This window comes from Marinobacter sp. C1S70 (assembly GCF_000475355.1).
GTDB classification, from domain to species: domain Bacteria; phylum Pseudomonadota; class Gammaproteobacteria; order Pseudomonadales; family Oleiphilaceae; genus Marinobacter; species Marinobacter nauticus.
On the sequence record NZ_AXBW01000011.1, the window covers coordinates 171,328 to 285,934 of the forward strand.

The window sequence follows — 114,607 nt, forward strand, 5'->3', positions numbered from 1 at the left end:
GGTAAGGCTTTTCAAAACCGTTGAGGGCCAAGGACGGCCCGAAACGAGCCCACAGGGATGTGCTTGTAGGCGTGTTTTGAAAAGCCTTACCCGCCCGTTCGTGACCTGCACCTTAGTATGGCTCTACTATTGTCGATTCCTGCTGGGAATGCAAAGCATAAAAAACATGAATTGAGGTTATTCGTGACGTAGGGGTATGATGTCACCATTCGAAGCAGAAACAGAAACCCCCAGAGAGTGAGAGAGAATCATGGCGGGCAAGACTTTATACGACAAATTGTGGGACGACCATTTGGTCAAGCAGCGGGACGATGGTTCTGCGTTGATTTACATTGATCGTCAATTGTTGCACGAAGTGACATCACCTCAGGCCTTTGAAGGGCTTCGTCTGGCTAACCGCAAGCCTTGGCGGATTGATGCCAACATCGCCACGCCGGATCATAACGTTCCCACCACGGATCGTGATAAAGGTATCGACGGCATTGTGGATCCGGTCTCCCGAACCCAGGTGGAGACGCTGGACAAGAACTGTGACGAGTTCGGGATTCTCGAATTCAAGATCAAGGATCAGCGCCAGGGCATCGTGCATGTGATTGGGCCGGAGCAGGGTGCGACGTTGCCGGGCATGAGCATTGTCTGCGGTGATTCTCATACTTCTACTCACGGCGCTTTTGGCTGTCTGGCTCATGGTATCGGCACGTCTGAAGTGGAGCATGTTCTGGCGACCCAGTGCCTGGTCCAGAAGAAGATGAAGAACATGCTGGTAAAGGTGAACGGCAAGCTGGGCGCGGGTGTGACCGGCAAGGATGTGGTTCTGGCAATCATCGGCAAGATTGGTACCGCCGGTGGTACCGGTTACGCCATTGAGTTTGGTGGCGAGGCCATCCGTGGTTTGAGCATGGAAGGCAGGATGACCATTTGTAATATGTCCATCGAAGCCGGTGCCCGGGTGGGTATGGTGGCAGTGGATGACACCACCATCGAGTATGTCAAAGGTCGTCCTTTTTCTCCCAAGGGTGATACCTGGGACAAGGCGGTTGAATACTGGCGCACGCTCCACAGCGACGATGATGCGGTGTTCGACAAAGTGGTTGAGCTGGACGGTTCCGCCATTCAGCCTCAGGTGAGCTGGGGCACGTCGCCGGAGATGGTGGTTGGTGTAGAGGGCGCGGTGCCGGATCCTGCGAAGGAAGAGGATCCCATCAAGCGCGAGGGGATCGTCCGCGCGTTGAAGTACATGGGCCTTCAGCCGAACCAGAAAATTACCGATATCAAGCTGGATCGCGTGTTTATCGGTTCCTGCACCAATAGCCGGATTGAGGATCTGCGGGAAGCTGCGGCGGTGGTTAAGGGCCGCAAGGTGGCTGCGAGCCTCAAGCAGGCGATGGTGGTTCCGGGTTCCGGTCTGGTCAAAGCCCAGGCGGAGAAGGAAGGTCTCGACAAGGTCTTTATCGAGGCGGGTCTGGAGTGGCGTGATCCGGGTTGTTCCATGTGTCTGGCTATGAACGCCGACAAGTTGGGGCAGGGCGAGCATTGCGCGTCTACCTCCAACCGGAACTTCGAAGGTCGTCAGGGCTTTGGTGGGCGGACTCACCTGGTGAGCCCGGCTATGGCCGCCGCGGCAGCGGTGACTGGCCACTTCGTTGATGTCCGTGAATTGATGCACTGAGCCACAGGAGAGAGACCATGCGCGCATTTACGCAACACCAGGGCATCGTAGCCCCCATGGACCGTTCCAATGTGGACACGGACATGATCATTCCCAAGCAGTTTCTGAAGTCCATCAAGCGCACGGGCTTTGGCCCGAACCTGTTTGATGAACTGCGTTACCTGGACGAGGGGAAGCCGGATCAGGATTGTGCTGGCCGTCCGCTGAATCCGGATTTTGTGCTGAACCAGGACCGTTACAAAAACGCCAGTGTACTGCTGGCCCGGGCCAACTTCGGTTGCGGTTCCAGCCGTGAGCACGCGCCTTGGGCGCTGGATGATTTCGGTTTCCGGGTGATCATTGCCCCGAGCTTTGCCGATATCTTCTACAACAACTGCTTTAAGAACGGCCTGTTACCCATTGTTTTGGATGAAGAAGTTGTCGACAAGCTGTTCAAGGAAGCCGAAGCGAGCGAAGGTTATCAGCTGACCGTTGACCTGGAAGCGAAGACCGTGACGACACCGTCTGGGGAGTCGTTCAGCTTTGACGTGGATGACTTCCGTCGTCACTGCCTGCTGAATGGTCTGGACGACATTGGTGTAACGCTGGAAGATGCCGATACCATTCGCGCCTACGAAGAGGCTCGCCGCAAGACGGCTCCCTGGCTGTTTAACGCTGGAAACTGATTAACAAGGATTTGGATATGTCCCGTAATGTATTGCTTCTGCCGGGTGACGGCATTGGTCCGGAAATTGTTGCCGAGGCAGAAAAGGTTCTGCACAAGGTTAACGAACAGTTTGGTCTTGGCCTGAGCTTTGACAGCGCGCTGGTTGGTGGTGCGGCCATCGATGCCAATGATACTCCGCTGCCGGACGAGACCCTGGAGAAGGCCCGCAAAGCCGATGCCATTCTGCTTGGCGCAGTAGGTGGCCCCCAGTGGGACAGCCTGCCGATGGCCAAGCGCCCGGAGAAGGGGTTGCTGGGTTTGCGCTCCAACCTGCAGCTGTTTGCCAACCTGCGCCCGGCCATTCTGTACCCGCAGCTGGCGTCTGCGTCTTCCCTGAAGCCGGAAGTGGTTTCCGGGCTGGATATCCTGATCGTGCGTGAGCTGACCGGTGGTATCTATTTCGGCCAACCCCGTGGTGTGCGTGAGCTGGAGAACGGTGAGCGCCAGGGTTACAACACCTATCAATATACCGAATCCGAGATTCGCCGGATTGGCCGGGTTGCCTTTGAAGCGGCCCAGCAACGGGGCAAGAAGCTGTGTTCCGTAGACAAAGCCAACGTGCTGGAAGTGACCGTGCTGTGGCGGGAAATCATGGAAGACCTGAAGCGGGAATATCCCGATGTGGAGCTGTCCCACATGTACGTGGACAACGCTGCCATGCAGCTGGTTCGTGCGCCGAAGCAATTCGACGTGATTGTGACTGGCAACATGTTTGGTGATATTCTTTCTGACGAAGCAGCTATGCTCACCGGCTCTATCGGCATGTTGCCGTCTGCGTCGCTGAACTCTGAAAAGCAGGGCATGTACGAGCCTTGCCACGGTTCGGCACCGGATATCGCCGGTAAGGGCATTGCCAATCCGCTGGCCACCATCATCAGTGCAGCCATGATGCTGCGTTACAGCCTGAATGAGGAAGAAGCCGCAGCAGCGATTGAAGCGGCGGTCAGCAAGGTGCTGGATCAGGGCCTGCGTACCGCAGACATCATGTCTGACGGCGGCCAGAAGGTCTCCACCCGCGAAATGGGTGAGGCGGTTCTGAACGCACTTTAAGCCAGGCTTGATCCGGCAAACCGAGACCCGACAGCGGCGCGATGCTGCCGCTGCGGGATCATCCATCCTGTCCCTGCCAGCGATAACGGTAATGGGCGGGCATAATGTGAGGTTCAAAGGTCGCACATGAAGCGAGTTGGACTTGTAGGTTGGCGTGGCATGGTAGGCTCAGTCCTCATGCAGCGCATGCGTGAAGAAAACGATTTTGCCGATATCGATCCGGTGTTTTTCACCACTTCCCAAGCAGGGAAGCCGGCCCCGGACGTAGGCAAGGAAGGTGTTCCTCCTCTGCAGGACGCCTTTGATATCGACACCCTGAAAGGCATGGATGTGATCGTGACCTGTCAGGGCGGCGATTACACCACCGAGGTTTACCAGAAGCTGCGTGATGCGGGCTGGGACGGCTACTGGATTGATGCCGCATCCACCCTGCGGATGGTGGATCATTCCGTGATCGTGCTGGACCCGGTTAACCGTAACGTGATCGACTCCGCCCTTGATAAAGGCGTGAAGGACTACGTTGGTGGTAACTGCACCGTCAGCCTGATGATGCTGGCCCTGGGTGGCCTGCTGGAGCAGGACCTGATCGAGTGGGTTTCCCCGATGACGTACCAGGCGGCTTCCGGCTCTGGTGCCCAGAACATGCGTGAACTGCTGAACCAGATGGGCGCCCTGAACGAGAGCGTGAAATCTGAACTGGCCGATCCGTCATCCGCCATCCTGGAAATCGACCGCAAGGTGACCGACACCATGCGTTCCGGCGATTTCCCCACCGAGCACTTTGGTGTGCCTTTGGCGGGCAGCCTGATTCCGTTTATCGACAAGCAACTCGATAACGGCATGAGCAAGGAAGAGTGGAAAGCGGGCGTTGAGACCAACAAGATTCTGGGTCGCAGCGATAATCCGATTCCGATTGATGGAATCTGCGTGCGCATTGGCGCCATGCGTTCTCACAGCCAGGCGCTGACCATCAAGCTCAAGAAGGACCTTTCGGTTTCTGAAATCGAAAGCATCCTGGCCAAGGGCAACGACTGGGTGAAGGTGATCCCGAACGATCGTGACGCCACCATGCAGGAACTGACCCCGACCAAGGTGACCGGTACCCTGAGTATTCCCATCGGGCGCATCCGGAAACTGGCCATGGGGCCGGAATACATTTCAGCGTTCACTGTGGGTGACCAGCTGCTCTGGGGCGCCGCTGAACCGCTGCGCCGCATGCTGCGGATTCTGCAAGAGCGTTAAGAAATGTTACGCAGGGGCAATTAATGCCAACTGTGTCCGGTTTTCAGCAAACCGGTCAGGGGCGGAGGCTGATTTCAGCGTCCGCCCCTGTTATTTTCAAGGGCGCTAAGGAGTTCCGCCCGATAGATAAAAAAACGGTGCAAGGATTGCAGCTGATTGATTGATAAAACGGGTTTTATCAACAATACTTGCCAAACCGAACGGTATAATTGCGATATAAAAACGAGAAATAACAAGGCGAAAGTCATCCAACCTCGTCCGATTCTGTTGAGATACGGCAGTAAAGAATAACGGAGACTGGAAAGGAATAAGCATGAAGGTACGCAAGCTTGCGGTTGCCCTGGCGCTGGCGGGAGGGCTCGGCTCTGGAATGGCTCAGGCGCTTGGACTTGGAGAAATTGAGCTCCAGTCCTGGCTGAATGAGCCACTGGATGCAGAAATATCACTGAATCAGAGTCGCGGTGTTGATCCCGGTGAAGTGTTCGTCAATGTGGCACCGGAGGCCGCCTATGAGCGCGTCGGCCTGGACCGCCACCAGTTTCTGAGTCAATTGAGGTTTGAAGTGGTTACCGGGACGGATGGCAATCTGGCCATCAATGTTTCTTCCCGGGCGCCGGTACGCGAGCCGTATCTGAATTTCCTCCTCGAGCTGACCTGGCCCAATGGTCGCCTGATGCGGGAATATGCCGTGCTGGTCGATCCTCCGGTCTACGCCGAGGAATCTGGTGTTGAGGAGCAAATCAGTGCTCCGGCCACGACAGCCACCCGACAGCAGCCGGCGCGCAGCCAGGAATCTGTCCGCCGTCAGGCGGCAGCCGAAGGCTCAGTGTCGCGGGGCTATCAGGCAGATACGTTTGGTCCGACAGGTGCCTCCGACACACTCTGGACTATTGCCCAGCAGGTACGTCCGGATGGTTCGGTTTCCATGCAGCAGGTTATGCTCGCGATTCAGGATCAGAATCCTAACGCGTTCATTGGTGGGAATATTAACCGCCTGAAGCGTGGTGAGGTGTTGCGGATTCCCTCTCTGGACCAGATTCGGAGCCGTAGCCGCGCTGAAGCCAACCGGGTAGTTGCACAGCAGAATCAGGAATTCCAGTCTCCGAGAACCGTTGATGCAACGGATACCGCCCAGGCCGCAGCAGGCCAGGGTGCTACTCAGGCGGCAGCGGGTGATGAGTTGCGCCTGCTGGTTGCCGATGAATCGGAATCCCGGTCTACCGAAGACGGTGGTTCTGCCGGTGGTGATGGTGATCTGCCTGGCGGTGTTGATGCCGGTTCCGCAGTTGCGATGGAAGAGCTGGAAGCCGCAAAACGCGAAAATGACGAGCTCAATACCCGTGTCCAGGATCTGCAGGACCAGGTTGAGACCCTGCAGCGGTTGCTGGAGCTGAAGAACGGCCAACTGGCGGACATGCAGGGTATGGTGTCGGAGGAAGAGTCTCCGGCCCCGACCGACACTGGCGTGACCGAGTCTGACGCTGACCCAGCGACAGCACCTGTAGAAGGTGATCTGGGTGCCAGCACCGGCGAAGAACCGGTAGCAGACGGCCAGGCTGATGAAGCCGCTGATGGTGAATCGGCCGACACAGCGATGGCGGAAGAAGAGAGCGCCATGGCCCCGGACGAAGCAGATATTGCAGGTGAAGAGCCGTTTGGTGGTGATATCGACGCGGGCGCTGCGGATGAGGTGGTGGCAGAGCAGCCTGCCGTTACCGAGCAGGAATCATCATCTGAACCTGAGCCAGCGGCCGTCCCCCAGGCTCAGCAGCCAAAACCGCAGCAGCCAGTAACGGCGCCTGAAAAGGCATTTCCGGGTAACGTTATTGACGGTATTCTGAACAATCCGATGTATCAGATTGCCCTCGGTGGTGGCCTTATCCTTCTGCTTCTGTTGTTGCTGCTCGTGGCAAGACGCAATGCCAATCGCGAGAAAGAGTTCTACGACCAGTTGAACAGTGATGAGGGCGAAGGCGGTGATTCGTTCGACCTCAGTCTCGAAGATGAGGGTGAGGCAGAGGCGGAAGCCGGTGATGCCATTGCCGAAGCAGAAACCTATGTTGCCTACGGTCGTCACGATCAGGCAGCCCAGGTGCTCGAAAACGCCATTTCACGTGAGCCCAGCCGCGCTGATTTGCGCCTGAAGCTGTTGTCTGTATATGCGGACAATCAGGATCGTGACGCGTTTGAAAAGCAGTACCGTGAAGTTGAAGCGCTGGATGATGAGGCAGCTATCCAGGAAGCTGAATCCCTCCGGGAGCGCCTTGCTGAAGCTGAAGCGATGCCCAGCATCGACGACCTTGAATCTCAACTGCGTTCGGATTCGTTCGGCAGTCAGCCTGAGCAAGAGCCGGCCACCGAGCAGGCTTCGGATGACTGGGATATCTCCGACGAGCTGAAAGCGGACGAATTTGAAGCCACTTCAGGGCCCGCTGACGAAAATGAGTTCGGTGAGCTGGAATCCGATGTCAGCAAAGAATCCGATGGCCGGGATGACATGATTGAGTACGATCTGTCCGGCATTGGTGAAGAATCGGAGTCTGAAGACGAGTCCGCCACCGAAACCGATTACGCTTCCCTGGATCTGGATTCCGGTCTGGATGAGGCAGCCGGGACTTCCGAGTCCAAAGAAGATGACTTCAGTCTGGATTTCGAGTCGGCCTTTGAAGACGACGCGCTCGCCGGTTCAGATGAGCCCTCCTTGGAAGCCGATGAAGCGGAGCCGGTTGAGGCGGATCTGTCTGGTACCGGTTCGGATCAGGAAGACGATCTTGAGCTGGGCTTCGATCTTGATGACGACCTTGAGTCGACGGAAGAAGAGCCAGTTAAGCAGGAAGACACCGAAGTATCGGATCTGGACCTGGAGTCTGATTCGCTTGACGAGTCCTTCCTGGACGAGCTTGATGCGGAGCTGGATAAGGTTGCAGGCGAGGACGATGAGCCTTCTGAACTGGAGCTTGGAGAATCCGATCTGGATGACCTGGAGCTGGATGTATCTGATGAAGATCTGGCGCTGATGGAAGAGTTCTCTGATAACGGAGAACCTGCAGGTCCTCAGGAAGACGAACCATCCCTGGAAGATGAGCTTGGGCTGGAAGATGCACTCAGCGAATCCGAGGCTGATGAGCCGGGCGTTGACCAGCAGAATCCGGAAGAGCTGGCGGAGCAGACAGAAGAGGTTGCTGAGGCCGAACCGGCTCCTGAAGAGCTGGAGGACGAAGTAGTGCCTGTGGCGTCAGACTCACTCGATGAAGGCTCCACTCGCAGTGATAGCGGGTTGGATATTGATGAGAGCGCTCTGGACGACGAGGATGACTTTGACTTCCTCGCCGGTACCGATGAAGCCGCCACCAAACTTGATCTGGCACGAGCCTACATCGAAATGGGTGACAGCGACGGTGCCAGGGATATTCTGGAGGAAGTTGCTCTTGAGGGTAACGAAGAACAGAAGGCAGAAGCACAAGAGCTTCTTAAAAATCTCTCCTGATTCGTTATAATCAACTAACCGCGGCAAGCGCCGGCCATTGAGCCGGCGTTTTGCTTTTTCAGTGGACAGCAATCGGGTCAGCACTTGTTCCTCACGCCTCAGCCTCTCACCACAGATACCGCCATTGGTAATGGACGGGTTGCCATCATCTTTGAGTACGACGGTCAGGCCTTTCATGGCTGGCAATTGCAGAAGAGTGGCGTGCGTTCGGTGGAGGCAGAACTTTCCCGGGCCGCGGCCCGCGTTGCTGACCATCCGGTCGACCTGGTGTGTGCAGGCCGCACCGACGCCGGCGTGCATGCCAGTTTTCAGGTAGCCCATTTTGACACGCCATCGGTTCGAAACCTTCGTTCCTGGGTCATGGGAATGAACACGGCATTGCCTGATGACATTTCTGTGCACTGGGCAGGGAACGGCCAGGGCGATTTTCACGCCAGGTTTTCCGCGATTTACCGACGTTACCGGTATGTGATCTACAATCATCCGGTGCGCCCGGGGATCCAGCGTGGACAGGTGTCCTGGACCTTTCGTCCGTTGGATGCCGAAAGAATGCATCGTGCAGCCCAGGCACTGGTCGGCGAGCATGACTTCTCCTCATTTCGCGCTGCCGGTTGCCAGTCCCGGACCCCGGTTCGGTTTCTGGAGCAGATTTCGGTAACCCGATGCGGAGAGTTTGTCGTAATAGATGTGCAGGCCAACGCCTTTCTTCATCATATGGTACGCAATATTGCCGGTGCCTTGATGGCGGTTGGTAATGGTCAGCAGTCTGAAGACTGGATTGGTGATATTCTGGAGTGCCGTGATCGCAAACTTGCCGGTGTGACCGCCCCTCCTTACGGGCTCTACCTGGTGGATGTCGGTTATCCTGAGTCCTTCGGGATTCCCAAGGCATTGTGTGGACCGGCGTTCGTTACTCCCTGGTTTGACCCGGCCAGCAACGCGCCGATCACACCAACTCACATACACCCGAAACAGGGGAAGGCTCCTGCATGACTGCCCGCGTGAAAATATGTGGCCTGACGCGCCCGCAGGATGTGGAAGCCGCGGTAGCCTGTGGCGCCGATGCCATAGGTCTGGTGTTTTATGTGCCCAGCCCGAGAGCGGTCGATCTCGAGCAGGCCCGAATCCTGGCCGCCAAGGTTCCTGCGTTCGTGGCGGTTACCGGACTGTTCGTGAATCCTGAGCGGGATTATGTCAAAGCAGTTCTGGATGCTGTGCCACTGGATCTCCTGCAGTTCCATGGCGATGAGAGTCCGGAGTTCTGCCAGTCTTTTGGCCGGCGCTGGATCAAGGCCGTCAGGGTGCGTGAGCCCGGACAGATCGAACAGGCGTTTGCCGACTATCATCAGGCTTCCGGTTTGTTGGTGGACGCCTGGGATCCAAACCGCTATGGCGGTACCGGCCAGTCGTTCAACTGGTCACTGATTCCTGAAAGCAGGCCCTTGCCCCTGATATTGGCCGGTGGGTTGTCATCTGATAACGTAGCCCGCGCGATTGAGCAGGTACGCCCCTGGGCTGTTGACGTCAGCGGTGGGGTGGAAGAGGGCAAGGGTAAGAAAGACGCCACCAAATTGTCTCAATTTTTCAAAGAGGTTCACCGTGTCTGTAAAACTGACTGAAGAAATGTTGAAGGCGCTTCCTGATGCGAGAGGTCACTTCGGTGCCTTTGGTGGACGGTTTGTTTCAGAAACCCTGATGGATTCTCTGATGACCCTGGAAAAGGAGTACCTTCGGTTGAAGGAGGATCCGGAATTCCAGGCGACTTTTGATAATGACCTCGCCGATTATGTTGGCCGTCCCAGCCCGCTGTATTTCGCAGAGCGCCTGACCCGGGAAGCCGGTGGCGCACAAATCTGGCTCAAGCGCGAAGACCTCAACCACACCGGTGCCCATAAGGTGAATAACACCATTGGCCAGGCCCTGCTGGCCAGTTTTCTGGGTAAAAAGCGCATTATTGCCGAAACTGGCGCCGGTCAACATGGTGTGGCCACCGCCACGGTGTGTGCCCGTCTGGGCCTTGAATGTCACGTATTCATGGGGGCAGAAGACGTCAAGCGTCAGTCCCTGAACGTCTACCGTATGAAACTGCTAGGCGCGACCGTCCACGCCGTCCAGAGCGGTACGAAAACCCTCAAGGACGCCATGAATGATGCCATGCGCGACTGGGTCGCGAATGTGGATGATACTTTCTACATCATCGGCACAGTGGCAGGGCCGCATCCCTATCCCTTACTGGTGCGTGATTTCCAGTCGGTGATTGGGCGTGAAATCCGTAAACAGGCCATGGAAAAAGTGGGTAAACTGCCGGACGCACTGGTGGCCTGCGTCGGTGGCGGTTCTAACGCCATTGGTATGTTCTATCCGTTCCTGGCGGATGAGTCCGTGGAGCTTTATGGTGTTGAAGCTGGTGGTCTGGGTATTGAAACCGGACAACATGCGGCGCCGCTTTGTGCCGGTCGCCCCGGCGTGCTGCATGGTAACCGGACCTACCTGATGGAAGATGAGAATGGCCAGATCGCCGGAACGCATTCCGTCAGTGCTGGTCTGGACTATCCCGGAGTGGGGCCCGAACATGCCTGGTTGAAAGACATTGGCCGAGCCAATTATGTGTCGGTGACTGATGACGAGGCCCTGGATGGCTTCCGTAAACTGACACGCGTGGAAGGGATTATGCCGGCGCTGGAAACCGCGCACGCCGTGGCTTATGGCGTGAAGCTGGCCGCAACCATGGACAAGGACCAAATGCTGGTGATCAACATCTCCGGTCGCGGCGACAAGGATATTCACACCATTGCCCAGCTTGATGGCATTGAGATCTGAAGGTATCAGGAGCAGGCATGAGCCGAATTGAAGGCGTATTGAAAGCATTGAAAGAACAGGGCCGCAAGGCGCTGATTCCCTATATTACCGCGGGCGATCCACATCCGGATCAGACGGTCAGCCTTATGCATACCCTGGTCTCTGCCGGTGCTGATATTATCGAGCTGGGCGTGCCGTTCTCGGACCCGATGGCTGATGGTCCGGTGATTCAGCTCGCCTGTGAAAGGGCGCTCAAGCACGGTACGTCGCTGCGTCAGGTGATGGCGATGGTCAAGGAGTTCCGCAAGACCGATCCGGATACCCCGGTGGTGCTGATGGGTTATCTGAACCCGATGGAGGCCATGGGCTATGAAGCGTTTGCAGATGCGGCAGCGGACGCAGGTGTCGATGGCGTTCTGACGGTTGACCTGCCTCCCGAAGAGGCTGATCAGGTAGCACCGCTGTTTGCCGACCGCCATCTGGATCCGATTTTCCTTTTGGCGCCGACAACCACGGATGACCGGATTAAGGCGATCAGCGAGCACTCATCCGGCTATGTGTACTATGTTTCTATCAAGGGCGTGACCGGGTCCGCAACCATTGATGTTGATGAAGTCGCGAAGAAAGTGGCCCACGTGCACGAGCTCACGGCGTTACCGGTGGGTGTGGGCTTTGGTATCCGGGATGCGGAAACTGCCGCTGCAGTAGGCAGAGTATCCGATGGTGTAATTGTTGGCAGTGTTCTGGTCGATACAATAGCCCGACATCAGACAGATCCTGACGCGTTGCGTAACGCACTGACGGATCTGCTGCACCCGATGCGCGAAGCGCTGGACGGCCTCGCTCACTGAGCGGGCATTATCCAGGCATCAAAGGACAGGACGAGAGCATGAGTAACTGGCTGGACAAAATCATGCCGAGCAAGATTCGCTCGGAATCACGGCAACGTACCGGAGTGCCGGAAGGGTTATGGAAGAAATGCCCCAAATGCGGCGCATTCCTGTACAAGCCGGAGCTCGAGAAGAACCTGGACGTTTGCCCCAAGTGTAATCACCATCTGCGGGTGTCTGCACGTCGTCGACTGGATATTTTTCTGGACAAAGACGGGCGTGAGGAGTTGGCAGCTCACCTCGAACCGTCAGATCGGCTGAAGTTCAAAGACAGCAAGCGCTACAAGGACCGACTCGCGGCGGCGCAGAAAGCGACCGGCGAAAAAGATGCGCTGATTGCCATGCGTGGCACAACCATGGGTGTCCCTTTGGTTGCCTGCGCGTTCGAGTTCAACTTCCTGGGCGGTTCGATGGGTCAGGTGGTTGGCGAGAAGTTTGTCCAGGCAGCGAATGTGGCTCTTGAGCACCGGATTCCCTTGGTCTGCTTTTCCGCCAGTGGCGGTGCCCGCATGCAGGAAGCCATACTGTCTTTAATGCAGATGGCCAAGACCGCGGCGGTGTTGGAGAAGCTCAAGCAGGAAGGCATACCGTACATTTCGGTTATGACCGATCCGGTCTTTGGTGGTGTATCGGCCAGCCTCGCTATGCTGGGTGACCTCAATATTGCTGAACCTTACGCTCTGATCGGTTTCGCGGGCCCACGGGTTATCGAGCAAACCGTGCGCGAGAAACTGCCGGAAGGTTTCCAGCGCAGCGAATTTCTGCTGGAACATGGTGCGATTGATATGATTCTGCATCGTCATCAGATGCGTGAGCGCATCGCCCATCTGTTGGCCAAGTTTACTGCCCAGGAAAAGCCCGGCACCGAAGCCCCCATCGAATTTGAAGTTACTGAAAAGCCGGACGTTGATGAACCAGAAGGGCACTGAATCCTCCTCAGCCCCCGTTGGGCCTCCGGCCCTCGGGGCGTCTGTTCAAGAATGGCTGCACTGGCTCGAAGCCATTCATCCCACAGAAATAGATCTCGGCCTGGACCGGGTGCTGGTGGTTCTGCGGCGGTTGTTCCCGCGCAAGCCTCAGGCTCGCATCATTACCGTGGCAGGGACCAATGGCAAAGGCACCACGGTTACGGCACTTGAGTCGATTTTGCTGGCAGCCGGCAGGAGCACCGGGGCTTATATGTCCCCCCATCTGTTCCGCTATAACGAGCGGGTTCGGATTGGTGGCCAGGAGATTTCCGATGCGGCCCTGGTGACCGCCTTCGAGCGGGTGGAGGCGGCTCGCCGCGGGGTGACTCTGACCTATTTTGAATTCGGAACGCTGGCCGCTTTTGTCGCATTTGCAGACGCCGGCGTTGAGAATTGGGTGCTGGAAGTCGGGTTGGGAGGTCGCCTGGATGCAGTCAACGTGCTGGACCCGGACTACGCGGTGATCACGTCAGTAGATATCGATCATATTGGTTTTCTGGGGGATAACCGGGAAGTCATTGGTTTTGAAAAAGCGGGGATCCTCAGACCGGGTATACCCGCCGTTTGTGCGGATCCAAATCCTCCATCCTCGGTCCTTCAACAGGCCGCGGCGCAGAAGGTGGCGCTGAAGCTCACCGGTCGTGATTATACGCTTGCGCCCGGTGCTCCCGGACAGGTTTTGCTCACTATTGGCGACGAGAAGATAGAGTTGCCAGCCGGCCCCTTGCCTGTCCAGAGTGTGGCGGCTGCGGCGGTGCTCTCCCGGCAACTCGTACCGGAGCTTTCACTGGAAAGCCTTCAGCATGCGATACATAGCGTGCGGGTTCCAGGCCGGTTTGAAACCATTCATCACGATCCGGATGTCATTATAGACGTTGGTCACAACCCCCATGCTGCTGCCTGGCTCGCTGACAACCTCCGTAGCCTTCGATGTGATGGTGATGGCCACGGGCGTATCCTGGCTGTGTACGGCGCGTTGGGAGACAAGGACGTGGAGGGTGTGGTCGGTGCCATGTCGTCCGTCGTTGATCAGTGGTACCTGGCGGGCCTGAATGTTGCCAGAGGGCTTGATTTCGACAGCCTGATGAAGCGTATCGCAACCGTGCCACTTCATGGAACGCCCGGCGTTTTTGGTTCTGTGTCCGAGGCTCTCGCAGCCGCCATGGGCGAGGCAATGTCCGGTGATCGGGTCGTGGTGTTCGGTTCGTTCTTCACGGTTGCTCTGGCCAGGGAAGAGCTTCTGCCGGCTTCGGAAGCGTCTTAAAGTTTGTCCATAGGCCCCTGGGAAGCTTTGAGTTCTGGCGAGTGGCCGGTTAGTATCGTGATCAAACAGGTTGTTAACGGGAGCCCTCTCAGGTGGATGGACTGAAGCAGCGGATCATTGGCGCACTGGTGCTGGTTTCACTCGCGGTTATTTTCGTGCCGATGATTTTTGACGAGCCCCATTCCCAAAGACAGTCAACCCCCATCACCATTCCCGAGGAACCTCCGTTCCCCGAAGTTGAGATGCCTGAATCTCAGTATCCGGATAACAAGACCGTCGGCGCAGAGGCACCCAGGAGTTCCGCGCCGCCTGTTAACGACGAGCCGGCGGCCGGTTTCCGGATCATCGAGGAAAACGCTGTTGCCGAGGAGGAGCCCGCCCCGGAGCCAAATTCCCAACAGGTGGAACCAGTACCGGCAGAATCCTCCGCTGAGCCGGAGCCTGCGGCGCCAGCCGAAAAACAAGATGCTGCCTCCACAGGCGCTGCAGAACCTGGCGATAAGGCCGAGTTTACCGGTTCACTTGAAGGTGCGTGGGTGGTGCAGCTTGGCAGTTTTGGTAACCAGGACAACGCCCGGCGTTTGCGGGACAAGGTTCTCGACATGGGGTACGGCGCCCACCTGCAACAGGTTGATCGCGGCGATAGCACCCTGACCCGGGTATTCAGCGGCCCGTTCGTCAACAAAGACGATGCCCAGAAAGCCAAGGCGGCCCTTGATAAAGCCTTCGGCTTGAACAGCCTGGTCACCACCGGCGACAAATAACTGGCCGTTGCCGGATTTAATCTGGCTTCGGCAGTTTGGTGTCACCCGGTTTCCTGTTAGAATCCGCCTTTCGTTTTCTCCACCGGGTTTTCCATGGAAGCGCTGATCTGGATAGACTGGGTCATCATTGCCCTCATTGCCGTCTCCACGCTTATCAGTCTGAAGCGGGGCTTCGTCCGTGAAGCGCTGTCGCTGGTTACCTGGGTTGGTGCATTTATCATCGCCCGGACGTTTCACCCCCAGATGCAATCTCTTCTGGAGTCCACGGTGGAAACACCGCTGGTGCGGTTGATTGCAGCGTTTGCCATCCTTTTCTTTGGCACCCTGATCGTTGGCGCGATCATCAACAATATGATCGGCCACCTGGTGCGTGCGACCGGCCTGTCAGCAACGGACAGGGTACTCGGCATGGGGTTTGGCCTTCTCAGAGGGGTTGTGGTTGTGATTGTCGCCATTGCCTTCACGCGCTACACGCCGCTGGCCGAGGATACCTGGTGGAGAACGTCGGTCATGATTGAACGCCTTGCGGTAATTGAGGATTGGTCCAGGCGCACGCTCGGCGACGAGTTTGCCCGCTTCCTCGGTCCGGAGCAGGGCGCTCAGACAGCCCCGGAGGCGTCCGCAGAACCTGAAGGCGTGGAACCCGCGTCTGCATCCCGTTAACATTCAGTTTTAACACTCGGAGATATATCCAGCCATGTGCGGCATTGTCGGTATCGTCAGTACTTCCAACGTCAATCAGCTTCTTTATGATGCACTGACTGTTCTTCAGCACCGTGGCCAGGATGCGGCGGGTATTGTTACCTTCCAGGACAACCGATTCTTTTTGCGTAAAGACAATGGACTGGTGCGGGATGTTTTCCATACTCGCCATATGCGCCGGTTGGTGGGTAACGTGGGCATCGGGCATGTGCGTTATCCTACGGCGGGTAGCTCCAGTTCAGCGGAGGCCCAGCCTTTCTATGTGAACAGCCCCTACGGCATTACTCTGGCGCACAACGGCAACCTGACCAATGCCGATGAGCTGAGCAGCGATCTGTTCCGAACCGATCTGCGCCACATCAACACCAACTCGGATTCTGAAGTTCTGCTGAACGTGTTCGCCCACGAACTGCAGAAACTGGGTAAGCTGAACCCCACCAAGGACGAGATCTTTTCCGCTGTGCGCGCAGTGCACAAGCGTTGCAAAGGCGCCTATGCTGTTATCGCCATGATCACCGGTTATGGCATCGTCGGTTTCCGGGACCCGAACGGTATCCGGCCCGCCTGCTACGGTGTCCGGGAAAATGAAGAGGGCCAGAAGGAATACATGATCGCGTCGGAAAGCGTCGCCCTCAATGCTGCCGGTTTCAGCATCGTTCGTGACATTGCTCCGGGCGAGGCTGTCTATATTGAAACCGATGGCACCTTGTATTCAGAACAGTGCGCCGAATCACCCAAGCTCTATCCGTGTATTTTCGAACATGTCTATTTTGCCCGTCCGGACTCGATCATGGACGGCGTTTCCTGTTACAAGGCCAGGCTCCGGATGGGCGAGGTGCTGGCAGACAAGGTCCTGCGCGAGCGGCCCGACCACGATATCGACGTAGTCATTCCCATTCCGGACACCAGTCGTACGTCCGCCATGCAAATGGCCCATCAGTTGGGCGTGAAGTATCGCGAAGGCTTTATCAAGAATCGGTACATTGGCCGTACCTTTATCATGCCCGGCCAGAAAATGCGTAAGAAATCGGTACGCCAGAAGCTCAACCCGATTGACCTGGAATTCCGTGGCAAGAACGTCATGCTGGTGGACGATTCCATCGTGCGGGGCACTACCTGTAAGGAAATTGTTCAGATGGCCCGGGATGCCGGAGCACGTAATGTCTATTTCGCGTCGGCTGCGCCCCCCGTGCGCTATCCCAACGTTTACGGCATCGACATGCCTTCTGCCAGCGAACTGATTGCCCATGACCGCACGGTGGAAGAGGTTCGGGATCTGATCGGCGCCGACTGGTTGGTGTATCAGGATCTGGATGACCTGATTTCCTGTGTCAACGATGTCAACGAAGATATTAATGGGTGGGAATGCTCCGTATTCACCGGGGATTACATTACCGGCGACGTGGATGAAGCTTACCTGACCAGGCTGGAGGATCTTCGCAAGGATGAGACGCGCTCAACCAGCCAGGTCGCCAATGCCGACAATGCCATTATTGACCTGCACAACGATGAAGACTGACACCCGCAACTGCGCCAGGAGACTGCCATGACGTTCGGCCGAGATGAGCAAGTTTGGATTCCCGAATCGGACCTTGAAGGCATGTCGGTTGATACCCTGGCCGTGCGGGCAGGGCAGATCCGTACCGGGCAGCTCGAACACAGCGATGCAATCTTCCCGACCTCCAGCTTTGTCTATGGCAGCGCGGCCCAGGCGGCTGCCCGCTTTGGCGGCGAAGAGCCCGGTAATATCTACTCCCGGTTTACCAACCCGACGGTGCAGGCATTTGAAGCCAGAATAGCGGTCATGGAGGGAGGGGAGCGTGGTGTTGCGACTGCCTCGGGTATGGCTGCCATCCTGAGTACCTGTATGTCGCTACTGAAATCGGGCGACCATGTCATCTGCTCCCGAGGTGTGTTCGGGACGACCAATGTCCTGTTTCAGAAGTACATGGCCCGATTTGGCGTAGAAACCAGCTTTGTCAGCCTGACGAACACCGATGAGTGGAAGGCTGAGATTCGTCCCGCCACCCGGATGCTGTTTCTGGAAACCCCGTCCAATCCGCTGTGTGAAGTGGCGGATCTTGCTGCCTTGTCTGCGATCGCCCGCGAAAACGATGCCTTGCTGGTGGTCGACAACTGCTTCTGCACACCTGTGCTGCAGCGGCCACTGGAGCAGGGCGCCGACATCGTTATCCATTCAGCCACCAAGTATCTCGACGGCCAGGGCCGTTGTGTCGGTGGCGTGGTGGTTGGGCCGGCCAGGTACCTGGACGAGATTTATGGTTTCATCCGTTCCGCGGGCCCGACCATGAGTCCGTTCAATGCCTGGGTGTTTCAGAAGGGCCTGGAAACCTTACCGATTCGTATGCGCGCCCACTGCGACAATGCGTTAGAGTTGGCTTTGTGGCTGGAACAGCAGGACTGTGTGGAGAAAGTTTACTATGCAGGCTTGCAGAGCCATCCGCAGCACGAGCTGGCGAAAAAACAGCAGGACGGCTTTGGTGGCGTGCTCTCCTTCCTGATAAGGGGTGGTCGGGAACAGGCGTGGAAGTTCATTGACGCGACCCGGATGATTTCCATCACCGCCAATCTGGGAGATGTGAAAACCACCATCACTCATCCGGCGACAACCACTCATGGACGCCTCTCTCCCGAGGACAAGGCGAGGGCAGGCATTACCGAGAATCTGATTCGTCTGTCCGTCGGTATCGAATCCATCAAGGATCTGAAAACCGATCTGGACAGAGGTTTCCAGGCGTTGAAAGACTAACAACCGGACGGTTTGAGCATTCATGGCGGAATCCGCGAAAGCGAAGAAAGCAGTAGCCACAGAACTGACCGACAAGCAGAAGCGATTTCGTCGCCTGATGGCCCAGGGAGCCAGAGAAGGCGCGGTTATTGCGCTGATTGTGCTGTGCATCTATCTCGCCATGGCCCTGTTTACCTTCAATCCGGCTGACCCAGGCTGGGCCAGTATTGGCCATGATATCCGTGTGCAGAATTACGCAGGCCGCACCGGTGCCTGGCTGGCGAGCCTGTTCATGGACTTCTTCGGCCATGTGTCGTGGCTTTTTCCGGTGATGGTTGCCGGTTACGCCATCATGCTGATTCGCCGTCGGCACCAACCGCTCGATATGCACTGGCCACTGTTCATGGTTCGCTTTGGTGGCTTTGTTCTTATTCTGCTGTCTGCGACCAGTCTGCTTTCTCTCTACTCCGTTTTTGGCCTGGGAGCTTCCTCTGGTGGCGTTTTGGGCACTGCGGTGTCTGAGGCCATGGTGCGGTTTTTTAATCTTCCGGCGACCACGCTACTGCTGATTGCCATTTTTCTGTTTGCCCTGACGGTGACGATCGGCTTGTCCTGGTTCCGACTGATGGACCAGGTGGGAGGCTTGACTCTGAAGTTTGCCCTGGCCGCCAAAGCTTTATTCGCCGGCGCTGGAAAGAAGGCTGAAAGAAACACCGGCCAGGGAACCCCATTAGCCAGGGCGGAAGCACCAAAGCCGGAACCGGAACCCCCGGTTGTGCGGGACAAAGTCCGGGCTCGCGAAAAGGGTAAGAATGACCAAAAGTCAGGCCGGCGGAGCTGGTGGCAGCGGATATTTGGTCGTCGTGCAAAACCCGCGGAGGATACCAGGACCTGGGAGTCCCAGCGCGAGCGGAAAGAACCGGCTATCGAAGGGCTGCCTGCATCCATAGCGGAACCAGAGCACCTGGAGAGTTTCAGCTCTCGGGATGTAAAGTCAGAGCCATCGCCTCCCCCGGCTAAAAAGGCAAAGGCCCGTTCCCTGAAGATTTCTCCGTTCAAGAAAGAAGAGCAGGGCGGTGCGCCGAAAAAGGGTGATGACCGCCAGGGCTCTCTGCTGGAAGACATAGAAAGCCCGATTCCGCCGATTTCATTGCTGGATCCTCCCGAGGAGCACAAGGAAAGAGGCTATTCGGAAGAGTCTCTGGAGCACATGTCCCGTTTGCTCGAAGAGAAGCTCAGCGATTTCGGGGTGTCGGTTGAGGTAGTCGAGGTTAATCCCGGCCCCGTGATTACCCGCTTTGAGATCAAACCGGCGCCCGGGGTCAAGGTCAGCAAGATCTCCAATCTGGCAAAAGACCTGGCCCGATCCCTGGCCGTGCTCAGTGTGCGGGTGGTCGAGGTGATTCCGGGCAAATCCGTGGTCGGCATCGAGATTCCCAATGAGGAGCGTGAAATTGTACGCCTGAGCGAAGTGCTGGGTGCCAAAGTGTTCACCGAATCTTCCTCTCCACTGACGTTGGCTCTGGGGAATGATATCGGGGGCAACCCCATGGTTGCCAATCTGGCCAAGATGCCCCACCTGCTGGTCGCCGGCACCACCGGTTCCGGTAAGTCGGTGGGGGTGAACGCCATGTTATTGAGCATGTTGCTGAAGGCCACTCCGGACGAGGTCCGGTTCATCATGGTTGACCCGAAGATGCTTGAACTGAGCATTTACGACGGGATCCCGCATCTGTTGGCGCCAGTAGTCACCGACATGAAAGAGGCCGCCAATGCCCTGCGTTGGTGTGTGGCCGAGATGGAGCGCCGCTACCGGCTGATGGCCAGCCTGGGGGTTCGCAATATTGCCGGCTACAACAAAAAGGTGAAAGATGCCCGGGCGGAGGGAGAACCGCTGCTGGATCCAATCTGGAAGCCGGATGAATACCTGGCCAATGATGAGCAGGAACGCCCTGAGCTGGATACACTGCCGTTCATTGTGGTGGTGATCGATGAATTTGCCGACATGATGATGATTGTCGGCAAGAAAGTGGAAGAACTGATTGCCCGGATTGCCCAGAAGGCAAGGGCGGCCGGCATTCACCTGGTTCTGGCAACCCAACGGCCCTCCGTTGATGTGATTACCGGCCTGATCAAGGCCAACATTCCCACCCGGATGTCGTTCCAGGTGTCCTCCAAGATCGACTCCCGTACCGTTCTCGACCAGGGCGGTGCAGAGCAGTTGCTGGGCCATGGCGACATGCTTTATCTACCACCCGGGTCAGGTTTACCGGTGCGGGTGCACGGTGCCTTTGTCGATGATGACGAAGTTCACCGCGTCGTCAGTGCCTGGAAGGCCCGGGGTGAGCCGGAGTACGTGGATGATGTACTGAATGGCGCCGAGGGCGAGCACCTTCCTGGCGTGCCCACGCTTAGCGAGGGCGGCGCCGGTGGTGGCGAAGAGGGCGACGCCCTGTTTGACGAAGCTGTCGCCTTTGTTACCGAAAACCGGCGGGTGTCGATTTCGTCGGTCCAGCGTAAATTCAAGATCGGCTACAACCGTGCCGCCAATCTGGTGGATGCCATGGAAGCTTCGGGGGTAGTCAGCCCGGCGGGCCACAACGGTGCCAGAGAAGTTCTCGCACCGCCGCCTCCCAGAGACTAGGAGTTATCAGATGATCAGAATGTTTTCAGGAATCCTGTTGATGCTGGCAGCAACGTGGTCTGGCCTGTCCCAGGCTGAGAGCGTACAGGCATCCCGGGGCGCGGCTGAGCAGTTGACCTCGATTCTGAAAGGCTACGAGACCTATCAGGCGGATTTCATACAGATTGTGGTCAACGAGAATGGCAGTCAGGTTCAGGAAACCCGTGGATCGCTCAAAGCCAAACGGCCTGGTTTGTTCTACTGGGAGACCGGTGCACCCTTGTCCCAGTTTATTGTCAGCGATGGCGACAAAGTCGAAGTCTACGATCCGGACCTGGAGCAGGTAACCGTTCATTCCCTTGATGAGCGGGTGCAGACCACGCCGGCACTGCTGTTGAGCGGGGAAGTGGAGAACCTGGATGAGAGTTACGAAGTGAGCGTTCGGGATCTTGGCGAAAGCACCCGTGAGTTCACTCTGGTACCCCGTAGCCAGGATTCTTTGTTTACCTCTCTGCGACTCAGCTTCTATGACGGAGAGCTGCAGGAAATGCGCATGCGGGATTCACTGTCCCAGATGAGCATTCTCAGCTTCGACCATATTGAACTGAATCAGGCACTCGATTCCAGTGTCTTCCGCCTCGATTATCCGGAGGGGGTTGACGTGATTCGGGATGGTGCCTGATGCAGGACAGCCTGTTTCAGACTGAGACCGGCTTTCAGCCCCTGGCCGCTCGTATGCGGCCGACCTCTCTTGAAGGCTATGTCGGCCAGGCTCATCTGGTCGGCCCTGGCAAACCCCTGCGCCGGGCCGTGGAACAGGGGCAGCTGCATTCCATGATTCTCTGGGGTCCGCCCGGAGTCGGAAAAACCACCTTTGCTCGCCTGCTGGCCAATGTCGGCGACCTTTCCTTCGAAACCATCTCTGCAGTCCTCAGTGGCGTTAAGGAAATTCGCGAGGTGGTGGAGCGCGCTCGCAACCGTAAACAGTCCCAGGGCAGGGATACGCTTTTGTTCGTGGATGAAGTGCATCGCTTCAACAAAAGCCAGCAGGATGCATTCCTTCCCCACATCGAAGATGGCACCTTTATTTTCGTGGGCGCAACCACCGAAAACCCATCCTTCGAACTGAACAGCGCCCTGCTGTCCCGTACCCGTGTTTATGTCCTGAAAAACCTGGAGGCAGCGGATATACGACGGTTGCTGGACAGTGCCCTTGAGAGCGAACAGGGCTTTGCTGGCCAGCTTCGGGTAGAGGAGTCGGTGCTGGCGACCATGGCGGAAGCGTCAGGTGGCGATGCCCGGCGAGCGCTGAACATTCTGGAAGTGGCCGCCGACCTCGCTGAGCCGGACGATGACGGGAATAATCGGGTTACCGCTCAAACTCTCGAACAGGTACTGCAGACCAGTCTCCGCCGTTTCGATAAAGGTGGGGATGTCTTCTACGACCAGATTTCGGCGCTGCACAAATCGGTGCGGGGCTCCAACCCGGACGGTTCACTTTACTGGTTGTGCCGGATGCTCGACGGAGGTTGCGACCCGCTGTATGTCGCCCGGCGCCTGGTTCGTATTGCCAGTGAAGACATCGGTAATGCCGACCCGAGGGCGCTCCAGATTACCCTGCAGGCCTGGGATGCTCAGGAACGCCTGGGCTCCCCGGAGGGCGAGCTGGCCCTGGCGCAGGCGGTCACCTATCTGGCGCTTGCTCCGAAAAGCAATGCCGTTTACAAAGCTTACAATCAATGTATGGCGGACATCCGCAGCGATCCGGACTATGAAGTTCCGGTACATCTGCGCAATGCGCCCACCAAACTGCTGAAAAGCATGGGGCACGGAGAAGAGTACCGGTACGCCCACGATGAGCCGGATGCCTATGCGGCAGGAGAAGCCTACCTGCCGGAGGCGATCTACCAGCGCCGCTATTACCAACCGGTCCAGCGGGGACTGGAAATCAAGCTGGCTGAGAAGCGCGAACGGCTGGACTCGCTGGATGCCAACAGCCCGAAAAAGCGATACTAAGCCCCATCCCTTGCCAATTTTCCTGCCTGTGCCCGGCCGGTGGTGGTCAGCGCATTCACGGCAGGTATAATGCCCGCATAACCATTCATTCGTTAACCGGAAATCAGGAACAACATGCTCGATCCGAAACGTGTCCGTACACAGACTGAAGAGATCGCCCGTCGGCTGGCTATCAAGAATTTCGAGTTTGATATTGCCACCTTCGAGCAGCTTGAGGAACGCCGCCGGGCCATTCAGGTTCGTACGGAAAACTTGCAGAGCGAGCAGAACAAACGGTCGAAATCCATCGGCAAAGCCAAGGCGGCCGGTGAGGATATCAAACCGTTGCTGGAAGAAGTCGAAAGCCTGAAGCAGCAACGTGGTGACGCCGAGGACGAACTGCGTTCCGTGCAGGAATCCCTGAATGCCTTCTTTGCCGGTATTCCCAACCTTCCCGACGACGACGTGCCACCGGGCGCCAGTGAAGACGACAACGTCGAGACGCGTGTCTGGGGTACGCCCCGTGAATTCGATTTTGAGCCTAAGGATCACGTGGCCCTGGGTGAGCAGCTGAAAGGCCTGGACTTTGAGAAGGCCACTCAGCTGGCCCATTCCCGTTTTGCTGTTATGCGCGGACAGCTGGCGCGCCTGCACCGTGCACTGGCTCAGTTCATGCTCGATCAGCATACTCTGCAGCATGGTTACACCGAGGCCTATGTGCCTTATCTGGTGAATGCCAACACTCTGTTTGGTACGGGCCAGCTGCCGAAATTTGAAGAAGATCTTTTCCGCACAGCCGGCGACAATCCTCTGTACCTGATTCCTACCGCGGAAGTGCCGGCCACGAACCTGGTTGCGGATACCATTCTGGATGATGCTGAACTGCCGTTGCGCCTGGTTTGCCATACGCCGTGTTTCCGGAGTGAGGCAGGGTCTTATGGCCGGGATGTGCGGGGCATGATTCGTCAGCATCAGTTCGACAAAGTGGAGCTGGTGCACATCGTTCGGCCGGATGAATCCACGCAGGCGCTGGAGGAACTGACCGGACACGCCGAGAAGATCCTGCAACTGCTCGAACTGCCTTACCGCGTCGTCACCCTCTGTGGCGGAGACATGGGCTTTTCCGCCGCGAAAACCTACGACCTGGAAGTCTGGCTGCCGGGGCAGGGTAAATACCGTGAGATTTCTTCCTGTTCCAACACCCGTGATTTTCAGGCACGGCGTATGCAAGCCCGCTGGCGTAATCCGGACACTGGAAAGCCCGAACCGGTCCATACCCTCAATGGTTCCGGGCTGGCCGTAGGTCGCGCCATGATTGCGGTGATGGAGAACTATCAGCAGGCGGATGGTAGTATTCTGGTGCCCGAGGTACTCAAACCCTATATGGGAGGCGTCGAGCGTATTCAATGAATGATCAATCCAGGGATGCACCAGTTAAGGGCGTACCCGTCGGCTCTGCACCGGCGAGGTACCGGACCAACCCGGTTACGGATAACCCAAACAACTCGGCCGGGGAAGTGGCCCTGGTCGGTGCCGGCCCTGGTGATCCGGAACTGCTCACCCTGAAAGCCTGGCGTTTGATCCAGTCGGCGGAGGTGGTGTTGTACGACCGCCTGGTTTCCCCGGAAATCATGGCTCTTATTCCTGAAGGCGCCCAGAAGATCCACGTTGGCAAACAGCGTTCGAACCACACGCTGCCGCAGGATCAGATCAATCAACAGTTGGTGGATCTGGCCCGGGAAGGCTATCGGGTGGTACGTCTTAAAGGCGGCGATCCGTTCATCTTTGGCCGTGGCGGCGAGGAGATTGAAACCCTGGCCTCGGCCGGCGTCCGTTTCCAGGTTGTACCGGGAATCACTGCCGCCTCAGGTTGTGCTGCTTATGCCGGTATTCCGCTGACCCATCGGGATCACGCCCAGTCAGTGCGGTTTATTACGGGGCACCTGAAGAATGACACCTGTGATCTGCCGTGGAAGGATTTTGTTCAGAATAACCAGACGCTGGTGTTTTACATGGGCCTGGTCGGTTTACCGATCATCAGTCGGGAGCTGATGGCACACGGCATGCCGGCGGATATGCCTGTGGCACTGGTATCCCGCGGCACCACGCCGGAACAGGAAGTGATTACCGGCACTCTGGAAACGATTGTGGATCGGGTTCAGGAGAAGGGGGCTCAGGCGCCGACGTTGGTGATTATCGGCAATGTGGTTTCTCTTCGAAACCGTCTGGACTGGCTTGGAGCAGAAGCCGGGCGCTGAGGCCCGGCTTCAGACTTCAGGCAGAGGCGGTCCGCTTGGGCAGAACGTCTTTCAGCTTCTCACGCATGTCGCGAATGGCTTTTTCGGTGGTTTCCCAGTCGATACAGGCGTCGGTAATGGATACGCCGTATTTCAGGTCAGCCAGGTTTTCCGGAATAGACTGACTACCCCAGTTAATGTGGCTTTCCACCATCAGGCTCTGGATAGACTGATTGCCTTCCAGAATCTGGTGAGTCACATCCTGCATTACCAAAGGCTGAATAGCCGGATCCTTGCTGGAGTTGGCGTGACTGCAATCCACCATGATGGATTTGCGCAGCTTGGCCTTATCCAGTGCCTTTTCACACAAGGCTACGCTGACGGAGTCGTAGTTTGGCTTGCCGCCACCACCACGAAGCACGACGTGGCCGTAGTTGTTGCCCTTGGTGCGAATAATGGCAACTTTGCCCTGCTGGTCGATGCCCAGGAAGCTATGGGGATGAGAGACTGACTTCATGGCGTTTACCGCAACGTCGAGGCTGCCATCGGTGCCGTTCTTGAAGCCGATGGCCATGGACAGGCCGCTGCTCATTTCCCGGTGGGTCTGGGACTCGGTGGTACGGGCACCGATAGCAGACCAGGCTATGGTGTCCTGAAGGTATTGGGGAGATATTGGGTCCAGGGCTTCAGTGGCGGCCGGAAGGCCCATCTCATTGATGTCCAGCAGCAGGCGGCGACCAATGTGCAGTCCCTGCTCGATATCAAAGGTATCATTCAGGTGCGGATCGTTGATCAGGCCTTTCCAGCCTACGGTGGTGCGTGGCTTCTCGAAGTACACGCGCATGACGATCAACAGTGTATCGCTGACTTCATCGGCGAGCTTTTTCAGTCGGGCGGCATAATCGCGGGCAGCTTCTACATCGTGAATCGAGCAGGGGCCCACGACAATGAACAAACGATGATCTTTGCCATCCATAATGTCGTAGATGGCTTGCCGACCATTGGCAACGGTTTCGGCTGCCTTGTCTGACAGTGGCATCTCTTGCTTCAGTGCTTCAGGAGTGATCAGTGTTTCCTGGCTGGCCACGTTCAGGTTTTCCAGTTTCTTACCCGACATCTTGTTGTGCTTCCCCGAATCTTGTCGTTACCTCATCCGGTATATTCATTCTTTTGTCCGGATGATTGAATAATAAGTGCGAGTGGGATACTAGGTTGCAGTAAACCCCGGCGAGTTGGTTATACTGCGTTATTTGCAGGCCCTTTTCAACGCTTCTCAACGCTTCAGGACAACAGGTAACGGATGTCGCCCTCATCAACGAAACCACAGGCTGTCGCTCCCTCCCGAAAGGTGGTTTCAGAAAGGATTACCCAGGTTCTGTCCGGGATCCGGGTGCCCGATCTGCCATACCCCGCCAGTAAGTCTTCTCTGGAGCAGGAACCGGACTGGCGTCCCTTATTGATGTCCTGCTGGACGGAACAGCGGGATGAGCGGGTAACCAAAGTGCTACGTTCGGTTCAGATTGAGTGGACCGTCCGACAGGTGAATGCGGCCTACCTCTCCGACCGGATCATGGATGTCTTCCTGAAAACCTCAGGCCTGCATGCCGCCCTGGTGGGGCGCATAGCGCGCTTGCGGTTCTGGCTGGCATGGCAACTGGATCTGTGTGGTGCGGAGGTGTTCAGCGGGGTGCTTCTGGACTGGCTCGATAACCTTCAGGAATGGCGTGGCTGGAGTGATACCGGTGGTCGATCATCCCGCGTATTGCTGGATCAGCTCGATAGCCTGGTTATTACTGTATCCGGCAGCTTTGAGGCTGGCAGCCGCGATCCGCTGGAGCACTACTGCAGCCAATGGCTTGCTGATACCCGAAAGCGGGATGATCAGGTGGCGCGGCTACGGGAACGTTTGTTGGAAACCGAGCAGGGGGCTTCACGCCAGCGTTTGTCAGATCAGGTGGCCAGGGCTCTGATCGGCCGCGCCTTGACGGGCCGTCAGCTACCGCCGGCCATTACCCGCTTTATCCTGACCGACTGGTACAAGGTGTTGAAACAGAGTGTCTGGGCCGAAGGCGCGGACAGTGAAGTGCATCGGCACGCCAACAAATTACTGGAGTGGCTGGTCTGGGTGGGCGACCCCCAGCTTTCTGATCGGGATCGTAACCGGTTGTACCACGTTGGGGAACAACTCGGCGACCGTGTGCGCGAAGTCTGGACTCGCGCTCTGGGTGAGGATGCTCCTGAACAGGCATTACACGAGATCCAGGCGGTAATTGTGGCTCGAATTCGAGGAGAGACACCAGAACTGGAGCCCGCGCTCGCCACCGGTTCAGATTTTGCCTGGGACAGCACCTGGCTGGCAAATGAGCCGGTCTCGGCCGACCACGCCAAACCTCTGGTCGGTCAGTGGTTTGTAGAGGGTGAAGGGGCAAGGGAACAGCGACGTTTTTTCTTTGCTTTGTTGTCTGATAGCGGGGAAGTGCTCTGGACCAATGGTGCCGGCGTTAAACTCGGACTGCAGCCGTGGGCCGAGTTCCAGGCCGAGCTTGGCCGCGGTGCGCTCAGGCCGCTTCCAGAACCAACGGCCTTCGGTCAGGTACTTGTAGAAACCCTCGAAGTGCTATCGAAAGTCTGCGCCAGGCAGCTGGAACAACGGGAAAAGGCGGCCAAGGAAGCCCGTGCCCGGGCCGAAGCGCTTCGGAAGGAACGGGAAGCGGCCGAGCAGCGCCGTCGGGAAGAAGAGCTCGCACGTCAGCAGGAACTTGAACGGGAGCGTGAAGAGGTTGAGCGCCAACGGGTGGCGGATGAGAAGGCGGAGCAGGAGCGTTTGCGAAAAGAGGCCGCGCTGGTGGCCACCAAACAGGTTGAAGGTATCGCTCTCGGTGGCTGGATTGTGCTTACCCAGGAAACCCGGGATGACGACCCTGTCCGGCTCAAGCTTGCCGTCAAGATTTCTGCCTCGCGGAAATATGTGTTTGTGGATCGCCTGGGGCTCAATCGCCGGGAATTTCTCCAGGACGAACTGGTTAACGGGATCGTGGAAGGGCGAATTCGTGTGCTTGGCAGTTCGGCCGAGTTTGATGACACCCTGAGCCGTGTTGTCGGGCGTATCCGTGTTGGTCGGAACTGAGGTGAACGATGATCGATGATGATTATGGGTTCGGAATAGAGGACGAGTTGCCGTCAGGGAAAGACCTTCGGGAGGAATATCGGTTAACGGCCCGGGCTCGGGCCTGGATACTGCCGGAATCTCCGGAACCAGAGGTCGAGCCGACTACACCGGATGGCGTGTCCGGCAGACTGGAATGCCAGGTGCGTGACATATCAGCGCGTGGAATCAGTCTTTTGTGCGAGGAGTCGCTCAGTATCGGGTCGATTTTGATTGCGGAAGTAAGTCTGGGCGAACACGCACAGCACTTCCGGCTGAGTGTTGAGGTGATGTGGTGCCGCGAGGCTGAGTGGGGCTACCTGATTGGTGTCCGGGTACTTGAGTCCGATGAAACCGACTACCTGGACTGGATCGAGGCGGTTGCCAGGGCGCTATCGGAAAGCTGAACGAAAAGAGCCGGCATCGCGCCGGCTCTTTTGCTATGGCGGAAGTCAGGAACCGATCAGGCGTCCATCTCCGCCATGCCGGTGATGTTGAAACCACCGTCCACGTACAGGATTTCACCGGTGATGCCTGAGGCCAGGTCGGATGACATGAAGGCGGCGGCGTTGCCGACTTCTTCTGTGGTCACGTTACGACGCAGGGGGGCCTGCTTGGCGTTCTCGGCCAGCATGCGGCGGAAGCTCTTGATGCCTGAAGCGGCCAGGGTCTTGATCGGGCCCGCTGAGATACCGTTCACCCGGACGCCTTCCTTGCCCAGGCTGGCGGCCATATAGCGTACGTTGGCTTCGAGAGATGCCTTGGCCAGACCCATCACGTTGTAGTTCTGCAGCACCCGCTCGGCGCCCAGGTAGCTCAGGGTCAGCAGACTGCTGCCTTCGTGCATCATCTTACGCGCGCCCTTGGCGAGGGCCACGAAGCTGTATGAGCTGATATCGTGGGCAATCCGGAATCCGTCACGGGTGGTGACGTCCACGTAGTTTCCATCCAGCTCATGGGCTGGGGCATAACCAACCGCATGGATGATGATGTCGATGTTGTCCCAGTGTTTGCCCAGTTGCTCGAATACCTGGTCAATCTGCTCGTCGCTGGCGACGTCACAGGGGAAAGTCAGTTTGCTGCCCCATTGTTCCGCGAACTTCTCAACGCGGGACTGCAGTTTCTCGTTCTGATAGGTGAAGGCCATTTCGGCGCCTTCACGAGCGAAGGCCTCGGCAATGCCGTAGGCAATGGAATGTTTGCTGGCGACGCCAACAATCAGTGCTTTTTTGCCACTGAGGATTCCCATGGGTTTCTGCTCCCTGTGTTCCGTGGTTTCGGCGCATTATCCCCGACCTGTCAGGGTCGGGTAACGCTCAATTGGTCGTAGACTGATAGAAAAATGCGGCATTCAGCAGTTCCCGGGTATACGGCTGTTGCGGTTCCCGGAAAATGGTCTCTGCATCGCCGTATTCCACAATCCGGCCTTGCCTGAGTACCAGCAGTTTATGGCTGAGTGCGCGAACAACGGCCAGATCATGACTTATAAAGATGTAGCTTAGCCTATATCGGGCCTGAATTTCCCGTAAAAGCTCGATCACCTGTTTCTGCACCGTTCTATCCAGGGCCGAGGTGGGCTCGTCCAGAATCATCAGGTCTGGCTGCAGAACCAGCGCACGGGCGATGGCAATACGCTGGCGCTGGCCGCCGGAGAATTCGTGTGGATAGCGATGCCGTGCGTCGGGATCCAGGCCTACATCCTGAAGTGCCCGGATAACCTTGGCTTCGTGCTGCCGGGAACTGCCGGGCTCGTGGATTTCCAGGCCTTCACGGATGATTTCTTCAACGGACATCCGCGGGCTGAGGCTACCAAAGGGATCCTGGAACACAATCTGAACGCGCCGTCGCCATGGTCGGAACGCTTTCTGGGAGAGGGACGACAGCTCGGTACCGCAGAGGCTGAACTGGCCGGTGCTCGGGGTGAGTTTCAGCAAGGCGTGGCCCAGTGTGGTTTTACCACTGCCACTCTCGCCGACAACGCCGAGGGTTTCACCGGCCCGCAGCCGGAAGCTGGCATCCTGTACCGCGTGGAAGCTTTCCTTTACCTTGCCCAGCAGGGTCTTGCGAATGGGGAAATGCACATTCACGTTGTCTACGGTCATCAGGGTTTCGGTGCCGTTGGCGGCAGGCAGAGGGTGCTCCGGTGGTTCAGCGTCAATGAGTTTACGGGTGTAGGTATGAGAGGGCGACCTGAACAGCGCTTCTGTCGCGCCTTGTTCGACCATTTTTCCTCGTTCCATCACCACCACGTAATCGGCATACCGGCGGACGATGCTCAGATCGTGGGTAATTAATAGCACTGCCATGCCCAGCTTCTGCTGCAATGATTTCAGCAACTCCAGCACCTGTTTCTGAACCGTCACATCCAGTGCCGTGGTGGGCTCATCCGCAATCAGCAGATCAGGTTCATTGGCCAGAGCCATGGCAATCATTACCCGCTGTTTTTGCCCACCCGATAATTGGTGTGGGTAGCTCGTCAGGCGGGTCTCCGGGGCCGGAATCCCGACCAGTTCCAGTAATTCCAGGCAGCGTTTCCGGGCCTGGGGGCCGCGCATGCCTTTGTGGAGTTCCAGGGTCTCGCCAATCTGCTTTTCGACGGTATGCAACGGATTGAGCGAGGTCATGGGCTCCTGGAAGATCATGCTGATGTGCCGGCCACGAATCTGGCGCAGGCGCTTTTCCTTCGCCTGCAGCAAGTCTTCGCCCTTGTAGAGGATCTGTCCGGCGGGATAAGCCGCATGACGTTCATCCAGCAGCCGAAGTATCGACAGGGCAGATACCGACTTGCCGGAGCCGCTTTCGCCAACCAGTGCGAGAGTCTGGCCTTTGTCGATGCTTAATGACAGCCCGTCAACCACCCGTGGGCCGTTGTCGAAGGTGATGGACAGGTCCGAGATGGAAAGCAGGTTACTCATATCAGTTCTTTCTCGGGTCAAAGGCATCGCGCACCGCTTCACCCACAAACACCAGCAGCGTGAGCATGACGGCCAGTGACACGAACGCGGAAATGCCCAGCCAGGGTGCATGGAGGTTGGCTTTGCCCTGGGCAATCAGCTCGCCCAGCGACGGTGAACCCGAGGGCAGGCCGAACCCCAGGAAATCCAGAGACGTGAGCCCGGTTATGGCGCCGGTGAGAATAAATGGCATGAACGTGAGGGTTGCCACCATGGCGTTGGGCAAAATGTGCCGGAACATGATTCTGCGATTGTCCAGGCCGAGTGCTCTGGCGGCTTTCACATACTCGAAGTTACGGGCGCGGAGAAACTCAGCCCGCACGACATCCACCAACCCCATCCAGCTGAACAGTAGCATGATGCCCAGCAACCACCAGAAATTGGGCTGAACAATCGAAGACAGAATGATGAGCAGGTACAACATGGGCAAACCGGACCAGATCTCGATAAAGCGCTGGCCAAACAGATCGATCTTGCCACCGTAGTAGCCCTGCAGTGCGCCAACGGCAACGCCAACGATGGAGCTGGCGATGGTGAGCGTCAGGCCGAACAACACCGAAATGCGAAAACCATAGATCACCCGGGCGGCCACATCCCGACCCTGATCGTCGGTTCCCAGCCAGTTCTCGGCACTGGGCGGCGCAGGTGAGGGAACAGTCAGGTCGTAGTTGATGGTGTTATAGCTGAAGCGAATCGGAGGCCAGAGCATCCAGCCATTGCTTTCGATTTCGCCCGCTATGAAGTCATCGCGATAATCGGCTTCCGTGGGCAGAAACCCACCAAAAGTTTCTTCGGGCACCTGCTGAATGACGGGAAAGTACCAGTCGCCGTGGTAGGAAACTACAAGAGGTTTATCGTTGGCGATCAGTTCGGCACATAGCGAAAGGCCAAACAGCACCAGAAAAATCCAGAGACTCCAGAAACCGCGCCGGTTAGCGGTAAAGTTATTGAGTCGTCTGCGCTGAATCGGAGAGAGGGTTGCCATGATTACGCACCCTCCCGGCTTTCAAAATCGATGCGCGGATCAACAGCGACATACGTGAGGTCGCTGATCAGCTTCATCACCAGCCCCATCAGCGTCAGGATGTAGAGAGTGCCGAAAATGACCGGATAATCCCGGTTGAGGGCAGCCTCAAAACCAAGCAGGCCGAGGCCGTCCAGTGAGAAGATTACCTCAATCAACAACGACCCGGTAAAGAACAGCGCCACCAGAACGCCGGGCATACTGGCAATGACAATCAGCATGGCATTACGGAACACATGGCCGTAAAGCACCTGCTTTTCTTCCAGGCCCTTGGCCCTGGCGGTGACCACATACTGCTTGCTGATTTCGTCCAGAAACGAGTTCTTGGTCAGCAGCGTGAGGGTAGCGAACCCGCCGATCACGTTTGCGGTCACTGGCAGGGCGAGATGCCAGAAATAATCAGCAACCTTCTGGTACCAGGTCATCTCGTCAAAACCCGGCGAGGTCAGGCCCCGGAGCGGGAACAGATCGAAATAGCTACCGCCGGCAAACAGGACGATCAGCAGGATGGCAAACAGGAATCCGGGAATGGCGTAGCCGACCACGATCGCGGAACTGGTCCAGACATCGAATCGGGAGCCATCCGTGACCGCCTTACGGATGCCCAGTGGAATGGAGACGAGGTAGATAATCAGCGTGGACCAGAGGCCGAGGGAAATGGAGACCGGCATCTTGTCCAGAATCAGTTCGACGACGCTTCTGTCCCGGAAAAAGGAATCGCCGAAATCGAAGGTGGCGTAATCGCCCAGCATTTTGAAAAAGCGTTCGTGCGCAGGCTTGTCGAAGCCGTACATGGCCTCAAGTTCTTCAAGAAGTTCGGGCGGCAGGCCCCGGGAGGCCCGGCTGTCTCCGGAACTGCTCGCCACTTCACTGCCGACATCGCCACCACCGGCGCGCGCCAGAGCGCTGCTGCCGTGGCCTTCCATCTCCGCGAGAATCTGTTCAATGGGGCCACCGGGAGCGGCCTGAACAATGACAAAATTCAACAGCATGATCCCCACCAGGGTGGGGATGATCAGGGCGAGGCGGCGGAGTATGTAAATGCCCATTCAGGGAGCAGTCCTTACTACAGCGTCGTGATAGCGAACGGTATCAGCGTTCAGTCCACCAGTTGTTAAGGTCGATGCCGTTCTTGGGCGTGTTGGCCGGGCGTTTCAGGTGGTTCCAGTAGGCCACCCGATCCTTGCGCAAATGCCAGTGCGGGATCACGTAATGGCCATTCAGCAGTACACGATCCAGCGCGTGCACCCGGTGTACAAGCTCTTCCCGGTCCGGCGCCTGAATGACCATGTTGATCAGCTCATCGATGACGGGATCGCTAACGCCCATGAAATTGCGGGAGCCGGGTACATCGGCATTACTCGAGTGCCAGTAGTCCCGTTGTTCGTTACCCGGAGAATCAGATTGAGGCAGCACCTGGGTGATCATGTCGAAATCAAAACTCCGAACCCGCTGAACATACTGGTTGCTGTCGACCAGGCGCACCGACACGTCGATACCTAACTTTCCAAGATTCTGTTTGAAGGGCAGAACCACTCGTTCAAAGCTTTTCTGGAACAGAAGGATCTCGAATGCCAGTGGTTTGCCGGTCTCCTGATGGACCATTTTGCCATTCTTGATCTGATACCCGGCTTCCGTCAGGAGTTTCAGTGCGGTACGCAGATTGTCCCGCAGGCTGACGCCGTTTCCGGTATCCGGTGGGACATAGGCCTCTGTGAAAACGTCGGGGCTTAGTTGATCCCGATAGGCTTCAAGAATTTCAAGCTCTCGCCCTTCAGGCAAGCCCGACGAGGCAAGATCGCTGTTCTCAAAATAACTGCTGGTGCGAGTGTACTGGCCAAAGAACAGGTTCTGGTTGGCCCACTGGAAATCAAAACCGTAGGCCAGCGCCTCCCGAACCAGAGGATCCCGAAACACCGGTTTGCGGGTATTGAAGATAAAACCCTGCATGCCTGTGGGGCGGTGGTGCTCAATGGCTTCTTTCTCAATATCGCCGCTCTCGAATTGGCGGCCGGTATAGACGGTTGCCCAGTTCTTGGCTGAGGTTTCCTGGCGGAAATCGAAGTTGCCCGCCTTGAATGCCTCGAGGGCGACGGTGTCGTCGTTGTAGTATTCGTAGGAAATGGTGTCGAAGTTGAAACGGCCCTTGCGTACACCCAGATCTTTGGCCCAGTAGTCGTCGACTCTCTGGTAGGTAATGGAGCGGCCTGCGTCAAAAGAGGCAATCCGGTAAGGGCCACTGCCCACCGGGATGGTCAGGCCGCTGCTTTCAAACTCCCGATCCTGCCAGAAATGTTCTGGCAGGACGGGCATCTGACCAAGAATCAGGGGTAGTTCCCGATTGTTGGTTTGCGCAAAGTCAAAGCGGATCCGGTGACTGTTTTCAATGGTGACCTTGTCTACATCCGCGTAGTAGTTGCGGTAAAACGGGTGGCCTTCGGTGGTCAGAATCCGGTAGGAAAACTCCACGTCTTCAGCGGTGATTGGTTCATCGTCCTGGAAGCGGGCCTCTTTATTCAGATTGAAGATGACAAAGCTGCGGTCTTCCGGCACTTCAACGGACTCGGCAATCAGCCCATATTCGGAAAACGGCTCGTCGGCAGAGGACTCCAGAAGGGTATCGTACACGTAGGCGTTAATACCCGCCGCAGAGATGCCCCGGATGACAAAGGGGTTAAAACTATCGAAGCCGTTGGCAACCACAGATAACTTCAGTTCGCCGCCTTTCGGGGCCTCCGGGTTGACGTAGTCGAAGTGACTGAAATCCGCAGGGTACTTCAGTTCACCGTGCATGGCGATGCCATGCACAGGAGTGGGGTTTTCGGTGACGCCTTCATCGGCTAAGGCGAAACAGGCAGACGCTGCCAGAGCCAGCGTCGCGGTAATTCTGGTCAGCAAGGGTGCTTCTGGTTTTTTTGTCATGGTTCTCGCACGTTACGGACTGTTTCTTATGTCCACGTAGAGTACCAGACTTTGGCCGGGTTGGAGATAACGGTCCGTATTAAGATCGTTCCATGATGCGATGTCACGCACATTCACCGAAAACCGGCTGGCGATGGCGGACAGGGAGTCGCCGCTGCGAACCCGGTATCCCACCTTGCGCACCATGGCCTTGCCACGGGTATTCGAAGCTACCATGGTCGGCTTCGAAGTTTTCGACCAGATCACCAGTTCTTTGCCTGGAATCAGGGGGTCTCCCGGTGCCATGCCATTCCAGGCAGCCACTTCCCGAACCGAAACCCGGTGCTCCCTGGCAATATCCCAGAAAGTATCGCCCCGGCGCACGGTGTACCGTACCTTGTTGCCGCTGCGCTTGCGATCCTGTGTTCGCTCCAGTCGCTGGGCCTGGCTTAGCGCATAGGCGTCGGAGCCCTTGGTGGAAGACGGAATCAGCAGTTGCTGGCCAATCCGGATCAGGTCACTGTTGAGCTTGTTGACCTGTTGAATGACCGATGGGGTAGTGGAGAACTTGCGGGCAATGGTGTTCAGGCTGTCACCCTTGCGGACTTTATAGTTCTGCCAGGATACACGCTGTTCGCTTGGGAACTCTGCCAGTGCGGTTTGGAATGCCTCGGCCTGTTGCTTGGGTACCAGCAAGCGATGGGGGCCATCCGGATTGGTTGCCCAGCGATTGTAGGACGGGTTCAGCAGATAGATTTCATCAATATCCACGCCGGCTAATTCTGCGGCCTGGGCCAGGTCCAGCTGGGAGCCGGTATCCACCACCTCGAAATAAGGCTCGTCTTTTAATGGTGGCAGGTCGATACCGTAGGCTTTCGGATCGTCGAAAATTTTTGCCAGTGCAATCAGTTTGGGCACATAGTGGCGGGTCTCCGTCGGTAATGTCAGAGACCAGTAATCTGTGGATTTTCCGGCGTTGCGGTTACGACGCATGGCGCTGGATACGGTCCCGCCCCCGGAATTATAAGCGGCCAGGGCCAGGGTGTAATCGCCATCGAACCGGTTGGCCAGGCGCTCCAGGTAAGTCAGGGCAGCATCGGTAGCCGCAATCACGTCCCGTCGGTCATCATGCCACCAGCTTTGGGTTAGCCCGAAGTATTTGCCGGTAGACGGGATGAACTGCCAAAGCCCGGCAGCGCGACCGTGGGAATAGGCAAAAGGATCAAAGGCGCTTTCTACCACTGGCAACAGAGCAAGTTCGCTGGGCAGGCCCCGTTTTTCAGTTTCATTGATAATGTAATGCAGGTACCGGGAGCCTCTTTCCACCACGCGATCGATGTAACGGGGGTGGCGCACGTACCAGTCCAGTTGGGCCTGTACCCTGGCGTTGTCGACGGAGTGGTCCATGGCGAAACCGGCGCGAAGTCGTGACCACAGATCGTCTGTTCTGGTGGATGCGTCGGTTTGCCGGGCGGGATTGTCCAGTTTTTCCCGAGCTTGCTGGGCCTTGGCCTGGAGTTCCGGGGAGATGGCGTCATCTAATGGTGCCCCGCTGGCGCTATCTTCACCAATGCCCGCGGCGACGTCAGCCTTGAGGTCCTCATCGCCCTTGGCAACAACCACTTGCTGTGAGTCCAGGGGGTCTCTTTGCTGATTCTCTTCCTCGGTTCCGAACCAGGCCGAAGGTGTATGCCAGTTTTCGGCGATCTGGCTGGTACTGCAGCCGCTGAAAAGGGTCGAGGCGAGAAGGATGAAGGGCAGTCGTTTTACCGGCATAAACACAGGGTTCCGGGTGAAGCCGGCGGGTATCTGTAAAAATAGCCGGCATATTTAACGGGTTACGTTCGATAATTGCTCGAAATTCTATGGGAGCGTTTTCCGGGCGGTCAAGCTGAGCCATGTTACGGCTGTGAGATAAATTGTTAAGCAGTGACCGCCCGCACGCTCAGAAGTTATCCTTGCCGTGCCGCACGGCCGCAAAAACCGCACAATCCGAGCCGGTGGCAAGGCGGTGCGTGGTGCTGTAATTCTCGGCGGCCTCTATGACCATGGCATCATCCCACCGAAGGAATGGATTCAGCTGTTTCTCCTGGCCAATCGTGGTCGGCACGGTGGGCTTACCCCGTTCCCGAAGGTCTTTGCAGGCGTTCTCAAACTCGGCCAGCGCCTTATCTTCGGGTAGCCAGTGACGGGCGAAGCGAAGGTTCGCCAAGGTGTATTCATGAGCACAGTATACTGCAGTGTCATCCGGAAGGTTCCGCAGGGTCTGGAGCGAGGTGTGCATCTGCTCCGGTGTGCCTTCGAACAGTCGCCCGCAGCCGCAGACAAACAGGGTGTCGCCGCAGAACAGAACGGGTTTGTCATTTACCTGGGTGTGGCTGTAATAGGCAATATGATCCAGTGTATGGCCGGGAACTGCCAGGACATCGAACGTGATGCCTTCCCAGACGACTTCATCGCCGGCATGGACCGTGTTTGTGGCACCCTTGAAGGGCGAACCCGTCGGGCCAACAATACGGAGGTCCGGATACTGTTGCTGAAGCTCTTTCACGCCGCCGGTGTGATCCGGGTGGTGATGGGTGATCAGGATGGTGTCTGCTGAGAAACCGCTGTCACTGAGATAGTCCAGTACCGGCTTTGCCTGGCCGGGATCGACTATCAGGGTCTTGCCGGACTCAAGGTTGGTAAGGCACCAGATATAGTTGTCTGAGAATGCCGGAACCGGATGAATGCGCAAGGTGACCACCCCATGTGTTCAATGAATGTGCCTGTTATGATAATGCAACAACGAGTACAGCCCAAGGAGGCGCGGGTTGCGCGAGCAATCAAGCCTTTAGTAGATCGGGTAGGGGAGCCAGCGTGACAACCAGCGGCGTGATTGACTATTCAGCACGACATGAGAGTTTTGAACGTTGGGTGCAGACCCCCCTTGGCCGCTCCCTGCTGGCCAGCCAGAGAGCAGTACTTGATAAGGAGCTGCAAGGCCTTACGGGGGCAAGACAACTACAGGTCGGCCTGAGTCACCGATTGCCTTTGGCGAGTGGTACCGATTTTGCCCAGAAGATTATTACCTGCCCGGCCTGGCATGCCCATATGCCGGAGGGCGTGGCGGTTTGTGACGCCGACGAGTTGCCGTTTCCCGGTGATTCCATGGATCTTGTGATCCTTCATCATACGGCCGATTTTTCCCCGGATCCGCACCAGGTGCTTCGCGAGTCCGCTCGCGTGTTGCGAGGTGAGGGGCGCATCGCTCTGGTTGGGTTCAACCCCCTCAGTCTCTGGGGCGCACGCAGGCTGGTTTCCCGCCATCGGTTTGGCCCCTGGGGTGGTCGGTTCCTGATGCGATCACGAATGGAGGACTGGCTCAGGTTGCTGGGGTTCGAGCTGGAAAACAGTGGCACCTATTTCTGTACCCTTCCGCTGCAGCGAAAACACGGGGCATCCGGAAGACGGCAGCGTTTGGCCGCCAGTAGCCGCCCTCATTTACTGCCCACGGGTGCCTATTACTGTATCCTTGCGCGCAAACGCGAATACGCCCGGATCCGGACCAGGGCATCCTGGCGCAAGAGCAAGGTAATATCTTTGCCCGGAACGGTGGGGGTATCCAGTGGCTGTGCCAGCCATAGCTCAGGCAGGGTGGACAGGCGGAGAACAGAACAGGAGCAGTAATGGCTGGTAAGGTAGTGATGTATACCGACGGAGCCTGTAAAGGTAACCCTGGGCCCGGGGGGTGGGGTGTCGTATTGCGCTATGGCGATGCGTGCAAGACCATGCATGGTGGTGAGTTGCAGACCACGAATAACCGGATGGAACTGATGGCGGCCATTCGAGGCTTGAGGGAGCTCAAGCGCGCTTGCCAGGTGGAGTTGTATACGGACTCACAATACGTGCGCAAGGGCATTACCGAATGGATGAGTGGCTGGAAGCGCAATGGCTGGAAAACCTCGGCAAAGAAACCGGTCAAGAATGCGGATCTGTGGCAGGAGCTCGATGCTGAAACTGCCAGGCACACCGTTAACTGGCATTGGGTGAAGGGTCATTCAGGGCATCCTGATAACGAGTTGGCGGATGAGTTGGCCAACCGCGGAGTCCGCGAACTGAACGGGGCCTGAACCCTGGCCCCTGGAAAACCGATTAATGAGCAGTGAGTGAGAGCGCAGTTGCATGAGACAGATCGTACTGGATACCGAAACCACGGGTATTGATCCGAACGAAGGTCACCGCATTATCGAAATTGGTTGTGTGGAAGTGATCGAACGCGAGCTGACCGGTCGCAACTACCATGTATACATTAACCCTGAGCGGGAGGTAGAAGCGGAGGCTATCACCGTTCACGGTATCACCAACGAATTTCTGGCCGACAAGCCAAAGTTTGCGGAGGTTGCCGACGAGTTCTTTGAGTTCATCAAGGGTGCAGAGCTGGTCATCCATAACGCCGCGTTCGACGTGGGCTTCATGGACTCCGAATTCGCCCGTCTGAAACCGGTTCGGAAAACAGCAGACCATTGCGGCATTGTCGATTCACTGGCCATTGCCAGGAAAAAGCACCCGGGCCAGAAAAACAATCTCGACGCCCTGTGCAAGCGTTATGGAGTGGATAACTCCAACCGTGACCTTCACGGGGCATTGCTGGACGCCGAGATCCTGGCAGACGTCTATCTGCTGATGACCGGCGGCCAGACCGCGCTTTCCCTGGATGCCGGCTCCGGCGATGAAGGTGGCGATGGCGGTATTCGCCGAATCTCCGGTGAGCGCGCGCCGTTGGCGGTGGTTCGGGCCACGAGTGATGAAGCCTCGGCCCATGATGAGTTCATGGCGATGATGGAGAAGCAGGCCGGCGAAACGGTGTGGTCCCGGTTGCAGGCAACAGAATGAGAACCACGTTCAGCTGTACCATTTGTTACATTCCGGCTTTCTTGAGCTACTTGAGTTTTGTGTTATAAGTAATGATAAGTTCGCCAGTTTTTTGCGAACCGTTCAGGTATGGGCAAGGGCTGCCTCGCTGAACAGGAAGGACCTGCCCGTATGCAGGCTGCAGTTCATGAACAGGATGCGGTAGTCTCCGCAAATTAACAGGAAGCGTTTATGGTTCAATCGTCTCTGGCGACGAAATCGCAGTCGTTTGATCTGGTCAAAAGTGAAATCGAACAGACCATCAAGCAGGCAGAATCCAGCCTTGAGCGCTTTCAGGAAAACCGCGAGAGCGGGGAAGATCTGCAGAACTGTGTTGATTACCTGAACCAGCTTCGGGGAATCTTCATTCTGGTGGAGCTCCGGGGCGGAACCCTGCTTTGCCAGGAAGCGGTTAATCTCGCCAATGATGTGCCAGTTGGTGCCAACGACGACAAGAATATACTGCTGACAGCACTTAACAGCGCGCTGTTCATTCTCCGCCGTTACGTCGAGTACTACCATCAGCAACGTGAAGATCATCCCGAGCTGCTGCTGCCCGTGATCAATGATCTGCGTGAAGCCCGTCGTGAGAAACCTTATCCCGAATCCTGCTTCTTTGATATCGACATCAAGGAGCGCCCGGACTTTTGCAGCGATCTGGGACTCAGGCCCATGGATGATGCAGAGTCTGAATATGAAATCCTGGCCCGTCGCATGCGCCTGACCTTCCAGGTGGCACTGCTCGGCATTCTCCGCGAGCGCAACGAAGCGGTTAGCAAGAAGCTCATTGCCAGGGCTGCCCGTGGTCTCGCACGGCTGTGTCAGGGAGCGCCTATGGGGCAGATGTGGTGCCTGCTGGCGTTGGTATCCGATACCATGCTGGATCGTGCCATGGGCTTTAGCAAGGCCCGCAAGCGTCTGCTGATGCGAATCGAGAAATACGCGCGGGAAGTGGTATATGTCGGCAAGGTAGCTACCGCCAAGGACGCCCCCGAATCGCTGATCAAAGATCTGGTCTATCTGCTTTACCGCAGTGGCTCAGCCAACCCTGAGGTGACGCGGGTACTCTCTGCTTATCAGCTCGGTCCTGCCGAATTCCCGGACGCACTTCTTGAGGCCCATTCCCGGCGCCTCTATGGCCCTGGCACGGATGTGCTCAAATCCCTGTCTGAAGCCTTGCAGGAAGAGCTTAATCAGCTGAAGGACAAGCTGGACATCATCGAGCGCGGAATAGAACCGGATCTGGCCGAACTTGCCTCGATTGCCGATACTCTGGAGCGCCTGGCCAATACGCTGGTGATGCTCGATCTGAACCGCCTGGCCAGTATTTCCCGTGAAGAAGCGGCCAAACTGCGTAAATGGGAAGAGGAAAACCGCCTGCCGGCGGAGGAGGAGCTCTACCGTCTGGCGGATTCCGTACTGGGGGTAGAGGATGCCGTCATGCAGATTGTGACCCGTGGCATTACCTCAGAGACCGATGCCCTTGCTGGTGCAGACCGGAGCCGGGACGAATCCGTGTACCTGCAGGAAGCCATCTGGGTTGTGGCGGATGAGGCCCGTAGTGCGTTGACCCTTGCCAAGCGAGCGATTACAGCGTTTATCGAATCCGATTACGACAAGCTTCATCTGGCCAATCTGCCGGGGACACTGCGCAGTATCTGGGGTGGCTTGCAAATGGTGGACGACCCCATCGCAGCGGACGTCATTGCCAGGGTCGCGACGTCTATTCAGGAGCGCCTGCTGGATGCGCGCGAAGCCCCTGCGTCTCAGGTTCTGGAAGCGCTGGCGGATGCGCTCACCTCGCTCGAGTACTACATTGAAGGCGTCGGTCGGCGGGAAGACAGGAATGTAGACCTGCTCAAGCTGGCTCAGAGTTCGCTGGATGACGTCGGTCTGTAGACGCCAGGGTGGCCCGAATTTCTGAATGGCATAAAAAAAACCTGCGGTTTGCGCAGGTTTTTTTATAGCTGGTGTTTAACCGGGCTCAGCCCATGTTGAACAGTTCACCCAGCTTGGTTGCCAGCATCATGTCGCCTTCGGCGCGTAGCTGACCAGCCATGAACGCCTGCATGCCGTCGGTCTCGCCAGAGACGATACCCTGCAGGGTTTCAGAGTTCATGATCAGGGTAACAGAAGGATCGTCGTGTGCGCCTTCGTGCAGCTTGCAGGTGCCGTCATTGATCACGAGGTGGTAAGTCTTGTCGTCTTCGATGTCGAACTGGAATACCAGGTCCAGGCCCTGTGCTGCGTCTGCGTTGAAGTTCTGTTCGAGTTTTTCAAATACCTGAGCTACAGACATTGTTTTACCCTTTTTGATGGTTGTCTTGTCATGGTGGTGACGACTAGTGATCCCTGGCAGAGGCAGCCTGTACAGCAGCCGGGGTAGCGCCAACCTCGCAATCCGACTTTATGGTTAGAGCCGGTTCGTGTCAAGCTTGATCGAACGCTTGTTTTAATTTTATCGCGGGCTTATCAGGCCTGTGCCGAGGCGGTACACTTCGGGGTTTGCAAATACGTGTGGAGACTGCATTTTGGAATTTCTGACCGAATACGGCCTGTTCCTCGCCAAGGTGGCGACTTTCGTGGTGGCGGCGATTGTGCTCGTGTCCATCATTGTCTCGGCAACCCAGAAAGACCGGGACGATCACGAAGGTGAGGGTGAGCTGAAAATACGCAAGCTGAACGATCAGTATCGCCGGCTCAGAGAGTCAATCCAGGCCAGGTTGATGACAGACCAGGAACGAAAGGCTTGGCAGAAGAAAAAGAAAAAAGAGGGCAAGGCTGAAAAGAAAGCCGCGAAGAAGCAGCCAGAACCTGACGCTACCGAAGAGAAAACGGCGCGGGTTTACGTGCTCGATTTCGACGGTGACATTAAAGCCAGCGATACCGACACGCTGCGGCGTTCAGTGTCGGCGGTTCTGAGTGTTGCCAATCCGGAAACGGACGAAGTGGTTATCCGCCTGGAGAGCGGCGGTGGTCTGGTTCATGCCTATGGGTTGGCGGCAGCCCAGCTGGATCGTGTTCGCAGCAAAGGCATCAAGTTGACCGCCTGCGTCGACAAGGTTGCGGCCAGTGGCGGCTATATGATGGCCTGCGTGGCTGATCGCATTATTGCTTCGCCGTTTGCCGTGCTCGGTTCCATCGGGGTGGTGGCGCAACTCCCGAACTTCCACCGGTTCCTGAAAAAGAACGACGTTGACTTCGAGGTGCTCACCGCGGGTGAACACAAGCGAACGCTGACGATCTTTGGTGAGAATACCGACAAGGGACGCCAGAAATTCCTCGAGGACCTGGAGGATACTCACGTCCTGTTCAAGGAGTATGTGAGTGAGCGGCGTCCGGATCTGGATATTCAGGCGGTTGCCAATGGAGATATCTGGTTCGGGAAGCGCGCCATGGATGTGAAGCTGATCGATGAGATCAAAACGTCTGACGAATACCTGATTGAGGCTTGTGAGCGGGGAGACGTGATCTCAGTGTCTTTCCAGCGCAAACGTACACTGCCGGAAAAGCTCGGTTTGGCTACCAGCGCGGCGCTCGAACATACCGTCTGGAAAGTGTTGAGTGCGTTTCGGAATCAAAAAATGCAGTAAACCAGAACTGAACACCAGCGCATGAAGATTCATGCGCTGGTGATTGGTCTCAGGAGGCCCGACGGCGGAACAGGGGCTGGTCCGTGTCGGTCGCAGCCTGGTAGGTCTGGGTGAAGAAGCTCAGGCACTTCGGTGCCTTTGCAATGTCCTTGTCAGCGCGCAGTACGTAGCTGTCAAAGCCACAGCGCTTCATGAACTGAAGCTGGTCAAGCAGAACATCGCCAATGGCTCGCAGCTCGCCGCGGTACCCGAACCGTTCACGTAGCAAACGGCCAATGCTGTAACCACGGCCATCGACAAAGCGCGGGAAATTCACCGCGATCAGTGGCAATTCATTCACTTTCTCGCCAAGCAATTCCGGCTCATCGTGGCTGTCAAACCAGACACCCACTGAGGGCTTTGCGGCAAAGTGCTCATGGCCGGCCAGCCACAGATCTGCCGGAATCAAGACCGGCTTATCTTCAGGAATATCCATGGATTCACCCGCCGCAGGGCGGGGCACCACAACCCAGTCGTCATTACGAATCGTGCCGTCAGCGGCAATTACATCAGGCATATACCCGCTCCTTGAAAGGATCCAGACCGACCCGGCGATAGGTGTCCAGGAAGGTTTCCTCTTCCGTCCGGTTTTCTACGTAAACATTGATCAGCTTGGCGATGACCTCTGGCATTTCCTCACGAGCGAAGGACGGCCCAAGAATCTTGCCGATGGTGGCGTCGTGGTGTGACGATCCACCCAGGCTGATCTGATAGAACTCTTCGCCTTTCTTGTCGACGCCCAGAACACCAATATTGCCCACGTGGTGGTGGCCACAGGCGTTCATGCAGCCTGAAATGTTCAGGTCGATGGGGCCGAGGTCGTACAGGAAGTCCAGGTCATCAAAACGACGCTGGATTGCTTCAGCCACAGGAATCGACTTGGCGTTGGCCAGGGCGCAGAAATCGCCGCCGGGGCAGCAGATAACGTCGTTCAGTGTGTTCAGGTTCGCCGTTGCGAAGCCCAAAGGCAAAAGCTTTTGCCAGAGCTCAAACAGTCGATCCTGGCGGACGTCTGCCAGTACCACATTCTGCTCGTGAGTGGCCCGGGCTTCACCGTAGCTGTACTCATCCGCAAGGTCGGCAATCTGCTCCAACTGGAAGTCGGTGACATCCCCCGGGGGCGTGCCGGTCTTCTTGAGCGTCAGGGTTACAATGGCGTAGCCCGGCTTTTTGTGACTGTTGACGTTGTGGGTCAACCACTTGTCAAATTCACGGTTCTCGAAGCGCTGCGTCGCCAGCAGGTCGGTAGCATTGTCCAGTGCATCATACGCCGGCTCGGTAAAGTAGCCCTGGAATTTGCTCACCACCTCCGGTGTCAGCCGGGAAGGTGAGTCTTTGATGTGGGCCCACTCCGCTTCAACTTTTTCGGCAAAGCCCTCGGGGCTCAGCGCCTTGACCAGAATCTTGATGCGCGCCTTGAACTTGTTGTCCCGGCGGCCGTAACGGTTGTAAACCCGGACAATGGCTTCCAGGTAAGTCAGCAGATCCAGTTCCGGCAGGAAATCGCGGATGACCGGGCCAACCATGGGGGTACGACCAAGTCCGCCGCCAACGTGAACCCGGAAGCCAAGTTCTCCCTGGTCATTGCGTACCAGCTGCAAGCCAATGTCATGCACCCGGATAGCTGCGCGATCCGTGTGTTCGGAGGCATTCACGGCAATCTTGAATTTACGTGGTAAAAACGCAAACTCCGGATGGAACGTCGACCACTGGCGAATAATCTCGCAATAGGGGCGTGGATCAGCGATTTCGTCCACCTGGACACCGGAGAACGGGTCCGTGGTGGTGTTCCGGATGCAGTTACCGCTGGTCTGATTTGCGTGCATTTCCACTTCCGCCAGCTCAGCCAGAATATCGGGCACGTCTTCCAGGTTCGGCCAGTTCAGCTGGATGTTGGTGCGGGTGGTGAAATGGGCGTAGCCTTTATCATAGTCCCGGGTTACGCGTGCCAAGCGGCGAAGCTGCTCGGAGCGAAGCATGCCGTAAGGGATACAGATACGGAGCATGGGTGCGAGACGCTGAACATAAAGCCCGTTCTGCAGTCGAAGTGGAAGAAATTCCTCTTCAGCCAGCTCGCCGGCAAGGGCGCGCTCGGTCTGGTCGCGGAATTGGGCAACACGCTCTGCGGCTATCTGCCGGTCGTGCTCATCATAAACGTACATAGTGGAACGTCCTGCCTGCTACATCAGAAGAGCTCAAATTTCCGGCCGGGTTTCATGGACCGGGCCTTATTCCTGCGAGGCAGGATACCATCGTGTTTTTATTCTCAAAATGATTATTTCAACATAACATTATCGATTCAGGTGATAAGTGATCGAACCCGGGACTGGACGAATGTCAATTTGCTGCTTTACTTGAACGGGAAAGTCAGAAAAACAACAACTTCGAATACGAAGGAGGAAATGCCATGAAAAAGTCCGTGCGATCAGACAGCCAGGCCGACGCGGTGGCCGCGGTATTGCTCGTGTTACTGGCAGTTGCCTTTGCGGTGGTTTGGGTGTCCGGGCAGTAGCTTATTGCCCGGCCAGCACCAGTTTAACCACGATGATCAGCCCGCCTACAAACGCGACGGTAAACAGAACGCCGGCAATGATGTAGGGCAGTGGGCTGTGGTGTGAAAAGTCTTCCTGGCGGCGCTTGTCGGACTGCACACCGAATGCGCCTGCCAGAATGCTCTGCATGATTTTCAGAACCCCCGGGCTGCGGGGGCGTTGGTCGTTATTGTTGTTATCGGTCACGTCATTCATGGAATCCGCCTCAGGTTATTCCGCCGGATCGTACGCCAGGCTTGGCATCAACCAGCGTTCGGCCTCGGCTTTGGTCAGGCCTTTGCGTTCAGCATAGTCCTCAACCTGATCAACGCCAATTTTGCCAACGGCAAAGTACTTGGCTTCCGGGTGGGCGAAGTACCAACCGGAGACTGCTGCGGTTGGATACATAGCAAAATGCTCCGTTAGCTGCAGGCTGGTGTTGGCGGTGGCGTCCAGCAATTTGAACAGGGTGGCCTTTTCAGTGTGGTCCGGGCAGGCGGGATAGCCGGGGGCCGGACGGATACCACGATAGCGTTCCTTGATCAGGTCCTCGTTGGCCATCTGCTCGTCGGTGGCATAACCCCAGAACTCCTTGCGCACTCGCTCATGCATGCGCTCGGCAAAGGCTTCGGCCAGTCGGTCTGCCAGGGCCTGGACCATAATGGCGCTGTAGTCATCGTGGGCGTTCTTGAACTCTGTGGTCAGTTCGTCAACGCCGATGCCAGTGGTCACCGCAAAGCCGCCCACGTAATCGCCCAGATGCAGACTCTCCGGCGCCACGAAGTCGGACAGTGCCATCATTGGCTTGCCCGGAGCCTTCTCATCCTGCTGGCGCAGGTGGTGCAGGGTGGTCAGCTCTTCGGTTCGGGACTCATCGGTGTACACCACAATGTCATCACCCCGGCGATTGGCGGGCCAGAACCCGATAACGCCTCTTGCCGAGATCCGCTTGTCCCCGATCATCTGTTTCAGCAGTTTCTGGGCATCGTCAAACAGGGTGCGGGCGGCTTCGCCACGCTTCGGGTCGTCAAAAATAGCCGGGTATTTGCCGGCGATGTCCCAGGAAATAAAGAACGGTGTCCAGTCGATGTAGTCCACCAGTTCGTTCAGATCATAGTCTTCGAATACCCGGACACCGGTAAAAGCCGGCTTGGGTGGCTGGTAGTTCTCGAAATCGATTTCCGGTGCACGAGCACGGGCTTCTTTCAGCGACACCAGTTTGGTGCGGTCGCCACGGTTCTTCCGGCGTTCACGGATTTCATCATATTCGGTGCGGGCTGCTTCCACGAAAGCCGGCTTGGCGGTTTTGCTCAACAGCTGGGAAGCCACGTTCACACAGCGGGAGGCATCAGACACGTAGAGGGCAATGTCATTCTTGTACTGGGGCTCGATTTTTACGGCGGTGTGGGCTTTGGAGGTGGTGGCGCCGCCAATCATCAGCGGGATATTGAAGTCCAGCCGCTGCATTTCACGCGCTACGTGCACCATCTCATCCAGTGACGGTGTGATCAGGCCGCTCAGGCCGATCATGTCGACATTTTCTTTTCGGGCCGTTTCCAGGATTTTTTCACAGGGCACCATCACTCCAAGGTCGATCACCTCGTAGTTGTTGCACTGCAGGACAACGCCAACAATGTTTTTGCCAATGTCGTGTACGTCGCCCTTGACCGTGGCCATCAGGATCTTGCCCTTGGCCTGCTGGTCTTCAGTCTTCTCTGCTTCGATGTAGGGAATCAGGTGCGCCACGGCCTGCTTCATTACCCGGGCGCTCTTGACCACCTGGGGCAGGAACATCTTGCCGTCACCGAACAGATCGCCGACCACGTTCATGCCAGCCATCAGCGGACCTTCGATCACTTCAATGGGATGGCTGGCGTTCTGCCGGCAGGCTTCCGTGTCGTCAATAATGTAACTGGTAATGCCTTTAACCAGGGCATGCTCCAGGCGCTTCTCAACGGGCCACTCACGCCAGGCAAGATCTTCTTCTTTGGCCTGGCCGCCTTTACCTTTGAACTTTTCGGCGGCTTCAAGCAGGCGATCGGTGGAGTCATCCCGGCGGTTCAGAACCACGTCTTCCACCAGTTCCTTCAGATCCGGCTCGATCTCGTCGTAGATCACCAGTTGGCCGGGATTCACGATGCCCATATTCATGCCGGCCTTGACCGCGTGATACAGGAAGACAGAGTGAATGGCCTCACGTACCGCATCGTTGCCGCGGAACGAGAACGACACGTTACTGACGCCCCCGGAGATAGAGGCGTGGGGGCAATGCTCCCGGATCCAGCGTGTGGCGTTGATAAAGTCCACCGCGTAGTTGTTATGCTCTTCAATGCCGGTGGCAATGGCAAAGATGTTGGGGTCAAAGATAATGTCGGCCGGGTTGAAGCCGATGCCGGTCAGCACATCATAGGAGCGTTTGCAGATTTCAGTCTTGCGTTCGAAGGTATCGGCCTGGCCGTCTTCGTCAAAGGCCATCACCACCACCGCAGCGCCGTAGCGCATGCAGTCCCTGGCACGTTTGATGAACTCCTCTTCACCTTCTTTCAGGCTGATGGAGTTCACCACGGCCTTGCCCTGAATACAGCGCAGACCTGCTTCGATCACATCCCACTTGGACGAGTCGATCATGACGGGTACGCGGGAAATGTCCGGTTCAGAGGCCACCAGGTTCAGGAACGTAACCATCACCTCCCTGGAATCCAACATGCCCTCGTCCATGTTGATATCGATGATCTGCGCACCGTTCTCAACCTGATCCCGGGCAACGCTCAGGGCTTCCTCATACTGTTCTTCCTTGATCAGCCGCAGGAAGCGCTTGGAGCCGGTTACGTTGGTGCGTTCACCCACGTTGATGAACAGAGTGTTTTCGTCACCGGTAAACGGTTCCAGGCCGGAGAGTCTGAGTGCTTTCGGGCGTTCAGGAATCTGTCGGGGCGGATACTTGGCCACTGCCCTGGCGATGGCTTCAATATGATCCGGGCGCGAGCCGCAACAGCCGCCGATGATGTTCAGAAAGCCGTCTTTGGCAAAGCCTTCAATGATCTCGGCCATTTCCTCCGGGGTCTGGTCGTATTCACCAAACTCGTTGGGCAGCCCGGCGTTGGGGTGGGCTGATACATAGGTTTCGGCCTTGTTCGACAGTTCTTCCACATAAGGCCGCAGCGCGTCCGCGCCCAGTGCACAGTTCAGGCCCACGGAAATCGGTTTAGCGTGGGCAACCGAGTTGTAGAAGGCTTCAGTGGTTTGGCCGGACAGGGTTCGGCCAGAGGCGTCGGTGATGGTGCCGGAAATCATGATCGGCAGCTCAATACCACTGTCTATAAAGAACTGCTGAGTTGCGTAGATTGCTGCTTTGGCGTTCAGGGTGTCGAAAACAGTTTCAATGAGAATAAGGTCTGAACCACCTTCAACCAGGCCGGAAACTGCCTCGTAGTAATTGTCGACCAGAGTCTGGAAATCCACGTTCCGGTAACCGGGATTGTTCACATCCGGTGAAATAGAAGCGGTGCGTGAGGTGGGACCCACGGCACCGGCTACAAAACGTGGCTTTTGGGGATTCCTCGCGGTGAACTCGTCGGCGATTTCCCGTGCCAGCTTTGCCGCAGCTACGTTCAACTCCCGTGCCAGCGATTCCAGGCCATAGTCGGCCTGCGACAGCTTGGTGGAGTTGAAGGTGTTGGTCTCGATAATGTCGGCGCCCGCGTCCAGGTACTCTGCATGGATGTTGCGGAGCAGGGCAGGCTGGGTAAGGTTCAGCAGGTCATTGTTGCCCTGAACTTCCCGTTCGTAATCCTTGAATCGATCGCCCCGGAATGCGGCCTCATCCAGTTTCTGGTTCTGGATCATGGTGCCCATGCCACCATCAAGAATGACAATCCGCTCCTTGAGGGCTTGGTGCATCTGTTCCAGGCGTGTATTGCGATCGGTCATAGAAAACTCTTCCGGGTGTCGTTATTAACGTCGTGTTTTACGTTTTGGCGCGGGATCATAGCAAAAATGCTGAAAGGCGTCTTAGTACGGATGATCATTATCAAGTTCCGTTTTGCCTATCCGCCGTTGGGATAAGGGAAATTGATTACCCCATTAATGCCCGACTATTTTACTTGGTCTTTTATGTTCCGGCGATCTCTCATAAAATGTCAGTCACACTTGATAACAGGTAGGAAGCATGGCTCTGGTAACTGTGACTGATTCCGCAAGGGATTATCTTGCGCAACTGATTGAAAAGCAGGACGTTGAAGGTATGGGCGTACGCATTTTCGTGACCCAGCCCGGCACCCGCAACGCAGAGACCTGTCTGGCATACTGTCCGCCCAATGAAGTTGTGCCAACCGATGAGCAGGTCAACCTGGAGAAGTTTACTCTGTATCTGGACCATAATTCGGTGCCGTTCCTGGAAGACGCCTATGTCGATTACTCCAAGGATCAGATGGGCGGACAACTGACCATCAAGGCGCCTAATGCCAAGGTGCCGCAGGTGGCTGATGATGCGCCCCTGCCGGAGCGTGTGAACTACGTGCTGGCCTCTGAAATCAATCCCAACCTGGCAGCTCATGGCGGTGATGTTTCGCTGGTTGAGATTGTTGACGAATCGGTTGCGGTGTTGCGCTTTGGTGGCGGGTGCCAGGGCTGCTCTGCGGTCAGCCTGACGCTGAAGCAGGGTGTCGAGAAGACTCTGAAGGAACGCGTACCAGAAATCTCCGCGGTGCGTGATGTGACAGACCACTCGAATACCGAAAACGCTTACTATCAGTAAGTTGCACCCTTCCTCCGGCAGTCGCCCCTTCTCTGGCGGCTGCCAGAAACACCCGCCTTGCCTGGCTACACGGCCAATGGCCTGTTAAGCGCGATACTTCATTATCGGTCACATAAACAGAATCAAAGCCCGGGTATTATCCGTGCCGTGTGAGCGAATGCTTTTTCTATTTCGGGGTAACGCTTGACTGACCTTGCTCTTGTGTCCGTGCCTGTAATGGCTGCCGTGGTGGGATGGTTCACTAACTGGCTCGCCATTCAGATGTCCTTTCATCCTGTCCGGTTCATCGGCGTTGGGGTTATTGGTTGGCAAGGGGTGATTCCGCGCAAGGCCGAGAAAATGGCCCACATCTGTATTGATCGCACCCTGCAGAAGTTTGGCGACCTGAATTCTGTGTACCAGAAGCTGGAGCCCAACCGCATTGTGGAACAGGTGGTGGCTCAGGTGACGCCCCGCATGGATGAGTACATTGACGAGGTCATGTACGAAATCCAGCCGGTACTCTGGGATAACCTGCCATTGTTTGTTCGTGCCCGGATTTATCAGTGGGCGCGGCAACAGTTACCGAATCGGGTAGAGGAGCTGGTTGAGGATTTTGGTGACGATCTGGATGAGCTGGTCGACCTCAAGGCGCTGTTGAGTCGGGAGCTTCAGAGCCACCCGGATTTGATGAATCGTATCTTCCAGCAGGCCGGCGCGGTTGAACTCAGATCCGTCATCAATCGGGGCGCGATTATCGGTGCCTTGATGGGCGCAGTGCTGGCGCCGGTTTCGGTGTTCTACCCCCAGCCCTGGTTACTGCCGGTGGGCGGTTTTTTCATTGGCTTTATCACTAACTGGATTGCCATAAACCTGATCTTTGCACCGGTGCGCCCGCGCCGGGTATTGTTCTGGCAGTTGCAGGGGCTGTTCCTGCGTCGGCAGGATGAAATCAGCGATATCTGGGCGCGCCTGGTGGCGGAGGAATTGATCACGGTGGAGAAAGTCGCCGATGCCATGATCAACGGTCAGCATGGTGACCGTACCCGCGCCATCATCCAGAAACACCTGCGCCCCATGCTCGACAATTCCATGGTCATGAAGCTGGCGGCCCAGGTGTCTGTGGGCATGACCGGTTACACCGAGCTCAAGCGCGTGATGAATCAGAAAGCGGTGCTGGCCACGCGGGATGTATTCAGTGATCCCGCTTTCAATCGTGAGCGTGCACCAGTCGTCGCGGGGGTGCTGGCCAGCCAGATGAAGGCCCTGCGTCCGGAAGAATTCCAGGACATACTCAGGCCGGCGTTCCGGGAGGAAGAAATTCAGCTGATGTTCGTGGGTGGCTTGTTTGGTGCCGTGGCCGGGCTCGTTCAGTTTCTTGCCATGACCGGCTTGCCCCAGGCCATTCTGGGCTGAGTACACCAGGGAGAATAGCGTATGCCAGTTTGGGCACAGATACTCACACAGGTTTTGCTGACAGCGGCCACCGTAACGGCCGTTCTCTTCGGTTTCTGGTTCTGGGTGGTAAAACCATGGCTGGCTGAGCGCATCCAGGAATTGATCGACACCGCCAATGAGATTGAGCCGAAGGTCACGAGTGGCGTTCAGAAGGGCGTTGCAGAATCTATCCGGCAGATACCCCAAAGCGCCTGGGACGGTGCAACCCGTGAATCCACTCGCCAGTTCCTCAAGTTTGGCTCGAACCTGTTTGAAAATGGGCTGAGCACCTTTCTGGGTGCCGCTGCCGAAGAGCAGCAAGCGGCCCGGGCACGGTCAGCCGAAAAGCGGGACAGATAACCGCGGCTCTATCAGCCTCGGGTTCAGAGGCAGTTCGTAGGGCGAGGCAGACCAGCTATCCGGCAGGCCGTTTTGGCGGGTGTTCCGGGGAACAGTGTCATCAGGTAGATACTGTCGCCTTTCTCGTCCCCCAGCGCTTCTCTTACGGCCTTTACGAACAACCGGTTCGACGGTGGCGACATCTCATGCTGTTTATAAAAATCCCTTAAAAAGTATATGATTTCCCAGTGTTTTTCCGTTAACTCAATGTCGTCTTCCTGAGCGATTTCCTGGGCTACCTCATTGGTCCAGGTGGCCGCGTCCTCCAGAAAACCTTCGTTGTTTCTCACAGGCGAATTAGAAGCACTCATGGTTTACCAGTTGATGATTCGTGAATGATTGACGGTCAGCTGCACAAAACCGGCGTAGTCGACCAGTTGCTCCGCGGGGACGCGGTTAGCCACGGCGCGCGCATTCGCGTCTGTCTCCAGGCCATAAGACGCCCCTGGCAGCTGTCTTTCCCGATCAAGCAGTGCGAGCACCGCATCCTCAATCAGCAGTAGCGTGTCACCCTGCTGAACAGATGCCAGACAATGCCGGAACCTGGCGTGTTCCGGAGCCTTGTTGATGATGTGCAGGGTAGTGTTGACGTTCTCAGGCATGACAGGGTCCTATCCGGCAAAAACGACGCGGCTATACTGGCCCAGGGTTTCGGAAATTGACTCCGCTGCCGTAGTCCCTGGCAGTAAATCGCTGGTCTCCAGCCCGTACTTCGCGCAAGCCCGGGAATCCACCAGTATCTGTTCAACGCCGAACAGGGCGGCCGCAGCGAGATTCTTCTCCACAGATTTCTGGCCGACGGCGTCGGCGGCCTGGCCTTTGCACAGCCAGTTGACGCCAGCCCCCAGAAACAGCATGGCGGCGGGCTGGTCGAAGGCTGCCAGGGAGAAGGTCATGTCCAGCGCTTCTCGTCCAGTCCACGAGCCATAGGGTGGCTGATCGATCACAATCAGGGTGGTCATGGTCAGTGTGCCCCGTGAAAATAAAGAACCCGGTTGGACTTCAGGTTACCCTCTACCCATTCGCCAAGACCGGCAATCTCGAAGGGTGCCCTGAGATTGCTGGCGGTCAGTTCGTAACGGGCCTGTTCGGTCTTATCGACAATGCCACGGCGCAGGGCTGAAGCAATGCAGGCGACCGCTGCGATGTTGTTCCCGGAAAGAAATTCAGACCACAGTCGCGGCCAGTGTTGCTCATCGGAGGGAGGAGCGCTCAGGGCCGACGCCAGGTGTACGCCATCACCATACAGGAACACCCGGTCGATACGGTGGCCCGCTTTCAGCAGGGCCTGAGCGAATGACAGGGCAGTCTGGGGCGCCTGTGTTGCCCAGGGGGCACCGGTAATCACGAGTGTGTAACTGAGTGGCTGAGGCATGGAACTGGATGCTGACTGATGGAAACCCTGCAAGTGTACCTAAAGCAAAAACCCCGGCATAGGCCGGGGTTTTCTCAAGGCATTGGACTGAGTGTACTGATCAGTCTTCGCCGCTGAACGCAGACAGCAGGTGCAGCAGGCTGACGAACAGGTTGTAGATGGACACATACAGGCCCACAGTAGCGATGATGTAGTTACGCTCGCCACCCTTGATGATCTGGCTGGTTTCGAAAAGGATCATGATCGAAGCGAAGATCGTGAAGCCTGCGGAAACGGCCAGGTGCAGAGCAGAACTCTCCATGAAGAACGCCAGCAGCATGGCGCCAATCAGCACGAATGCGCCAGCGGTCAGGAAGCTGGACAGGAAGCTGAAGTCCTTCTTGGTGATGATAGCGGTTGCGGACAGGCCCACGAACGCGACGGCCGTCAGCGTCAGTGCCTGAGCAACAATCTGCGAGGCGCCGGCAGCAACAAACGCACCGATGATCGGGCCAAGGGTGTAACCCATAAAGCCGGTCAGTGCAAAGGTGGTGACGATGCCCCAGGGGCTGTTCTTCAGTTTATAGGTGGCGAACAGCAGGCCGATGTAGCCCACGATGGTAATCAGGAAGCCCGGGTGCGTGCCATTCATGTTCAGGAACGCAGTCACGGCTGAAAACGCCAGGGTCATACCGAGCAGCATGTAGGTGTTACGCAACACCTTCATGGCGTCGTCGCTGATACCTGCCGTAGCGCGACTGGTCTCGCTGGCCGGCGAGTAGGCCGCCTGGTTGTTCTGAACGCCGAAACGTCTGTCTTCCATTGTCATCTCCGTTTAGTGCTTTAGTGCAACTGGATACTGTAGACCATCATAATGTCGAAACCGCAACTTTCAATCATTTACGACAGAGAAACACCAAATGGATTCCATTAAAACGCGGTAATCTTGTCTAAGCTCTGACCAGAAGCCACGGAATTTGCTTTGTTTTTCTTGCAGGGCGTTGACAGAGGGGGCAAATCCGGTATCATTCCTCCCGCTGTCGACAAGGCAGCAAGCCGAAGCGTTTCCTGATGCTTCGACAAGACGGTGGGCTGGCAGAGTGGCTGAATGCAGCGGTCTTGAAAACCGCCGACGGTTAATAGCCGTCCCGGGGTTCGAATCCCTGGCCCACCGCCATTTTTCTTCTTGTTTTTCCTCTCGATACCCCAATATCCTGGTTACACCAATCCCCCGTTGGATTCCAAACGCCACGCTTCATATCCGGGAGATTTCATCCATGGCTGAAGAACCCGAAAGTCAGGAACAGTCAGATCGCAAAAACCGCCGCTTCGCCGTGTCAGCCAATCGAGGCAGGGCGAGCCATCGCGTGCGTTATGTCGAGACGGGTGGCGCGGCCGTGGATACGGAAGAGTGCACCTTTTGTCAGACCGTTCCCGACCTTGCACATGCCGGGGGAATTAAAGCCACTCAAGTGCCTGGCCATTCTGACACCAGCGAGTGTTCTGGTAGTGAAGCTCAAAAAGCCGACGCTGATTCTGCGCCGTAGCCAGATCGCATAATTCAAACCAGATACGGTCACCGGGTAGTTGCTGAGCCAGGCGGCTGCAATCCAGCGTTGGTACGACACCGGGCTTGGGGTACCCTCCAATCGTCTGGCCATCGCTCAGCAGTACGATAGGCTGACCGTCGCCGGGAATCTGAACGGATCCGTGTGTAATACCTTCGGAGATGATGCCGGGAGGAGGGGAGTCCATGGCCGCGCCCTGAAGCCTGAAACCCATACGGTCGGATTGATCACTAACGGTGTAGCTGCTGGTTGTCAGTCGCAGGATATCTGAACGCTGAAACTGAGCGTACTGATAGCCCGGTATCAGGCCGATAACCACCTCTGAACTGAAATCAGGGCGCTGGTGTGCGGGCACTTCCCGGCTCGGCACTTTTCGTTGCGGTTCCCGTGGTACCAGTTTATCTCCGCGCTTTAACGGGCCCCGGCCCTCGAGCTTTTCCCGAACAACCACCGTACGACTGCCGAACTGCTCCGGTGAATCCAATCCCCCCGCCACGGCCAGGTAGATAAGCCGGTTATGAACCGAGTGGCTGATGGTCAGCTCGTCACCGTCATTCAGGTTCAAGGTTCGCCACAGCTCAACCGGTTCACCGTTCACGGCCACCCTGGTTCTGGCGCCGGTGATGGCAATCTGACGCGAGCCGTGGGCAATGGCGCGGAATCCCCCTAGCATGATTTCCAGGCAGGCAGCATGGCGAGGGTTGTCCAGCAGTTTGTTGGCCCAGGTAAAGCTGATCAGATCAAGGGCGCCGCCTGCGGCCAGCCCGTGGTGGCGATAACCTCGGCGACCACTGTCCTGCACAGAACTTTGCACGCCGGGATGAATGACCTCCAGCCAGCTCATGAAATGAGCTCCCCACCGGCGGCCAGAAACGCCTCCCGGCTGATGGGGGTAAAGCGCACCCGATCGCCCACCTTGAGGAGCGACAGGTTCGTTGGATCAAAAAGGCGTGTCGGGCAGCGCCCAATCAGCTGCCAGCCGCCCGGAGAAACCTGCGGGTAAACTGCTGTCTGCCGATTGGCAATGCCAACGCTTCCGGCGGGTACCTGTTTGCGAGGAGTGGTTTTCCGGGGTGCGGCGATGCTGGGGTCAACCTGCCCCATAAAGGCGAAGCCGGGGGCAAATCCAAGCGCATGCACCCGGTATTCAACCGAGCTGTGTCGACGAATCACTTCCTCGCAATCCAGGCCGCTTTCCGAGGCCAGCCACTGCAGGTCAGGCCCGGTCTCGGCACTGTAATACACCGGCAGTTCCACCAGGCGGCTTTTCAATTCCGCCGTGTGCGCCTGTGTGCTTAGCCTGTGAATGATGAGCCTGAGTTCGGCGGTTACCTGCCGGAAATCGATGAGCATGGGGTCGTACACCACCATCAATGTGGTGTATGAGGGCACCATATCCACCAGCCAGTGAAAACCGGCACGACGGATGCTGTCGACGAGGCTGGCAATGCGAGCGGGCAGGGTATCGTCAATGGCCGGGGCCAGGGTAATCAGGATGGTGTCTTCGGAAACCGGTTCAATCATTGGCCGGATTTGCCGAGCGCCTTGCGGATGGCTTTGATCGCCTCCAGTGCGGCATCATTGTCGCCATGCACGCACAGGCTGTTGGCCGGAAGCTCAAGCCAGTGGCCGGTGGTACTGAACACACCACCTTTGTCAGCAAACGACTTTGCCTGGCGAACGATGATGTCCGGATCCTCGTGTACGGCGCCGGCCTGGCGCCGGGAAACCAGCTGGCCTTCGTCATCGTAGGCGCGGTCTGCAAAGGCTTCCAGCAGTAGGGGCAGGCCAACATCGGCCGCCATCTGCTGATGTTTGCGGTAATTGCAGGTGACCGGAATCATCAGTGGCAGATCGGTCCGGAAGGTGCGTACGGCCTCCATCACGGCACGAAGCAGTCTATTGTCCCGCATCATGTCGTTATTCAGGGCGCCATGGGGTTTGACGTAGCTTAGCGTCAGGCCTTCACTCCGGCACATGCCTTCGAGCGCCCCTAGCTGATACAGCATCAGGGCTTCGATCTCTTCCGGCGTGTGGTGAATCGAGCGCCGGCCGAAGCCGGGCAGGTCGTGATAGGACGGGTGAGCGCCAATAGCCACGTGGTGAACGGCTGCCAGTGCCAGTGTTTTGCGAATTACCATAGGGTCTGCGGCATGAAAGCCACAGGCCACGTTGGCCATGTCGATCAGGGGCATAACCAGGTCATCCTGGCCCATTTGCCAGGCGCCGTAGCTTTCCCCCAGATCGCAATTCAGTTTCATGGCACTGTCCTGTCTTTCCTTAGATGTCGCTGCGGCCAGGGAAGGTGGCCTGTTTGCGCTCTTCCGCCAGTCTGGCCCGTTGCTCCAGTGATTCCGGCGTGTTCTCGGGAATCTCCCATCCCTTCAGGTTGTCCTCAACCAGCTGTACCAGAGCATCGATGTGGCCCGGGGTGGCGTTCAGGCAGGGAATATAGCTGAAGCCCTCACCGCCGGATTCCATAAAGTATTCCCGGTTTTCCTCGTTGATCTCCTCAATGGTTTCCAGGCAATCGGAGGAGAAACCAGGACAGAACACATCGATCGATTTTACCCCTTTTCCGGGCAGTGCTTTAAGGGTTTCGTCGGTATAGGGTTGCAGCCATTCTTCCCGCCCGAACCGGGACTGAAAAGTGGTCATGTACTGGTCTTTACCGAGGCCAAGGCGCTCCGCCAGCAGCCGCGATGTCTTATGGCATTCGCAGTGGTAGGGGTCGCCCTTCAGCAGGTATTTCAGCGGCACGCCGTGGTAGGAGAGAATCAGTTTTTCCTTGCGGCCATGTTCAGCCCAGTGCGATTCAATATGGCGCGCCATGGCTTCGATGTACGGCGGGAAATCGTGGTAATGGGAAACAAACCGGAAATCGGGCAGCCAACGCCGCCGGGTAAAGTCTTTTGCAATGGCATCGAAGGTTGAGGCTGTGGTTGAGGCCGAATACTGGGGATACAGCGGAAGTACCAGCAGCTTGCGCACGCCCTGTTGTTGCATCTCTTCCAGTACCCGGGGGATGGAAGGGTTGCCATAACGCATAGCGAACCCAACCACCACATTGGTACCGAAACGCCGTTTCATGGCCTCACGGATACCCTCAGCCTGTTTCGCCGTGTGAATCAGCAGGGGAGAACCCTCCTTTTCCCACACACTGGCATAGGCTTCCGCACTTTTCCGGGGGCGGATGCGGAGAATGACGCCGTGCAGAATCAGCCACCACAGGGGGCGCGGTACCTCGACAACCCGCGGATCCCAGAGGAATTCTGCGAGGTATTTCCTCAGGGCGGGAGTAGTAGGTGCGTCGGGGGTTCCAAGGTTGGTGATCAGCACACCGAGCCGGTCCGGCTCATTGTGGCGGTAGTTATCGATCCCGTTGTAAGGCATTGAGACGTTCCGTGAGGTGAAAATTAACGCTTGCCGGCCTGCTGCATCAGGCGGGGAATAAGCCCGGTAATGTCGTAACCTGCATTCCGTGCCCGGGACAGGATTTCCTCAGGCTGGTGGTCGCGGGCACTGCTCAGGGCCCATAGTACCGTACAGCGGGTGCCGGAACGACAGAAGGCTAGTACGGGTTTCTCGGCATCACGGATCATGGGCGCGAAACGTTCTACGTCCTGGTCGGTAATATTGCCAGACTCAACCGGCATGTAGACCCATTCAAGGCCCTCTGCTTTCGCTGCGGCCTCAATGTCGGCCATGGCCGGTTGGCCGTATTCTTCATGGTCGGGCCGATTGGCGACCAGGGTCCGAAACCCCAGCCGCGCAATTTCGGCAACGTCATCAATAGCGATTTGTGGCGCTACGGAAATACTGTCATCAATTTTTCTGATATCCACGCGTGTCTCCCAACGACGGTCGTTTAATCCGCTCGATCACTTCGAATGCCATCATACCGGCCACCATGGACGCAACAAAGACCACGGCCTTGATTTCTCCGGCACCAAGAGCCACCAGGGCGGGCCCCGGACAAAAACCGGCAATGCCCCAGCCAATACCGAACATCATGCTGCCAATAACAAGTCTGGGCTCAATACGGTTGTTCGCCGGCATTTTCATGGTGAATCCGAGGAACGACAGGGTACGCCTGCGCGCCACGGCGAAAGCGACCAGTCCGACGATGATTGCGCCTCCCATCACGAAAGCCAGTGAAGGGTCCCAAAGCCCGGCGATATCGAGAAAACCAAGTACTTTTTCCGGATTGGCCATACCCGATACCATGAGCCCCAACCCGAAAATCAGTCCTGCCAGAAGTGAGGTGACAGAGTACTTCATCATTCAGACTCCCATCAGGTGGCGAATTACGAACACCGTTAAAAATCCTGTTGCCATGAAACTCAGGGTTGCGACCAGTGAGCGAGGCGACAGACGAGACAATCCACAGACACCATGCCCGCTGGTGCAGCCTGAGCCGTAGCGAGTGCCTATACCCACCAGCAATCCGGCAATGATCAGGGCTGGATAACCTGCGTCAACCTGAATGGGTGGAAGTTCAGAAAACAGCAGCCACAGGCTTGGGGTGCCTACAAGCCCGGCGAGAAAAGCCACCCGCCAGAGTATATCGCGGCGAGCAGGCACCAACAGGCCACCCAGTATTCCACTTATTCCTGCAATGCGGCCGTTCAAAAGCAGGAAGCTTGCAGCGGCGAGGCCGATCAGCAGGCCGCCGGTCAGTGCAGCGCCAGGGGTAAACTGGCTCCAGGCAATATCAATCATTCATAGACTCCCGCGAGATATCGGTTTTGGAATAACCATATAATGGGGAGAAATAATAACAAAAAAAGCCCGGCAGGGAATGCCGGGCAGAGGCGTGCGAGTAGTATCCATGAAAGACTTCCAGACAAACCGACATCAACAGGGATGCCGGTATTGGGAAGTATTGACCATAATTTGAACAGTTCAAGTGAGAGGCGCTTTCGTTTGAAAACATTTTTTCATATTGCATCAGTGGTTATACTGCGGCCTTTCGTTATGCGGTTCTCAGGGCCACCACTGCAATCCGGCCCCGGCTGTAATACAATGACAGCTACCGCTAATGCCCGACTCCCATGAGGTATGCATGTCTGAGCACGACGACAAAAATCCTGAAAATGATCCGCAGCTGGCGGGCAAGATCAAGGATTCCGCCCGGCAAATCTGGCTGGCTGGGCTTGGCGCCTACACCAAAGCGGAAGAGGACGCCGGCAAGTTCTTTGATCGTCTGGTTCAGGAAGGCGAACAGCTGGAGAGCAAAACCCGGGGTGTGGTCGAGAAACAGATCCGCACCGTGGAAGATCGGGTAGGCGAGGTTCGCGAGCGGGCCACCGGCACCTGGGACAAGCTTGAGCACATGTTCGACCAGCGGGTTTCCGGCGCACTCCGTCGACTGGGTATTCATCGCCGGGAAGAAATCGAAGCCATGGAGCGCCGTATTGAGGCATTGGAGAGTGAGCTGTCCAGGCTGCGCGGTCAGAACACTGCGCGCGACGAGGAAGAATAAGCTCTAGAGATAGGTCCGGCTGGTGAGCCGGACCTGTTCCTGTTCTTCTTCGTTCAGGTAGGGAAGCAACAGGTGCAACATCTGATAGACACCGCGGCCCGGGTCCACTGACTCCCGGTCATCCAGATGCGAAAGCGTGTCGAAGCTACTCCAGTAACACACCGTCAGGGTAAGCTGCTCACACACCGAAGCCAGTTCATCCGAACCGATGTTCATGATGCCTTGCCGGCGAAAACTCTCACACAGCGTGTTGAACGCCAATTCCTTCTTTTTGAGAATCCTGCGAAATCGAACCTGAAGCTGATCGTAACGGGACAGGACATTGACCAGATCCTGGTACAGGAAACGGTAGCGGGCCACGGCTTCAAACAGCAGATGCAGGAAGAAGCTGAACTGGTCCATGGACACGTCTGCTTCCTCGGGCACCGCCAGAAGATCCAGCATCTCTGCCTCATAGGCCCGGAACAATTCCTCAACGATATCGCCTTTGCTTTTGAAGTGGTAATACAGGTTGCCAGGGCTGATCTCCAGCTCATCAGAGATCAGCAGAGTGGTGACGTTGGGCTCCCCAAGGCTGTTGAACAGCAGCAGGCTGGTGTCGAGGATCCGATCCCTGGTTTTGACTTTCTTCATCCGTAATGGCCTGGTCAATCAGAGGTCGAATGAGGCCCACACCGGGCAGTGATCGGATGGTCGCTCCATGGCCCGGATATCGTAGGACACTCCTGCTGCTTTTGCCTTGGGCAGGAGGCTGTCACTGGCCATGATCAGGTCAATGCGCAGGCCTCGCCTCGGGTCACGCTCAAAGCCTTTGCTGCGATAGTCAAACCAGCTGAAGGTGTTGGCTTCGTCCGGGTGCAGATGGCGGAATACATCGGTAAAGCCCCGTTGTTCAACCTGCCCAAGCCATTCCCGCTCTTCCGGCAGGAAACTGCATTTTCCCGAACGCAACCAGCGTTTTGCATTGTCGGCGCCAATGCCGATGTCGCGGTCTGTGGGCGATATGTTCATGTCGCCCATTACCATAATATGGCCGGGTTTCTTGGCCAATTCGTCCAGGTAGGCCATAAGGTCGGCGTAGAACTTTTCCTTGGCAGGAAACTTTACAGGGTGGTCCCGGCTTTCCCCCTGGGGGAAATAACCGTTGATGACGGTCAGGGGCTCGCCGTTAACGGTGAAATGGCCGGTAATCAGGCGCCGCTGGGAGTCTTCACCATCGGAGGGGTAGCCTTTGAGAACCTCTTCCGGCTCCGCGCGGGATAACAGGGCAACACCGTAGTGGGTTTTCTGGCCATGAAAGTGAACGTGATAACCGAGCTCGCGAATGGCCTCGACCGGGAATTCCTCATCAGTGACCTTGGTTTCCTGAAGACCGATGACATCCGGATTAAGCTGCTGAATCACGGCTTCGAGCTGATGCAGGCGGGTGCGGATACTGTTCACATTGAACGACACAAACATCATGGGCGCAGAATCTCCGGAAAAATTTTTTCGGAGTTTAACACACCCCAGCCCCGGTGCCGTCTGGCAGGCGCGACCGGATTACCGTGTCAGTTCACAATCCGGCAAGCGGGCAACCTGGTAGCGAATGTGGGCAATGTGGTTGGATTCGGCATCTTGCCGGATGTTGGTTAACCCCAGATAGTCGGTCAGTGCGCCGTCTGAACTGTAACCCAGCACGATGGTGTCGACCAGAACCCGCAATACCAGGCTGGTGGGGCGGATCTGCACAGTCACCTCTGCGTTCACCTTGACGGAGGTGGCGGGCTCGAGAATAAAACCGTAGTGTTCCCCCCGGGTGGGCGCCAGAAACCGGAATTCCACCGACTCGCCTTGCTGGACCTGTTCCCAGTTGGCCCGGACAAAGTAGTCAAACCCTGAATCCACCACCAGCCGCTGGTCAAAGGGCACCGTGAATTCACGGGTGTCTCCCGCTGGCTCCTGCCAGACAATGTTGAGGGCCTGCTCCTGGGGGTAGGTGACGGTTAACGCTTCACCGAATCTTGGCTGGCGGAACTCAACCTGGGGCCGGAACGCAGAGTTATTGTAAGACAGCGATTTGCTGGCGAACTCGTCTCCGCTTTCCGGATTCCGGTAGGAAACCTGGTGATCAACCGGGGCAAAGACCCCCTCGGAGCAGGTGCCCTCAACCCGATGATCCTCCTGGTAAAGCACGTTCCCATCCTGTTTGGCCGTACCGGTAAATTCAAATACCTCGCCAGCAACCGGGAACGCGGCTGCTGTCAGGAGTACGGTAAGGGCCGAACCAATGAGTTTCATGTTTCCAGCTCCGTATACAGCGCCTTGCGAATGAACAGCAGCAACGGAAACAGGACAAACCAGCCGACGGCCATGGCGACGAGGGAGATTGTCAGGTTCGGTAGTGCCACTACGCCGAGTTGGCTGGCGGACCAATAGGCAAAGGGCCCGGCAATGGGGGCCAGAACCCACGGCAACCACTGGCGCTGGCCAATCCAGCCCAGGGAATGGCACAGGGTGGTCATGAAGATGGCCCAGATGGCGATGAGCCAGGGCGGGGCCGCCAGCACCTCGGCTCCTGAATCCAGGGCCAGAACGCCGGTCCGGAACCACAGTGTGTCCATCAGGCCGCCGAGCACCACGCCAAAGCCAATAAACTGAAGTTCTGCAAACCGCCGCTGACTGACCAGAGCAAGATGCAGGCCCACGAACACCAGGATCAGCCCCACCGTGGCTAGCCCGGGGTACAGCACGCAGGCCAGCCAACCTGTTTGAAATAATATAAAGTTCAGAAGGTTACGGGCGGTTTCTGAAGTGATCATACACTTAGAATATTCGCGCGTTTGTTGGCCGGCTTGGCCATGACAAGATGGGCAACGCCAATCGCCCGCTCGCTGAAACCAGCTTCGCAGTACGCGAAATAGAAATGCCACAGGCGCTGGAAGGCCTGGTCGTAACCCAGCTGTTCCAGTTCCTGGCGGCGCGCCATGAACCGATCACACCAGTCCCTCAGCGTTCGGGCGTAGTGAAAGCCAAAGTCTTCGGCGTGGGTCAGTACCAGGTCCGAGCCCCGGTTCATAGAGCCCAGAATAGCGCCGAATGACGGGATAAAGCTGCCGGGGAAAATGTAGCGCTGGATAAAATCCACATTCTTCAATGCCCGGTGGTAACGCTGTTCCGGCATGTTAATGGCCTGAATCAGCGCCAGGCCATCCGGCTTCAGCAGGTGGCTGATCTGGGACAGGTAGCTGTCCAGGAACTGGGGGCCGACGGCTTCGATCATCTCGATGGACACCAGTTTGTCGAACTGTCCCTGCAGATCGCGGTAGTCGTCGAACAACAGCGTAATTCTGTCTTCCAGACCTTCCGCTTTCACTCGCGCCTGGGCCAGCTCCAGCTGCTCCCTGGAAATGGTGGTGGTGGTGACATGGCAGCCATAGTGTTTGGCGGCGTGAATGGCAAAACCACCCCAGCCAGTACCGATTTCCACCACCCGGTCCTCCGGCCTTAAATCCAGCTTGCGGCAGATGGTATCCAGCTTGTGAACGGCCGCTTCGTCCAGGGTTGCATCCTCGCGGGGGTAAATAGCGGAGGAATACATCATGGTTGGGTCCAGGAACAGGCGGAACAGGTCATTGCCCAGATCGTAGTGGGCGCGGATGTTCTTGCGGGAGCCTTCCGGGGTGTTGCGGTTCAGCCAGTGCAGCGCCTTGAGTGCGGGCTTGCTGATCCAGGCAAACCGGTCTTCAAACCGGTTCATGGTGTCGATATTGCGGGTAAAGAACCGAAGCAGAGCGGTCAGATCTGGCGAACTCCAGTCACCTGCCACAAACGATTCGGCAGCACCGATGCTGCCACCGGTCACCAGATCCCGCCAGGTGCTGTGGTTGTGGATCACCAACTCGGCCTGCGGATAGCGGTCATCGCCATCACCGAATACGAGGTCCTCAGCTCCTGCCTCTCTGATCACCAGCCTGCCATGACCAAGCTGCGCCAGTTGCTGGCAAGCCAGCTGCCTTGCGACACGGCTGATCAACGAAAGCCCCGTCTTTCCAGTGCGCTGGTGTTCAACCGAGGTGTTCAGGTTCTCCATGAGCTTACCCTTCCTGCCGAATCAAATGCGTTGTCTTGTTGTGCCGATGGTTTTTCCGTTACATCCAGCCCCAGATCCTCGGTACCGCGCTGGTAGGCGCTGTCGGTTGCATCGAGTTTGTTTGGGTGGGTGTAAAAGGGGGCCCCTTTGAATTTCAGCTTCAGGGCATTCCAGTAAATACCGGCAATGCCTTTGATGGTTTCCAGGGGAAACCGTCTCAGGCTCCTGTGCAGGGTTTTACGATCAAGAGGGGTGCGTTGGACTACCAGCGTGGCATCAAAATGCTTGCGGCCTTCCTCTTCCACATTCATGTGAACGCGCATGTCCTTGCCGCGAAAACTGAACAGCCACTGGTAGTGCTGATTCATGCCATTAAACGGTGAAACGTGGAAGCGTTTGCTGAAAGCAAAACGCTCGGTGTGCCAGGCGTTATCGGAGCCTGGCCCCGGCTGGGTGCATTCCATGCAGTACACATGGCGCTGTTTCCAGGGGGTGTTGGTAATCTGGGCGACAATCACACGGGGGGTGGCGCCGGCTTCTGGCCTGCAGCCCCTTTCATAGCACAGGTAAAAACTGACCGGATTGAAAATGTAGCCCAGGTAGCGCGGGTGGGTAACCAGCTCTATTGGCCCATCCGGAGCCCAGCCGGTGGCGCTTTTAACCCGGTTGAATACCGCCTGGCGCAGACTGGGCACTTCCGGGTCCAGGTAATCCCGCCGGTAGAGCCCCAGCCAGTTAAAACGTTCGAGGGAAAAAAACGGGCTGGTTCTGGTTACCGTGGACCAGTCGTCAAGGTCGAGGGCGAGCATTCCGATGCTGTAGCTGAATTCATGCTGGACCGGTAGCTTGCGCCGATGCCTTATGGTGCCTTCCAGCCATTCACTGGCCATAATCAGAGCTCCACCCCGAATGCCCGGGTAACCCTCAGTGCGCTGCGCACACCGTCTTCGTGGAAGCCATTGAACCAGTAGGCACCGCAAAAGTGGGTGCGGTTCCGGTTACCGATGTCATCGTAGCGCTCCTGTGCGGCAACGGCGTCCAGAGTGAAGACGGGGTGATCGTATTCAAACCGTTTGATCACCTTTTCCGGATTAATATCCCTGCTTCGGTTCAGGGTGACGCAAAAGGTTTCCGGCGCATCGTCGAAGTTCTGAAGAACATTCATGTTGTAGGTTACAGATACCGGTTGGGTACTGTGTTCCGGGATCATGTAATTCCAGGCGGCCCAGGCTAACCGGTTGGATGGCAGCACGCTGGCGTCGGTGTGTAATACCACATCGTTCTTCTGGTACGCGATGGCTCCGAGAATGCTTCTCTCGTCGTCGGTGGCGTCGTCCAGCATGGCCAGGGCCTGGTCACTGTGGCAGCCGAAAATGACCTGGTCAAAACGATGTTCCTGTCCGTTGGCCATCAGGGTAACGCCCTCGTCATCCCGTTTTACGGAAGTTACCGGGCTGTTCAGATGGGTGCGTTCGCCCAGCTTGTCCATCATCCGGTTTACGTAGGTAGCCGAACCTCCGGAAATCACTCGCCAGGTGGGCCGGTCATCCACAGATAACATGCCGTGGTTGTTAAAAAATTGTAGAAAAAACCGGATTGGGAACTGTTCCAGCACAATCTCCGGCGCAGACCAGATAGCCGCGCCCATGGGGACAATGTAGTAGTTTCGGAAGTACCGGCTGTAGCCGTTGCGGTTCAGATATTCCCCGAGTGTTTCGCCGTCCGGAATCGTGCCGGCGGCCAGGTCGGCACGGGTTTCCTTGTTGAACCGGAGAATCTCCCGGATCATTTTCAGGAACTTCAGATTAAACAGATTCCGGCGCTGGGCGAACAGGGTGTTCAGACTGGTGCCGTTGTACTGCAGTCCACTGGCATGGCAGTCCACGCTGAAACTCATGTTGCTCACTTCAGAGGCCACCCCGAGCCGATCCATCAACTTGATGAAGTTGGGATAGGTCCAGTCGTTGAACACAATAAAACCGGTATTCACCGGCCAGGTGCGACCACCAGCTTCAACCTGTTCCGTGTTGGTGTGGCCTCCGGCATAGTCGCCGGCTTCAAACACATGCACATCGTGCTTGTCGGCCAGCAGCCAGGCGGCTGTTAAACCTGATACTCCAGCGCCAATCACGGCAATTCGCTGACGTTCCTGATTCATGCAAGGTATTTCCTGTGGTCAAACTTCAATGATCGGTTTTACGGGCCATGGAGGCGGCCATGCGGTCGATGACTCCCCGGGGCAGGGCGGCTAGCAGCTTCAGGGACCAGGTAAAGCGTTTCGGGAACGCGATTTCGTTCCGGCCTTTCTCAAGCCCTGTGCGGATTCGTCTAGCCGCATCCCCGGCTGAGATGATGAACGGCATGGGAAAATCGTTTCGGTCCGTCAATGGCGTTTTGACAAACCCCGGGGATACCACCACCACCCGAATCCCCTCGGCCGCCAGATCAGCTCTCAGTGACTGGGCAAAGTAGGTAAGTGCCGCCTTGGAGGCGCCATAGCCCTCAGCACGCCCGAACGGAAACCACCACGCCGAGGAACTCACAATCACCAGCGTCGCCGGTTTACCTTTGGCACGGGTTGCCCGCAGCGCCGGCAGGGCAACATCCAGGCAGCGTGCTGTGCCGATCACGTTGGTGGTCACGTTGTTGGCAATGACATCGCTGTTGTAGTCCGCGACTTCCAGATACTCACAGGTACCGGCGTTCAGAATGACCATGTCCAGGTCGCCAAAGTGGTCAAGCTGCGACTTGACCCCCTGCAAGTCATTCTTGCTGGTGGTGTCCGCAGCGGCGGCGGCTATCTGGTTCGGGAAGGTTTGCAACAGCTCATCCAATGGCTCCTGCCGGCGGCCGGTCACAATCAGTTTGTGACCGGCACCGGCGAGTTCGTGAACCAGGGCTTCGCCAATACCGGATGAGGCGCCGGTTAACCAGATGTTGCTGGGTGATGACAGCAATTGGCTCATCCCGCCTGCTCCTTTACCCAACGAATCATGCGGCCCAATACGGGCAGGTTTTCATACAATAGCTGGCCGGCATCGAAATAGTCCCGGTGATAACGAACTTTTCCGTCCCGGATTTCCAGATGACTGATACCCTCCACAAACACCGGTTTGCCGCCGCGGACACGCTTGTGTTGAAGCTCCATTACCCAGGGCAGGCTGCACCAGCATTCCTGAATGACCGGCTCGTGGAAACGGAACTGGCAGCGGATAACGTTGCCGTAGGCACCCGCCATGTATTCGGTTAGTTGATCAAGGCCATGCACCCGGCCAAAAGGATCCTGAAACTCGATATCCTCGCCGTATACCTGCTGGAGCTTGTTGAGATTGCCTTTGTCGAGCGCGTTATACAGCGAACAGAAACGGTCCAGTACCACGGGCAATCCTGAATCCGGTGCCCCGACTTCAATGGCAGAGGCAGACGTCGTCATGAGCGGTTCCTCCTCTTGTGGTCCAGTTCCCGGGTCTCTTTCTGAATATGAGCCGGAATCGGATTGAGATCCCAGATGATGCCCAGCTTGGAAAGCAACCACAGGCCGTACCAGGTGACATCAATTTCGTACCAGCGGAAACCCTGGCGTACCGATTGCGGCCAGCGGTGGTGGTTATTGTGCCAGCCCTCGCCCAGGGTGATCAGAGCCAGCCAGAAATTGTTGCGGCTGTCGTCATCGGTCTCAAACCGTCTTTTACCCCAGACGTGTGACAGGGAGTTGATCGAAACCGTTGCGTGAAAAAGCACCACGGTTGATATGAAGAAACCCCATACCAGGAGCTGAAGCCCGTTGGTGCCGAGCTCGGGCGCCCACAGGGCCAGTGCCTCGCCAAACAGGTAAATAGCAACCGCGAACGCGGCGGGTATTAGAGAGTCAAAACGGTTGATGAACCTGAGTTCCGGGAATTTCAGCCAGTCGCGCACCCTGCGTTCATCCATCGCAAAGCCCGCATCACAGGTGAACCATCCCATATGGGACCACCAGAACCCGCCCTGGTGTGGTGAGTGCAGATCCTGCTCATTGTCCGAGTGCTGGTGATGATGCCGGTGGTGCGCGGCCCACCACAAAGGACCCCGCTGGGCCGCGCTGGCCCCCAGAATGGCAAACGCGAACTGTGCAGGCCGGCTGGTTTTGAAGGTTTTGTGGGAGAAATAGCGATGGTAGAAGCCCGTGATCGCGAACATCCTTACCAGGAAGAATGCAACGGCAAAAACCACTGCGAAGGTACTGACACCGGTGTAAAGTGCCAGCAAACAGGCAAGGTGGAGAGCGATGAAGGGCAGGACTCGTACCCAGTTAAAGGTGCGGGAGCCCGTATCCAGGTGATCTGATCCAGCTTCGGAATCGAACCATCTCAGAATGTTTGTTAACCAACTATTTACTCGGGTCATATACAACCATGCGTGAAGTAACATCAGACACCACATCAATACGCAGCATCGCGGTTATTGGTTCAGGGCTGGCGGGGCTGACGGCTGCAATTCTTCTTGGCGATTCGGGCCATAATGTCCGGGTATTCGAGAAAAGTCGCGGCCCCGGTGGTCGTCTGGCGTCCAAGCGCGTAGCGAACGGCTCCACCGATATCGGCGCGCAATACTTCACTTCCCGCAATCCCGGCTTCACCCGGTTTCTGGATCGCTGGGCCGGGCCCCAGAGCTACCAGAGCTGGAATGCCCGGTTCGGCTATCAGACGGAAGGGGGCAGCTGGCAGGCGTTTCCGGAGGAACACCGGTTTGTCGGTACTCCGCGAATGACGGCCATCTCCCGGGCTCTGTCTGAGCACATTACGCTGGAGTCTGGGGTTCGGATAGCCCGGCTGTCAAAACACCGTTCCAAATGGCAGCTCACCGATACCGAGGGTCAGCACTACGACGGCTTCGATCAGGTCGTGATCACGGCGCCACCGGCGCAGGCTCGGGAACTGTTGCGGGACAGCGGGCTTGAAGCGATGGCGGAAGGGCTGGCTGAGCACGTGGATAATATCCTGCCTTGCTGGGCGATAGCTGCCCATTTTAATCGTCCCGTTGATTTCCCGTTCGATGCTGCGCGCCCCAACTCGGACGTGTTGTTCTGGGTGGCCAACAACTCCTCCAAACCCGGCCGGGAAGACGAGGGCCAGTGGTGGGTGCTGCACGCCAACCCTGGGTGGACACATGAACACGTGGATGACGCTCCGGAAAGCATTGCTGAAGCTCTGCTGGCGGAATTCAAGGCACTGACCGGGCATGAGGAGGCTCCGGATGACTGGGTACCTCATCGCTGGCTGTACGCACGCTCGTCGGAAGCCGGCGATAACCCCGGCTATCTGTTCGACCAGAATATCGGCATTGGCCTGGCAGGCGACTGGCTGGCGGGCGGCCGGGTTGAAGGCGCCTGGGAAAGTGCCTCGGAACTGGTGCAGGCAATGGACCAAAACCCTGAGCCGTAAGTGCGGCTACTCCATGAGGTCCGAGGGAGCTTTTTCTGCGACCTCCGGCCGCCGGTAGAAATGGGTGATGGTGCCGTCGCCGAATTTTGAGAAGAAGGCACTCACTTCGGTGATTTTCCTCAGGCTGCGCTCCCGGGTGATCGGGTTCTTCACCAGCACCTTGATGCCGTTGAAGTTGGCCTGAATGTTCGAGAAGCGAGCCTTCATGGAGCAGGTCACCACGTTGTCGGGGTTAATGCCCAGCTCCGATGCCAGCCAGCGGCTGTGATTCAGGATTTCGGTCTTGTCCAGATTCTCCCGGGTGTCGACGTGGTCCAGCTTTACCCGGTTCACAATGCAGAACGAGTAGCTCCTGGGCTCCCGGCGGGCAACCTTGCGGAAGGCTTCCCAGAAAAAGTTATCGGTCAGCTCCGCAAACCATTTCATATTGCTCAGACAGGTATCTACCCAGTCGAAACTTTCCGGGTCCTCCAGCACTTCGTTAATGGCCTCCCGCAGCAACCAGTCGAAGCCCAGAGCGGTCTTGTGCGCATATACCTTGCGGTACATCTGGTGGCGGCTGTACACGAAGTCTTCCAGGGCGCCCAGGCCTTTCTGGGTAATCGCAAGCCCCATCCAGGGTTCAGAAACGTCCCAGCCGAACCGCAGGTTGCTCAGCAGGTGATCGAGATTGAAACCGCCGATGGTGACCGAGCTGTGGAAGCCGTCCCGCAACATATAATCGGCCCGGTCGGCATCAATTTCCCCCGAAACAATGGAGGACAGCAGGCCCATCACCAGCTGCGGTACATCCCGGGGCGGGATAGTGCCGGCAATGGCATCATCACCAGCGATAAATTCCCAGAAGGTCTGGGCGTGGCGGCAGAAGGTTTCGCTGGGCGTAACATCGGTGGTTTCCATAATGCCGATGACATCGATGGCAGCCAGCCCGGCGCTCTCCAGATCCACAGACGAGAGTACGTCATGGGCGACTCGAACAGAGTAGTGTTCATGCTCCAGCTCTTCCGGTTCACTGGCGTGGTAGGCAGAATAGTCGACGCCTTCCCACAAATCCCGGAACCGTTCAGGACGAGACATCAGGTCGCGAATCTTCCGGGCCTGGGTGAACTGATGGGAGAAACTGGAGTGGCCGCTGTCGTGCAGCAAGCAGCCAAGCCGGATGGTTTTGGCGAGGTAATCAATGGCATCGAGCTGGCTCAGGCTGAGATCGGTCTGCTCACTCAGCTGTCGTTCCCGAAGGTAAGCATCGATCATGGCCCGGAACATCCGCGTGCCCACATGCATCACCCCGATGCTGTGCAGGAAACGGGAATGCGTGGCGCCGGGGAAAACCAGGCTCAGAATGTCGTTCTGGCAGATGTTGCGCAAGCGCTGGAACAGAGGGTGGTCAATCACCTGGATTTCGTGCCGGTAGAGCGGGATACCGCCATGCACCGGGTCCATGATCAGTTTGTCATAGGCTCCGAGCAGGTCATTAACGGCACGTCTCATGGTTACAATTCTCCCAAAATGATGATTGCGGCCTTGTTATATCACAGGGGCATGCCAGAATAGGCCATATAAAGCCTTTTTTCTTTACCGCTGGTAGTTTAGGGCAACCGACATGACCTCGCGCACCGAGCGCATTCTGATAATTGACGCCGATGAACAGGCCCGCGCCGATCTTTCACGTTATCTGGAGGCGCGGGGGTTTTACGTAACTGGTGCGGCAGGGGTAAACGCTGCCCGAGGATTGTTCGACGACAACATCCCGGATGTCATCTTCGCAGATCTCCCTCCAGAGGCCATCAGAGACCTGTCCCGGCGCCTTGATGAGACAGAAAGTTTCACGCCGATAGTGGCCTGCACCAGCAGCCAGTCCAGCGCCGATGTGGTCCAGGCCATGCGGGCCGGAGCCGCCGATGTCGTGCTCAAACCCTGCAATGACGACCGCAATGCACTGGACGACGTTATCGGCAAGTTGTTTGACCGGGTCAGGGTAAACCGCCTGAACCAGCTGTATCGGCAGGAGCTGGAGGAAGCCAACCGGGACTTGCGCAACGGTATTTCCGAGTTAAGGGCAGACCAGAATGCCGGCCGCAAGGTGCAGCTTAAAATGCTGCCAGATCACCAGCTCACGCTTTCCGGGCTTAGCGTTGACTACCTCATCAAACCGTCTCTGTATCTCAGCGGCGATTTTCTCGACTATTTTCGCATCAGTGAAGACAAGGTGCTCGTGTACATTGCCGATGTTTCGGGCCATGGAGCCAGTTCCGCGTTCGTTACGGTGTTACTGCGAAATCTCACCAATCGTTTGCAGCGGAATCTTCGGCGCCAGTCCAGTGAGGACATCCTGCACCCGGAACGCTTCCTTGAACGGATCAACTCGGAGCTTCTGGATACCGGGCTTGGCAAGCATGTCACCGTGTTTGTTGGCATCATTTCAACGACTGAACGTACATTGAGTTATGCGGTCGGGGCGCATTTCCCGATGCCCATTCTGTCTTTTGAAGACGGTGAAACCCGATTTCTGGAAGGCAGCGGGCTGCCGGTAGGGCTGTTTGAAACGCCGGAATGGGAACTTTACCAGGTGAAGCTGGACCGACCATTCAGGCTTTTGTTGTTCTCCGATGGCCTGCTGGAAGTGATCCCGGCCAAATCTCTGGATGAAAAGGAGAACAGACTACTTGAACTCGTTTCAGGAGGTAGTCACACTATCGCATCGCTGAGCGACGCTCTGGAGCTGGATCAGATCTCGGAGCTGCCTGACGATATCGCGATAGTATCGGTAACTGATACCATAAACGGGTCAGATAACACGTCGTCGACTTAGTGGCAGTGTGAAAAATGGCTGGTTATAAAATCCTGCAAGCAGAACAGCAGGGAATATACGTCCTGAAGTTTATTGGGGAAATCCGGCTGAACCTGTGTTCGACGCTGGACAATCTGGTTGAGTCCATAACCCGTGATCCGGCATTCAAGACCGTGGTTATCGACCTCACCGAAACCGAAATCATCGACAGCACGACGCTTGGCCTGCTGGCCAAGATTGCGCTGGCGGCGCAGAAACAGAGTCATTTTCTGCCAACGCTGATTTCCACCAACCCCGATATCACCCGCATTATTACGTCCATGGGCTTCGACAAGATTTTCATTATTGTCCGTGAGCCAGCTTCCCGAATTGAAGAACTCGAAGAAATCCCCGTGCTCAAGGCGAGCGAACAGCAGGTTCGCGATAAAGTTCTTGATGCCCATAAAGTACTGATGGGCATGAATAGCCGGAACAGGGAAGAATTCAAGAATCTGGTACGGGCGCTGGAATGCGAGGAAACTGGCTGAAACGCCAGTCCTGCGCCGGGCCTGACCCTGACAGAAACAGAACGGAACGTTTATGCCTGATAACCCGATGCCCGGTAATCACGGGGCGAATTCCTACGATGTGGCAGTACTTGGCGGCGGCAGCTTCGGCACTGCCATGGCAAAAGTACTGGGCGAAAACGGCCACGTTGTGCACTTCTGGATGCGCGATGAAGCCCAGGCAGAGGAAATCCGCAGTACCCGCATTAACCGCCGGTATATGCCTGCCGTTACCCTAGAGGGCGATATTCAGCCGACAACAGACCTGGCCGAAGCCGTGCGCAAGGCGGAGATCGTGCTGGTTGCCATCCCGTCAAAAGCGTTCCGGTCGGTCATTCGCGAACACAGCAGCGCGTTCCGCGATGGCCAGATCGTCGTCAGCCTGACCAAAGGCATTGAAGAGCATGGTTTCAAGTTGATGAGCGAAATTCTGCTGGAGGAACTCCCCAGATGCCGCTCCGGCGTTCTGAGCGGGCCGAACCTGGCCGGCGAGATCGTCAACCGGGAACTGACCGCCACCGTGATCGCCGCGAAAGACCCGGATGTGCGCCGCACCGTGCAGGAGCTGCTGGGTTGTGAGTACTTCCGGGTATACGCCAATGTTGATATCTATGGTGTTGAGCTGGCCGGTGCACTCAAGAATATCTACGCCATTGTTGCCGGCCTGGCCTCTGCCCTGAACATGGGCGAGAACGCGAAGGCCATGCTGATTACCCGTGGCCTGGCCGAAATGAGCCGTTTCGCGGTTAGCCTTGGCGCCAACCCGATGACCTTTATGGGCCTTGCGGGTGTTGGTGACCTGATTGCCACCTGTACCTCCAGCAAAAGCCGGAATTTCCGGGTTGGTTATGCCATTGGCAAGGGCCAGAAGCTGGAAGAAGCCGTGCAGGAGTTGGGGCAGGTGGCCGAAGGTATCTATACCCTGAAACTGGTACGGGAAAAATCTGAGGCTATTGGCATCTACATGCCTCTGGTACGGGGGCTTTACGAGATTCTCTATGAAAGCGCTTCCATCAATGCGGTGATCAACAGCCTGATGATGGCCGTGCAGAACTCTGATGTGGAGTTCATTCTGCCGCGCACCATTACCCAGTGACCCGGGATTGTCATCCGGAAGGAGAGGCACGTGCATCTGATTGTTATGCGCCATGGTGAGGCCGGCTGGCATTCGCTGGATCAGGAGCGTGAGCTGACCGAGGCGGGTCGCCGCGGCGTGGCAGCCGTGGCGGCGCAAATTGCCTCTTCCCCGTGGCGTCCCGCCCAGATCTGGTCCAGCCCCTATGTTCGGGCCCGGCAAACCGCCGCGATTGTGGCGGAAGTGCTGAATTGCCCGGTCCAGGAAAAAGCCTTTATCACACCCGATGACGACCCTGGCCGTTGTCTGGATGAGCTTCTGGACAACCAGGTTTCACCATTGATGCTGGTTTCCCACATGCCATTTGTGGGTAGCTTCTCCACTCTGTTGGTGGATGGCCATCGGCAGGGCATTCCCTTTATGACTTCTCAGGCTGTACTGCTGGATATGCCTGTAGTGGGGCCAGGCTGCGCCGACTTGAAAGCCCAGTTTCTGCCCTGATCTAATCAGTACATCACTCATTTCTGATACTGAACGAACCTATGTACAGTTTTCTCATTGATTACATTGAGCCAGTCTTCCGGCCGCCCAGCGAGGCGAAATCGCTGATTCTGCCGGTGACTAATGGCTGTTCCTGGAACCAGTGCACCTTCTGCGAGATGTATACCCAGCCCCAGAAGAAATTCCGGGCTCGAAAGCCCGAAGACATCAGGGCAGACATCGAGAAAGCAGCAGGGGCATTTGGCGACGTGCGCCGGGTTTTCCTGGCCGATGGAGACGCCATGGTGCTGCCCACCCGGCGCTTGCTGGAAATAATCGCTGACTTGAAGCGAGCTTTTCCCGGCCTGGAACGCGTTTCCAGCTACTGCCTGCCACGAAACCTGGCGAAAAAATCGGTTGAAGAGTTGGCGCAGCTCCGGGAAGCCGGCCTGAAAATCCTCTATGTGGGCATGGAATCCGGCGACGACGAGATTCTTCGGCGCGTTAACAAAGGTGAAACCTGGGAATCCACTCGGTCGGCCCTGGTGAAGATCCGGGAAGCGGGCCTGGTGAGCTCGGTGATGGTGCTCAATGGTCTGGGCGGTGAAACTCTTTCACGGCAGCATGCCATTAACACTGCCACACTGTGCAATGAAACCCAGCCCGATTACCTGTCTACCCTGGTGGTCAGCTTTCCACAGGGTGAAGAGCGATTCCGCGAGGGTTTCGGGGCGGATTTCGTGCCCCTGGGCCAGCAGGCCCTGTTCGAGGAAATTCGTGTGTTTCTGGAGCACCTGGAACTGGACAACACCATTTTCCGAAGCGATCACGCCTCCAATTACCTCGTGGTCAAAGGAACGTTGGGCCGCGATAAAGACCGCCTGCTGCAGCAGGTAAACATGGCCATTACCCAGCCTGGCGCTGTGCCTCTGCGGGCAGAATGGATGCGTGGGCTCTGATCAGGGAGAAAACGATGAACCGGACACCCGATGACATTGCCAAATCCCTCGAAGACGCCGGCAAGAGCAGGGATCTGCCACCGCTGGATAAATGGCACCCCGAACTTTCCGGCGACATGGATCTGGTGATCACCCGGGATGGCCAGTGGATCTTCAAAGGTGAGCCCATCGCCCGGGAGGCCACGGTAAAGCTGTTCTCTACCATTCTCAGGCGGGAAAGCGATGGAGAGTACTACCTCGTTACGCCGGTCGAGAAATGGCGTATCCGGGTTGACGACGCACCACTGCTGGCCCATGGCCTGGAAGTGAAAGGCGAGGGCGCGGAGCAGGTTATTAGCCTGGCCACCAACATGGGCGAAACCCTGGAGATTGGCGAGCAGCACCCGTTACATGTGGGTTCCTACCCCGAGACGGGCGAACCTCGACCAGTTATTCATGTGCGCCACGGCGTTGAAGCCCGGCTGGTTACCTCGGCGTTCTATGACCTCGCCGAACTGGCCGAGGAAACCGAAGCGGCGGGAAAAACCGTGTACGGGGTGCTTAGTCACGGAAAATTCTGGGAAATCGGGCAGGGCGGTTGAAAAGCGCCTGACCACCCCAATGAATAAGGTAGAAAACGCAGTCTGTCACTTGTTAAACTGTGGTTTCTTACTTGTTATCGAGCCTGGCTCTCTAACGAGGCCCGGTGGTCGTTAGTCCCTCTGTGCAGTCTGGCTGTTCACGATCACTTTCGATTGCCTACAATCTAAATACACAGTCATTGCGACACGCAAGGAGATCACATGGCCCAACCTCGTGTTGTCACCATCCATTACACGCTCACTAACGACCAGGGAGAGCAACTCGATTCCTCCCGCGTAGAAGGCCGTGAGCCACTGGCATACCTGGAAGGTGCACAGAACATCATCGGCGGACTGGAAAGTGCGCTGACCGAGAAGAACGCTGGCGACCAGGTTAAAGTTTCCGTAGAGCCAGCTGAAGGCTACGGTGAAGTAAACGAAGAGCTCATCCAGCCGGTTCCGCGCTCTGCTTTCGAGGGCGTAGACACCATCGAGCCAGGCATGCAGTTCCAGGCACAAACTCCGGGCGGCCCCCAGGTCGTTCGTGTAGTAGAAGTTGGCGACGAAACCGTTACCATCGATGCCAACCACCCGCTGGCGGGCCAGACTCTGCACTTCGACGTTGAAGTGGTAGAAACCCGCGAAGCAACCGACGAAGAGCAAGAGCACGGCCACGTGCACTGATATGCCTTCTGATGGTTGATCAGAAAACGGCACCTTCGGGGGCCGTTTTTTTATGCCCGGAATAATCTGCGAGCATAAAAAAAACCGGGGCAAGCCCCGGTTTTCTGAAACAGTGATCGTGGATCACATGTTCGGGTAGTTCGGACCACCGCCGCCTTCCGGCGTTACCCAGGTGATGTTCTGGGCAGGATCCTTGATGTCACAGGTCTTGCAGTGAACACAGTTCTGGGCGTTGATCTGGAACTTTTTGCCGCTGCCGTCGTCTTTCTCGACCACTTCGTATACGCCGGCCGGGCAGTAACGTTGCGCTGGCTCGTCGTACTTTGGCAGGTTTTCTTTCAGCGGAATTTCCGGGTCGGTCAGCTTCAGGTGAACCGGCTGATCTTCCTCATGGTTGGTGTTGGAAATGAACACCGAGGACAGGCGGTCAAACGTCAGCTTGTTATCCGGCTTCGGATAGTCGATCTTCTTGCACTCAGACGCCGGCTTCAGGGTGGCGTAGTCCGGAGTCGTGTCGTGGAAGGTGATCGGCAGGCTGCCGCGCAGAATGTTCTGCTCGAAGAATGCGATGGCACCGCCGACGATATTGCCGAACTTGTGCATGGCCGGGCCGAAGTTACGCTCGGCGTAAAGCTCCTTGTACAGCCAGCTGTCTTCGAAACGCTTCTGGAAGCTGGTGATTTCCTCACCGGATTTACCTTCCTTCAGGGCCTCGAATACGGCTTCAGCGCCCAACAGGCCGGATTTCATGGCGGTGTGGGAACCTTTGATCTTGGAGCTGTTCAGGGTGCCGGCATCGCAACCCAGCAGCAGGCCGCCCGGGAAGCTCATCTTCGGCAGGGCGTTGTAGCCACCCTTGGCGATTGCACGGGCGCCGTAGGCAACACGCTTGCCACCTTCCAGATACTTCTTGATTTCCGGATGGTACTTGAGACGCTGGAACTCTTCGAACGGGCTCAGGTGCGGGTTGCTGTAGGAAAGATCGGTGATCAGACCAACATAAACCTGACCGTTTTCCAGGTGATACAGGAAAGAGCCGCCGGTGGAGCCGGATTCGTTCAGCGGCCAGCCGGTGGTGTGAACTACCAGGCCTGGCTCGTGTTTGGCCGGGTCGATGTCCCACAGTTCTTTGATGCCGATGCCGTAGTGCTGCGGATCCTTGCCTTCGTCCAGCTTGAAGTCGTTGATCAGGCGCTTGCCCAGATGACCGCGACAGCCTTCAGTAAACAGGGTGTACTTGGCGCGCAGTTCCATACCCGGCATGTAGCCGTCTTTCTCGGAACCGTCACGGGCAACGCCCATATCACCGGTGATAATGCCTTTTACCTGACCATCTTCAACGATGGTTTCTGAAGCGGCAAAGCCCGGATACACTTCAACACCCAGCTGTTCGGCCTGCTCAGCCAGCCAGCGGCAAAGGTTGCCCAGGCTGATGATGTAGTTGCCGTGGTTGTGCATGTTCTTGGGCACAAATGCATTGGGTACTTTGGTGGCCTTTTCCTGATTCTTCAGCAGGAAAATGTCATCCCGGGTAACCGGGGTATTCAGGGGGGCGCCTTTCTCTTTCCAGTCCGGGAAGAGTTCGTTCAGGGCCGTGGGCTCGAATACGGTGCCGGCGAGGATGTGCGCGCCGATCTCAGAACCTTTTTCAACCACACAAACGGTTAGTTCTTCGCCGGCTTCCTGCGCCAGTTGCATGACGCGGCAGGCTGCCGACAGGCCCGCAGGGCCGCCGCCGACGATCAGAACATCAAATTCCATCGATTCGCGTTCCACGTTGGTCTCCTCAAACAGCTTTTAATGGATATTGTTTGCCCGCAGGCCTCATCAGGGGCGCCATCATACCGGTAAAAATGCGTATAGACGACAGCCCAAAACCGCTCAAAACGGCTATTTGTCCCGAAAGGATAACGCATTTGAAGAATCAAACAAACGTTTGTTTGAAATCTGCACTAACCTTTGGCATTGTACGTATACACCGAAATATCGTGTGTTTTGAGTCGATTTTTAGTATCGTCTCATTGTCAGGTCGGGTCAACCCGGTCCTTTGACTGTGAAGACTCATTAAATCCATCGTAGAAGAACGAGGAATCTATGAAGGTTCTGGTCGCTGTAAAACGAGTTATCGACTACAACGTGAAGGTGCGCGTCAAGCCGGACAACACCGGCGTTGATCTCGCCAACGTCAAGATGGCAATGAACCCGTTCTGCGAAATCGCAGTTGAAGAAGCGGTTCGTCTGAAAGAGAAGGGCGTTGCCAGTGAAATCGTTGTTGTATCCATTGGCCCGAAGGCTTCTCAGGAGCAGATCCGTACTGCCCTGGCTCTGGGTGCTGACCGCGGTATCCACATCGAGACTGACGAAGAAGTTCAGTCCCTCGAAGCGGCCAAGCTGCTGAAGGCTGTTGTTGAGAAAGAAGAGCCCAAGCTGGTTATTCTTGGCAAGCAGTCCATCGATTCCGACAACAACCAGACTGGCCAGATGCTGGCTGCTCTGACTGGCATGGGCCAGGGCACCTTCGCCTCTGAAGTGGTTGTTGACGGTGACAAGGTTAACGTAACCCGCGAAGTAGACGGCGGTCTGATGACAGTTGCTCTGAACCTGCCGGCGGTTGTTACCACAGACCTGCGTCTGAACGAGCCGCGCTACGCTTCTCTGCCGAACATCATGAAAGCCAAGAAGAAGCCGCTGGACTCCATGTCTCCGGCTGACCTGGGCGTTGACGTTGCCGCTCGCCTGTCCACCCTGAAAGTCGAAGCCCCGGCTGCACGCCAGGCTGGTATCAAGGTGGCTGACGTAGCTGAGCTGGTGGATAAACTGAAGAACGAAGCGAAGGTGATCTAAATGAGCATCCTGGTAATTGCTGAACACGACAACAGCAGCCTGAAACAGGCTACTCTGAACGTTGTAGCGGCTGCCAAGGCCATCGGTGGCGACATCGACGTGCTGGTTGCCGGTGAGAACGTAGGCGCCGTCGCTGAAGCCGCTGCCAAGGCAGAAGGCGTGAACAAGGTACTGATTGCCGACAATGCCGCTTACGGTCATTTCCTGGCAGAAAACCTGTCTGAGCTGGTTGCTGAAGTAGGCAAGGGCTACAGCCACATCCTGACCTCTGCCGGCACCACTGGTAAAGACTTCATGCCGCGTGTTGCTGCGCTGCTGGACGTTGCCCAGGTTTCTGACATTATCCGCGTTGAATCCGAAGACACCTTCGTGCGTCCGATCTACGCTGGTAACGCCATTGCGACCGTCAAGGCAAGCGACAGCATCAAGGTTGTGACGGTTCGTCCGACCGCGTTCGACCCGGTAGCCGCTGAAGGTGGTTCTGCCTCTGTTGAGCAGCTGGACGTAGTAAAAGACGCTGGCCTGTCTTCCTTCGTTGGTGAAGAGAAAGCCCAGTCTGATCGTCCGGACCTGGCTTCTGCCGGTATCGTTATCTCCGGTGGCCGTGGCATGCAGAACGGCGACAACTTCAAGATGCTGGAGCAGGTTGCTGATCTGCTGGGCGCTGCGGTTGGTGCTTCCCGTGCCGCTGTTGATGCCGGCTTCGTGCCGAACGACATGCAGGTTGGTCAGACCGGCAAGATCGTTGCTCCGCAGCTGTACGTTGCGGTTGGCATCTCCGGTGCCATCCAGCATCTGGCGGGCATGTCTGATTCCAAGGTGATCGTTGCGATCAACAAGGACGAAGAAGCCCCGATCTTCCAGGTGGCCGACTACGGCCTGGTTGCAGACCTGTTCGAAGCAGTTCCGCAGCTGGAAGAGGAACTGAAGAAAGTTCTGTAACTTTCTGAAGTTTCAGAAAAAGAAGGCGCCTCAGGGCGCCTTCTTTGTTTTTGAAACAATGCGTTTTTCCGCTTTGCCGATGATCAGTGTATCCGCGAGGATATGCAGTGCCCGGTTAGAGGTTCTCACCGCTTTGTACACCTGCTCGCTCTTCTGGTGGTGGGATTGCTTTATCCGGCGGGCGCTGTCCCGGAACTCATCGTCCCGGGAAAAAAGGTCAATCAGGCCAAACGTGGTGTTGGCGATGGCTTTGTGGACTTTCTCGACTGCCGTCGCGCCGCCGGACACCGTTTCTTCCAACAACCGGGCGCGGTTGCGAACCTCCATCAGGTCCATCCGGCTTTTCTGAATAGCGCTCAGGGCACCTATACGATGGGCATTCAGGATTCTCAGGTCGCGCCGGTTACCATTGGACAGCCGGAATGCAGCAAACAACAGTATTGAGCTGCCGGCCAGACACATCAGGCTAACGATCAGTAACAGCATGGCAGGGCTCCTGTTGCTCTTGTACTAGCGATACTCAATGTGCATATCTACCTCAATGTCCCGCTCGTCCAGCTCCCGCTCCAGCTCTTTCATCACTTCCTGATAGACCATTTTCCGGGTCATTACTGGCAGGCGGTCGGCCAGCACCCGTCCGGTGCGGGATTCGCGTTTGGCCAAGGCAATCGGATCCCGTACCCGTAACGTAAGCACCAGCTCAGGATCCTGATGTGTGTCGCTGATATCCTCGCTTTCCAGCATTTGCTTGATCATCTTTCGCTGCTCAAGCACTTGCCAGACCAGCAGGGCGCTGAAAGCCAGAAGAAACAGGCTGATAATAATCAGAAAGACGCTCAAAGGGGCTCTCCTCCTTCAATGACTGGGCAGAGTGTGCCGCAGTCCACAGGACAAACGATTGGCCGGCCCGACGCCGGTTCACGAGTTCACGGGAAAGTAGCACCACAGAATAAACCTGTTACCATCCATTCATACATTCGTTTGAACAAGGACAGACCATGACAGACACCACCGCTGCGAACTATGACCTTGTCGTGTTCGGTGCCACCAGTTTCGTCGGCCAGATTCTGGCTCGCTACCTTCTGGAAAACTATGGTGCAGACAAGGAGGTCAAATGGGCCATTGCCGGCCGCTCCGAAGGAAAGCTGAACCAGCTCAAGTCGGATCTGGGGGCAGGCGCCGCATCACTACCGGTAATTCTGGCGGATGCAGCAGACGAGCCTGCGCTACGCGATCTGTGCGGCCAGACCCGAGTGGTCATCTCAACCGTGGGCCCCTACGCTCTTTTCGGCGAGACTCTGGTAAAAGTCTGCGCCGAGACAGGTACGGACTATTGCGACCTCACTGGTGAAGTACAATGGATCCGCCGGATGATCGAGCGATACGAGGCCAAGGCTAAAAAGAGCGGTGCACGGATTGTGCATTGCTGCGGCTTTGACTCGATTCCTTCCGATATGGGCGTTTGGTTCCTGCAGCAGCAATCGGAAGCAACCTTTGGCAAAGCCTGCCAGGACGTGCGCATGAGGGTGAAAGTCGCCAAGGGCGGCCTTTCTGGCGGCACGGTGGCTTCCATGATCAACGTGGCCAAGGAAGCCGGAGCCGACCCCAAGTTGCGCAAGGAACTGGCCAATCCGTTCTCCATCTGCCCGCCGGAGCATCGCTCCGAGAAACGCCAGCCCAGCCTGAAATCTGCTGAGTTTGACAAGAACTTCAACGCCTGGCTGGCCCCGTTTGTGATGGGTGCCATCAACACCCGTGTGGTGCACCGCTCCAATGCGTTGCAGGGTGCCCGCTACGGCAAAGAGTTCACCTACGACGAAGCCATCATGACGGGCAAGGGCACCAAAGGCCGCCTGACCGCTTACGGTATGGTGGGTGCGCTGGGTGCGTTCTTCACCGCGTCCGCCATCAAGCCCACACGTTGGGTGGTGGAAAAGCTGGTACCTAAGCCGGGTGAGGGCCCGAGCCCGGACGATCAGGAGAAAGGTTTCTACGACCTGCGTTTCGTGGGCAAAACCACCGATGGCAAGACCATTATCACCAAGGTGACGGGCGATCGCGACCCGGGTTACGGCTCGACATCAAAAATGCTTGGTGAAGCCGGTCTGTGTCTGGCCTTTGATGTGAAAGAGGACGTCAAAGGTGGCTTCTGGACACCGGCCTCGGCGCTCGATGGCAAATTGCTCGAGCGCCTGCAGGCCAATGCCGGTCTGACGTTTGAAGTGGTCGAAACCCGCTGATCAACCCAGGTGCAGAATACGGTCGGAGGCCAGCAGGGCGTCCGGCCCGTGCCCGAGACACACCACGGTGCGCCCCTGCAGCCAACGGCTGATCTGGGGCGAAATCCGTTTACGGGTTGCCTCGTCCACACCAGTGAAAGGCTCATCCAGAATCACCACGGGTGCCTGACTCAGTAACACCCTGGCCAGCACCAGGCGCCGGGCCTCCCCGCCAGATAAACGGTTGCCGGCGCTGCCCAGCCAGGTACCCAATCCTTCAGCGTCCTGGGCGAACCGTTCCGCCAGTTCGACTATCTCCAGTACCCGCCACATATCACCGTCCCCGGCGTTGGGGTTTGCCAACTGAAGGTTCGCTTTCACGGTGTCTTCAAACACCACGGTCGCTTGCGTGAGGTAGGCGCAGGGCAGGGAATGACGTTCTCCCCGGCATGGCTCTGCCAGCCCGGCCAGGGTATCTGCCAGGGTGGATTTGCCACTGCCGGAGACGCCAACGATACCCACGGTGTCGCCCGGGCGAAGCGTCAGCGTGAAGTGACTGAGTAAGGGCGAATAACCCGCGTAACCCAAGGTGATATCGCAGGCCTGAAGAGAGAAGCCCTCCGGCAGTTCGCCAGCAGAACCAGCGGGTGATGCCGCGGCCCTTTCCAGACCGTGGTCGGAGTTCAGGCGGCGCGCAGCAGCACGAGTCGCTCCCAGTTTGCCAAAGGCATCCGGGAGCATGGCGTAGACTTCGGCCAGGCCCAGCAGGGCAATGGGCAGGAGAACCAGTACCGGGCCGCTCAGAGTGCCTTGCTCGAACAGGCGGAAGCCCAGCCACAAGGCTGCCACCGCCGCGACATTGATCAGCAGATGAGAGCCAGCCTGATGCCAGCCGGTTCGGCTGTCGATCCGGGCCTGATCCCTGGAAAGTTCTACGCTTCGACGCATCAGCCGGGCCGTGTGCTTACCCGTGCGGCCAGCGGCGGTAAGTTCCGCAAAGCCTTCAAGATGCTCAACCAGTTCGCCTCGCAGGCTCTCCTGCTGATCGCTCAACTGTCCGGAGGCAGCGTAAGTTCGTAGATACACCAGCCAGGTGGACAGGAGGAACGAAAGCGACAGAATCACCACCAGAATCAGCGCCACAACACCATCAAACAGTAACCACGCCATTGCGGCAAGCAGTAGGGTAACCACGGCTGCCAGGGCGGCGGGGGCAATCAGCCTGAGATAAAGTGTGTCCAGCGCATCGACATCGGCTGTGAGCCGGGAAAGCCACTGCGCGCCGGAACGGGAACTGCGCTCTGTTCGTGGCCGGGCCGCCAATCGGTCAAACAGGGCCACCCGAATATCGGTGAGTAGCTGCAGTACCGTGTTGTGGTTGTACACGCGCTCCAGATACCGGAACACCGTTCGGGACACCGCAAAAAACCGGATACCACCGCCCGGCACATAAAGATTGATGTAGGCCTGTATCCCTGCCGCCAGCAACAGGCCAACCAGCGCGGTTTCGGTCAGAAACCAGCCAGACAACGCTAGCAGACCGATACCGGAAAGCAGGGTGCCCAGTAGCAAGCCGGCACCAACCGTAAGGCGGCCTTTGCGACGAAAAATCAGTGCCAGCCAGGGCCTCAGTTCAGGCATCGCGCACCTCGCCGTCATTCACGACCAGTACACGGTCTGCCAGGGTCAGCAGCGCCTGATGATGTGTGGAAAACACCAGTGTTTTTCCGGATTCGCTGAGTTTATGCAGGGCCTCCAGAATGAACACCTCGCTGGTGGCATCCAGCCCGGCCGTCGGTTCATCCAGCAGAACCAGGGGATAGTCCGCCAGGAAGATACGGGCCAGGCTCAAACGACGGGCCTGACCACCGGAAAGCCCCAGACCATCCTCGGCAATGCGGCTGTGAATGCCGTCAGCGCGGCTGTCCACCAGCTCACCCAGGCCCACCTGTCGTAATGCATAGTCGATGGCAATATCCGTCGCATCCGGGGTGGTTAGCCGAAGGTTTTCGGCCCAGGTACCCTGAATCCAGAAGCCCCGCTGGCCAAGCCATCCAAACGGCTGATTGCCCGGAGCCTCGCCGAATACTGACACAGCCCCTGCCTCTGACTGAATAAAGCCAGCCAGCAGATGCAAAAGGGTCGATTTGCCTCCACCAGAGGGTCCGGTAAGGGCGATCACCTGACCGGCCTTGATGCGGATATCCAGGTTATCGAAGATGACCGGGCCCTCGCCGTAACGGAGCGTGACCCCGGAGATCTGAATGCCTTGATTGCTAATGCTGTTGTCTGGCCGGATCGGCTCTGCGTTGTCGACAGACTGTTCCAGCCGGGCCAGAATCTCGGCACCGGCCCCCAGGGCGGCTGCCCGGTCGTGATAGTGCTGGGATAGCGTGCGCAAGGGCTGAAAGAACTCCGGGGCCAGCAGCAGGATAAGTAATCCGCTGAACAGCGTGAGTTCGTCGCTTGGGCCAAATTCGATATAACCCAGCAATCCGAAGCCGATATAGATGGCCAATACCGCAATCGCCACAGAGGCAAAGAATTCCAGTACCGCTGACGACAAAAATGCCACTTTCAGCGTTTTCATGGTGATCTTGCGGTACTGGTCGGAACGGTTTTCCAGCGTGCGGCTGGCCGCCTCGGTTTGCCCGAACAGCTGAAGCGTCGTTAGCCCTCGTACCTTATCCAGAAACTGGCCGGACAACCGGCTGACCGTTTCGAAATGTTGCTGGTTCAGCTTTTCTGCGCCCATGCCCACCAGGGCCATGAACAGCGGAATGAGCGGAGCAGAGAGCACCAGGAAAATACCAGCCAGCCAGTCCAGCCAGAACACCAGAACAAGGATGGCCAGGGGAATCACCACGGAGAGGGTCATCTGCGGCAGAAAACGCGCGAAATAGCCGTGAAGCGCCTCCACGTGGTCCAACCACTCGCGAGCCAGGGACGCAGCGGACGTATCCGCCAGATTAACCGGACCGGTGGCTTTCCAGTGATGATGCAGTTGCCGGCGGGCATCGCGCCGCACCTGCTCGCTGCAGCGGGCTGCAAAGCGGGTTTGCAGCCCCTGGCCTGCGGCCCGAATCACCAGAACCGCAAGCAGGGCCAGAAATACGGGCGTGAGTTCGGAAACCGGCGTTTTTTCAATCACACCCCGGTGAATCAGCCAGGCCAGCAACACCATTTGTACGATGGTTGCCAGCCCGGCAAGAACACCGGCCAGAACGGTTGCGGTGATCCAGCGCTGGCTGTTGCGGGCCAGACCCGATAGCCAGGCGCGGACCTTTAACCGGGCCGGATCCGCCACTCAGTGGTACCCTTCGCCCGCACGCACCTTGCCGCGGAATACCCAGTAGGTCCAGGCGGTGTAGGCCAGAACAATGGGAATGACGAACAGCAGGCCGAGCAGCAGGAACAGCTGGGACTCATAAGCGGAAGCCGCATCCCACAGGGTGTAGTTGGGCGGAACCACATACGGCCACTTGCTCACCACAAGTCCGAGGTAGGTAGTGATGAACAGGCCCATGGTGGCGACGAATGGCATACCTTCAAACCGGTTGCGTACCGAACGCCAGATCTGGAAAGCACACAGCAGGGTCAGGGCCGGCAGAATCCAGATCACGCTCAGATTGGAGAACCAGCGCTCCCGCACCATGTCGTCAACAAAGGGCGTCCATACGCTGATAATGCCAAACACCACCAACACGGCAATCAGCAGTGGTGCACTTACCTGGTAGGCCCACTCTTGCAGGCGCCCTTCGGTTTTCATGATCAGCCAGGTAGAACCCAGCAGGGCATAACCGGCCAGCATCCCCAGGCCTGTCAGCACGGTGAACGGGGTCAGCCAGTCCAGCGCGCCGCCAACGTAGGCGCCATTCACGGTATTGAAACCCTGGATGTAAGCCCCGACCACAGCACCCTGAGCGAATGCGGCAATGGTAGAGCCACCGGCAAACGACCAGTTCCACAGGTACCTTGAGGTACGAGCCTTGAATCGGAATTCAAACGCCACACCCCGGAAGATGAGCCCTGCCAGCAGCAGGAACACACCAATGTAGAGTGCTGGCAGGAAGATGGAATACACCATCGGGAAGGCGGCCAACAGGCCGGCTCCGCCCAGCACCAGCCAGGTTTCGTTGCCGTCCCAGACCGGGGCCACCGAGTTCATCATGGTATCCCGGTCCTCTTCCGACGGAGCGAACGGAAACAGGATACCCACGCCCAGGTCGAAGCCGTCCATCAACACATACATGATGATGCCGAAGCCAATAATGAATGCCCAGATGAGGGCGAGATCAAACAGTTCCATGGTCAGTGCCCCCCTTCGTTAGCCGGTTTTGCCTGATGAACGCCGTGTGAGCCGGATTCAATCTCGAACGGCACATGGGCCGCAGAGAGCGGACGGGCAGGGCGATCAGAGGCATGTTCTTCATCGTCAGAATCTTCAAGACCAACGTAAAGCACCCGCATGAGGTAATACACGCCGGCACTGAACACCAGGGCATAGACAACGATATAGCCGATCAACGTGAACAGCGCCATGCCGCCGGTAAGCGAGGGCGTTACCGATTCGGCCTGGGTCATCATGCCGTACACCAGCCAGGGTGCCCGGCCTACCTCGGTCACAAACCAGCCGGTAAGCACGGCAAAGAAGGGCGCGATACTCATAAAGCGCATCCCCTGAAGATACCAGCGGGTCTTGTAAAGCTGGCCACCCGCGCGCAGAAACAGGCCTGCGAGCGCAAACAGAATCATCAGGACACCAATGCCGACCATGATCCGGAAGGACCAGAACACAATCGCCACCGGTGGTTGCTCTTCGACCGCCACTTCATTCAGACCCGGCACTTCGCCATCCCACTCGTGGGTAAGAATCAGGCTGGCCAGGCTGGGAATGCCAATCTCGAAATGGTTGGTCTGGTTTTCCTGGTCGGGAATGGCAAACAGCAACAGCGGCACATTGCGGGAGGTTTCCCAGTTGCCTTCCATAGCCGCGACTTTGGTGGGCTGATGTTCCAGAGTATTCAGGCCATGGAAGTCACCTACAACCGCCTGGGCCGGGGCAATGAACAGCAGCAACCAGAGGCACATGGAGAGTGCCTTGCGATTGGCTTCCACCTCACGCCCCCGCAACAGATACCAGGCACTGACACCCGCCACGACAAATCCACCGGTAAGGAAGGACGCCAGGGCCATGTGCATAAAGCGATACGGGAAGGACGGGTTGAAGATAGCCTCGCTCCAGGAGACCACATGGAACACTCCCTCACGGAATTCGACACCGGCCGGTGTCTGCATCCAACTGTTGGCTGCGAGAATCCAGAAGGACGAGATAAAGGTGCCGGTGGCGACCATGATGGCGGCGAACAGATGAACGCCGGCGGGTACCTTGTCGCGGCCAAACAGCAGCACCCCCAGGAACGCCGCCTCCAGGAAGAATGCGGTGATCACCTCATAACTCAGGATGGGGCCGAGGAAGTTGGCCGAGGCCTGAGAGAACGCGCTCCAGTTGGTACCGAACTGGAATGACATCACAATGCCCGAGACCACGCCCATGCCAAAGACCACAGCGAAGACCTTGGTCCAGAAGCTCGACAGTTTGGTCCACACCGGATTACGGGTTTTGAAGGCGAGGCCCTCAAGTACCGCGATGTAGGAGGCTAGCCCGATGGTAAACACCGGAAAAATGGCGTGAAATGACACCACAAACGCGAACTGGATTCGCGATAGGATGAGAGGATCTAGTTCCATAGGAACCTCCGGTAACTCGCACAAGTCATAACAAACGGGTCAGCGAACCCGTTCAGCCGCTGCCATAGTTTATTTTGTTATGTTGTTATTACCGGCAGATGATTACGATGCTACGCAAATCGTAGCAGATTTCGATAGGGCAGTTTGTCGCACCCCTTGATATAAAACAATTATGGTGAGCCAGATGAGCTTTTACGAGGAACGAATTCTCCCCCACATCATAGACAAGGCCTGTTCCATGGGCCAGGTGATGAAGCTGCGCAGCCAGGTGGTTCCGCAGGCCAGGGGCCGTGTACTGGAAGTGGGCATGGGCTCTGGCATCAATCTGGAGTTCTACAACCAGGACCAGGTTGAATTGGTGTACGGACTGGAACCCTCCGAGGGCATGCGCAGAAAAGCGCTACCCAACCTGCAACGTTCGCCCATAAAAGTGGAATGGCTGGACCTGCCGGGGGAGAAAATACCGCTGGAAGACAACAGTGTGGACACCGTGCTGCTGACCTTCACCCTCTGCACCATCCCGGACTGGCACGCCGCGCTGCAGCAAATGAAGCGGGTGCTTCGGCCCGGCGGTAACCTGTTGTTCCTGGAGCACGGCGAATCCCCCCACGATGCCACCCGCAAATGGCAACATCGAATCACACCCGGCTGGCGCAAGCTGGCCGGTGGCTGCCACCTGAACCGCCATATAGCGGACCTGATCAGGGAAGCGGGTTTCGAAATCCTGGAACTGGAAAACCTCTACATCCCAAAAGCGCCCAAAATCGCGGGTTACATCTACAAGGGCAGGGCGATCAAGCCGGTGGAGGCATAGAAAGCGTATTGAAGAGCCGCCGGGAAACAGAATTGCGTTACGCCACCGGCCCTTATACAATTCCGCCCTTCAAGAATCTCCCCTCCGATGCCCGGATGGTGAAATTGGTAGACACAAGAGACTTAAAATCTCTCGGCCGCAAGGCCGTGCCGGTTCGATTCCGGCTCCGGGCACCATTCTTTCGAGTGAAAAACGTAGTTTTAGCGCTAGCCTTTTTGGTTCTCCAGAAAGAAGAAAACCGCGCCCGTTTCCAGCCGCGGTTTCCTAATCGTTTGCGTGGCTATCAAGCAGCCTTAGCCATCCGCTTCCTCACACCAAATCCCAGCAGGCCCAGGCCCAGCAAGGCGAGGGTAGAGGGTTCTGGCACGGAAACCGGCCGTGAGGTAATGACACCTTTGAGTGTAGCGTCATTGTCCATCCGCTCCATGGTCCAGAATTCACTGGCCAATGCACCGCTGTAGAAGAAACCTGAGATATCTACAAAGTAGTTAACGCCATCAATCAGGAAGGAATCAGAGGCGCCGACGTTGAGCGCGAAGGTCACTCTGTCTGCGCAGCCATTCGCGTTAACACCTAGACCATTTCTGCCGCCATCTGCACAGCGCCAATCATTGTTGGGTGTTTCCCAATGTTCGAACTCAAACACGGAATATACGGTTTCCGCCATACCATCTATGGTCAGGTTGGTTTCGACGGTCAGCTGGGCGGTATTCAGTGAGGGTTCGTAGATGGGCCAGTTGAAATGGGTAAAGGTACCCAAGTCAAAGTCTGTGTTTTCATTGATGTTTGCCGGAAGAGGGGTGTAGCCGTCGAAACGGTATCCGCTTTGTTGGTCTTGCTGGTTGGCCGGATTGCCCCAACGGATTTCACTGGTTCCACCACCGGTTACGGCAGGGCTTCCGGGGTTAGTGGCGGTCCAGATCCCGCTAACGCTGGTCAGCTGAATCACCGCGGCCTGGGCGGATCCTGCGGCAAACAAGGCCACGGCGGCGCTGGCGATCAATAGTTTCTTATTCATGGGTGACACTCCCTGTGGGCTTCGTCATTTGTTTACCGTCGCTCGAAGGTGTAATTCCTGAGCTCCGGTAGACAATCAGCAACAGGGGTGCCTGATCTTAAAAACTGCCCGTTTAACAATATGAAAGGAGTGTCACCTTTGCGGCTGGGTGATATTTGATCAGCTGCATTGTAAAAAAAACGGACATACCCAGAGGCTAACGATCCGGGCTGTCCTGTTCTGGCAGGGGCTCAATGCTGTTGATGTCGCCGGTGGGGGCGGCCGGTTCATCCTTGATAATCACGACGATACCGCCAACGATAATGGCAAGACCAACAACGGCTTTGAGCAATGTTGAGCGAGACATGCATCACCTCCTGTGTCGGGTACATGTTATTACCCTGAGGGCATTTCCTGGCATTGCAACCATACGCCGAAGGTCGGTTCGACATAGGCGGCGGCCTTGGGAATACTGACACCAAGAAATATCCGATAAAAACCAAGGGGAGTGTTGTATGACGGCGGCATCTGATGAACTGGTGCGACTGCACGCTGAAAACGGCGTGGCCACAGTAACCCTGAACCAACCGGAGCGGCGTAACAGTCTTTCGATGGCCTTGCTGGAAGCGCTTTCAGAGGTACTTGAGCAGATCGCCGGGGATGGCAGCGTGCGCGTGGTGGTACTTGCCGCAGCCGGCAAGGTGTTTTGTGCGGGGCACGATCTTCGGGAAATGCGGGATCAGTTCGACAGTCACGATTTCCAACTGCGGCTGTTTCAGCAGTGCAGCAGGGTGATGCAGCAGATTGTGAACCTGCCCAAACCGGTGATTGCCCGGGTTGCCGGTGTGGCGACCGCCGCGGGTTGTCAGCTGGTGGCCAGTTGCGATCTGGCGGTGGCAGAGAAGGGCGCCCGTTTTGCCACGCCCGGCGTGAACATTGGCCTGTTCTGCTCCACGCCCATGGTGGCCCTGTCCCGCAATGTCAGCCGCAAACACGCGATGGAGATGCTGCTGACCGGTAAGTTGATTGATGCGGCCCGGGCAGAACAAGTCGGGCTGATTAACCGTGCAGTAGAACCGGGAGCCCTGGATGAGACGGTGTACGGCATGGCCGCCACCATTGCCGGAAAATCCGGGCATACCCTGAAAATTGGTAAAGAGGCGTTCTACAAACAGCTGGAAATGCCGCTGGCTCAGGCCTATGACTACACGGCCAAGGTGATGGCGGAAAACATGCAGGCGAATGATGCCCAGGAGGGTATTTCCGCGTTTCTGGATAAGCGGGACCCAGACTGGCAGCACAAGTAATCAGGGTTTGCAGGGGCTGGCCTGATCCCAGATCAGACGGTCTCCGGCTTCAATTTGCCGGCTGCTGAAATAACCGGCGTTCATTTCCACGGCGTGCCAGTAGGAGGCGCCAGCGGGGTAGCTGGGACAATCGTTGCTGCGAGATGATGCACAGGGGTGCATCTGGCGAATGCTGACGATAACGCCCTGGTTATCCAGAAAGGCAATGTCCAGGGGCAGGAGAGTCTGGTACATCCAGAAGCCTTGCTCCGGGCTGCGCTCATAATCATAGCTGAACAGCATGCCGGCGTTTTCTGCCAGGGCTTCCCGGCCCATCAGGCCTTTCTGGCGGTCCTGGCTGTTGCTGGCCACTTCCAGCACCACCGGGTGTTGCGTTGTATCAGTGACGAAACAGGCCTGGGCCACCGGCAGGTGCGAGGAATCTTTGGCGTCTGCCGAGCCGCAGCCTGCAAGCAGGGCGCTTAAAACCAGCAGGGCAAGATGGCGAGCGATCATGAGCGCAGACGGTAGCCGGTTTTGAAGATCCACCAGACGGCGGTCATGCACATGGTCAGGAACACCATGGTCATACCTACACTGATGCCCACGTGCACATCGGAAACCCCGTAAAAGGCCCAGCGGAAGCCACTGATCAGGTACACCACCGGGTTGAACAGGCTGATGGTTTGCCAGATCTCGGGCAGCATGTCGATGGAATAGAAGGTGCCGCCCAGAAACACCAGTGGGGTCACAATCATCATCGGCACAATCTGCAGCTTCTCGAAGCCATCGGCCCAGATGCCAATAATGAAGCCGAACAGGCTGAAGGTCATGGCCGTGAGCACCAGAAACGAGAACATCCAGAACGGATGCAGAATCGAGTAGTCCACAAACAGCTTGGCGGTGGCCAGGATAATCAGGCCCAGTATCACGGCCTTGGTGGTCGCGGCACCCACATAACCCAGCACGATTTCCACGTAGGATACCGGTGCAGACAGCACCTCATAGATGGTACCGGAGAATTTCGGCATGTAGATGCCGAAGGAGGCGTTGGAGATGCTCTGCATCAGCAGTGACAGCATCACCAGGCCGGGAATGATGTAGGCGCCATAACTGATGTTGTCGATGTCACCCATGCGCGAGCCAATGGCCGAGCCAAACACCACAAAGTACAGGCAGGTGGAGATGACCGGCGAGAGCACGCTTTGCATGACCGTGCGTTTCATGCGCGCCATCTCGAATTTGTAGATTGCTTTTACACCGTAAAGATTCATTGTTCTCTCCGTGAGGGCCGTTCGGGCGGGTGGTTACTCGTGCACCAGGCCCACGAATATCTCTTCCAGGGAACTCTCCCGGGTTTGCAGATCACGGTACTCAATGTCCAGATCACCCAGGGTACGAAGCAGTCGGGCCACGCCGGCCTGTTGTTGCTGAGAGTCGAAGGTGTAGATCAGCTCGTAGCCGTCTTCTGAAAGCTCGATTGGCTCCAGGGTGAGTTCCCCGGGCAGCTTATCCAGTTTTTGCTGAAGCTGCAGGCGAAGTTCTTTCTTGCCCAGCTTGGACATCAGGCGGTTCTTGTCTTCCACCAAGATGATCTCGCCCTGGCGGATAACGCCAATGCGGTCAGCCATTTCTTCCGCTTCTTCAATATAGTGGGTGGTCAGAATGATGGTGGTGCCGTTCTCGCGGAGTTTGCGCACCATCTCCCACATGTCACGCCGTAGCTCCACATCCACTCCGGCGGTAGGTTCATCCAGGAACAGAATGCGCGGTTCGTGGGACAGCGCCTTGGCGATCATCACCCGGCGTTTCATACCGCCAGACAGTGACATGATGCGGTTGTTGCGCTTGTCCCAGAGGGACAGGTCTTTCAGAACCTTTTCGATATGGGCAGGCTTGGGTGCCTTGCCGAACAGGCCGCGACTGAAAGATACCGCATCCCAAACGGTTTCAAAGGAGTCGGTATTAAGCTCCTGGGGCACCAGGCCGATGGCCTCCCGGGCTTTGCGGTATTGCTTGACGATGTCGTGGCCGGCGGCTTTGACCTCGCCATCGCTCTTGTTGACGATGCCGCAGATGATAGAGATCAGGGTGGTTTTACCAGCACCGTTGGGGCCGAGCAGCGCGAAGATCTCGCCGGGGTAGATTTCCAGGTTGACGTCTTTGAGGGCCTGGAAGCCATCTTCGTAGATCTTGTTCAGGTGCTTAACGGATATGTCCGGTTGCACGGGCGTGTCCTGTTCTGTTGGTGGTAGACCAGAAAGCCGCACATTTTCTCATGCTGGCAGCAGTTTAGAAACCTTTGCTATGTCCGGAATTATCCCCATAATGCCGGTTTCAGATCTGGTTGTGAGGCAGGGTATGGTACGAACCATCGTGGTTCCGGGTTTAGTGTTGGCTGCAATTGGGGCTTTGGTGTTTGGCCCACAGTGGCTGAAAACCGCCGGCACCCCCGAGGAACGGCCAGAATGCGACCTGCTTTCCCGTGCCTGCACCTGGGAGACCGACGAAGGCGCCTGGCGAGTGGAACTCAGCACGCTCGAAGAAGGCGTTCAGGGCATGGAATACCGGCTGGCCATTACCGTACCGGAAGCGCCGGACCGTTTTCTGGCGGTGCTGAGAGGGCAGTCCATGTATATGGGCGAATATCCGGTACCCATGGAGCGCCAGGAGCCCCTGAGCTATCAGGCAACCTTTACAGCTCCGTTCTGCACGACGGGTGCGGAGATGATCTGGCGCATTGACCTGCAGGATGGCCAGAAAGTATTGGAAAATGTGCCCTGGGCACTGGTGTTCCGGGCTGAGAAATAGTTAAATCCCGTCAAATTTCGATGACTTCCAGGGAACAGTGATGGATTACGGGGAAAGCGTTCAGAAGGTGCTATTGCGGAAAATTCGCAAGGCCGAGCAGGATCTCGTTCAGCTCAAGCTGGATTACTGTCGCTTCGTGTTCGGGCTGACCCACCGGGCTACAGTTTCAGCCAATGGCCAGTCCTGGGTAGTGCGGGCGGTGGATGTGGAATCCATGACTTACACCGATGATGGCGAATTCACCAAACCCGCAATTACCGGGTCACCTGCCAACGATGATTCCTGCCGGGAGGCCGTTAACCTGGGCAGCGACTGGACTCTCGAAACCGCTAAATAAACGCGTTACTGGTCACCGCCTCGTAGAGGCTCGAGTTAGCAGGCACATAATGGTTGGCTTGCCAGAATTCCGCACCTTCCAGCCCGGCACGGTAACACGCCATCAGCACGCTGCTACCGGTAAGCGTCGAAATAGCCTGCAGCGCCTCTGGCTGCCGAATACCCGTCTTTCGGCTGACAATGCCCGCAACCATACCTGCCAGCGCCTCGGAGTGGCGAACGGGTTTCGGGCTCAGGGCGCAGCTGGCACCGTAGAGCCAGGCTGCAGCATAAGTACGAACCGCCTCTGGCGATTCTGACAGTACCAGGCCTTTCACCCGGCAATCCCGCTCCTGCAATCCCGCCAAAATGTGCAATTGGGTAAAGAGTTCAGTTCGATCCGGTGCCGTCATGCCTTTGTAGCGACGCGCTTCATTGCCCGAACTGGCGACCCTGCGCGCGGAACTCCCGGAATTATCGGCTTGCGGATCGGCGCCTGCGGCACCGGCTGGAACAAAGGATTCTGTCCGGGACAGGGTAAGCACCCGCGCGGCTAACAGCGCCAGCAGGGCAATCAGCCCCAGTTCTGTCATTGTAACCAATCCATTGACCATCGTGGTATTCCTCTGAAAACGGAGCGACAAGCTGAATCATCGAGTGATTGTAACGTTGTGTAACCGGTAGGGCAGTGGGCAAACCCCGAAAATGGCACTGAAGACCGGTTTAGCTTTGAAAAATGTGATGCCAGTCCCAGGGGATCAGCAGGTGGGCATGGTCTGAAGGGCCAGTTTGCGACGAATGAAACGGCCCAGGGCGTCGACACCAATGTTCAGCAGAGCGGTAATCAAAATCAGCACCATGGCACGATCAAAACGAATATTCTGAATGGCACTGTCGACGTAAAAGCCGAGAGTGTAGATGCCAAGGATGCCCAGTATCGCCGTTTCGCGCATGATGATTTCCCAGCGGTAGAACAGGAATGCCAGGAATGAGCGGTAGATGCGGGGCACCAGTTCCCAGCTGTAGCGGGAAAAACCCACCGGAGCGTCCGGGCGCAGGTGAATGGTGTTGGTCTGCCGGCCTATCAGGTGGCCGATAATGCCACCGTTGTGCAGGGCCAGAGCCACCACGGCCGGCAGCATGGAAGGCCCCCACAGCTGCAGCAGAATATAGGCAAGAATGTATTCCGGTGTGGATCGGGCGATCACCAGAAACACATGGCCGGAGGTACGCCGCACCGGGCCACCGAAATGATTCGAGATCAGGGGGAAGGCCAGCAGGGACAGAATGCCGGTGGCTACCAGCGCTATCTGGGTTAAGACCACGGTGTTCCAGATGCCTGGCAGCGCTTCAGTTATCATTACATCGGATAACCACGCCCAGATAGCCGCAAGCCCTTCGCCATCCCGGATCGGTGAAGGAATGATATCCTCCGTAAAGAAGCGCTCCACGTTGCCCCAGACAATGGGCAGACCGTCCCCAAGAAAAAAGGGCGCTGCAAGAATATAGATCGGCAGTAGTTTGGGGCGAACCCATAAGGGCATGGTGGCGATCAGTACATAGAACAGAATCAGCATGGCGCCGGCATCTGAGTACAGACCCTGGGAGAACGAGGATTCCAGGTAGAAACCCAGAGTCGGTAGCCCCACAAAGCCCAGGATGGCAGAGGAACGCAGGCCACACTCGAGTCGGTAGGCCGTATAGGTGCGCATCTGAACCCAGCAATCAGGGATACGGGCATACAGAAAGGCGGCAATGGATGAGGTTCCCGGTGGCAGCAGACGGCCCGGTTCCTGGTCTGCCTCTTCCAGGATTTCCGAATAGACCTTGGCGAAGATGCCGGAATAGGGAATGGCAATGGCCAGCACACCCGTGAGCGGGTGGAAACCGAAAAACTGGAGAAAGATCAGCGCCCAGAACAGCTCATGGATGGCGCGGATAAAAGCGCAGAAGATTCGTACTGGCAGAAAGCGGTACACCAGCGCCAGCAGGAAGCCGCAGATACTCCCGAGGGTTACACCCACAAAGGCAAAAGCTACGGTCCGCAGCAGGGCAGTGAGCAAGCCTTCGGTACTGAAAAAATTGGGTGTGGCTACGCCCAGGAAGAACCGGCCAAGGTCCTGCCAGGGGTTGGCAGTGGTGATGGCAATGTCCGCAACCAACAGCCCGAGCAACGCAACGGCAAGAAAGATAAGGCTGGCTCGTACGGTCGGATAGGCGAACATGCTGAGAGTCGGTGCCTGTCAGTAGAGAACGGAAATGTCAGCGGCGGTCAGCTCACTGGCCGGCTGGTCCAGGGCAATCTGGCCGTACTGAATACCGATGATGCGGGTACAGTGTGCCAGAGCCATCTCCACATCGTGCAGGGCAACAATACTGGTGGTGAATTGATTGGTAAGCATGGTCATCACCTGCTGGGCCATTGGCCCGTCCAGGGCGGAAATGGGCTCATCGGCCAACAGAGTTGGCGCCTGCCGATAGAGTGCCCGCGCAATGGCCACTCGTTGCCGTTGGCCGCCAGACAGTGCTGCCGCGGGAATCCAGAGTTTTTCTGGTATACCCAGTTTGGTCAGTAACGCCCGGATGGCGTCTTTGTCCCGCCGGAACGGACGGATCAGCGTAAGCGTGTTGTACCAGGTGGCATGCTGGTCCAGTTGCCCCATAAACACATTGTGGAAGACAGGAAGGGCATTGACCAATCCCAGGCCCTGGGGAACGAGTGAAGCCTTGCCTTCGAGCCGGTCATAAAGCAAGCGGATAAGCGTGGATTTGCCGGCACCACTTTTGCCAACCAGACCAACGTGTTCCCCTTCATTGATTCGGAAGGAGAGCGGGCCGATAACCCGCTCTCCATCGAAACTGGCGGTCAGGCCATGGAAATCAAAGCCTGACATCAATCGAGAATTCCGATGTTTTCCGCTGTTGCACGAATGGGCTCGTAGTCGTCATTGGACGCCGGAATGAAGCCGGAGCGGGGGAAGCTCTCCAGCAAGGCAGGATCGTCCAGCTTCAGCAGGGCTTCGGTGACCTTCTGCTTGAAGCCATCACCAAAACGCTCGTCGACATCGCCACGGATGGTCCACTGATAATCCGGGTAGGAAGGTGTTTTCCAGATTACCTGAACGGAATCAGTATCGATGTTGCCGTTTTCCAGTTCTTTTTCCCAAACCTGGAAGTTCAGGGCGCCCACTTCATAGGTTCCGGCCTCGACCAGGCGAAGGGTACGGGTATGGTTGCCACTGAAACCAACCCGGGAGAACAGGGAATCCGGCGCTTCATTGAAGACATCCCGAATGTAGAACTCCGGCATCAGGCGGCCCGAGGTCGAACCTTTTGAACCGAAGGTAAAGGTTTTGCCGCGCAGTTCGTCTTCCAGCTCATCCAGGCTGTCGGCCGGCTGAATTCCAGTGCTCGTGTTGGCGATAAAGTAGGTCTCGAAGGCTTCGTCTTCAACGCCTTGAGCAATGGCTTCGGAACCCGGAACCAGTCGACGGGCCTGAACACCAGACAAGCCCCCAAACCACGCCAGTTGTACCTGGTTGTTGCGGAAGGCCGATACCGCAGCGGCGTAGGATTTCACCGGGATGTAACGCACCTCAACATCCAGTTGCTCCTGAAGATAGTCAGCCACGCCACGAAAGCGCTCGACCAGTTTGGTTTCATCTTCATCCGGAATGGCGGTGAATACGAAAGTGTCTGCCTGAACGGTGGTTGCCGCTGCCAGCGAAAGCAGGCCCGTCGCCAGCCATTTTCTGAGGTTGCTGATTGCCATCATGAATCATTCCTTTGCGAGGTGGGGTTTGGTGAAAAACGTTGCCATCTACTTGAAAACCCAGTCAGGATAACGTGATTTCCATCAAGTCTGAACCGGTATACGAGGGAAGGCTTTACCTGGCGCAGTGCCACATGCAGAATTTTTCAAAAACAGAACAAGTGAACGCCATGCGATTGACCATAGTAACTCCAGCCGGCCCGGATTCGAAAGCAGGTAATCGGGCCACCGCACTGCGTTGGCAGAGTCTGCTGGAAGCAGCCAGTCATCAGGTGGAAGTGGTGACAGAATACCAGCGCCAGGAAACGGACTGCCTGATTGCCCTGCACGCCTGGCGAAGTGCTGACGCGGTTAAGCGGTACCGGGAAACATGGCCCGAGAAACCTTTGATCGTGGTACTTACCGGCACAGACATATACCGCTTTCAGCACGAGTTTCCGGACATCACATGGGCCTCCATGGACGCCGCTGATCTGTTGATCGGGCTGCATGATCTGGTGGCCGAGGATATTCCCGAACGCTACCACGACAAATTGCTGTGCCTGCGGCAATCCGCGCCCAAGCCGTCAGTGGCGGGTAGCGCCCGGGCAGAAAAGGACCAGTTCCACGTTTGCGTTATTGGCCATCTGCGTGACGAAAAGGATTCTCTGCGTGCTGCCTGGGCCTGCTACCACCTTCCTGAGCAATCCCGCATTGTGGTTTCCTGCGCCGGCAAGGCCCACAACGAGGCGTGGCGGGAAAAGGCGCTGGAAGAAAGCCGGTCCAATCCCCGGTTTCATTATCTGGGTGAGTTGGACAAGCCAAAGCTGGAGCACCTGATGGCCGTGAGTAATCTTATGGTGATCAGTTCCATCATGGAGGGTGGGGCGAATGTGGTGTCGGAAGCCTGTCGGGCGGGCTTGCCGATTCTTGCCTCTGATATTCCCGGCAACCGTGGTTTGCTGGGCGATGACTATCCCGGCTGTTTTCCGGTTAAAGACGATAAAGCTCTGGCGAGCCTGATGTTACGTGCGGAAACCGACGCGGAATTCCTGGCGGAACTGCGAGCGAAGGTAAATGCCCTTGCGTCTGGATTTACCCCGGAGAGCGAACTGGAAAGCCTGGAACTCGCCCTGGTCAGATGCAAAAAAGGGTAGGCCGACGGGCCTACCCCTTATTTCAAGCCATGGGGTTGCGAGATAGGTTTCAGAGTACCTTTTTCGCTTCGGCAGACAACTCGCTGAACCCTTTCAGGCTCTTGAATGCTTCCAGCTTCTGCTTGTCCGCATCGCTGGGGTTGGCAATCTGCTCGATGGAGGTAATGCCAGCCTCTTTCATTTTCTTTGCGGTTGCCGGGCCAATGCCCTTCACGCGGGTAAGGTCAGACTTGTCTGCCGGCTTGGCCGATTTCTTCGGAGCTGCGGCCTTGGGCTTGGCAGTGCTCGTTTTCTTGGCGGCCGGCTTGGCAGCGGCGGTTTTCTTGGCCGGAGCCGCTTTCTTGGTACCACTGGCCTTCGAGGTTGATTCGCCGGACTTGGACACTGACTTGCCAGTTTCCTTTGAAGCGATACCCAGGCGCTCCAGCAATGCCGACTGCAGTTCGTGGAATTCATTCATGCGGCGCTCAAATTCGTCGTTAAAGCGCTTCATTTCACGATCACGCAGCTCATCCATGTCTTTCAGGAGCTTGCGTACCGGCTCCTGAACCTGGTTCTGCAGGTTGTCGAACTGCTTCAGTGCGTCGTTAATCAGCCCTTCGATCTGGGCGGATGTTTTCTCGAACTCTTTGTTTACTTTCTTGACGATCTTATCAACGCTTGGCTTGGCTTTCTTTGCCATGGAGTGTCTCCTTACGGAAGGGAAGTGCGGGTGAAGTGAACGGGCATCAGGCCATTTGTCGCATACCGGAAGCGGGACTCGACCCACGCCGGGATTTCAGGCTCTGTTTCTTGAGAACAACTTCTCTTATGCGCCGCAGTTTGTCAGAGAGCGGCGATTCGTCTCGAGCATTTAGCTCAACAAAATCAAGTGAGTAGAAGAAGTTGCTACAGTGTTTTCTCTTTTCGGTAACCAGGCCGGTCAGGCCTTCGGCACGGATTTCTTCAAACGGCATATCCATAACAAGGTCGAGAACCACGGTATCCCCGGGTTCAAACAGTTTGTCCGTTTTCATCACGCAGCCGTAACTGTCGAGTTCATAAAGTCGCGCTTCCACGGTTTCCTTGCGAAAAATGCCGTGTCGGATTCGGAAACGCGCGACCAGGTCCGGTAGTTCTTCGTTCATGGAACGCTTGCTCTGCTATTGAGGTCGGCCAGATATATACTGAACATTAATTAAACAATAGACGGGCCAGAAACTTTTGGCAATGCCGTCAGCTATCTACCGCAGCCCGTTCATGGAAATAATCAGGATTTGGCCCCCTGTGCGGGGCCAAATCTGCCCATTACCGGGTTTTCAGCTCGTAAAGGTCAACACGTCGATCTTTCAGATTGGTGACAGAACCTTCGTTTCTGACCAGTTTGAGCTTTTCCAGATCCATATCTGAAAACATGATCATTTCGGTGTTCGGTGTGGTTTCTGCCATCACTGCATCATGAGGGAATGCGAAATCCGACGGCGAGAATACCGAAGACTGGGCGTACTGAACATCCAGGTTTTCCACTTTCGGCAGGTTGCCCACGCTGCCGGTAATCACCACGTAGCACTCGTTTTCTATGGCCCGGGCCTGGGCACAATGGCGCACGCGCAAATAGCCGTTCTTGGTATCGGTCCAGAAGGGGACACAGATAATGTCCACATCCTGACTGGCGGCGATACGGCCCAGTTCCGGAAACTCAATGTCGTAGCAGATCATGATGGCGACACGGCCGGCATCGGTATCGAATACCTGGAATTTATCACCACCCTCAATAACCCAGTCGCGACGTTCGTGAGGGGTGATGTGGACCTTGCGCTGCTCGTCTACACGACCGTCACGGTGGCACAGGTATGAGACGTTGTAGACCCGGTCATCTTCAATCAGCGGCATGGAGCCGGTGATAATGTTGATGTTGTAACTGACGGCCATTTCCGACATTTCGTTGCGGAACTGTTCGGTAAAGCCGGCGAGGAACCGAATGGCACGGGTCTGATCCATCTGGTCGGTCAGCCCCATCAGCGGCGCGTTGAAAAATTCCGGGAACAGGGCAAAGTCGCTTTTATAATCCGACAGTGCGTCCACGAAGTACTCAACCTGCTTGAGCACCTCCTCCACCGAGGTGAATTCCCGCATCTGCCACTGCACCGCCCCCATGCGCACCTGGGTTTTTTTGACGTTGAGTACCGATGAGGGAGGCGTATAGAGAATGTTTCTCCACTCCAGCAACGTTGCATATCCGAGGGATTTCTGGTCTTCCGGCAGGTATTTGTGCATCAGCCGGGTAACCTGGAAATCGTTGGAAAGCTGGAACGTCAGGATCGGGTCGTAGATTTCCTTGCGATCAACGCGCTGAATGTATTCTTCCGGAGTGTATTGCTCGGCGTACTTGAAGTAGCTGGGAATCCGCCCTCCGGCGAGGATGGCCCGCAGGTTCATGGAACGACAGAGCTCTTTTCGTGCTTCATACAGGCGACGCCCCAGTCGATAGCCCCGGTATTCGGGGTCTATAAACACATCCAGGCCGTAAAGCGAATCGCCGTTGGGGTTGTGCCAGATTTTCTCGTTACGCAGAATCAGGTCGTCGTAGGCGTGAGGGTTGCTGAATCTTTCGTATTTCACGCATACCGTGAGCGCCACCGCCACCAACTGGCCGTTGTCTTCGATACAGATCTGGCCATCCGGAAACTGTTCTACCAGAGCCTTGATGGTTTCTTTTGGCCACGCGCCACCAATGTCGTCGTAAACCCGATCCATCAACTCTTGCAACTGGCCGTAGTCATCAAGGGTCAGGTTACGCAGATTCAGGTGGAGCTCTTCATGGGCCATAGGGTTCTCCCTGTCGTGTCTGGCGAATGTGCTGTGATCTCAGCATTCTAGCAAAGAGTGTTCAAGACTTCGCAGGATCTGCCGTTAGTAAGTATGTTTCGACTACACTAAATGATAAATGCAATTTGTTTTTGACCCTGATTGGAGACCGTCAGCTTGAACCTATCATTCGCCCAGAAATTGCTGATCGCAATTGGCTCCCTGATCGTGTTGATTATGGGCGCCCTGACAATTTCCAACGATATTCGGCTCCGCTCAACGACCGATCGCTACGTTAGCGCGCTGATGAGCGATGCAGTGGCCCAGAGTACGTCGAGTATTGCCGATTGGCTCAATACGCGCCTGGATATGGCGGAAGCGACGGCGAAGGCGCTGGAACGGACTCGCAACGACGATAACGCCCGCGTTCTCATGGAAGCCATGACCGAAGGTGGCAACATCAAGGACGTGTACGCCGGCACCGAAGATGGCCGCATGCTGATGCGAAGTGCCGAAGTAGAAGCCACGCTTCCACCCGATTATGACCCCCGGGTACGCCCCTGGTACCAGAAAGCCCAGCGTTTGGGGCAGGCGTCGTTTACCGATCCGTACCTGGATGCAACCTCGGACGAGACCATTATTTCCGCCATGGCGCCAATCAAGCGGGGCAATTATGTTGGCGTGGCCGGTATGGATATCAGTCTCAACACAATCGATCAGATGCTATCGACCATTACCCTGGCAGAGACGGGCTATGCGGCGTTAATCAACAATTCCGGCACGGTCCTGTTTCACCCCAACAGCGAGATTGTTGGCAAGAACATCAGCGGCATGATCGGTCAGCAGCCGGTTCTGGACGGTTCTCTGCAGGGATTTGAGAGCGAGGGTGCCGAGTGGAGTGTCAGCTTTCACCCCATCAGCGAAGCCCGGGCCGTGGACTGGTACCTGGTTACGTTCGTGAATGAAAACCTGATCAGTGCTCCCATCGTCGAGGCTCGGACTATGGGCCTGATCATCGCCGGGGTAGGGCTGATTGTTGCGCTTGTCTTGCTCTACTTTGCGATAAGCTTCCTTCTTGCGCCGGTTCGCAGGCTTAATGGCGCCATGTCTCGCATCGCTTCCGGAGATGCGGATCTTACCAAGCGTCTTGATGACTCTGCGTCTGATGAGTTTGGGCAGTTGGCGCGCAGCTTTAATAGCTTTGTTGAGAACATCCAGCAGGTTGTAAAAGAAGTAAAAGAGGGCAGCGACGAACTGGAGGAGAACGTAAAGTCGCTCCGACAGACGTCCAGCGACAGTCGCTCCAGTGTTGAAAACCAGCAGCATGAGATCGACATGATCGCGACGGCAATTAACGAAATGTCCGCGGCGGCGGGTGAGATTGCCCAGAATGCCCAGCAAACTGCGGAAGCTGCAGAGAATGCAGACCAGGAAAGCCGGGGTTCCCTGGAGACCGTCACCGCCTCGCGGGATGCGGTGCAGAAGCTGGTGGGTGAAATAAACGCCGCCGCCGAGGTTATCGACACCCTTGGTAAGGATGTTTCGTCGATTACGACTGTACTTGAAGTCATTCAGGGCATTGCGGAACAAACCAATCTGCTGGCACTGAACGCGGCCATTGAAGCGGCGCGGGCAGGGGATGCGGGACGCGGATTTGCGGTGGTGGCTGATGAGGTTCGGAATCTCGCTCAGCGTACCCAGTCTTCCACCGAAGAAATCAACAACATGATCGAGCGGCTGCAGAAAGGCGCCAACGATGCGGTAGACGTTATGAAAGCCTCTACGGCGGTATCCAACGTGAGTATGGAGAAAGCGCAGGATGCGATGGAGTCTCTGAACCGGATTGTGGAGGCGATTACCGCCATCAGTCAGATGACCTCACAGATCGCCACGGCCTCCGAGGAGCAGACATCGGTGACCGAAGAGTTGAATGCGTCCATCACCCGCATTGCTGACCAGGGCCAGGAAGCGGCCAAGGCGGCCAGCGAGAACGATGTTTACAGTGGCCACATCGAGACTATCGGCAGTGTGCTGAATGACAAGGTAACCCGTTTCCGGGTGTAATTCGTGGCGGCCAGGGATGGCCCGCTAGTCTCCGACACTCAGTAGCTCAACGCGGCGCTCCAGGTTTTCCAGGGTTCGACGCCCGACATATCTGGATTCTTCACTAAGATACGGATTCTCCAACGTGATTACTGTGCGCCGATCAAGGCCCAGTGATGATACCGCTCTGCCAAACCAGTTTTTCAGATACACCGCGAAGCTGCCGTCCAGGATCGCTCGCTCCAGACCCAGTTGCAGGCGTTGCGCGGTTTCGTGATCGTCCGGGGCCACAAAAAGGTAGGATGGCATGGCGTAGGCCAGCAGGATGTTTGGCTCGATTACCAGGTCGTCGGCTTTGTTATGTTCGAGGTCGAACAGCACTTCGCTCACACCGCGGGCGTAACAGTCGAAGCGTTTATTGCGAAGCATACCAAAGAGTATTTCATAGCGGGTGTGGGTGATCACGGTAATGCCGTTAGCTTCGAGAATCGGGGTGTCTGGCCAGTGTGCGCCCTGGCCAATACGGATATCTCGCTGGCGCAGGTCGTCCAGGCTGGATACCCCCTCAAACAGATTGAGCTGTTCCGGCAACACTAGGCATACCCTGAATCCGAGCAGTCCGCCGTCCACAGGTACCGGAATGGCGTTCAGAAATGTTTCCCGCTCTTCTGACGTCGCCACGTTCGCAATATCCAGAATCCGGCTCCGAGGGTTAGCCAATTCCCGAAGGGCGCGCCCCTGGCTTATTTCTTCGCTGCGGATAATCTGGAACTCACCGTACTCCGAGGTTTTGCGCAATGCGAGTTCAACCAGATTGCGAATGGCCGGGTTATCGTAGTTGCGGTACCAGAGTATGTAGTCTCGTGTGGGAGCCGATTTGGATTCGGACGCAGCCGTTTGCTGAACGTGAATGCACGCCGCAAGCGCCAGAACTGGCCAGAGGCGCGTTATCATTTTATTGAATGTGTACAACTGCGTGCCCTTTCCCTGTTATCCGGCTGCAAGCAACGGTAACGTTACAGACATTGGCTACAGCTTAGATCAGAAAGCGTTATTCGAAACGTACAGGTTTCAAAAAAACTGTAAAAGATTCTTGAAGTAGCCGTATCTGACTGTAAAGATCGCCTTTTCTGTACTTCAGGATATGGCTTTATGGCTCTTATTGATTCTCTGATTGGCACCGCCGGCCAATGGGTAAGCTCCAGTGACCCCAAGGCGACGCTGCTGCAACCGCTGGAATGGCTCAAGAAGACCGGCAGTTATGCCGCGGTTAACCGCATTATTGGTATGGCGATACCGTTCGCGCCACGTAATCACTTCAGCGTTGAGGAGCTTCGCCCGGGCTACGTCAAAGCCCGCGTGCGCCTCAAGGGCAATAAAAACCACTTTGGTAGCCTGTATGCTGGCGCCTATTTCCTGGTGGCGGAGATTCCCGGTGGGGTGTTGACCCTCTTCGACCTTGGCCCTGCCAATACGCCAATTCTGAAGGAAATGACTCTGGAGTTTCTGCAGCCGGCCAATTCAGATGTGACCGTGGAATTTGAACTACCACCAGAGGCGGTGGCTGCCATCCTTGCCGATGCAGACGCCACCGGTAGGGCTAAATTTACTCTGGAAGGCATTCTGAGAGATGAAGAAGGCAACCACGTTGCCACCTCCATCGCCCATTACCGGGTGCGCAAGAAGGGGTTCAAGCCTCAGGATTGATAGAGCGTAGCGCCTGCAGGAAAACATCGCCATACTTTTCCAGCTTGGCGGCGCCCACGCCGCTGACCTCGGCCAGCTCCTCCAGGGTGGAAGGGCGGCGTTCAAGCATGTCGAACAGGGTTGTGTCGTGGAAGATCACGTAGGGCGGCACGCCCTGCTTGTCCGCCAGCTCTTTGCGGCAGGCCCGCAACGCATCCCACCCGGCGTGGTCGGTAATCTGGTCCCGCACGTTCTGGCCGCTCCGGCGGCTCGTTGATGACTTACCACCAGCGGTGTTGCGGACCACCGGGTCTTTCCGGAGTTCAATCGCCTGTGCGCCCTTGAGCAGGGGGCGGCAGCGCTCGGTTAGCTGAAGCGCGCCATAGCCCTCAGGGTCTGCCCGCAGGTATCCGTTCGCCACCAGTTGCCGGAATACCGACTTCCATTCGTTCGCTGACAGTTCCTGACCGATGCCATAGGTGGTGATCGCCTGGTGGCCGGATTGCAGGATTCGTTCATTCTCTGACCCGCGAAGTACATCAATGACGTAGTTAACGCCAAAACGCTGGCCGGTGCGGTACACGCAGGAGAGGGCCTTCTGCACCGCCACCGTGCCATCCCAGGTTTCCGGAGGGTTCAGGCAGGTATCGCAGTTTCCGCAGGGAGTCTCCAGATTGTCTCCGAAATAATGCAACAAAACTTGTCGCCGGCACTGGGTCACTTCGCACAGCCCAAGCATGGCATCCAGTTTCTGTCGCTCAACCCGCTTGAACTGATCGTTACCCTGAGAGGCCTCCAGCATCTGCCGGAGTTTGATGACATCCTGCAGGCCATACACCATCCACGCGGTGGACGGCTTGCCATCCCGGCCCGCCCGGCCCGTTTCCTGGTAATAGGCTTCCAGGCTTTTGGGGAGGTCCATATGGGCGACAAAACGCACATCAGGTTTATCGATGCCCATGCCAAAGGCAATGGTTGCCACCACAATAACGCCGTCTTCCCTGAGAAAGCGCTCCTGATTGCGGGCGCGGTCTTCGGCGCTCAGCCCGGCATGGTAGGGCAGTGCGGTATAGCCCTTGCTGCTCAGTAATCGGGCGGTGGCATCGACCTTGTTTCGGGACAGGCAATAGACAATACCGCAATCACCCTCATGCTCTGCTTTAATAAAATCCAACAACTGTTTGTTTGCGTTGGTCTTTGGTGTAATCCGATACTGAATGTTGGGGCGATCAAAGCCACTGATGAAATGCCGGGCGGTGGTCAGCGACAGCCGTTCCGCAATCTCTTTTCGCGTGCGCTCATCAGCGGTCGCTGTCAGTGCGATACGGGGGATGCCGGGAAATTCCTGGGCCAGCATGCTCAGTTGAAGGTAGTCGGACCGGAAATCGTGCCCCCACTGGGAGACGCAGTGAGCCTCGTCTATGGCAAACAACGACAGGGACGCGTTATGCAGCAGCTCAATGGTTCGCGGCTGAATCAGCCGCTCCGGCGCGCAATAGAGCAGGTCCAGCTCGCCGGTCGCCAGGGCGTATTCGGTGGCACGGGCCTGTTCGAAATCCATGGTGGAATTCAGGAACGCCGCTTTCACTCCAAGCTCCCGCAACGCCGCCACCTGATCCTGCATAAGCGCGATCAGCGGTGAGATAACAATAGCGGTGCCGGGCCGAACCAGAGCGGGCACCTGATAACACAGGGATTTACCACCCCCGGTGGGCATCAACACAAGGGCATCACCGCCGTTGACCACTTCCCGGACAATATCCCCCTGCAGTGGCCGAAAACTCTCGTAACCAAATACCTCGTGCAGAACCTGCTCCGGATTTCGGCCCGCAGCGGTGGGTGGTTCAGTGGCGAGTTGGTCGAAGTCCTGGTCCATGTACATTCAGTGGTCGGCCCGTAGCGGTGTGATTAAGCAGCGCGATTCTACCAGATCCTTCTGGTTGTTTGGTCAACTGGCCATTCGGGTGGAGGCAAACCGACAAGAGAAAGGATACAATAGCGACCCTTTCGTACACTGTGATCAACGCTGCGAACAACAACAGGGCTTGCATGCAGGAATTTGACGCAATCCGTCCCTATTCGGATGAAGAAACCGCGCCAACCATCCAGAGGTTGGTTAACGACCGGGAATTCCTGGATATGGTGGGGCGATTCAAGTCGCCAACTCTCGCAGAATGGGCGCCTGGCGTTCTGAGGATGTTCACTCGCCGCTGGTTGGTCGGCCATTTCGGGCATTACACCCGGGTGGATGATATGCAGGCCGGAGTTTCGAAATACGTGGGAGAACTGGTGGAAAATACTACCAGCCGTGTCACCCACAGCGGCCTGGAAAATCTCAGCAAGAACAGCGCCCATCTGTTTATTTCCAATCACCGGGACATTGTTTTTGACCCGATGGTGGTCAACTATCTGCTGTTCCAGAACGGCTTCCACACAACCCGGATTGCCATTGGCGACAACCTGCTCTCCAATCGAGTGTTTGCGGAAATGATGCGGTTGAACAAGAGTTTTGTGGTGCGCCGTAACATGACCAGCCCAAGGGAAATGCGTGATGCCTACCTTACGCTTTCCGGCTTCATCAATCACAGCATTGATACCAATCACAGCATCTGGATTGCTCAGCGCGAAGGCCGCGCCAAAGACGGCATTGACGCTACGGACCCGGCCATCATCAAGATGTTCTACATGAGCCGGAAAAAATCCGGGCTGGCGTTCGATGAGGCCATGAACCGTCTTCACATCGTGCCGGTATCTATTGCCTACGAATACGACCCCTGCGATGCCGACAAGGCCAGAGAACTGGAAGTGCGAGCCCGGACCGGCGCCTATCAGAAGACCGAAGGCGAAGACACAGACCAGATCGTTAAAGGGCTGACGGGCTTTAAAGGCCACGTTCATGTTCATTTCGGGGCCCCGATTGCCGATTCACCGGACAACCCGAAAGCACTGGCCGCACGCATTGACCATGAAATGCACGCCAATTACCACCTGCACGCCTCCAATCTGGTGGCCTACCAGATGCGGGGAGTTCATCCGGATGCCCATGAGACTCCGGGCAGTGTGAGCGAGAGCGTGGTAACCGCCGAGACCTGGTCTCCGGCCGATATGGACGCGGCCACGGCAGAAATGGAGCGCCGACTTGAGGCCTGCGAACCGGCGATCCGCCCTTATTTGCTGGATATGTATGCCAATCCGGTGGTCAATGCACTGGCCGCGAATAACCACGAGCAACCGCTGAACCCGACTACCGACTAAGTGTCATGCCCAGAGCATGGCCCCCATCTCCAGGGGGTGGGTTAGCGCCTTGTGGTGCGGGTAGATGCGCAATCGCAGTGTTTGTAACCCCGGGTAGGGTGGCTGGATCCGGGTTTTGAACAGGGTCTTACCGTCTTTCTCTCCGCTGGCTTCCAGCACAAATGCGTCGGGCCCGGGGCCAGTGTGAGTGCCGGTGCACTCAGGCTCGACCAGGCATTCCACCCGTACATCATCGGGCGCCAGACCATTCAGCGCCACCGACACTTTCAGCTCCACGGATTCATCCCAGTGACAGCGATCTGACACGCAGCCGTCCACATGGATGGACACGCCGTTCCAGGCCTCGTGCACCCGGGCTTTCCACTCTGCCAGCTCCTGCGCCAGTGCGGCATTGTTGTCTCTCAACCGTGCGCCCTGCCGGGTGGCTGGCTGATAATAGTTGCGAACATAGTCCATCACCATACGCTGGGCATTGAACCGGGGCGTAATGGTTTTCATGGACGCTTTGGAACGGCTTACCCAGCCCTGGGAGTAGCCCTGTGAGGCTCGGTTGTAATAGAGCGGAATCACTTCCCGCTCCAGCAGGTCCAACAGGTCCCGGGCTTCCTCGCGGTTGCGAAACTCCACATCCAGTTCGATGTCCCGCGGCGTAATCGCCCAGCCATTGGTTTCGTCATAGCCTTCACCCCACCAGCCGTCCAGCACGCTCAGATTCAGGGCACCATTAACGGCCGCTTTTTCGCCAGAGGTGCCGCTGGCTTCCTTGGGGTATTCCGGCGTGTTGAGCCAGACATCAACACCGCTCAATAACCGGCGCGCCATGGCCTGATCATAATCCTCCAACAGGATAATGTGCCCCATCAGGTTGGGCTGCATGGAGAGGTCGTGTATGACCTTGATCAGTTGTTGCCCGGGTTTGTCCTGGGGATGGGCCTTGCCGGCAAATACCAGCACAACCGGCTGCTCCGGATTGGTGAGCAGCCGTTCCAGGCGGGCCAGATCGGAGAAAATCAGCGTAGCTCGCTTATAGGTAGCAAAGCGGCGGGCGAAGCCGACCACCAGCGCGTCATTTTCCGGCGACACCAGCTTGCGGGCCATTCGCTCAGTGACTGAATGGCCCGTGCCATTGCGCTTGTGCTGGCGTTTCAGGCGCCGCACGATGAACTCGGCCATCTGCTGCTTCAGGGCCTTGTGAACGCTCCAGTAATGGTAGTCCGGGATCTTGTCGATGAACTGCCAGAACGTCGGGTTTCGCAGTTCACTTTTCCAGGTCGGCGCCTGGATATCGAACAGACTTGCCCATTCCGGCGCCAGGAACGTTGGCACGTGAACACCATTGGTGATATAGCCAAGGGGATTCTCGGCCGCCGGTATCTGTGGCCAGATATCGCCTTCCATCCGAGCGGCTACACCGCCGTGAATCCGGCTTACGCCGTTATGAAACCGGGAGCCCCGAAGGCCGAGACTCGTCATATTGAAGCTTTGATCACCATTTTTGCTGCCGAGCCCGAAAACGGCATCGAATTCCAGCCCGGAGTGGTCCAGGAAAGGCGACAGGAAGTGCTCCACCAGGTCGCGGGGGAAGATATCGTGGCCCGCCGGCACTGGAGTATGGGTGGTAAACAAGGTGCATCCGGCTACCGACTCAAGGGCGGCACCAAAAGACAGCCCTTCGGCCATGGCCATACGGCAACGTTCCAGTATCTGGAAGGCTGCGTGGCCCTCGTTGATATGCCACACCGTAGGCTGAATACCCAGGGCGGCCAGTGCCCGGGTGCCCCCAATGCCAAGCAACATTTCCTGGCTGATGCGGGTAGCGGAGTCGCCACCATAAAGCTGTAAGGTAAGTTCCCGGTCTTCATCTGTATTTTCCGCGGTGTTGGTGTCCAGCAGGTACAGGGAAATATGCCCGACCCTGGCCAGCCAAACCCGTGCATGCACTTCGCGCCCCGGGAAGGGCACAGAGACGGTCAGTGCCTTGTCATCTACCTCTACCGGCGTGATTGGCAGCTCATCGCTGGAGTGGCACTGATAACGGGCAATCTGGTGCCCCTGAGCATCAATGGTCTGAATGAAATAACCCTGCTGATACAGTAGCCCGACGGCGACAAAGGGTAACCCCAGGTCACTGGCCGCCTTGCAATGGTCACCAGCCAGTATGCCAAGGCCCCCGGAGTAGATCGGGAAACTCTCGTGAAACCCGAACTCGGCGCAAAAGTAGGCCACAAGGCTATCTTCAGGGTTCAGTGCCTCCAGCACTTCGGTGCCGGGTTCGGATTCAAGATAAGCGTCGTAAGCGGATAATACTCGACGGTATTCGGCGAGAAAGGCGCGGTCTTCCGATGCCTGATCGAGCCGGGCCTGGGCCACCCGTCGCAGGAACAGTTTCGGGTTGTGCTCCACTTTTTGCCAGAGACGGAGATCAATCCGCGCGAACAGACTGCGCACGCCATGATCCCAGCTGTAGAACAGGTCATTGGCCAGCGCATCAAGTCGCTCCAGTGCTTCTGGTAGTCTGGGGCGGGCTTCCAGCCGGAATTCAGTTGCGGTGTGCATGGTGATGACCTCCTTGGGCCAGGGGCACCGTGTCAGTCTTCATGTATCCGGTCGTTGACGGTAATGAGGTTCCGGTACAGGGCCGCGTATTCGCCGGCCCGGTTCTTCCAGGAATAGTCGCCTTTCATGCCGTTTTCCTGCAGTTTGCGCCAGGTTTTCCGGTCCTCCCGCGCTGCCAGCGCACGGGTAATGGCGGCATGTAATGCATCTGGCGTCGCCTCACGAAACACAAATCCATTGGCTTGTTCCGGTGTTTCCTCATTGGGGTCAAACACCGTATCGTTAAGGCCGCCGACGCCGTGCACCACAGGTACGGTGCCGTATCTCAGGCTGTACATCTGGTTCAGGCCGCAGGGTTCAAACCGGGAAGGCATCAGGAAAATATCGGCCCCGGCGGTTATCCGGTGTGCCAGGCCTTCGTTGTAACCGAGCGTGAGTGAACATTGCCCGGGCCATTCACGAACCATGGCTTTCAGGCTTTCCTGGTAGTGGTGTTCGCCGGAGCCGAGCAGGGCAAACTGACATCCTCGTTCCAGTAATGGCTTGATGACCCCGAGCAGCCAGTCCAGCCCTTTCTGTTCCACCAGGCGCCCGACGAACCCCAGCAATGGAGCCCCGCAAACCTCCAGCCCGAGTTCCTGCTGCAGCCTTGCCTGGCATTGTGATTTGTTGGCGGGGTAGTCCGCGCCGTAGTGAAACTCCAGGTGCGGGTCGTCTTCCGGGTTCCATTGGCGGGTATCAATGCCATTGAGAATGCCCTTCAGCCTGGCGGATTTGTGGCGCAACAAGCCGTCCAGGCCATTACCGAACCAGGGTGTCTGGATTTCATCGGCGTAGCTGGGGCTCACGGTGGTGATGGCATCGCTGAACACCAGTCCACCTTTGATAAAGGAAAGTTGGCCGTGGAATTCCAGGAACTCGTAGCGCCACAGGGAATCGGGCAGGCCCAGGGCCCGAAAGGTCTCATGGGAAAACAGCCCCTGGTAAGCAAGATTGTGGATGGTGAACACGGTTTTCGGGGCATCCTGACTGTCCGCCAGGAACACCGGAATCAGTGCGGATTGCCAGTCGTTGCAGTGAACGATGTCCGGGCGCCACGCCAGACCCAGTTGCCCAAGTGCCAACATAGCTCCAATTCGCCCGAACAAGTGAAACCGGTGAGCATTGTCCCACCAGTCTTCACCATTTTCATTCTGATAGGGGCTGTCGCCAGCACGATCGAAAAGAGCCGGGCAATCCACCAACCACAGAGTTACCGCCGTACCCGGCAGACGGGTTTGCCACAGGGAGACATCATACTGACCAAACCGGAACCGGGTTTTCCTGCGGGCGCCACCCTCTCGCGCTGCCTTCAGTGCAGCAGGATAGCCGGGCAGCAGAACCTGACAGTCGTAGCCCAGACGGCAGAGTGCCTCAGGAAGGCTGGCGGAAACATCGGCCAGCCCCCCGGTTTTCACGAGAGGAAAAACCTCACTGGTAGCAAACAGCACCCGGGTCATGGCGCGGGCCTCAGCATAACCAGCCCAAGGGGCGGGAGTGTTAACTCCAGGGAACACGGTCGGGCCATCCAGGGTGTGGGCTCAGCTTGCAAGGGCAGGGGG

Annotated in this window: 109 protein-coding genes, 2 tRNA genes and 1 pseudogene (1 of these 112 cut by a window edge); 52 read left to right on the forward strand and 60 right to left on the reverse strand. The window is 57.0% G+C overall.

Annotated features, from left to right (window positions below; genetic code table 11):
• Positions 1–250: 250 nt before the first annotated feature.
• From leuC to cobA, 20 genes and pseudogenes are all read left to right on the forward strand, one after another.
• A complete protein-coding gene (gene leuC / locus Q669_RS02880; RefSeq protein WP_022991170.1) occupies positions 251–1,669 on the forward strand; it encodes a 3-isopropylmalate dehydratase large subunit in 1,419 nt (472 codons plus the stop codon).
• 17 nt (positions 1,670–1,686) lie between these two features.
• On the forward strand, positions 1,687–2,334 hold the full coding sequence (gene leuD / locus Q669_RS02885) for a 3-isopropylmalate dehydratase small subunit (RefSeq protein WP_022991171.1): 648 nt from the start codon (positions 1,687–1,689) through the stop codon (positions 2,332–2,334).
• Positions 2,335–2,351: 17 nt separating this feature from the next.
• Positions 2,352–3,425 (forward strand): 3-isopropylmalate dehydrogenase, encoded by a 1,074-nt coding sequence (gene leuB / locus Q669_RS02890; protein ID WP_022991172.1) that lies wholly within the window; start codon positions 2,352–2,354, stop codon positions 3,423–3,425.
• Between the two features lie 126 nt (positions 3,426–3,551).
• Positions 3,552–4,667 carry an aspartate-semialdehyde dehydrogenase gene (asd, locus tag Q669_RS02895; protein ID WP_036148530.1) on the forward strand — a complete coding sequence of 372 codons (1,116 nt, stop codon included), beginning with the start codon at positions 3,552–3,554 and terminating at the stop codon, positions 4,665–4,667.
• 313 nt (positions 4,668–4,980) lie between these two features.
• Positions 4,981–8,154, forward strand: a complete 3,174-nt coding sequence (locus tag Q669_RS02900; protein WP_022991175.1) for a FimV/HubP family polar landmark protein — start codon at positions 4,981–4,983, stop codon at positions 8,152–8,154.
• A gap of 84 nt (positions 8,155–8,238) precedes the next feature.
• On the forward strand, positions 8,239–9,147 hold the full coding sequence (truA, locus tag Q669_RS02905; protein ID WP_022991176.1) for a tRNA pseudouridine(38-40) synthase TruA: 909 nt from the start codon (positions 8,239–8,241) through the stop codon (positions 9,145–9,147).
• Positions 9,144–9,773 (forward strand): phosphoribosylanthranilate isomerase, encoded by a 630-nt coding sequence (locus Q669_RS02910; RefSeq protein ID WP_022991177.1) that lies wholly within the window; start codon positions 9,144–9,146, stop codon positions 9,771–9,773. Before truA ends, Q669_RS02910 begins: the two co-directional genes overlap by 4 nt.
• The gene (gene trpB / locus Q669_RS02915) at positions 9,766–10,974 is read left to right on the forward strand and encodes a tryptophan synthase subunit beta (protein WP_197536003.1); all 1,209 of its coding nucleotides are present in this window, start codon (positions 9,766–9,768) and stop codon (positions 10,972–10,974) included. Before Q669_RS02910 ends, trpB begins: the two co-directional genes overlap by 8 nt.
• Positions 10,975–10,991: 17 nt before the next feature.
• Entirely contained in the window at positions 10,992–11,804 is an 813-nt protein-coding gene (trpA, locus tag Q669_RS02920; protein ID WP_022991178.1) for a tryptophan synthase subunit alpha, read from the forward strand.
• Positions 11,805–11,842: 38 nt separating this feature from the next.
• Complete coding sequence (accD, locus tag Q669_RS02925) at positions 11,843–12,772, forward strand: acetyl-CoA carboxylase, carboxyltransferase subunit beta (protein ID WP_014421381.1); 930 nt, start codon at positions 11,843–11,845, stop codon at positions 12,770–12,772.
• Positions 12,753–14,075, forward strand: coding sequence for a bifunctional tetrahydrofolate synthase/dihydrofolate synthase (folC, locus tag Q669_RS02930; protein WP_022991179.1), 1,323 nt, complete (start codon positions 12,753–12,755; stop codon positions 14,073–14,075). Before accD ends, folC begins: the two co-directional genes overlap by 20 nt.
• A 92-nt stretch (positions 14,076–14,167) precedes the next feature.
• Positions 14,168–14,839, forward strand: a complete 672-nt coding sequence (locus Q669_RS02935) for an SPOR domain-containing protein (RefSeq protein ID WP_014421383.1) — start codon at positions 14,168–14,170, stop codon at positions 14,837–14,839.
• Between the two features lie 93 nt (positions 14,840–14,932).
• A complete protein-coding gene (locus Q669_RS02940) occupies positions 14,933–15,502 on the forward strand; it encodes a CvpA family protein (RefSeq protein ID WP_022991180.1) in 570 nt (189 codons plus the stop codon).
• Positions 15,503–15,536: 34 nt separating this feature from the next.
• A complete protein-coding gene (gene purF, locus Q669_RS02945; protein ID WP_022991181.1) occupies positions 15,537–17,060 on the forward strand; it encodes an amidophosphoribosyltransferase in 1,524 nt (507 codons plus the stop codon).
• Between the two features lie 27 nt (positions 17,061–17,087).
• Positions 17,088–18,311 carry an O-succinylhomoserine sulfhydrylase gene (locus Q669_RS02950; protein ID WP_022991182.1) on the forward strand — a complete coding sequence of 408 codons (1,224 nt, stop codon included), beginning with the start codon at positions 17,088–17,090 and terminating at the stop codon, positions 18,309–18,311.
• Positions 18,312–18,333: 22 nt separating this feature from the next.
• On the forward strand, positions 18,334–20,934 hold the full coding sequence (locus tag Q669_RS02955) for a DNA translocase FtsK (protein WP_022991183.1): 2,601 nt from the start codon (positions 18,334–18,336) through the stop codon (positions 20,932–20,934).
• 40 nt (positions 20,935–20,974) lie between these two features.
• Positions 20,975–21,595 (forward strand): outer membrane lipoprotein chaperone LolA, encoded by a 621-nt coding sequence (gene lolA, locus Q669_RS02960; protein WP_014421388.1) that lies wholly within the window; start codon positions 20,975–20,977, stop codon positions 21,593–21,595.
• The gene (locus Q669_RS02965; protein ID WP_022991184.1) at positions 21,595–22,929 is read left to right on the forward strand and encodes a replication-associated recombination protein A; all 1,335 of its coding nucleotides are present in this window, start codon (positions 21,595–21,597) and stop codon (positions 22,927–22,929) included. The genes lolA and Q669_RS02965 overlap by 1 nt, the downstream gene beginning before the upstream one ends.
• Before the next feature lie 114 nt (positions 22,930–23,043).
• The gene (serS, locus tag Q669_RS02970) at positions 23,044–24,318 is read left to right on the forward strand and encodes a serine--tRNA ligase (RefSeq protein WP_011785033.1); all 1,275 of its coding nucleotides are present in this window, start codon (positions 23,044–23,046) and stop codon (positions 24,316–24,318) included.
• A 41-nt stretch (positions 24,319–24,359) separates the two neighbouring features.
• Positions 24,360–25,166 (forward strand): annotated as a pseudogene (cobA, locus tag Q669_RS02975) (uroporphyrinogen-III C-methyltransferase); the annotation flags it as partial.
• Positions 25,167–25,182: 16 nt separating this feature from the next.
• Here cobA and Q669_RS02980 read toward each other — a convergent pair.
• Complete coding sequence (locus Q669_RS02980; protein WP_022991186.1) at positions 25,183–26,262, reverse strand: 3-deoxy-7-phosphoheptulonate synthase; 1,080 nt, start codon at positions 26,260–26,262, stop codon at positions 25,183–25,185.
• Between the two features lie 183 nt (positions 26,263–26,445).
• On the opposite strand from Q669_RS02980, the gene Q669_RS02985 reads away from it, so the two are divergent.
• Together Q669_RS02985 and Q669_RS02990 are read left to right on the forward strand one after the other, a co-directional pair.
• A complete protein-coding gene (locus tag Q669_RS02985; RefSeq protein WP_036148539.1) occupies positions 26,446–28,272 on the forward strand; it encodes a DUF1631 family protein in 1,827 nt (608 codons plus the stop codon).
• Positions 28,273–28,280: 8 nt separating this feature from the next.
• Entirely contained in the window at positions 28,281–28,697 is a 417-nt protein-coding gene (locus Q669_RS02990; protein WP_022991188.1) for a PilZ domain-containing protein, read from the forward strand.
• 56 nt (positions 28,698–28,753) lie between these two features.
• Here Q669_RS02990 and Q669_RS02995 read toward each other — a convergent pair whose 3' ends face one another.
• From Q669_RS02995 to gloB, 7 genes are all read right to left on the reverse strand, one after another.
• Entirely contained in the window at positions 28,754–29,539 is a 786-nt protein-coding gene (locus tag Q669_RS02995) for an enoyl-ACP reductase (RefSeq protein ID WP_022991189.1), read from the reverse strand.
• A 67-nt stretch (positions 29,540–29,606) separates the two neighbouring features.
• The gene (locus tag Q669_RS03000; RefSeq protein WP_022991190.1) at positions 29,607–31,205 is read right to left on the reverse strand and encodes an ABC transporter ATP-binding protein; all 1,599 of its coding nucleotides are present in this window, start codon (positions 31,203–31,205) and stop codon (positions 29,607–29,609) included.
• 1 nt (position 31,206) lies between these two features.
• Positions 31,207–32,229, reverse strand: coding sequence for an ABC transporter permease (locus Q669_RS03005; protein WP_011785026.1), 1,023 nt, complete (start codon positions 32,227–32,229; stop codon positions 31,207–31,209).
• Between the two features lie 2 nt (positions 32,230–32,231).
• Positions 32,232–33,317 (reverse strand): microcin C ABC transporter permease YejB, encoded by a 1,086-nt coding sequence (locus tag Q669_RS03010; RefSeq protein WP_022991191.1) that lies wholly within the window; start codon positions 33,315–33,317, stop codon positions 32,232–32,234.
• Between the two features lie 43 nt (positions 33,318–33,360).
• Positions 33,361–35,190, reverse strand: coding sequence for an extracellular solute-binding protein (locus Q669_RS03015; protein WP_036148543.1), 1,830 nt, complete (start codon positions 35,188–35,190; stop codon positions 33,361–33,363).
• Between the two features lie 12 nt (positions 35,191–35,202).
• Entirely contained in the window at positions 35,203–36,945 is a 1,743-nt protein-coding gene (locus tag Q669_RS03020; protein ID WP_022991193.1) for a LysM peptidoglycan-binding domain-containing protein, read from the reverse strand.
• A gap of 169 nt (positions 36,946–37,114) precedes the next feature.
• Positions 37,115–37,906, reverse strand: a complete 792-nt coding sequence (gloB, locus tag Q669_RS03025) for a hydroxyacylglutathione hydrolase (protein WP_036148593.1) — start codon at positions 37,904–37,906, stop codon at positions 37,115–37,117.
• Positions 37,907–38,028: 122 nt separating this feature from the next.
• Here gloB and Q669_RS03030 point away from each other — a divergent pair, with 122 nt between their 5' ends.
• From Q669_RS03030 to Q669_RS03045, 4 genes are all read left to right on the forward strand, one after another.
• The gene (locus Q669_RS03030; protein ID WP_011785021.1) at positions 38,029–38,838 is read left to right on the forward strand and encodes a class I SAM-dependent methyltransferase; all 810 of its coding nucleotides are present in this window, start codon (positions 38,029–38,031) and stop codon (positions 38,836–38,838) included.
• Positions 38,838–39,281, forward strand: coding sequence for a ribonuclease HI (gene rnhA / locus Q669_RS03035; protein WP_011785020.1), 444 nt, complete (start codon positions 38,838–38,840; stop codon positions 39,279–39,281). Before Q669_RS03030 ends, rnhA begins: the two co-directional genes overlap by 1 nt.
• A gap of 52 nt (positions 39,282–39,333) precedes the next feature.
• Positions 39,334–40,044: a DNA polymerase III subunit epsilon gene (gene dnaQ / locus Q669_RS03040; protein WP_011785019.1), complete on the forward strand. Its 711-nt coding sequence runs from the start codon at positions 39,334–39,336 to the stop codon at positions 40,042–40,044.
• A gap of 210 nt (positions 40,045–40,254) precedes the next feature.
• Positions 40,255–41,961, forward strand: a complete 1,707-nt coding sequence (locus tag Q669_RS03045; protein WP_022991196.1) for a hypothetical protein — start codon at positions 40,255–40,257, stop codon at positions 41,959–41,961.
• A gap of 85 nt (positions 41,962–42,046) precedes the next feature.
• Here Q669_RS03045 and Q669_RS03050 read toward each other — a convergent pair whose 3' ends face one another.
• Positions 42,047–42,361, reverse strand: a complete 315-nt coding sequence (locus Q669_RS03050) for an SCP2 sterol-binding domain-containing protein (RefSeq protein ID WP_011785017.1) — start codon at positions 42,359–42,361, stop codon at positions 42,047–42,049.
• A 232-nt stretch (positions 42,362–42,593) separates the two neighbouring features.
• Between Q669_RS03050 and sohB the strand changes: the two genes are divergently transcribed.
• Entirely contained in the window at positions 42,594–43,655 is a 1,062-nt protein-coding gene (gene sohB, locus Q669_RS03055; RefSeq protein WP_022991197.1) for a protease SohB, read from the forward strand.
• 49 nt (positions 43,656–43,704) lie between these two features.
• On the opposite strand, the gene Q669_RS03060 is transcribed toward sohB, so the two are convergent.
• The 4 genes from Q669_RS03060 to metH all read right to left on the reverse strand — a co-directional run bounded on the left by Q669_RS03060 (position 43,705) and on the right by metH (position 50,155).
• Positions 43,705–44,211: a DUF934 domain-containing protein gene (locus Q669_RS03060; RefSeq protein WP_022991198.1), complete on the reverse strand. Its 507-nt coding sequence runs from the start codon at positions 44,209–44,211 to the stop codon at positions 43,705–43,707.
• Positions 44,204–45,856: a nitrite/sulfite reductase gene (locus Q669_RS03065; RefSeq protein ID WP_022991199.1), complete on the reverse strand. Its 1,653-nt coding sequence runs from the start codon at positions 45,854–45,856 to the stop codon at positions 44,204–44,206. Before Q669_RS03065 ends, Q669_RS03060 begins: the two co-directional genes overlap by 8 nt.
• 351 nt (positions 45,857–46,207) lie before the next feature.
• On the reverse strand, positions 46,208–46,441 hold the full coding sequence (locus Q669_RS03070) for a DUF2970 domain-containing protein (RefSeq protein ID WP_022991201.1): 234 nt from the start codon (positions 46,439–46,441) through the stop codon (positions 46,208–46,210).
• 15 nt (positions 46,442–46,456) lie between these two features.
• On the reverse strand, positions 46,457–50,155 hold the full coding sequence (metH, locus tag Q669_RS03075) for a methionine synthase (RefSeq protein WP_022991202.1): 3,699 nt from the start codon (positions 50,153–50,155) through the stop codon (positions 46,457–46,459).
• 238 nt (positions 50,156–50,393) lie between these two features.
• Between metH and nfuA the strand changes: the two genes are divergently transcribed.
• From nfuA to Q669_RS03090, 3 genes are all read left to right on the forward strand, one after another.
• Positions 50,394–50,981: a Fe-S biogenesis protein NfuA gene (gene nfuA / locus Q669_RS03080; RefSeq protein WP_011785011.1), complete on the forward strand. Its 588-nt coding sequence runs from the start codon at positions 50,394–50,396 to the stop codon at positions 50,979–50,981.
• A gap of 183 nt (positions 50,982–51,164) precedes the next feature.
• Entirely contained in the window at positions 51,165–52,376 is a 1,212-nt protein-coding gene (locus tag Q669_RS03085) for a DUF445 domain-containing protein (RefSeq protein ID WP_200861785.1), read from the forward strand.
• A gap of 21 nt (positions 52,377–52,397) precedes the next feature.
• Positions 52,398–52,757 carry a hypothetical protein gene (locus Q669_RS03090; protein ID WP_022991205.1) on the forward strand — a complete coding sequence of 120 codons (360 nt, stop codon included), beginning with the start codon at positions 52,398–52,400 and terminating at the stop codon, positions 52,755–52,757.
• A 23-nt stretch (positions 52,758–52,780) separates the two neighbouring features.
• Here Q669_RS03090 and Q669_RS19485 read toward each other — a convergent pair whose 3' ends face one another.
• From Q669_RS19485 to Q669_RS03115, 5 genes are all read right to left on the reverse strand, one after another.
• The gene (locus Q669_RS19485) at positions 52,781–53,107 is read right to left on the reverse strand and encodes a TusE/DsrC/DsvC family sulfur relay protein (RefSeq protein ID WP_031210926.1); all 327 of its coding nucleotides are present in this window, start codon (positions 53,105–53,107) and stop codon (positions 52,781–52,783) included.
• Between the two features lie 3 nt (positions 53,108–53,110).
• On the reverse strand, positions 53,111–53,398 hold the full coding sequence (gene tusB / locus Q669_RS19490) for a sulfurtransferase complex subunit TusB (RefSeq protein WP_022991207.1): 288 nt from the start codon (positions 53,396–53,398) through the stop codon (positions 53,111–53,113).
• Positions 53,399–53,407: 9 nt separating this feature from the next.
• Positions 53,408–53,758 carry a DsrE family protein gene (locus tag Q669_RS03105; protein ID WP_022991208.1) on the reverse strand — a complete coding sequence of 117 codons (351 nt, stop codon included), beginning with the start codon at positions 53,756–53,758 and terminating at the stop codon, positions 53,408–53,410.
• Between the two features lie 2 nt (positions 53,759–53,760).
• Positions 53,761–54,171, reverse strand: coding sequence for a sulfurtransferase complex subunit TusD (gene tusD / locus Q669_RS03110; RefSeq protein ID WP_014421414.1), 411 nt, complete (start codon positions 54,169–54,171; stop codon positions 53,761–53,763).
• A 100-nt stretch (positions 54,172–54,271) separates the two neighbouring features.
• Complete coding sequence (locus Q669_RS03115; protein ID WP_022991209.1) at positions 54,272–54,973, reverse strand: Bax inhibitor-1/YccA family protein; 702 nt, start codon at positions 54,971–54,973, stop codon at positions 54,272–54,274.
• 263 nt (positions 54,974–55,236) lie between these two features.
• Here Q669_RS03115 and Q669_RS03120 point away from each other — a divergent pair.
• A tRNA-Ser gene (locus tag Q669_RS03120) sits at positions 55,237–55,327 on the forward strand.
• 281 nt (positions 55,328–55,608) lie between these two features.
• Here the strand turns inward: Q669_RS03120 and Q669_RS03125 are convergent.
• From Q669_RS03125 to Q669_RS03155, 7 genes are read right to left on the reverse strand one after another with little or no spacing between them, the layout of a single operon-like run.
• A complete protein-coding gene (locus Q669_RS03125) occupies positions 55,609–56,562 on the reverse strand; it encodes a biotin-dependent carboxyltransferase family protein (RefSeq protein ID WP_022991210.1) in 954 nt (317 codons plus the stop codon).
• Complete coding sequence (gene pxpB / locus Q669_RS03130; protein WP_022991211.1) at positions 56,559–57,242, reverse strand: 5-oxoprolinase subunit PxpB; 684 nt, start codon at positions 57,240–57,242, stop codon at positions 56,559–56,561. Before pxpB ends, Q669_RS03125 begins: the two co-directional genes overlap by 4 nt.
• On the reverse strand, positions 57,239–57,979 hold the full coding sequence (locus Q669_RS03135; RefSeq protein ID WP_022991212.1) for a 5-oxoprolinase subunit PxpA: 741 nt from the start codon (positions 57,977–57,979) through the stop codon (positions 57,239–57,241). The genes pxpB and Q669_RS03135 overlap by 4 nt, the downstream gene beginning before the upstream one ends.
• 19 nt (positions 57,980–57,998) lie before the next feature.
• Complete coding sequence (gene hemH / locus Q669_RS03140) at positions 57,999–59,111, reverse strand: ferrochelatase (protein ID WP_022991213.1); 1,113 nt, start codon at positions 59,109–59,111, stop codon at positions 57,999–58,001.
• A 23-nt stretch (positions 59,112–59,134) separates the two neighbouring features.
• Positions 59,135–59,563 (reverse strand): TIGR01244 family sulfur transferase, encoded by a 429-nt coding sequence (locus Q669_RS03145; RefSeq protein ID WP_022991214.1) that lies wholly within the window; start codon positions 59,561–59,563, stop codon positions 59,135–59,137.
• Positions 59,544–59,999 (reverse strand): YeeE/YedE family protein, encoded by a 456-nt coding sequence (locus Q669_RS03150; protein WP_031210549.1) that lies wholly within the window; start codon positions 59,997–59,999, stop codon positions 59,544–59,546. The genes Q669_RS03145 and Q669_RS03150 overlap by 20 nt, the downstream gene beginning before the upstream one ends.
• A gap of 3 nt (positions 60,000–60,002) precedes the next feature.
• Positions 60,003–60,440, reverse strand: coding sequence for a YeeE/YedE family protein (locus Q669_RS03155; protein ID WP_022991216.1), 438 nt, complete (start codon positions 60,438–60,440; stop codon positions 60,003–60,005).
• A 343-nt stretch (positions 60,441–60,783) separates the two neighbouring features.
• Between Q669_RS03155 and Q669_RS03160 the strand changes: the two genes are divergently transcribed.
• The gene (locus tag Q669_RS03160) at positions 60,784–61,203 is read left to right on the forward strand and encodes a phasin family protein (RefSeq protein WP_011784979.1); all 420 of its coding nucleotides are present in this window, start codon (positions 60,784–60,786) and stop codon (positions 61,201–61,203) included.
• A gap of 3 nt (positions 61,204–61,206) precedes the next feature.
• Here Q669_RS03160 and Q669_RS03165 read toward each other — a convergent pair whose 3' ends face one another.
• From Q669_RS03165 to Q669_RS03210, 10 genes are all read right to left on the reverse strand, one after another.
• Positions 61,207–61,836, reverse strand: a complete 630-nt coding sequence (locus Q669_RS03165) for a TetR/AcrR family transcriptional regulator (protein ID WP_022991217.1) — start codon at positions 61,834–61,836, stop codon at positions 61,207–61,209.
• A gap of 18 nt (positions 61,837–61,854) precedes the next feature.
• On the reverse strand, positions 61,855–62,667 hold the full coding sequence (gene xthA, locus Q669_RS03170) for an exodeoxyribonuclease III (protein ID WP_014421425.1): 813 nt from the start codon (positions 62,665–62,667) through the stop codon (positions 61,855–61,857).
• A gap of 78 nt (positions 62,668–62,745) precedes the next feature.
• The gene (locus tag Q669_RS03175; protein ID WP_022991218.1) at positions 62,746–63,483 is read right to left on the reverse strand and encodes a hypothetical protein; all 738 of its coding nucleotides are present in this window, start codon (positions 63,481–63,483) and stop codon (positions 62,746–62,748) included.
• Positions 63,480–64,004 carry a DUF2878 domain-containing protein gene (locus tag Q669_RS03180; protein WP_022991219.1) on the reverse strand — a complete coding sequence of 175 codons (525 nt, stop codon included), beginning with the start codon at positions 64,002–64,004 and terminating at the stop codon, positions 63,480–63,482. Before Q669_RS03180 ends, Q669_RS03175 begins: the two co-directional genes overlap by 4 nt.
• The gene (locus Q669_RS03185; RefSeq protein WP_022991220.1) at positions 64,001–65,275 is read right to left on the reverse strand and encodes an SAM-dependent methyltransferase; all 1,275 of its coding nucleotides are present in this window, start codon (positions 65,273–65,275) and stop codon (positions 64,001–64,003) included. Before Q669_RS03185 ends, Q669_RS03180 begins: the two co-directional genes overlap by 4 nt.
• Positions 65,263–66,165 (reverse strand): DUF1365 domain-containing protein, encoded by a 903-nt coding sequence (locus tag Q669_RS03190; protein ID WP_011784973.1) that lies wholly within the window; start codon positions 66,163–66,165, stop codon positions 65,263–65,265. Before Q669_RS03190 ends, Q669_RS03185 begins: the two co-directional genes overlap by 13 nt.
• Before the next feature lie 2 nt (positions 66,166–66,167).
• Positions 66,168–67,433, reverse strand: a complete 1,266-nt coding sequence (locus Q669_RS03195; protein WP_022991221.1) for an NAD(P)/FAD-dependent oxidoreductase — start codon at positions 67,431–67,433, stop codon at positions 66,168–66,170.
• Between the two features lie 25 nt (positions 67,434–67,458).
• A complete protein-coding gene (locus tag Q669_RS03200) occupies positions 67,459–68,241 on the reverse strand; it encodes an SDR family NAD(P)-dependent oxidoreductase (protein ID WP_022991222.1) in 783 nt (260 codons plus the stop codon).
• On the reverse strand, positions 68,238–68,708 hold the full coding sequence (locus tag Q669_RS03205) for a nuclear transport factor 2 family protein (RefSeq protein ID WP_022991223.1): 471 nt from the start codon (positions 68,706–68,708) through the stop codon (positions 68,238–68,240). The genes Q669_RS03200 and Q669_RS03205 overlap by 4 nt, the downstream gene beginning before the upstream one ends.
• The gene (locus Q669_RS03210; RefSeq protein WP_022991224.1) at positions 68,705–69,661 is read right to left on the reverse strand and encodes an acyl-CoA desaturase; all 957 of its coding nucleotides are present in this window, start codon (positions 69,659–69,661) and stop codon (positions 68,705–68,707) included. The genes Q669_RS03205 and Q669_RS03210 overlap by 4 nt, the downstream gene beginning before the upstream one ends.
• An 8-nt stretch (positions 69,662–69,669) precedes the next feature.
• Here Q669_RS03210 and Q669_RS03215 point away from each other — a divergent pair, with 8 nt between their 5' ends.
• Positions 69,670–70,698, forward strand: coding sequence for an NAD(P)/FAD-dependent oxidoreductase (locus Q669_RS03215; protein WP_022991225.1), 1,029 nt, complete (start codon positions 69,670–69,672; stop codon positions 70,696–70,698).
• Positions 70,699–70,704: 6 nt separating this feature from the next.
• Here the strand turns inward: Q669_RS03215 and Q669_RS03220 are convergent, their stop codons facing one another.
• Positions 70,705–72,189, reverse strand: a complete 1,485-nt coding sequence (locus Q669_RS03220; RefSeq protein WP_022991226.1) for an HD domain-containing protein — start codon at positions 72,187–72,189, stop codon at positions 70,705–70,707.
• Between the two features lie 112 nt (positions 72,190–72,301).
• Between Q669_RS03220 and Q669_RS03225 the strand changes: the two genes are divergently transcribed.
• The 7 genes from Q669_RS03225 to Q669_RS03255 all read left to right on the forward strand — a co-directional run bounded on the left by Q669_RS03225 (position 72,302) and on the right by Q669_RS03255 (position 77,792).
• Positions 72,302–73,510 (forward strand): PP2C family protein-serine/threonine phosphatase, encoded by a 1,209-nt coding sequence (locus tag Q669_RS03225; RefSeq protein ID WP_022991227.1) that lies wholly within the window; start codon positions 72,302–72,304, stop codon positions 73,508–73,510.
• 14 nt (positions 73,511–73,524) lie between these two features.
• Positions 73,525–74,016: an STAS domain-containing protein gene (locus Q669_RS03230; RefSeq protein ID WP_011784965.1), complete on the forward strand. Its 492-nt coding sequence runs from the start codon at positions 73,525–73,527 to the stop codon at positions 74,014–74,016.
• A 52-nt stretch (positions 74,017–74,068) separates the two neighbouring features.
• Positions 74,069–75,130, forward strand: a complete 1,062-nt coding sequence (locus Q669_RS03235) for an NAD(P)H-dependent glycerol-3-phosphate dehydrogenase (protein WP_022991228.1) — start codon at positions 74,069–74,071, stop codon at positions 75,128–75,130.
• A gap of 30 nt (positions 75,131–75,160) precedes the next feature.
• Entirely contained in the window at positions 75,161–75,610 is a 450-nt protein-coding gene (locus tag Q669_RS03240; RefSeq protein ID WP_022991229.1) for a SixA phosphatase family protein, read from the forward strand.
• Between the two features lie 41 nt (positions 75,611–75,651).
• Positions 75,652–76,548, forward strand: a complete 897-nt coding sequence (locus Q669_RS03245) for a radical SAM protein (RefSeq protein WP_022991230.1) — start codon at positions 75,652–75,654, stop codon at positions 76,546–76,548.
• A gap of 14 nt (positions 76,549–76,562) precedes the next feature.
• On the forward strand, positions 76,563–77,129 hold the full coding sequence (locus Q669_RS03250; protein ID WP_022991231.1) for a DUF1285 domain-containing protein: 567 nt from the start codon (positions 76,563–76,565) through the stop codon (positions 77,127–77,129).
• 201 nt (positions 77,130–77,330) lie between these two features.
• Entirely contained in the window at positions 77,331–77,792 is a 462-nt protein-coding gene (locus Q669_RS03255) for an FKBP-type peptidyl-prolyl cis-trans isomerase (protein ID WP_011784960.1), read from the forward strand.
• A gap of 123 nt (positions 77,793–77,915) precedes the next feature.
• Here Q669_RS03255 and Q669_RS03260 read toward each other — a convergent pair whose 3' ends face one another.
• Entirely contained in the window at positions 77,916–79,568 is a 1,653-nt protein-coding gene (locus tag Q669_RS03260) for an electron transfer flavoprotein-ubiquinone oxidoreductase (protein ID WP_022991232.1), read from the reverse strand.
• A 318-nt stretch (positions 79,569–79,886) separates the two neighbouring features.
• Here Q669_RS03260 and Q669_RS03265 point away from each other — a divergent pair, with 318 nt between their 5' ends.
• A complete protein-coding gene (locus Q669_RS03265) occupies positions 79,887–80,636 on the forward strand; it encodes an electron transfer flavoprotein subunit beta/FixA family protein (protein WP_011784958.1) in 750 nt (249 codons plus the stop codon).
• Positions 80,637–81,578 carry an electron transfer flavoprotein subunit alpha/FixB family protein gene (locus Q669_RS03270; RefSeq protein WP_022991233.1) on the forward strand — a complete coding sequence of 314 codons (942 nt, stop codon included), beginning with the start codon at positions 80,637–80,639 and terminating at the stop codon, positions 81,576–81,578.
• 30 nt (positions 81,579–81,608) lie between these two features.
• Here Q669_RS03270 and Q669_RS03275 read toward each other — a convergent pair whose 3' ends face one another.
• Both Q669_RS03275 and Q669_RS03280 read right to left on the reverse strand, forming a co-directional pair.
• Positions 81,609–82,064 (reverse strand): hypothetical protein, encoded by a 456-nt coding sequence (locus Q669_RS03275; protein WP_022991234.1) that lies wholly within the window; start codon positions 82,062–82,064, stop codon positions 81,609–81,611.
• 24 nt (positions 82,065–82,088) lie between these two features.
• Entirely contained in the window at positions 82,089–82,418 is a 330-nt protein-coding gene (locus Q669_RS03280) for a hypothetical protein (RefSeq protein ID WP_011784955.1), read from the reverse strand.
• Positions 82,419–82,576: 158 nt separating this feature from the next.
• Between Q669_RS03280 and Q669_RS03285 the strand changes: the two genes are divergently transcribed.
• A complete protein-coding gene (locus Q669_RS03285) occupies positions 82,577–83,818 on the forward strand; it encodes a saccharopine dehydrogenase family protein (protein WP_022991235.1) in 1,242 nt (413 codons plus the stop codon).
• Here Q669_RS03285 and cydC read toward each other — a convergent pair whose 3' ends face one another.
• The 4 genes from cydC to Q669_RS03305 are packed head-to-tail and all read right to left on the reverse strand — an operon-like array spanning position 83,819 to position 89,548.
• Positions 83,819–85,438: a thiol reductant ABC exporter subunit CydC gene (cydC, locus tag Q669_RS03290; protein WP_022991236.1), complete on the reverse strand. Its 1,620-nt coding sequence runs from the start codon at positions 85,436–85,438 to the stop codon at positions 83,819–83,821.
• Positions 85,431–87,104 carry a thiol reductant ABC exporter subunit CydD gene (cydD, locus tag Q669_RS03295; RefSeq protein WP_022991237.1) on the reverse strand — a complete coding sequence of 558 codons (1,674 nt, stop codon included), beginning with the start codon at positions 87,102–87,104 and terminating at the stop codon, positions 85,431–85,433. Before cydD ends, cydC begins: the two co-directional genes overlap by 8 nt.
• Positions 87,105–88,106, reverse strand: coding sequence for a cytochrome d ubiquinol oxidase subunit II (gene cydB / locus Q669_RS03300; protein WP_022991238.1), 1,002 nt, complete (start codon positions 88,104–88,106; stop codon positions 87,105–87,107).
• Between the two features lie 2 nt (positions 88,107–88,108).
• Positions 88,109–89,548 carry a cytochrome ubiquinol oxidase subunit I gene (locus Q669_RS03305; RefSeq protein ID WP_014421448.1) on the reverse strand — a complete coding sequence of 480 codons (1,440 nt, stop codon included), beginning with the start codon at positions 89,546–89,548 and terminating at the stop codon, positions 88,109–88,111.
• 184 nt (positions 89,549–89,732) lie between these two features.
• Here Q669_RS03305 and Q669_RS03310 point away from each other — a divergent pair, with 184 nt between their 5' ends.
• Together Q669_RS03310 and Q669_RS03315 are read left to right on the forward strand one after the other, a co-directional pair.
• A complete protein-coding gene (locus tag Q669_RS03310; RefSeq protein WP_036148553.1) occupies positions 89,733–90,362 on the forward strand; it encodes a class I SAM-dependent methyltransferase in 630 nt (209 codons plus the stop codon).
• Positions 90,363–90,451: 89 nt separating this feature from the next.
• Positions 90,452–90,538, forward strand: a tRNA-Leu gene (locus Q669_RS03315).
• A 107-nt stretch (positions 90,539–90,645) separates the two neighbouring features.
• Here Q669_RS03315 and Q669_RS03320 read toward each other — a convergent pair.
• Together Q669_RS03320 and Q669_RS19690 are read right to left on the reverse strand one after the other, a co-directional pair.
• Positions 90,646–91,380, reverse strand: coding sequence for a THxN family PEP-CTERM protein (locus Q669_RS03320; protein WP_022991240.1), 735 nt, complete (start codon positions 91,378–91,380; stop codon positions 90,646–90,648).
• Positions 91,381–91,576: 196 nt separating this feature from the next.
• A complete protein-coding gene (locus tag Q669_RS19690; protein ID WP_014421453.1) occupies positions 91,577–91,726 on the reverse strand; it encodes a hypothetical protein in 150 nt (49 codons plus the stop codon).
• 148 nt (positions 91,727–91,874) lie between these two features.
• On the opposite strand from Q669_RS19690, the gene Q669_RS03325 reads away from it, so the two are divergent.
• The gene (locus Q669_RS03325; RefSeq protein ID WP_022991241.1) at positions 91,875–92,666 is read left to right on the forward strand and encodes an enoyl-CoA hydratase; all 792 of its coding nucleotides are present in this window, start codon (positions 91,875–91,877) and stop codon (positions 92,664–92,666) included.
• Here the strand turns inward: Q669_RS03325 and Q669_RS03330 are convergent, their stop codons facing one another.
• The 3 genes from Q669_RS03330 to Q669_RS03340 are packed head-to-tail and all read right to left on the reverse strand — an operon-like array spanning position 92,667 to position 94,873.
• Positions 92,667–93,161 (reverse strand): DUF192 domain-containing protein, encoded by a 495-nt coding sequence (locus tag Q669_RS03330; RefSeq protein ID WP_022991242.1) that lies wholly within the window; start codon positions 93,159–93,161, stop codon positions 92,667–92,669. It lies immediately after the preceding gene.
• On the reverse strand, positions 93,158–93,919 hold the full coding sequence (locus Q669_RS03335; RefSeq protein WP_022991243.1) for an ABC transporter permease: 762 nt from the start codon (positions 93,917–93,919) through the stop codon (positions 93,158–93,160). Before Q669_RS03335 ends, Q669_RS03330 begins: the two co-directional genes overlap by 4 nt.
• 33 nt (positions 93,920–93,952) lie before the next feature.
• The gene (locus Q669_RS03340; RefSeq protein ID WP_011784939.1) at positions 93,953–94,873 is read right to left on the reverse strand and encodes an ABC transporter ATP-binding protein; all 921 of its coding nucleotides are present in this window, start codon (positions 94,871–94,873) and stop codon (positions 93,953–93,955) included.
• Positions 94,874–95,006: 133 nt separating this feature from the next.
• Between Q669_RS03340 and Q669_RS03345 the strand changes: the two genes are divergently transcribed.
• Complete coding sequence (locus Q669_RS03345) at positions 95,007–95,456, forward strand: hypothetical protein (protein ID WP_036148598.1); 450 nt, start codon at positions 95,007–95,009, stop codon at positions 95,454–95,456.
• A gap of 40 nt (positions 95,457–95,496) precedes the next feature.
• A complete protein-coding gene (locus Q669_RS03350) occupies positions 95,497–95,793 on the forward strand; it encodes a hypothetical protein (protein ID WP_022991245.1) in 297 nt (98 codons plus the stop codon).
• Here the strand turns inward: Q669_RS03350 and Q669_RS03355 are convergent.
• The 4 genes from Q669_RS03355 to Q669_RS03370 form a co-directional block, all read right to left on the reverse strand.
• Entirely contained in the window at positions 95,786–96,364 is a 579-nt protein-coding gene (locus tag Q669_RS03355; RefSeq protein ID WP_022991246.1) for a hypothetical protein, read from the reverse strand. The genes Q669_RS03350 and Q669_RS03355 overlap by 8 nt on opposite strands.
• Before the next feature lie 165 nt (positions 96,365–96,529).
• Positions 96,530–97,996 (reverse strand): PhnE/PtxC family ABC transporter permease, encoded by a 1,467-nt coding sequence (locus Q669_RS03360; RefSeq protein WP_014421458.1) that lies wholly within the window; start codon positions 97,994–97,996, stop codon positions 96,530–96,532.
• A gap of 18 nt (positions 97,997–98,014) precedes the next feature.
• On the reverse strand, positions 98,015–98,665 hold the full coding sequence (locus Q669_RS03365) for an ATP-binding cassette domain-containing protein (RefSeq protein ID WP_022991247.1): 651 nt from the start codon (positions 98,663–98,665) through the stop codon (positions 98,015–98,017).
• On the reverse strand, positions 98,665–99,546 hold the full coding sequence (locus Q669_RS03370) for a putative selenate ABC transporter substrate-binding protein (RefSeq protein WP_014421460.1): 882 nt from the start codon (positions 99,544–99,546) through the stop codon (positions 98,665–98,667). The genes Q669_RS03365 and Q669_RS03370 overlap by 1 nt, the downstream gene beginning before the upstream one ends.
• Positions 99,547–99,713: 167 nt before the next feature.
• Here Q669_RS03370 and senB point away from each other — a divergent pair, with 167 nt between their 5' ends.
• Positions 99,714–100,679 carry a selenoneine biosynthesis selenosugar synthase SenB gene (senB, locus tag Q669_RS03375; RefSeq protein ID WP_031210917.1) on the forward strand — a complete coding sequence of 322 codons (966 nt, stop codon included), beginning with the start codon at positions 99,714–99,716 and terminating at the stop codon, positions 100,677–100,679.
• Between the two features lie 49 nt (positions 100,680–100,728).
• On the opposite strand, the gene Q669_RS03380 is transcribed toward senB, so the two are convergent.
• From Q669_RS03380 to Q669_RS03390, 3 genes are all read right to left on the reverse strand, one after another.
• On the reverse strand, positions 100,729–101,361 hold the full coding sequence (locus Q669_RS03380; protein WP_022991249.1) for a helix-hairpin-helix domain-containing protein: 633 nt from the start codon (positions 101,359–101,361) through the stop codon (positions 100,729–100,731).
• A gap of 46 nt (positions 101,362–101,407) precedes the next feature.
• The gene (locus Q669_RS03385) at positions 101,408–101,806 is read right to left on the reverse strand and encodes a hypothetical protein (protein WP_014421463.1); all 399 of its coding nucleotides are present in this window, start codon (positions 101,804–101,806) and stop codon (positions 101,408–101,410) included.
• A gap of 160 nt (positions 101,807–101,966) precedes the next feature.
• Positions 101,967–103,487: a bifunctional GNAT family N-acetyltransferase/carbon-nitrogen hydrolase family protein gene (locus Q669_RS03390; protein ID WP_011784929.1), complete on the reverse strand. Its 1,521-nt coding sequence runs from the start codon at positions 103,485–103,487 to the stop codon at positions 101,967–101,969.
• Between the two features lie 156 nt (positions 103,488–103,643).
• Here Q669_RS03390 and Q669_RS03395 point away from each other — a divergent pair, with 156 nt between their 5' ends.
• On the forward strand, positions 103,644–105,530 hold the full coding sequence (locus Q669_RS03395; RefSeq protein ID WP_031210916.1) for a methyl-accepting chemotaxis protein: 1,887 nt from the start codon (positions 103,644–103,646) through the stop codon (positions 105,528–105,530).
• A 24-nt stretch (positions 105,531–105,554) separates the two neighbouring features.
• On the opposite strand, the gene Q669_RS03400 is transcribed toward Q669_RS03395, so the two are convergent.
• Positions 105,555–106,463: a transporter substrate-binding domain-containing protein gene (locus tag Q669_RS03400; protein ID WP_022991251.1), complete on the reverse strand. Its 909-nt coding sequence runs from the start codon at positions 106,461–106,463 to the stop codon at positions 105,555–105,557.
• Between the two features lie 198 nt (positions 106,464–106,661).
• Here Q669_RS03400 and Q669_RS03405 point away from each other — a divergent pair, with 198 nt between their 5' ends.
• Complete coding sequence (locus Q669_RS03405; protein ID WP_022991252.1) at positions 106,662–107,216, forward strand: YiiD C-terminal domain-containing protein; 555 nt, start codon at positions 106,662–106,664, stop codon at positions 107,214–107,216.
• On the opposite strand, the gene recQ is transcribed toward Q669_RS03405, so the two are convergent.
• On the reverse strand, positions 107,200–109,071 hold the full coding sequence (gene recQ, locus Q669_RS03410) for a DNA helicase RecQ (RefSeq protein ID WP_022991253.1): 1,872 nt from the start codon (positions 109,069–109,071) through the stop codon (positions 107,200–107,202). The two genes, Q669_RS03405 and recQ, sit on opposite strands and share 17 nt — an antisense overlap.
• A 173-nt stretch (positions 109,072–109,244) precedes the next feature.
• Between recQ and Q669_RS03415 the strand changes: the two genes are divergently transcribed.
• Positions 109,245–110,450 (forward strand): 1-acyl-sn-glycerol-3-phosphate acyltransferase, encoded by a 1,206-nt coding sequence (locus tag Q669_RS03415; protein ID WP_022991254.1) that lies wholly within the window; start codon positions 109,245–109,247, stop codon positions 110,448–110,450.
• Positions 110,451–110,453: 3 nt separating this feature from the next.
• Here the strand turns inward: Q669_RS03415 and glgP are convergent, their stop codons facing one another.
• The 3 genes in view from glgP to glgB are tightly spaced (at most 32 nt apart) and all read right to left on the reverse strand, a layout consistent with a single transcriptional unit that may run on beyond the window.
• Positions 110,454–113,006: an alpha-glucan family phosphorylase gene (glgP, locus tag Q669_RS03420; protein ID WP_022991255.1), complete on the reverse strand. Its 2,553-nt coding sequence runs from the start codon at positions 113,004–113,006 to the stop codon at positions 110,454–110,456.
• Positions 113,007–113,038: 32 nt separating this feature from the next.
• On the reverse strand, positions 113,039–114,505 hold the full coding sequence (gene glgA, locus Q669_RS03425) for a glycogen synthase GlgA (protein WP_022991256.1): 1,467 nt from the start codon (positions 114,503–114,505) through the stop codon (positions 113,039–113,041).
• On the reverse strand, positions 114,502–114,607 hold the 3' portion of the coding sequence (gene glgB, locus Q669_RS03430; protein WP_022991257.1) for a 1,4-alpha-glucan branching protein GlgB. It continues 1,790 nt past the right edge of the window; 106 of the gene's 1,896 nt are visible here — the last part of the coding sequence; its start codon lies off the right edge, out of view — the gene reads right to left on this strand; the stop codon is at positions 114,502–114,504. The genes glgA and glgB overlap by 4 nt, the downstream gene beginning before the upstream one ends.

Coding starts and splice junctions, on each gene's coding strand:
- leuC (WP_022991170.1), top strand. CDS start 251: ATGGCGGGCAAGACTTTATACGACAAATTGTGGGACGACCATTTGGTC.
- leuD (WP_022991171.1), top strand. CDS start 1,687: ATGCGCGCATTTACGCAACACCAGGGCATCGTAGCCCCCATGGACCGT.
- leuB (WP_022991172.1), top strand. CDS start 2,352: ATGTCCCGTAATGTATTGCTTCTGCCGGGTGACGGCATTGGTCCGGAA.
- asd (WP_036148530.1), top strand. CDS start 3,552: ATGAAGCGAGTTGGACTTGTAGGTTGGCGTGGCATGGTAGGCTCAGTC.
- Q669_RS02900 (WP_022991175.1), top strand. CDS start 4,981: ATGAAGGTACGCAAGCTTGCGGTTGCCCTGGCGCTGGCGGGAGGGCTC.
- Q669_RS02910 (WP_022991177.1), top strand. CDS start 9,144: ATGACTGCCCGCGTGAAAATATGTGGCCTGACGCGCCCGCAGGATGTG.
- trpA (WP_022991178.1), top strand. CDS start 10,992: ATGAGCCGAATTGAAGGCGTATTGAAAGCATTGAAAGAACAGGGCCGC.
- accD (WP_014421381.1), top strand. CDS start 11,843: ATGAGTAACTGGCTGGACAAAATCATGCCGAGCAAGATTCGCTCGGAA.
- folC (WP_022991179.1), top strand. CDS start 12,753: ATGAACCAGAAGGGCACTGAATCCTCCTCAGCCCCCGTTGGGCCTCCG.
- Q669_RS02940 (WP_022991180.1), top strand. CDS start 14,933: ATGGAAGCGCTGATCTGGATAGACTGGGTCATCATTGCCCTCATTGCC.
- purF (WP_022991181.1), top strand. CDS start 15,537: ATGTGCGGCATTGTCGGTATCGTCAGTACTTCCAACGTCAATCAGCTT.
- Q669_RS02950 (WP_022991182.1), top strand. CDS start 17,088: ATGACGTTCGGCCGAGATGAGCAAGTTTGGATTCCCGAATCGGACCTT.
- Q669_RS02955 (WP_022991183.1), top strand. CDS start 18,334: ATGGCGGAATCCGCGAAAGCGAAGAAAGCAGTAGCCACAGAACTGACC.
- lolA (WP_014421388.1), top strand. CDS start 20,975: ATGCTGGCAGCAACGTGGTCTGGCCTGTCCCAGGCTGAGAGCGTACAG.
- Q669_RS02965 (WP_022991184.1), top strand. CDS start 21,595: ATGCAGGACAGCCTGTTTCAGACTGAGACCGGCTTTCAGCCCCTGGCC.
- serS (WP_011785033.1), top strand. CDS start 23,044: ATGCTCGATCCGAAACGTGTCCGTACACAGACTGAAGAGATCGCCCGT.
- Q669_RS02980 (WP_022991186.1), bottom strand. CDS start 26,262: ATGTCGGGTAAGAAACTGGAAAACCTGAACGTGGCCAGCCAGGAAACA.
- Q669_RS02985 (WP_036148539.1), top strand. CDS start 26,446: ATGTCGCCCTCATCAACGAAACCACAGGCTGTCGCTCCCTCCCGAAAG.
- Q669_RS02990 (WP_022991188.1), top strand. CDS start 28,281: ATGATCGATGATGATTATGGGTTCGGAATAGAGGACGAGTTGCCGTCA.
- Q669_RS02995 (WP_022991189.1), bottom strand. CDS start 29,539: ATGGGAATCCTCAGTGGCAAAAAAGCACTGATTGTTGGCGTCGCCAGC.
- Q669_RS03000 (WP_022991190.1), bottom strand. CDS start 31,205: ATGAGTAACCTGCTTTCCATCTCGGACCTGTCCATCACCTTCGACAAC.
- Q669_RS03005 (WP_011785026.1), bottom strand. CDS start 32,229: ATGGCAACCCTCTCTCCGATTCAGCGCAGACGACTCAATAACTTTACC.
- Q669_RS03010 (WP_022991191.1), bottom strand. CDS start 33,317: ATGGGCATTTACATACTCCGCCGCCTCGCCCTGATCATCCCCACCCTG.
- Q669_RS03015 (WP_036148543.1), bottom strand. CDS start 35,190: ATGACAAAAAAACCAGAAGCACCCTTGCTGACCAGAATTACCGCGACG.
- Q669_RS03020 (WP_022991193.1), bottom strand. CDS start 36,945: ATGCCGGTAAAACGACTGCCCTTCATCCTTCTCGCCTCGACCCTTTTC.
- rnhA (WP_011785020.1), top strand. CDS start 38,838: ATGGCTGGTAAGGTAGTGATGTATACCGACGGAGCCTGTAAAGGTAAC.
- dnaQ (WP_011785019.1), top strand. CDS start 39,334: ATGAGACAGATCGTACTGGATACCGAAACCACGGGTATTGATCCGAAC.
- Q669_RS03045 (WP_022991196.1), top strand. CDS start 40,255: ATGGTTCAATCGTCTCTGGCGACGAAATCGCAGTCGTTTGATCTGGTC.
- Q669_RS03050 (WP_011785017.1), bottom strand. CDS start 42,361: ATGTCTGTAGCTCAGGTATTTGAAAAACTCGAACAGAACTTCAACGCA.
- Q669_RS03060 (WP_022991198.1), bottom strand. CDS start 44,211: ATGCCTGATGTAATTGCCGCTGACGGCACGATTCGTAATGACGACTGG.
- Q669_RS03065 (WP_022991199.1), bottom strand. CDS start 45,856: ATGTACGTTTATGATGAGCACGACCGGCAGATAGCCGCAGAGCGTGTT.
- Q669_RS03070 (WP_022991201.1), bottom strand. CDS start 46,441: ATGAATGACGTGACCGATAACAACAATAACGACCAACGCCCCCGCAGC.
- metH (WP_022991202.1), bottom strand. CDS start 50,155: ATGACCGATCGCAATACACGCCTGGAACAGATGCACCAAGCCCTCAAG.
- nfuA (WP_011785011.1), top strand. CDS start 50,394: ATGGCTCTGGTAACTGTGACTGATTCCGCAAGGGATTATCTTGCGCAA.
- Q669_RS03090 (WP_022991205.1), top strand. CDS start 52,398: ATGCCAGTTTGGGCACAGATACTCACACAGGTTTTGCTGACAGCGGCC.
- Q669_RS19485 (WP_031210926.1), bottom strand. CDS start 53,107: ATGAGTGCTTCTAATTCGCCTGTGAGAAACAACGAAGGTTTTCTGGAG.
- tusB (WP_022991207.1), bottom strand. CDS start 53,398: ATGCCTGAGAACGTCAACACTACCCTGCACATCATCAACAAGGCTCCG.
- Q669_RS03105 (WP_022991208.1), bottom strand. CDS start 53,758: ATGACCACCCTGATTGTGATCGATCAGCCACCCTATGGCTCGTGGACT.
- tusD (WP_014421414.1), bottom strand. CDS start 54,171: ATGCCTCAGCCACTCAGTTACACACTCGTGATTACCGGTGCCCCCTGG.
- Q669_RS03115 (WP_022991209.1), bottom strand. CDS start 54,973: ATGGAAGACAGACGTTTCGGCGTTCAGAACAACCAGGCGGCCTACTCG.
- Q669_RS03125 (WP_022991210.1), bottom strand. CDS start 56,562: ATGAGCTGGCTGGAGGTCATTCATCCCGGCGTGCAAAGTTCTGTGCAG.
- pxpB (WP_022991211.1), bottom strand. CDS start 57,242: ATGATTGAACCGGTTTCCGAAGACACCATCCTGATTACCCTGGCCCCG.
- Q669_RS03135 (WP_022991212.1), bottom strand. CDS start 57,979: ATGAAACTGAATTGCGATCTGGGGGAAAGCTACGGCGCCTGGCAAATG.
- hemH (WP_022991213.1), bottom strand. CDS start 59,111: ATGCCTTACAACGGGATCGATAACTACCGCCACAATGAGCCGGACCGG.
- Q669_RS03150 (WP_031210549.1), bottom strand. CDS start 59,999: ATGAAGTACTCTGTCACCTCACTTCTGGCAGGACTGATTTTCGGGTTG.
- Q669_RS03155 (WP_022991216.1), bottom strand. CDS start 60,440: ATGATTGATATTGCCTGGAGCCAGTTTACCCCTGGCGCTGCACTGACC.
- Q669_RS03160 (WP_011784979.1), top strand. CDS start 60,784: ATGTCTGAGCACGACGACAAAAATCCTGAAAATGATCCGCAGCTGGCG.
- Q669_RS03165 (WP_022991217.1), bottom strand. CDS start 61,836: ATGAAGAAAGTCAAAACCAGGGATCGGATCCTCGACACCAGCCTGCTG.
- xthA (WP_014421425.1), bottom strand. CDS start 62,667: ATGATGTTTGTGTCGTTCAATGTGAACAGTATCCGCACCCGCCTGCAT.
- Q669_RS03175 (WP_022991218.1), bottom strand. CDS start 63,483: ATGAAACTCATTGGTTCGGCCCTTACCGTACTCCTGACAGCAGCCGCG.
- Q669_RS03180 (WP_022991219.1), bottom strand. CDS start 64,004: ATGATCACTTCAGAAACCGCCCGTAACCTTCTGAACTTTATATTATTT.
- Q669_RS03185 (WP_022991220.1), bottom strand. CDS start 65,275: ATGGAGAACCTGAACACCTCGGTTGAACACCAGCGCACTGGAAAGACG.
- Q669_RS03190 (WP_011784973.1), bottom strand. CDS start 66,165: ATGGCCAGTGAATGGCTGGAAGGCACCATAAGGCATCGGCGCAAGCTA.
- Q669_RS03195 (WP_022991221.1), bottom strand. CDS start 67,433: ATGAATCAGGAACGTCAGCGAATTGCCGTGATTGGCGCTGGAGTATCA.
- Q669_RS03200 (WP_022991222.1), bottom strand. CDS start 68,241: ATGAGCCAATTGCTGTCATCACCCAGCAACATCTGGTTAACCGGCGCC.
- Q669_RS03205 (WP_022991223.1), bottom strand. CDS start 68,708: ATGACGACGTCTGCCTCTGCCATTGAAGTCGGGGCACCGGATTCAGGA.
- Q669_RS03210 (WP_022991224.1), bottom strand. CDS start 69,661: ATGACCCGAGTAAATAGTTGGTTAACAAACATTCTGAGATGGTTCGAT.
- Q669_RS03215 (WP_022991225.1), top strand. CDS start 69,670: ATGCGTGAAGTAACATCAGACACCACATCAATACGCAGCATCGCGGTT.
- Q669_RS03220 (WP_022991226.1), bottom strand. CDS start 72,189: ATGAGACGTGCCGTTAATGACCTGCTCGGAGCCTATGACAAACTGATC.
- Q669_RS03225 (WP_022991227.1), top strand. CDS start 72,302: ATGACCTCGCGCACCGAGCGCATTCTGATAATTGACGCCGATGAACAG.
- Q669_RS03230 (WP_011784965.1), top strand. CDS start 73,525: ATGGCTGGTTATAAAATCCTGCAAGCAGAACAGCAGGGAATATACGTC.
- Q669_RS03235 (WP_022991228.1), top strand. CDS start 74,069: ATGCCTGATAACCCGATGCCCGGTAATCACGGGGCGAATTCCTACGAT.
- Q669_RS03245 (WP_022991230.1), top strand. CDS start 75,652: ATGTACAGTTTTCTCATTGATTACATTGAGCCAGTCTTCCGGCCGCCC.
- Q669_RS03250 (WP_022991231.1), top strand. CDS start 76,563: ATGAACCGGACACCCGATGACATTGCCAAATCCCTCGAAGACGCCGGC.
- Q669_RS03255 (WP_011784960.1), top strand. CDS start 77,331: ATGGCCCAACCTCGTGTTGTCACCATCCATTACACGCTCACTAACGAC.
- Q669_RS03265 (WP_011784958.1), top strand. CDS start 79,887: ATGAAGGTTCTGGTCGCTGTAAAACGAGTTATCGACTACAACGTGAAG.
- Q669_RS03270 (WP_022991233.1), top strand. CDS start 80,637: ATGAGCATCCTGGTAATTGCTGAACACGACAACAGCAGCCTGAAACAG.
- Q669_RS03275 (WP_022991234.1), bottom strand. CDS start 82,064: ATGCTGTTACTGATCGTTAGCCTGATGTGTCTGGCCGGCAGCTCAATA.
- Q669_RS03285 (WP_022991235.1), top strand. CDS start 82,577: ATGACAGACACCACCGCTGCGAACTATGACCTTGTCGTGTTCGGTGCC.
- cydC (WP_022991236.1), bottom strand. CDS start 85,438: ATGCCTGAACTGAGGCCCTGGCTGGCACTGATTTTTCGTCGCAAAGGC.
- cydB (WP_022991238.1), bottom strand. CDS start 88,106: ATGGAACTGTTTGATCTCGCCCTCATCTGGGCATTCATTATTGGCTTC.
- Q669_RS03305 (WP_014421448.1), bottom strand. CDS start 89,548: ATGGAACTAGATCCTCTCATCCTATCGCGAATCCAGTTCGCGTTTGTG.
- Q669_RS03310 (WP_036148553.1), top strand. CDS start 89,733: ATGAGCTTTTACGAGGAACGAATTCTCCCCCACATCATAGACAAGGCC.
- Q669_RS03320 (WP_022991240.1), bottom strand. CDS start 91,380: ATGAATAAGAAACTATTGATCGCCAGCGCCGCCGTGGCCTTGTTTGCC.
- Q669_RS19690 (WP_014421453.1), bottom strand. CDS start 91,726: ATGTCTCGCTCAACATTGCTCAAAGCCGTTGTTGGTCTTGCCATTATC.
- Q669_RS03325 (WP_022991241.1), top strand. CDS start 91,875: ATGACGGCGGCATCTGATGAACTGGTGCGACTGCACGCTGAAAACGGC.
- Q669_RS03330 (WP_022991242.1), bottom strand. CDS start 93,161: ATGATCGCTCGCCATCTTGCCCTGCTGGTTTTAAGCGCCCTGCTTGCA.
- Q669_RS03335 (WP_022991243.1), bottom strand. CDS start 93,919: ATGAATCTTTACGGTGTAAAAGCAATCTACAAATTCGAGATGGCGCGC.
- Q669_RS03345 (WP_036148598.1), top strand. CDS start 95,007: ATGGTACGAACCATCGTGGTTCCGGGTTTAGTGTTGGCTGCAATTGGG.
- Q669_RS03350 (WP_022991245.1), top strand. CDS start 95,497: ATGGATTACGGGGAAAGCGTTCAGAAGGTGCTATTGCGGAAAATTCGC.
- Q669_RS03355 (WP_022991246.1), bottom strand. CDS start 96,364: ATGACAGAACTGGGGCTGATTGCCCTGCTGGCGCTGTTAGCCGCGCGG.
- Q669_RS03360 (WP_014421458.1), bottom strand. CDS start 97,996: ATGTTCGCCTATCCGACCGTACGAGCCAGCCTTATCTTTCTTGCCGTT.
- Q669_RS03365 (WP_022991247.1), bottom strand. CDS start 98,665: ATGTCAGGCTTTGATTTCCATGGCCTGACCGCCAGTTTCGATGGAGAG.
- Q669_RS03370 (WP_014421460.1), bottom strand. CDS start 99,546: ATGATGGCAATCAGCAACCTCAGAAAATGGCTGGCGACGGGCCTGCTT.
- senB (WP_031210917.1), top strand. CDS start 99,714: ATGCGATTGACCATAGTAACTCCAGCCGGCCCGGATTCGAAAGCAGGT.
- Q669_RS03380 (WP_022991249.1), bottom strand. CDS start 101,361: ATGGCAAAGAAAGCCAAGCCAAGCGTTGATAAGATCGTCAAGAAAGTA.
- Q669_RS03385 (WP_014421463.1), bottom strand. CDS start 101,806: ATGAACGAAGAACTACCGGACCTGGTCGCGCGTTTCCGAATCCGACAC.
- Q669_RS03390 (WP_011784929.1), bottom strand. CDS start 103,487: ATGGCCCATGAAGAGCTCCACCTGAATCTGCGTAACCTGACCCTTGAT.
- Q669_RS03400 (WP_022991251.1), bottom strand. CDS start 106,463: ATGATAACGCGCCTCTGGCCAGTTCTGGCGCTTGCGGCGTGCATTCAC.
- Q669_RS03405 (WP_022991252.1), top strand. CDS start 106,662: ATGGCTCTTATTGATTCTCTGATTGGCACCGCCGGCCAATGGGTAAGC.
- recQ (WP_022991253.1), bottom strand. CDS start 109,071: ATGGACCAGGACTTCGACCAACTCGCCACTGAACCACCCACCGCTGCG.
- Q669_RS03415 (WP_022991254.1), top strand. CDS start 109,245: ATGCAGGAATTTGACGCAATCCGTCCCTATTCGGATGAAGAAACCGCG.
- glgP (WP_022991255.1), bottom strand. CDS start 113,006: ATGCACACCGCAACTGAATTCCGGCTGGAAGCCCGCCCCAGACTACCA.
- glgA (WP_022991256.1), bottom strand. CDS start 114,505: ATGACCCGGGTGCTGTTTGCTACCAGTGAGGTTTTTCCTCTCGTGAAA.